This is a genomic window from Capnocytophaga sp. G2, from assembly GCF_035282625.1.
GTDB lineage: Bacteria > Bacteroidota > Bacteroidia > Flavobacteriales > Flavobacteriaceae > Capnocytophaga.
The window spans coordinates 1-101,886 of record NZ_JAYKBU010000010.1 but is presented as its reverse complement, the minus strand read 5'-3'; the positions used below and the strand labels follow the sequence as shown (position 1 = coordinate 101,886).

The following is a 101,886-nucleotide window of genomic DNA, read 5'->3' as shown; positions in this document are numbered from 1 at the left end:
CATCAACTTAAGCATAGAAATAGGAAATTATATAGTTCTAAAGAGAAAATAGCAGATAAAAGATCTATAGATGAACGTCCTGAGATAGTAAAGGAAAAAACAGAGTTTGGACATTGGGAAATAGATCTAATTGTGGGAGCTGGCAATAAGGGAGCTATATTGACTATGGTTGAAATATCAACTAAAATGTTGTTTATGAAGAAATTAGAAGATGGAAAGAAAGCAAAACCATTGGCTAATGAGCTTATAGATATGATGCTACCTTATAAGAACTGTGTTAAGACTATAACCTGTGATAATGGAACAGAGTTCTCTGATTTTAAGAGAGTTGAAAAGAAATTAGATTTACAATTTTTCTTTGCTCATCCTTATTGTTCTTGTGAGCGTGGACTTAGTGAGCATACCAATGGTCTTGTAAGGCAATATATACCTAAAGAAACTGATTTTAAAGATGTTACAGATCAAGATATAAAGACATATCAATATAAGATTAATGATAGACCAAGAAAAGTATTAAACTTTAAAAAACCTAAAGATTTATTCTACCAAAAAACAAGCTGAAAAATTTCACTTGGAGGTGGAATTGGCAACATCAGGAAACTCAAAATTAATCATTGATAATTCACATTTATTTTGTACCTTTGCACTCTACATTATAAGTAGGTCTTGTAGTTCAACGGATAGAATAGAAGTTTCCTAAACTTTAGATCCAAGTTCGATTCTTGGCAAGACCACTTTTAAAAAAACTATCTTGACTTAACCTCAAGATAGTTTTATTTTTTCTCTAAACCAATCTTACACAAAATAAAATTAATAGGTATTGCCAATAAAGTACCTATAGGAAGCGATAACAATGCTATAGAAAGAGCTGCACTAATATAAAAAGACGATATATATCTTTGTACAAAGTAAAATAGCTCCTGATAGGCATAGCAAATACCCCAAACGATAGGATAACGTATATGAACTACGGTAAGTTCCTCCTCTCCATAAAGAAAAAATCCTATAAAAAAGACGAACAATAACAACAATAGCACACTCATAAAGTAAAACAAAACAAAATCCTTTAGTAACTTACACTTCATTTGTCTTTTGTTTTTATAATCCTATCAAAAATAGTTCCAAAGATAAGGAAAAAGATAAAAAGTACTCCTAATAATAGAGGCTCTCCTATACTTATAGCTGTATTTCTATCCAATAGGGATATCACTCCTTTCTCAAACTGTTTTGCAACTACTTCTTCAAATCGCAGAAACACCATAGAGGAAAAGCTCAGTAATATAAACCACAAAGCAACCCTATATATTACTAAATACTTTTTATAATATCCTAAATAGCATACAGGTAAGAACAATACACTAAGCAGCATAACAACTGTGTTAGGGAATACTACCCATTTGTTAAAATAAAATAGATATATTCCCACTTGCGATAGTGAAATGGTTGCTAAAAGATATAAAATAGCACTAAACTTCCCGAAATGTATGTAGAGTAGGGACATAGTTTATTGTATATAATTTTTATCTAAATCTCTTTCCCTTTGGATAAAGAATTTCATATACAGTTCTTTAGCAGAAAGATTAGGGTACAGATAACGAATGAGTTTTTTGGTAAGTTTTCCTTTGCTCATTCCTGCAAAGATAAGTTCATCACCCTTATACATTGTTAGTTGCTTGGTCTCCGGTGAAAAATGTATAGTAAGCACTTCGTTTCCGTTTGCATAGAATAGGAAACTACTCACTACATCATTTAGCAAAGGATATTCTTCTTTATACCCTCTTTTATTTCTTAATATCCTTAGCAAACGGTTTCCCTCTGATAGTGGAAGGCGTTTTCTTCTCTCTGTGATATGCTCTTCTTCAGGGCTTCAGGCCACGAAGTCTCTCTCGTCCAGCCCGTACGATGTATGACTACAAGACTATCTATTTTACCCTGATAGAGCTTGCTAAAATCCATTGCTTTAGGATATTGCGCTAATGCGAGACAAGGGAGGAGGAATAAGAATTTGAAAATGGTTTTGTTAAAACTACAAGACATAGTTATTTTTATTTGATGATAGAGGTAATCCTTTTATTCCAACTATAAAGATAATTTTAAAAAGTTGTATTTTTTAGAGATATATTGTCAAATCTGCAATTGCCAAAATATGTGTCTTTTTCTAGACTATTACTTAGTCTTATACGAGAACTATTATACAGCGTTGTTATATTATGGTAAAATACATATAAGTTATAACTTTTTTCATCCATTAAAAAACTATTGTAAATAGGAGGTATAATAAAAGCCTTTATTATTTTATATCCCTGATTTCTTGCTTCATTCATTCTATGATTACCATCAATTACAATAGAGGTATTGATTGGTATAAAGTTTGAAACAATGATAGGTTCAAAATCATCTATAATCTTCCCCTTCAGATTATCTTTTTTGAATTTTTCAAGATTAGAAATATCTGAATATAAAGTAGAAATAGGTAGAGAATAATTTTTGACATCTTCTGATTTAATTATTTTATTAGCTTTATCAATTAAGTAATACAAATCAAAATTATCTTGTTCTATATTGGTTTTAACATTAAAGTGAAAACCTTGAGAACCTTTATTATAGTAGCTATATTGTGTTTTAAGAATTTTGTTATACTGACTTTCTAAGTCATCTTCTAATCCTGTAAAATTTGAGAAAAGTCCTCTTTCCCTAAAAGAATTAAAGTAAAATTCTTTTGTTTTTTCAATTTGAACTATCATAGCTAATTATTTTGTAGAAAATCATTAGTACTAATTACTGAAGCATAAAAATAACTCAAAGCTGAAAGAAAAGAATTCTGAACCTCACTTGCTACAGTCTTTTTATTGTTATAAGAAAGGTCTTTTGTAGCACAAGCATCTCCAATCACTTCTATTGTATACCCTAAATCTTTTGCAGCTCTCACAGTTGCATCTACACACATATGTGTCATCATTCCTGCTATGATTAGCTTATTTATCTTGTGTTCTTCAAGATAGGTGAGTAATTCAGTTTCTCGAAAACTATTAGGAAAATGCTTAATTATCACTTTCTCATCCTTTAGAGGAGCTACATTTTTATGTATTTCAGCTCCATTGGTATTAAGGATAAAAAAAGTAGCATCTTTTCTGGTAGATAAATGTTGAATATGTATGACTAAACTCTTATCTTTCCGAAATTTATCTAGTACTTTTTTAGCATTTAAACTCGCTTGTTCACTGCCTACAAGTTCATTTTTTCCTTTAGGAAAGTAATCATTCTGAATATCTATCAGTATTAAAGCTGTTTTTGTATTCTGTGCTTCTATTGACATACTTAAAAATGTTAAAACTGTTAATAAGAATAATCTCATAAGGTTTCTGTTACAAATATAAAATTAGAAAATCAACTTTGCTAAAGTTTTTAATTGTTTGTCGTGTTACGAACTTTGGCAAAGTGTATGATCTAATTGGCTGTCGAGTCTCTTAATTACTTACTCAAGTACATCTTCCTTCTTGTATAAATATCGTAGAAAGCATCGTCCTTGAGGCTATCTATAAAGAGAATACTCTCACCTGTGGATTTCATCTCTGGGCCGAGCTTCTTATCTACATTCGGGAATTTGTTGAACGAGAACACAGGTTGCTTGATAGCAAAGCCCTCCAAGTGTGGGTGAAAATGGAAGTCAGAGAGCTTCTTCTCTCCCAATATGATCTTAGTGGCATAATTCACATACGGTTCCTTGTAGGCCTTGGAGATAAACGGCACTGTACGCGAAGCACGTGGATTGGCCTCTATGATATACACTACATCATCTTTTACGGCAAACTGTACATTGATAAGCCCCACGGTGTTGAGTGCCAAGGCTATCTTCTGGGTGTGGTCTTTGATCTGTTGGATCACAAACTCACCCAAGTTGAACGGCGGTAAGGTCGCGTTACTATCACCTGAGTGGATACCACAAGGCTCTATATGCTCCATAATACCAATGATATACACATTTTCGCCATCACATATCGCATCGGCTTCGGCCTCTATGGCGCCGTCCAAATAGTGGTCAAGTAGGAGCTTGTTATTAGGTATCTTACGCAAAAGATCTACCACATGGGCTTCCAACTCTTCCTTGTTGATGACAATCTTCATACCCTGCCCGCCCAATACATAGGAAGGACGCACCAATAGCGGGAAGTCCAATTCGTCTGAGAGCTTCAGTGCCTCATCAGCCGTTTCAGCTACACCAAAGCGTGGGTAAGGAATGTTATTCTCTTTCAGTAAGGTAGAGAAACTTCCTCTGTCCTCTGCCAAATCCAAGGATTGGAAGCTGGTACCTATGATTTTGATACCATATTTGTCCAATTTCTCGGCCAACTTCAAGGCAGTTTGTCCGCCGAGCTGTACAATCACTCCTTCGGGCTTTTCGTGTTGGATAATATCGTAGATATACTCCCAGAATACAGGTTCAAAATAGAGCTTATCAGCCGTATCAAAGTCTGTAGATACCGTCTCTGGGTTACAGTTGATCATAATGGTCTCATAGCCACATTCTTCCGCAGCCAATACACCATGTACGCAGCAGTAGTCGAACTCAATCCCCTGACCTATACGGTTAGGTCCTGAACCGAGTACCACTACCTTCTTGCGGTCAGTAACCACACTATCGTTGGCTACATATTCCTTGCCATCGGCGGTACGGATAGGCGCTTCAAAGGTAGAATAATAGTAAGGAGTCTGCGCCTTGAACTCGGCAGCACAGGTATCAACCAATTTGAATACACGGCGAATATTCAATTCCTCACGCTTCTTATGTACCTCACTTTCCCAGCAACCAAGCATATAGGCGATTTGTCGGTCGGCAAAGCCTTTCTGCTTAGCTTCGAAAAGGAGCTGCTTAGGTAGTGTATCTATCTTATAGTTGGATATTTCTTTTTCAAGGGCACAGAGCTCCTCGTATTGTTTGAGGAACCACATGTCTATTTTGGTGATTTCATGGATACGGCTTAGCGGAATGCCCAGCTGTACCGCATCATAGAGTACAAATACCCGATCCCAACTGGGGTGAGTGAGTTTTTCAATGATTTGCTCGTAGTTCTTCTCTCCTTTACCATCGGCTCCCAAACCATTACGCTTGATTTCGAGCGATTGGGTAGCTTTCTGTAAAGCCTCTTGGAACGAACGACCAATACCCATGACCTCCCCTACCGACTTCATTTGTAGGCCAATAGTACGGTCAGAGCCTTCAAACTTATCAAAGTTCCAACGTGGTATCTTCACAATCACATAGTCCAAGGTAGGCTCAAAGAAAGCGGAAGTGGATTTGGTAATTTGGTTTTGCAATTCGTCCAAATGATAGCCAATAGCAAGCTTAGTGGCAATCTTAGCAATAGGATAACCTGTAGCTTTAGATGCCAAGGCGGACGAACGCGATACACGTGGATTGATTTCAATAGCGATAATATCCTCTTTTTCATCGGGAGACACGGCAAACTGTACGTTGCAACCGCCTGCAAAATCACCTATGCTGCGCATCATCTTGATAGCCATATCACGCATACGCTGGAAAGTGCGATCGGAAAGGGTCATCGCAGGAGCTACCGTAATAGAGTCGCCCGTATGGATACCCATCGGATCCATGTTTTCAATGGTACAGATAATAGCTACATTGTCATTCCTATCGCGCAAGAGTTCCAATTCGTATTCCTTCCAGCCCAAAAGTGCCTTATCAATAAGCACCTCGTGGATAGGAGAAGCCTCCAAACCGCGATTAAGGAGCATATCAAAGTCCTCTTTCTTATAGACGATAGAGGCACCCGTACCGCCCAAGGTAAAGGACGGACGTATTACGAGCGGAAAACCAAAGCGTTGGGCAATTTCTTTCCCTTTGAGGAAGGACATAGCCGTTTCCGAAGGCGCCATTGGGATTCCTATCTCGTCGAGTAACACGCGGAATTTCTCACGGTCTTCGGTGATTTGGATCGCATCAATATCCACCCCAATGATTTCCACTCCGAAGTCCTTCCAGATACCTTTTTCGTCTGCCTCTATACAGAGGTTAAGAGCAGTCTGTCCGCCCATAGTAGGCAGTACGGCATCTATTTCGGGGTGAGCCTTGAGGATTTCCACCAATGATTTAGTGGTAAGGGGTTTGAGATAGACCACATCCGCCATGGAAGGGTCGGTCATAATCGTAGCAGGGTTGGAGTTGATCAGTACGGTTTTGATACCGTCTTCGCGCAAGGAGCGCAACGATTGCGAGCCTGAGTAGTCGAACTCACAGGCTTGCCCGATGATAATAGGTCCTGACCCTATAAGCAGAACACAATGTAGGTCGTTTCTTTTTGGCATTTTGTTAGGTGCTTTTATTTCTTTAACAACTTATCCAGTAACTTTTCAAAGTCTCTTGTAGGGAAAAGTTCCTTTCCTTCAATAACTAATGATAAATCAAGTGATTTATTTTCTGATAGTAAAATAAGATTCTCCTCCGGAAATCCTGACGTTTGAGAAAAATAACTTCTATATTCCTCTAATGTTGTGTTATATTTCTTTCTATGCATTAAAGCTAAAGCAGGCAAGAATAAAAATATATCATCATTAGTAATGGCAAAAGTTTCAGAATATTTTGTTAGTTGCTGTTTGGATTTTCTAATCAGGGCATCGGGATCAAAAGATGAACCCTTTTCAAACCTTTCCTTATCTACCTTATAGCATTGCTCTGAAAAAAATGGTTGAATCCACCCTACTTTGGCTTTAACTTCAATAATAGCAATAGTTTTACCTTCCTTCTCAATTCTAAGATCAGGGGCTGTTTTACCTTGTTGCCTTCTAAGCAAGATCTTCCATTTTTTTCCTTTTAATTCTGAAAGATGATAAAAAATTCTTGCTATATAGGACTCTAATTCACTTGAAATATGAGCATAATAAGCTGTTTCAAAATAAGAGGACTTAAAACTCTGTCCTACCTTCGCAGAATCGTATAATTCATTAACAAATTTCAAAATATTCTCCGTAATAGAATCTCCCGCAACAAAATTATTAGCTATTCTTTTAGCCATTTCATCTATATTGTTATAATATAGTTTCTTATAACTAAGCATTTTCGCTATTGAATTAAAAAAATAGCTACATCTTCCAAAAGAAAGATATAGCTACTATACTAATAAAGAATATTGTTGCCCTGTGTATCCCTTTCGAGTACTGCATATCGGAAGTACAAGGGAGTGCTAACTGACTCATATTCTTAAAGATGTTCATTTAGATGTGTTAAAAAAGAGCGAAAAACGGGGTTCGAACCCGCGACCTCAACCTTGGGAAGGTTGCGCTCTACCAACTGAGCTATTTTCGCTTATTTTGCTTTGAGTAGGTTTGTAACTGTTTTGTTTCTCTATCTACGGTGCAAAGATACAATAAATTTTAATTCCTACAAATTTATATTCAAAAATAGTGTACATATTAATATCCTTTATTCTTTCTCCCTTTCTTTTCTTTTTGATAAAATCTATAACTAACTTTTAATCAGACTATTAGAATAATGTTTAGTTTTTCTTATATTGAAGTATCTCCAACAGATATTCTTGCAGGGTAAATATATAACTTTTTTAGGAGATATAATAACATGGGATTCTTATTCCACCTCTGACTCACTCCGTATACCTTTTTCATCTATTCGGCAACACCACTTTACATAGGGATAATATCCTGTCTCATTAGCAGTTACATAGCCACTGGCAACAAGGTCATCACGATTGCCCTCGTCGTCTCCATCATCCATATAGATATTTACTTTTAGCCCCTCATATAAAGTTATGAGCTCTCTGCAAACATTCTCTCGCTCGTCTTTTTGGGAAAACAGTACCAGATCATAATCCATCAACTCATTGAAATCTACCGAAAAGAGCAAATGAGAATTTGTCTTTTCCCACAAGTCCCTCACAAAGGTATAAGCTACTTCATTCTCAGGTTTTATCTGTTGGAGAGTAGTGGGCAGGTACCAGCCATGACCGCCTATTTTTAGGTTTTCATAGTAGGCAAGAGGCTTAACTCTACATCCATGGGTAAACCAACGCAAGGGGTGTTTCTCATAATCTCGTAACAAGCGAGGCGTATCCTCCACCGCTACCAAGGCTACTACTTGCGCTCCATAGCGTACCAGTATTAAGTCACCTGCAAGGAGTCTATCAAAGGTTTGCACGACCTTCTCCGAACAGCCTATATAGCCTGTAGCGATAATGCGACGAGTGTTCTCTGCTGTCCAAGCAGTAGCTCCTGTGGGGTGTAGTTGCATATGCCAGAAATTCATAAGATAGTTTTTGGGCAAAGTTATGTCTTTTTTACAAATTTACAATCCCCTTTTTGTCTTTATTTCCTATATCATATCACCATTACTAAGGTGCCAATGGCGATAAGGGTGATCCCTATTAATGATTTAAGCGTGAAGGCTTCGTGTAGGAAGCAAACAGCTAAGATAAACGTAAAAACGATACTGATTTTATCTACTGCCACTACTTTAGAAACGACTCCCATTTGCAAGGCTTTGTAATAGCACAACCACGAGAACCCTGTGGCAAGTCCTGAAAGGATTAGAAAAAGCCAACTCTTCTTGCTAATCTCTGCTAAGCCACTGCTCTGCTGAGTAATAAAAACCATTGCCCACGCTAAAGCGATTACCACTAAGGTTCTAATGGCAGTAGCGAGGTTGGAATTAACGCCCTCAATCCCTATTTTGGCAAGAATAGAAGTAAGAGCGGCAAATACAGCTGATAACAATGCGTAAACGAGCCACATAATGGAATGATTTGTCAATTAGTAAATGAGTTTGTCAAACAATCAAGGTAACACTTGTCTGATTATCTAATACAGAAAACAAGGCTTTGTACTGACACTGCACAGCTATTGCATTTTCTTTTGGGCAAAGCCCTATGAAATAACTATCGGCGTCTATGTCAATTTGATAAAGAGTAAATTCACTTCTTGATGCCAATAGCCGAAATACCTCAGTAGGAGGTGTGTTGTTGTCTATTTCTAAATCTATTGCTGTGCCTTTTAGTCGTTTGCTTAACAGATTGTAGTTATAGACCACATCTTCCGCAACATCTTTCCAGTCAATGACTTCTAAGTAATCTGCCGCTATCATTTCTGATAGGAAGGTATCGAACATCTCTTCTTCAATCAATACACTTTTACAGATTTTATTGGCTGTACGTGTAGGAATGGAGAGCAGGGAGGCTAATAATAACCATTCTTTATGGAATTGTTGGGATATGGGGATATTTTTAGGGACAATTTTTCCTTTGCCTTCTTGTTTTTTCAATAAGGTGATTATTAAATCCTTGTAAACAGAAAGGCGTTTTTCGAGGCGCTCAATAGTACGACTATCGGTTACAGGTTCATTCTTCCCTATATAATCATACCATTTGTGTCCTTTTTTGTCGGAGATATAATAGGCATATTGCACCCACTCACATTTGTCCTTGATACGACAAATGGCATAGAACACATTTTCTTGTAGGTCTTCGAATATAATACTTTGAGGAATAAGAATGTTGTGCCCTTGTATGGGATCACTATTCTGCTCCGTATGAATAAAGACAATCCCGAAGGGATCTTTTTTGCTAAATTTTTCACCTAATAAGTCGGCGTTATGGTCGTTTAGTTGGGCAAAGTGAGTCATTATGCTTTGGAAATCTTCCAAAAGATAGGGACTCCCTCCGATGCATTTCTCTTCGGCATAGCAACACGGACAGGAAAGAGGTTTCTTTTTGGGAGTAGTTAGCCCCAATATATGAGTTATTTTTTCTAAGAAATTTTTTAAAAACATAACTTATATAATGAGTTAATTTGCTAATTTCTATTCATAAACTCCGTAATCTCAGCAGCGGTTTTGTTGCGGGCTTCTTCGGTTGTAAAACTGTGATCTACTTCGGGCAAGAGTATGAGTTTGCTGTTCTTATACACTTGGTGGTAACGCTCGCCATAGGTATAAGGTACTACCACATCCCAAGTTCCGTGAATAATCAGTACAGACCCTTTGTATTGCTGTGCCGTTTCGTAAATAGGGAGCGTTTGTGCGGTTTTTACATAGTCGTGCCCCATACGCAAACCTCTGGGGAGGTCTATATACTCAGGGATATGATGCAGGTTGTAAGTAGCCCCTTGGGTAGTGCCACGTAGCGCATCGTCGCGCAATACCGCTGCAGGAGCACAGAGAGCAACACTCTTAATAGCTTTTTTGAGTTCTCCCGCTACCATTGAGGCTACCACCCCACCTTGCGAATGCCCTACTATACTGATGCCACTCACGTAGGGCAGTTTTTCAGCATAAGCAATCACTTTCTTAGCGTCTTCTATTTCGTTGAGCACCGTCATATCCTGAAAGCGACCTTCGCTTTTGCCACAGCCGTTGAAGTCAAAACGGATACTAGCGATACCTGCCTTTTGCAGTTGGTCGGCAATGGTGCGCAGTAGCGGACGGTCTTTATCGCCACCAAAGCCGTGACAGATAATTACCATACGCACCTTTTTGCCCTTCTCTATCTTAGGCGTTTGCAAGGTAGCGGCTAATTTGCCTTTAGCCCCTTCGAGGGTAAGGTCTTCTGTTTGTTGAGCTTTTGTTGTTTGCATCAGTGTTATAAGGATTAGTACTAAAGTGATAATGTTCTTTTTCATAAGTGTTTTTTAAGAAAAAATCTTATTATTAGCACATTTTTTAATCCTATAGATATTTCCCTGTGATACTGTTGGTGTTATTCTTTACGGCTTTAGGAGTGCCTTGTGCTACGATTCTTCCACCTGCAGCACCGCCACCGGGTCCCATATCAATAAGGTAATGAGCATTGCGAATTACGTCTAAATCGTGTTCAATAACTATCACGGTAGCTCCTAAGCTAAGGAGGCTCTGAAAAACACGGAGCAGCACGCGTACATCCTGCGGGTGTAGCCCTATGGTGGGTTCATCAAATACAAAAACGGTATCGCTCTGTCCTTTGCCCATTTCACTGGCTAACTTCAAACGTTGGGCTTCTCCGCCCGAAAGCCCAGGGGTATCTTCGCCAAGCGATAAATAGCCCAATCCTAACTGCTGTAGTACTTGTAGTTTTTGGTTTACTAACTTCAATTCGGTAGTTACCTCTATCACTTGGTCAATACTCATACTCATCAGTTGGGGCAGACTGTATTTTTCACCATTCTTGGCGGTGCGCAATACCTTATAGGCTTCTCTCTTATACCTACTCCCTTTACAATCGGGACACACGATATCAACATCGGGAAGGAACTGCACATCTAAGGATATTTGTCCCGTGCCATCGCAGGTAGAGCAACGCAAACTGCCTGTGTTGTAAGAAAAGTCGCCTGCTTTGTAGCCATACTGTTTGGCATCGGGGGTTCTAGCGTAAATCTTACGGAGTTCGTCGTGAATACCTGCATAAGTAGCTACCGTAGAGCGTACATTGATCCCTATAGGGGTGGCATCGATGAGCTTCACCTGACGAATGCCTTCTGCTTCTACCAATTTGATATGCTGAGGCAATTTCTTTCCGGCAGCCTTTGCCTCTAAAGCTGGGATTAAGCTCTCCAACACTAAGGTGGTTTTGCCCGAGCCTGAGACCCCTGTAACGACTGTAAGTCGCCCTTTGGGGATTTCGACTTCTAAAGGTCGTACGGTGTGTATGGCATCGGTAGAGAGGTGTATGTTTCCCATAGAAAAGAGTTCGCTCTCGGGGAGAGCTGCTGGCAGTCCGCTCTCTTGCGATAGGTAAGGCGCTATCACCGACTCCTTGTTTTGTGCTATTTCTTCTACCGTTCCTTGTGTGATGACCATTCCACCATTAGTCCCTGCGCCTTTGCCCATTTCTATAATCACATCGGCGTGGGTAAGCACTTGAGTATCGTGGTCTACTAATATAACTGAATTGCCATCGGCTACGAGGTCGTCCATTACTCCTGTTAAGCCTTTGAGGTTGTGAGGGTGCAGCCCGATAGAGGGTTCGTCCAACACATAGAGCACCCCTGTAGTGCGGTTACGTACGGCGCGAGCAAGCTGTACGCGCTGGCGTTCGCCGGTGGAAAGGGTAGCCGCGGCACGGTCTAACGAGAGGTAACCCAAGCCTAAGTCTATGAGGCGGCGGGCGGTGTCAGTAAAAGCTTCGCAGATGTTTTTAGCCATTGGGCGCATTGCTTCTTCTAACGACTCGGGAACACCTGCTACCCAGCCCATTAACTCATTGAGCGTCATAGCAGTAGCTTGGTCTAAGCTAATACCCCTAAGGCGTGGTGTGCGCGCAGCTTCGGAGAGCCTTGTGCCGTGGCAGTCGTGGCAAACGTCTTCCTTTAGAAACTTCTCGAGGCGCTTCATTCCGCTGTCGTCTTTTACTTTTCCCAAAGCGTTTTGTACGGTATACACTGCATTGTAGTAGGTAAAATCCAATTCGGCAGTTTGTTCTGTTTTGGGGTTTAAGTAGAGGATATGTTTCTTTTCGGCAGGCCCGTGATAAACGATTTCTTTTTCTTTGGGAGTCAAATCCTTAAAAGGCACATTGGTACGCACGCCCATTTCGCGACATACATCTTTCATCAGCGACCACATCAGAGTGCCCCATACCACTACCGCCCCTTCATCGATAGTGAGGTTTTCATTGGGGACTAACTTACTCTCGTCTACCGTCCTTACCGTTCCTGTTCCGCTACAAGTGGGGCAAGCTCCACGACTGTTGAAAGCCAAATCTTCAGCCCCAGGCCCATAAAAATGTTCGTGGCACTCGGGGCAGGTGATTTCTTGCATAGCAGCCACGGCAAAGGAGGGTCTTACATAATGCCCATTAGGGCAACGATGATTGGCGAGCCTAGAGAACATCAGACGTAGGCTGTTTAGCAGTTCGGTCATTGTGCCAAAAGTACTGCGGATACCGGGTATCGTAGGGCGTTGGTGTAGCGCTAAGGAAGCAGGGACATAGCGCACATCGTCTACATCTGCGCGTTCGGCTTGCGTCATTCGTCGCCTCGTGTAGGTGGAAAGAGATTCTAAATATCTTCGCGATCCTTCCCCATAGAGTACCCCTAAGGCAAGAGAAGATTTTCCAGAACCGGATACGCCTGCAATCCCTACAATCTTATTGAGGGGGATATCGACATCTATATTCTTCAGGTTATGTACTTTAGCCCCACGTACCTCAATATTTTCAGGGCGTTTGAGATTTTCTTTTTTCATAATTGTCATTGTTTTACTAATTTGTTTTTCTGTAAAGAAGCTACGAAATCATACGATTGTTTTACATAAGTCTTGATTTTATCATCAGGCATATCCTCATTGAAACGGATACCCACCCAATACTTTTTGCTTAGGTTAAAAGGATCTTCTACAGCCTGATAATCAGCTTTGAGTTGTTCTATCTCATCGGGGTTGCATTTGAGAGTACATTTGTCAAACTTATTGATATCAAAGAAGCAAAACATCTTTGTTCCTACATAGAAAACTAAGATTGAATTGGCATTTTTAAAGAAACCCGAAAAGGGCATTTTCTGATACGTATCAGGCAGAGATAGACAATAGTCTCTAAATTCTTCTACATTCATTGTTTGAGCTACACGGGCAGTTTAGGGTTTATAATTGATATTAGCTTGAGTTTGTTGTAGTCTTCGTGCAATGTGATATGTTTTGCCGTCTTTTACAAAATAAGCTCCTATTTGCTTAAAATTAAAAAGCACGTTGGCTTTAACACACTGCTCACGAATGGCTTTTACCCAATCGTAATGGCAAGGTCTTGCTTTATCGCCCGACTCGCCTCCTACACTTACCAATTCTATTTGTGTGTTGAGGTAAGGAGATAAATCTAAAGAGGTAAGCAAGGGTTCGCAGATGAGTGCTTTGTGCTTTATAGGTAATTGGTTGTAAATAGGTAATCGTTTATCGGCTTGTTTTTTGATTTTCTATCGTGCAGGCAATAGTAACATTCTCATAGCCCTCACCCCAGTCAGGAGGCAAACACTCTACAATACGCTCCACTCTCTTGGTTACCATATAGAAATGTAAATCGTTGCGTATTTTTATCATTTTCCAAGCCTCTTCTCGCCACTCATCTGCTTCTTTAATAAAGAAATCGGAAGTAAAACAAGTCCATACAAGGGTGTTAGCAGGTACTTTGTAGTCTCCTTTTCTGTTTTTTTGAGTCGGGAGCGTAAAACTTTGGGTTTTATGTACATTTTTACTATCTCTACCGTACCTTTCGTCTGCTCGATACATATAACAGTTGGCACAACCTTCACTTATTTTGAAACATCCGTACTAAAGGTTCCATAGTATTGCCACTATTTTATTCTTTATTATTCTAACACGGCAAAACTATTATCTTTTTGTTAGCCAACCATAAAATAATCGGGAAAGAAATGTCATTTTTCGGGACTCTTATTCATGGCTCTTTTTCCGATAAGCTAAAGGAGTTACTCCCTTTGCTTTATGAAAGGAACGCACAAAGTAAGTAGCAGTTTCGTATCCTAAACTTGTAGCAATTTCTTGTATGGAACGTGTAGTATAACGCAATTGTTTGCAAGCCTCTTGTATGCGTTGTGCTTGTAGGTATTCTTTGGTAGTTTTGCCCCATACTTGTTTCACTATTTTATTTAGGTAGTTGGAAGTGATGCAGAGAGCATTGGCATAGAACTCAGTATTGGTTTCTGTAATAAAGTTTTTTTCAGCCAACTCGGCGAAGTGTTGGGCATAACGATTTATAGGTTTCTCACTTACATTGTCTGAATGATTGGGTACTTGTACCTCAGCTCTGGAGAAAAGTATTAACGTTTCGTAAAGCATAGCGCGCAATATATGTTGGTCTTTAGGTTGAGTGTTGTTGATTTCATACTGCATTTGGCGATATAAGTTCAACAATCGGTTAAAAAGAGGTTCATCAAGCGAAAGAAAAGGAGAGAGGCGTTCTTTTGATAGGTATTTCAACTTATTTAAGAAGTTACTATCATTAAAAAAAGTAAGCAAGAACTCTTTTTCAAAGACAAGATTGAGTGCATTCATTGTCATATTTCCGTGAAAGTGCCATATCTCGCCAGGAGTTGAGCAAATAACAGTGCCACGTGTGGCTATACAGTTTTTACCATTTAGAGTGATTGCCTCATCACCGTCTATCACTAAGGTAAGACTGTAGAAAGTTTCGGTAAAGGTAGGAATTTTGCGTATTTCTTTCCACATAGTACTGTAATCAATAACATCTATGAGGAGTGCATCGCCGTACTTGTGCTTATAAAATTTATAGATAGGAATTTGTTTCATTTGATGTTTTTACAATGTTACTTGAAAAGTTCTAAAGCGATATGTGCACAAGCCTCGGCATCGGCTAAGGCGTGGTGATGTTGCTTTAAATCAAACCCAAAATAAGCGGATACAGTGTCTAACTTGTGATTCACAAGCTGAGGGAGGAGTTTACGCGCTTTTCGGCAGGTACAAAAGAAAGGATTAGTATGCTGTGGAAGCTTGTAATAAGCTAATACAGCCCGCAAACAGCCTTCATCAAACATACTATTGTGAGCTACAAGGGGTAAATCTTTTATTTTTGGCAATATTTCTGCCCATACTTCGGGGAAGAGCGGTGCTTTTTCGGTGTCGTACTGCGAAAGTCCGTGTACTTGGGTACAGAAAAGGGAATAATAGTTAGGAGCTGGTTTTATCAGTTGGTAATAAGTATCGACAATCTCGTTGTTTTCTACAAAAACGAGTCCGATACTGCATACGCTACTGCGGTATTGGTTGGCGGTTTCAAAGTCTAAGGCTGCGAAAGTGTTCATTTTATTCAGGTAACAAGTAAAGTCAGTGTTATATCGAACTCACGTTATTTAAGTTGTTTTTTCATCCATTGACTTACCTCGGTGGCGGGGATATCTTCTTGGTTAGAGAAAACGTGGTCGGCTTTTGGAGTGATTGTTAATTCGGCGTTTTTGTAGAAATACAAAAGATATTCACTATACGAGTAAGGTACGGCTCTATCACCTGTTCCGTGAATGATTTTTACATTTCCTTTGTAACGCTTAGCGGCTTCAAAAGGCTTTATGCGTTGCCCTGAAAGAATATAGTCCTTGCCTACGGTAATTTTGCCTGAGAAGAGGCTCACCTTATCGGGGACATTTAGGGGGTCGAAAGTAGTGCCAAAAAAAGACCCTTGTAACATATTATCGTGAATGATAACTGCTGGAGCTAGCATTGCCACTGCCTTGATTTTACTCTTACCGAGTTCTGAACTGAGCAATATTGAGATCAGCCCTCCTTGTGAATGGCCATAGATGCCTATTTTACTCACAAAAGGCAGTTGTTCAACATACTGAACAATACGGCGCGCATCTTCTAATTCGTTATCGAGGCTCATTTTCTCGAAGTCGCCATCGCTTTTCCCGTGTCCGTTGAAGTCGAAGCGCACAGAAGCAATGCCTTCTTTGGCAAGGGTTTCGGCTATAGTGATGTTTATTTTCTCGTTGATATTTCCAGTAAAACCGTGAAACATAATCACCACGGGGATTTTCTTTTGGTTAAAATTGTCGGGAGTAGTAAGCACCCCTCGGAGTTTGCCTACCGCACCTTGTATTTCTATGGGTTCAGTTTTGGCATTAGCCTAAAAAAACGTCGTTAAAAACAATAAAGTCAATACTTTTTCCATCTTATCTGATATTTAGTGTTTATTATTTTGTAGGGACTATATAGTTATCCATTTGAAATGACTCTGTGATAAATAATGAGAGTTCAACGTAAGTAATTATTTAAAAAAACAGCAAAGTATTTTAATCTTCCACAAAACCAGCGAGTTGGTGCTGCTGGGTAATGTGGAAGATAAATTTTCACGAAATTGACAATTTTACGTTTACTAATTTTGAAGACTACTTTTTCAATCGTTTGAAAACAAAGCGGGTGATAAAAAGCCCTGTAGAATCGTCTTTACCTGAATTACTTTCTACACCACTGGTAACAAAGGCGAGCTCCCATCCTTCTTCACTCATTGCATTGAGTTTGGAAGTGATAAGGGCATCGTTGGCAGCGATATTCTGAAAGCGAATCCCCCCGATGTTAAAGAAGTTCAGCAATTTGGTTTCGTCAAAACCTTTGACACGAATCTCATCACGGTCACTTTTGTTGCGTTCATCGCCGTCTTCGGAGCGGGTGGTGGTAAAATCTTTGTAATTGCGCTCATCGTTAGCTGAAATCAAGCGCGAACGCCCCATTCCAGAAGGTATAACCGATTCTACAGCGGTTACTACTTTAAATTCGTAGGTTTGTGCTGTAGCTACAAAGCCCACAAGGGCTAAACAGAATAAAAAAATCTTTTTCATTGGATTTGTATTTGATGATTTAGGGGCAAAGATACGAAAATAATTAGCAAATTAGTTAATGCGCACTACTACTTTGCCATAACCTGCACTACTTTCAACATATTGATGAGCAGCAACTATTTCTTCTAAGGCAAATACTTTCTCGGGAGCAACAGGTACATCGTGTTCGTCAATATAAGCAAATAATTGGGTAATCTTTTCGGCATTTACACTACCTGAATAGAAGGTGGTAAGATAGGCATTGTGCAGGAGGTCGCGAGTAGGGTCAAAGTCCTCTAAATACCACTTACCACCTAAAAGTCCTGTAGCACAGATGATGCCATATTCTTTTATATGGGCAAATGAATCCTTAATACTCGCAGGTCCCACCAACTCTAATATTTTATCAAAACACTCATCGGTAGCCAAAACGTTATCATTATCGGCGATAATAGCATCGTAACCCAACCCCAAGAGTACAACTGCTTTCTCAGTATTATTACCTCTGATAGAGCCTACTACCCTCAGCGTAGGGTATTGGGCTTTTACCAATCGCAAAAAGGCAATGCCTACCCCACTGGCAGCAGCACGCACCAGTACGGTATCGGTGGGTTTGATTTGTAGATTCTGCATAGAGCCAAAAGCAGTGTAGTAGGTTTCGGGTACCGCAGCAAGTTCCGCCCAACTCAGTGTAGTGGTTATGGGGTATACTTGTCCGTTGGGCAAAAGGGTATACTCGGCATAACTACCGTCAAAAGCTCTACCCATTTCACCCATTAGCGAAACAACAGTCTGCCCTTTTTGCAAAGTAGGACAGGTAGTAGCTTCCACTACCCCTACACACTCAATGCCTAAGATACGCGGAAAAATAACCGAAGGTGAGTGCCCTTGCCGCGTGAATATCTCCGAACGGTTGATGCCAAAGCCTTTTACTTTTACTAACGTCCACCCCTCTTTGAGTGCTGGGATAGGACGTTCTTCTATTTGTAACTGCTGGGCATCGCCCGCTTTGTAAATAACGATTGCTTTCATTTTTATAATTTGCTAATTCACTAATGCTCTTACGAACTCATTAGCAGGATTGCTTTTAATCATTTCGGGGGTGTCGTATTGTTGAATAATTCCCTTATCTAATACTAATACTTTGGTACCCAGTGTTAAGGCTTCGGCTATGTCGTGAGTAACAAATATGATAGTAGCCCCTGAGAGCTGATGCAGCACTTTGAGCTCTCGCTGTAGCTGCTGACGGGTAATGATGTCTAACGCCCCAAAAGGCTCGTCCATTAAGATGATTGAAGGGCTTGCCGCTAAGGCTCTTGCAATACCTCCCCGCTGCTGCTGTCCGCCCGAAAGCTGATGTGGGAATCGGTTGGCGAGTTCAGGGTCGAGGTTTACCTGTTGTAGTTTTTCGGTTACAATGTGTGTGATGTCGGTTTTAGAGTAGTTTTTCAGACGGAGTACATAAGCAATATTCTCAGCAACAGTGAGGTGCGGAAAGAGGATATTCCCTTGAATTACATAACCTATGTTGCGGCGTAAGGCAATGAGGTCTTCCTCCAAAATATTCTTGTCGTCAATGTATATTTCGCCCTTGTCGGGCAATACCAATCCGTTAATCATTTTTAGTACGGTGGTTTTGCCAGAGCCCGAAGTGCCTATGATGGTGAGGAAAGTGCCGCTTTCAATGGTGAGATTGAAGTCAGCAATAATTTCCTTACCATTATAATTTTTGTGTATATGAGAAAAAGTAATCATCGTTGTGGGTCTAAAAGTCCTTTTTGTAGCAGAAAGTTCTTAGCAACTTCTTCAGGTCGTTTTCTTTCAGTTTCTACTAAGAAGTTGAGGTGCGCCATCGTGGTATCGTCTATTAGCTGGTTCAGCTTTGCCAAAGTAGTGCGCAGGGTGGGGTGGGTGGTCAGTAGCTCGGTGCGTACCACTGTGCCTGCCTTGTAGGAGGGGTACATATTACGGTCGTCTTGCAGTACCACCACCTCACTGATAGAAAGTTGTCCGTCGGTAGTGAATACTACCATAGCATCAATCTTCTTATCGCGCATCGCTTGGTATTTCAGTCCGATGTCCATATCGAGTACTTTTCTAAAGTGCATCCCATATACCTCTTGTAGTGCTTTGTAACCGTCTTCTCGCTCAAAGAAGTCGTATTCAGCCCCAAAGATAAGTCGCTCGCTCACCTTAGCCAAGTCAGTAAAAGTTTTAAGCTGGTATTTTTGAGCCATTTCCTTGCTCACTGCCAAGCCGTAAGTATTGTTGAAGCCATATAGGTTAGCCCATTCCAATCCGTATTGCTTTTTATAGGCAGTTTCTAAGTCGGCAAACTTGTTCTCGTTGTAAGGGTCTTTGCGTTTGAGTACTGCTTCCCACGCGGTTCCGGTGTACTCGGGGTACATATCAAAGTCTCCGCGCAACATTGCTGGGTGAATGTTGGAGGTGCCACCCCCTACACCATTGGTCAGTCGCACCGAAAGCCCCGTGTCTTGTTCAATAAGCAAAGAAAGCATCTGCCCCAGCAAATAGCTCTCAGTCATCGGTTTGGTAGCGATATGTATATCCTTTGTTTTCTTAGGCGAAAGCACGAAGAAGAGAGTGATGAGCAGTGCCAACACTCCTATTCCTACCAGCTTTAGCGGATTGCGCTTATAGGCAACTTCACGGTGTAGCAATCGTTGCTCTACTTTTGACAAAAGAAAATCAAAACCTAAAGCTAAGAGCGCAATCAGCACACTACCTATGAGGGTCATCGCACTGTTATTGGTAGTGATACCTCTGTAGATAGCTACCCCCAAGCCTCCTGCACCTACAAACGAGGCAATCCCTGCCAGCGCAATAGTCATCGTTACCATATTGCGAATACCCGACATCAGTACAGGCAGGGCTAAAGGAAGTTTGATTTTCCAAAGCAGTTGCCTGCGGGTGCTACCCATTGCCTCTGCAGCTTCTACAATCAGCGGATTGATTTGGGTAATACCCGTATAAGTACTGCGGATAATAGGCAGTAAAGCATAGAGTATTAGAGCAATAAGAGCCGTGAGGTTCCCTACCCCCGTAATAGTGATAAAGAAACCCAATAAAGCGATAGAGGGGATAGTATAGAGCACATTCACAGCCCCCAAGAGCCAAACGGCATACTTGCGGTACTCGCTGATAAAGATTCCCAATAGCACCCCTATAAATGTTGCGATAACAATTGCCAAGAGCGAAATAAGCAAATGCTCAGCAGTCAGGTGCAGGAAGAACGGCGCTTCCTCACGAAGAAGAGAAATAAAATTCATATAATTAGCAAATGATGTTGCAAAGATACGAAAATAATTAGCCAATTAGCCAATTTGATAATTGACTCCTTCTTACTTAAAAAGTTTCAAAGTCTAAGGTTATGAAAGTATTCATTTGTTCAGGTAAAGGAAGATATAGCAGAGTTTTTACAAGTTAATTTTTAGAGGATTGCTTGATTTTATCGAGTTTTATCCCTAACCAAATGACGAATTACAAATTACGAATGACGAATGACGAACGACGAATGACGGATGATGAGTGCAAAAGTAGTGAATAATTTGCTAATTAGCAAATTTGCTCATCACCTCATACGACCTGCCAATAGGAATTTCTGTTTCACCTATATACACAAATTGGTGGGTGTAGGAAGTAATGTGTTGTATATTCACTACATAACTCTTATTGACACGTACAAATACCGACTCAGGGAGCTGGCTATGTATGTTTTTGAGATTAATCCACGTGATGTAGCGGTCGGTGAAGGTGTGGATAATCACGTAATCTTTCAATGCTTCTATATATAGGATATCGTTATGAGGAATGCGGTAATTGCGTCTATTGGCGCGGATACTGATGTATTGCGTATCGGTAGCTTCAAAGTCGGTTTTCTGTTGAGAGAGCAGTTGGTGATAACTTTCGGCCTTGGTAATGGCTTTTTTAAAGCGTTCGGAGGTAATGGGTTTTACTAAATAGTCGAGGGCATCTACTTCATAGCTTTCTAAGGCATATTGGCTGTAAGCGGTAGTAAAGATAACCAAAGTATGTTCAGGTAAGGTTTTGGCAAACTCTAAGCCGTTTACCCCAGGCATCTCTATATCCAAAAAGAGTAAGTGCACTTCGTTCTTTTTGAGAAAGTCGGCAATGCCTATAGTGTTTTTGAAAGTGCCCACTACATTCAAATGGCTGTATTGCCTTATGAGGCGCTCCATACCGATACGTGCCAAGGGTTCATCGTCTATTATCAAACAATTCATAGTTGTAGCGCTAAGGTTACTATATATTCTTTTGGTAGAGCTTCTTGCAACAGCTTAAAACGGTCGTCATAGAGCAGTTCTAACCGTCGGCGGAGGTTAGTTAATCCTATACCGCTGAATTTTTGTTGAGGATTAGGTTGCAAAGGTACGGAATTGTATACAGAAAAGTGTAACCATCCCTCTTTTTGTTCGCATTTCATATAGATATAAGTAGGAGCAAGGGTATCAATACTGTGTTTTACAGCGTTTTCGGTTAAGATAAGCAATATGTTAGGAGGCAGTTGTATGCCTTGTATATTCTTTTCGTTGTAGGTAATCTCATAAGTAAAATCATCACGGCGCATTGCTTCCAAAGAGAGAAAATCGGAGAGAAAACGCAATTCAGAAGAGAGAAAAACTCGTTCTTCGTGTGATTGGTAGAGCAAATGTCGCAAGAAATCGGATAATTTTGTGAGGGTGTACGAAGCTTTTTCGGGGTCGATATACAACAATGTGTTGATACTATTGAGCATATTGAACAAAAAGTGCGGTTGTATCTGGCTACGTAGGGCTTGTAGCTCACTTTTGGTAGCTTGTTGCTCTAATTCTTGCATCTTTTCGGTGTTTTTTATCCACAATTGGAATATTTTTATGAGTGTGGATAGCATTATAAAGGGTAACAGACTCAATAATGAAAAGATAAATAGGGTAGGGATAGGTAAAGCCATTGCCTTTTTAAGGTCTTCACTGATAACATACTCTCTCCATACTACTGTATTTAGGTAATAGGTAATCACTTGGCAAATAAGGAGAACCCCTACAAGGCTAAAGACATAGGTAACAAACTTTCCCCTAAATAAAAAACGCGGAATAAGCACATAGAGATTTAGATAGAAAGCCAGCGTGATAATCATACACCTTTCTATCCAGTCCAAGTGGTCTACAAAACCTTTGTACGCTCCCCATTCTTTAGTGGTTAGGAAAAACAATAGCAATGATACACAAGCAGTTATATGCCTATAGATGCGATATCTATCGGCAATAAGAAACTGCAAGAAGAGATTGTTTTTTAGAAATATATAGGGATTTTCGTCCATAGTTTCTATTTGGTAAAGTCTTACCTTTTTAGATTTTTAAAGCCTGTTATTAGTTTCCTCCGATTGTAATCCCCGCCGAAAGGTAAAAAGCAGGATTGAACTGACTGGAGCGAGGAGTGCCATCTTCATTTTTGGCTTCAGATTTGAACATTGCAGAGAGTTTACGCTCTTGGTATACACCCGAACGCAAAAAGTTAGCCCCTGCTATAATAGGAATACTTAAGTATTTACCTATCTTAAATTCAGGTTGCAAGCCTGTGATGATATTCTGTTGGGTGAAAGTTTCCTTTCGTCCGTTGCGTTTTAAGTAAGCGGCATAACCTCCCACATTAGCAACTAATTTCAGATTGAAGCGCTCGCTAAAGTTATACCCAAAAGCAATTTTTGCACCATCGATAGAAGCAGCTTCTATGGTGAATTTGTCGGCAAAACCGCCTTTGTATTTAACATAAAGGGCAGGGAATAGCATAGGGTAGCCAAAGGTGTTATTAAGGGCAGCACCTCCCCCTATTTCTAAGTTGGATTTCCAGTGCCATATAAACACTACAGCGCCATTGGCTACTACATTTTCACCTATATGAATAGACGAAAGACGATTTTCGGGGGTATAGCTTCCTGCACCGAGTGCCATAAGCATAGACCAACGTGTTTTTAAAGGGCGGAGATGAATAGCGCTCACGCCGAGGTTCATCACCTCTGAAAGTAGTTCTTTCCCGATAGGAAAGTTGTGGTTGTTCATCTTTACAAAAGTGCCGTTAAGCCCTACACCCCATACCGTAGGTCGCTGGTAAGGGTCGTCTTCCTCAGGGGTTTGCATAGAGAGGGGCACCAAAGCCCCCACAGAGTAAATCATAGCCGAACCATCGCCTATATTGCTGTCGCTTACTGCATCGTAGAACTCGGAATTGCTTATATACTCTGCTTTTACACTGATTTGCGCTGAAACACTTGCTACAAAGAGCAGAGCTATAAAAGTTATCGTCTCTTTCACTATAATAAAGATTTAAGTATTACAGTGGCAAAAGTACAGAAAAACGGATTGTTAGAAGAAAAAGAGTTGTTTTTCTATACCAAAAGCGGGAATTACTATACTAATAATACACTTTGTCAAAGCCTAAGGGCTTTGACAAAGTGTATGATTGTTGCCCTTGCCTATTATATCTCAAAAATTTTATCTAAAGCAAAGGTAAAAGTTCCTTTAGGGGAGTTGTATACAGTCGATAGCATTTTTTCGGCTAATATTTCGGTAGGCATAGGGCGGTAACGTTTGAAGAGTCCTATTTTGTTGAGGAGAACAATCATTTTGAGTCCAAATTGCTCACCTTTTCTATCTGACCCTTTGCGCACTAATACTGAGGGTTGGAAAATGAGCAAGCGTGAGAAACCAAGGGCTTTCACTGCATCCTCTAACTGTCCTTTCATACGGTTGTAGAACAGTTTAGATTGCGTTGTAGCCCCTGCAGCCGAGACGAGTACAAAAGTAGGTATCCCATTGGCTTTACACTGCTGGGCAAAGGCGTACTGATAGTCGTAATCCACGCGCCATTGAGCATCTTTGCTACCGGCAACGGCTAAGGTGGTGCCCAAACAAGAGAAAGCTACATCACCCTGAAGTAAGTCAGCCCACGCCTCGGGGGTATCGAAATTGACCACGTGAGCGTGTAGCTTGGGGTGGGAGAAGGCTAAAGGTTTGCGCACGAAGCAATGCACCTCGCTATAAGTGTCGTCGGTTAAAAGTTGTGTTACTAAATCTTTTCCAGTGGCGCCTGTAGCGCCGATAATGAGTGCTTTCATAATGACTAATATTCAATGATTAGATTAATTGGTAAGGGCACAAAGATACAAAAAATCGTGTATGGTGTTATTCTTTTATCATATAAAACTCGTAAAACCCGTCCCTTATCTTTAGCAGCTGATAGCGAAGATGTTTATTAGTATATACACTGATAGTGCCAAAAGACTCTATTGTTTCAGTGTCATTTGTATAATAGGTTGTAGGGGTTTTTGAAAGTTCTTTTTGATTTTTGATGTAAGAGGATTTTGTTTTAAATCTAAAAGTATAAGGGAGGGTATTTATATCAAAATACAAAATAGTTTCATATTCACCTCCTTTTCTTTTATAACTTTCTACATACAAAGGATTGATATATGTACGTTTAAGAGTTTCTTCTTTTTTAGAGAAGCGCTGTGAATTTCCATCAAAAATATTAGGAATGTCTTGTTGTATTTCTATTGTATCATTTTCTTGCATACGCTCCCCTAAGGAATTGTATTTCTCCATATAGTCAATAACAGATGGTTTGTCGTGGTCAATAGGTCTTGATTTATCATAGATAACTAGTTCGTTTTTGGGGTTGAGGTAGATACCTTCTACAAAGTGATGAAGATCTTCAGGAAGTCTCACAAGGTATTTTGTTCCTTCTGCATGCAATATTCTATAGTCTGATATGTAATGATAGTTTTTATAGACTTTAGGCACTGTTAACCCTTCATATACTTTAGAAAAAGTAACTCCCAAAATACCCATCATAAACCGGAAGAAAGCAATCGTACAGATGATAGCAAGGATACCTATTATTTTCTGATTATAAGCAAAAGAATAGAATATCCATACTCCTAATAGAAAGGGAATTGGGAAAAAAAGCATAGATATATCCCTATCATAACTGCTGGTAAATCTCCTAACAAGGAAGAGGTAAAGAGCAGCCAAGGCGATCCCTACTAGTAGAGAGAGAACAAAAAAGAGAAGAGCTTTTTTCATTTAAGAGTAAAAATTAATTTGCATTACAAATGTACATCTATTTTTTGGATTACACAAAAACTACTAAAAAATAATTAGACGAATATTAATAACCTTTCTTTGATATTTTCGAGGTCTCAGTATATATACTTGGAATAGCATAAACACCTTATTCTAACCCCTTAGAATTGAGGAATACATGAGACTGTAAGAAGGTTTTTAGAAGTAGATCCTCTTTTCAGACAGCTTTATTTTTTATTTCTTAATCATTGCTCATTTATCATTATTTCATTACTTTTGCCCTCTGATTGCCTAATTTACCTATGTCTAAGTTTATTCGTTTTATAAAGAATTGGACCCTCCCTCTCTCCATGGGGATAGGAGTGGTGGCATACTTAGTATTCTACTATGTGGAGGCTTTGGAAGGACTATCACAAAGGCTTGCTCCTGTGTTTGACAGTATATTGCCTCTGTTCATGTTCCTTATACTGTATGTTACCTTTTGCAAAGTAGATTTCAAGAAATTAGCCCCTGTACAATGGCACTTCTGGACAGCTGTTTTTCAGTTACTTTTTGTATCGGGTATTGTAGTGGCGATTCTTTTTTTACATATCATTGGAAAGGAACTGATCCTTTTAGAGAGCATACTTGCTTGTATTATAAGTCCATGTGCTGCTGCGGCAGCTGTAGTAACCCTCAAGCTCGGGGGTAATTTAGAACAGATGACCACTTATACCTTCCTTTCCAATCTCCTCTGTGCACTACTTATCCCCGTATGTTTCCCTCTGATAGAACCTGCTTCGCAAATGACCTTTTGGAGTGCCTTCTCAATCATAATGCAGAAGGTATGTTTAGTATTGGTGGTTCCTATGTTATTGGCACTCCTTACTAAGAGCCTCCCCCTACTCCATCGCTTCCACCAATGGCTCATACATATCCCTGACCTTTCCTTTTACCTCTGGGGATGCTCACTAATGATTGTTACTGGCACGACTCTCAAGAATATCTTCCATGCACAAACAAGTATATCTTTCCTATTATTCATCGCTTTCTCAGGATTAGTACTATGCCTTTTACAATATGCTGTAGGACGCTTAATAGGTCGTTTTTTTACTTCTTCTATTGAGGCAGGACAGGCTTTAGGACAGAAGAATACCGCCTTTGCTATCTGGATAGCCGCCACTTACTTACATCCGCTCTCCACTGTAGGACCTGGTTGTTACATCCTTTGGCAGAATATTATCAATTCCATAGAAATATGGAAAAGAGGAAAATACAAGGCTTAGTTTTTCATTATTTATCCATCACTTGCTGTAGTAGCTATACAAGAAATCACTTGAAAGTTAAAAACCTCCCTTTTCACACGATAGCTTTTTCCAGCTTGTAATTCCATAACATTGCTATTTTTAAAACACAAAGACACAACTAATTTGCAAATTAATTGTATCTTTGCACAATCATACTAAATCAAACCTATACAAATATGTAAACGACTTATTGGAAGATTAACAACTTTTTTATGAGAAGACTTACTTATTTAGTTTTACTGCTTATATGGATACCTATCTCAGCACAAGAAGAATCATGGGTGCGTAGTAGTAGCTTAGGATTTCGGGGAGGACTGAACTTTGCTAATTTATCCATTAGAGGGGATGGTGAATATAATCCCACCCAAAAACCCTATGCCGGATTAGTATATACCGATTATGTTTATAATTTTCTTGCCGCTAAGTTTGAGCTCACTTATTCAGGACAAGGAGGCAAATACGAATACTCTGAAAAAAATATTAACGCCGTCTATTCTATCCCTTACCTATCATTAGGCTATGTAATGAATTTTAACTTTCTCTCTGCAATGCGCTTGGACTGCGGGGGCTCTGTAGATTTTGTTCTAAGCAGAGATTCTCATATCCCTGAGCAACGAATGATAGACCTAACGGGCTTCATGGGGCTTGAACTGCGAATTACTGAGCAACTTTCCTTAGAAGGACGTATAAAAGGAGGTTTTTGGAGTGTTACTAAAGCAAATACCAACGAATATCCTTTCCGATATGACCCGAAAAATGTAGTGTATCAAATAGGGATCCTATATTACTTCAATCCTGATGTATGGAAAGATAAGAAGAAATGATAAGGAAAATACAACCTAATTAATGTTTTATCACAAAATCGCTATTTATCTCTGTTTAAGAAAGAAATAATACAACAATAGCCATGACTTATAACGAATTCCAACAACCTATCGGCGAGTCTCTTCCTGATTATAAGGAAGGACAATTCCCTAAAATACAACGCTTAGAGGGAAAATATTGCATATTGGAGCACCTCTCTGCTGAAAAACATCTCAGCGACCTATATTATTTTTATGGCAAACCATACGCTGAGCTTAAGGACTGGACATATCTGTCTTTCTCTCCTGTAGCCAATAAGGAAGAGTTATTAGCTTTACTTATGAAGCAAGAAGCCTCCACTGACCCTTATTATTTTGTTATTATAGACAAAAAAGAAGGAAAGGCTATTGGTACATTTGCCTTAATGCGGATTGACCCCAAAAACCGCGTAATAGAAGTAGGTACGGTTATTTTCTCTAAAGCACTCCAACGTACCCGAATGGCAACTGAAGCTCAATATTTATTGGCAAAGTATGTATTTGAAACCTTAAGATACCGCCGTTATGAATGGAAATGTGATGCACTGAATGCGCCCTCACGATATGCAGCACAACGGTTGGGATTTATCTATGAGGGTACCTTTCGGCAAGCAATTGTTTATAAAGGTCGCACGCGTGATACGGCATGGTTCTCTATGATAGATAAAGAATGGAAAGGCAATCGTCAAGCCTTTGAACAATGGTTATCAGAGGACAATTTTACTATAGATGGCTTTCAAAAGCATTCGTTAAGTGAACTTAAGAGAAATTTAAGTTGATTTGTAATTATTTTATACTTTCATACATTGAATTATTTAGCAATTATCAATGAAACTAAACTAATTAACAAATTAGTAAATTAAAAAAATGAGTAGTCTTTTTACAATTGGTATTTTCTTGAGTTTCTTCCTATCAACATTATTGTTTAGCAAGTCCCATAAAAGTCTATCCGACAATATACTAGGAGTATGGTTGGTATCTATTGGTATCTATTTATTAAACTACTATCTACACTATTTAGGGTATTGGGAACAATATCCTCATTTAGTAGGAGCTACACATCCTTTCCCCCTTTTGTTTGCACCTTTTGTATATCTCTATGTGGTTACTAACCTACGCCAACCGCAACGACTTTACTGGTGGGACAGCTTGCACTTTTTGCCTTTTATACTTACCTACATACTGATGTTTCCTTTCCTTTTTGGTTACTCCGCTACTGAGAAAACAATAATAGACCAAGCCGATTATCATAGCTCCTATCAATGGTTATTTACGCTTTCATTTATAGCTTTTGTAGTGGTGAGTGTGATCTATTCAGTATTGGCTTATCAGAAAATCAATCAATATGAACAGATGATAAGTCAGCAATTTGCCTATAACGAAGGTATCAGCCTACAGTGGCTACGGCTGTTGCTCCTTGGGTTTGGACTGATTTTCTCTGTGATGATAGTGGGATATATAGTGCAATTTCTGTTAGAAGTTACATTAGGAGTTAATATAGAACTTATTTTCTTAGGTCTCTTTGTCTTGCTTATAGGGTTTATTGGCTTCTGGGGCATACGGTATCAGGGAATTTTTAGTGTTGAAAAACAAAAGCTTTTTATAAAGAATTTAGCCTTACCCGACCAATCTGACAATTCAGACTATATTGAACCTTCTCCATTCCCCAAAACTCCTGAATACCACAAATCGGGATTGAAAGCGGAAGATGCAAGGAAACTACACCAACAGTTATTGGATTTAATGAAAAATAAAAAGCCTTATTTAGAGTCGAAGCTTTCTTTAGGACAATTGGCTGAAATGTTAGGTGTACCACCAAATCACCTTTCACAAATCATTAATCAGTACGAAGGAAAGAATTTTTATGACTTTGTGAACAGCTATCGTGTCGAAGAGTTTATCGCTTTGGCAAAGAAAGACATTGATAAGAATTTTAATCTTCTGGGGCTTGCCTATGAAGCGGGCTTTAACTCTAAATCATCTTTCAATCAAGTGTTTAAGAAAATTACGGGTAAAACACCGAGTGAATTTGTGAATTAGGCGCGAGAAGCATAGTTTAGCATGTCCAAACCTTCACGCTCATCCCTCTTTTCGCAACCTCAGACCCATCCACCCCGCACAATTCTTCCGACGAATAAAACCTCCCTAACCCCTTACTTCACTACCAATTAATCATTAATCACTAAACATTAACCATTAAAAAATGCGTCTATTCCCTCACGCTTGGGCGATGCCTCTTGTTTTCTGCTGTACTTTTGCACCAAATTTCAAAAGCAAACAGCATGAAAACTTTTTTGAACATTATCCTATTTTTATTAGTGCCTTTTATAGCTCATGGGCAGAATTTTACTCAAACTATCAAGGGAAAAGTTTTTGACCAAAGCACCCATGAACCTCTGTTGGGAGCTACTGTAATAGTGCAACATTCCGATCCCGTTATCGGCACTACTACCGATGAGGCGGGTAATTTTACACTCTCCAATCTTCCGTTAGGTAGGGTTGCACTACAAATTTCATATATAGGCTACGAAAGTCTTGTGATTCCCGAGGTGATGCTCACCTCAGCCAAGGAAGTAGTGCTCAATATCGCTCTCAAGGAAGCCATTACCGAAATGGAAGGAGTAGAAGTGGTAGCTGGCATCCATAAAGAGAAAGCACTTAACCCTATGGCTACTGTAAGTGCTCGTACTTTTTCAGTAGAGGAAACACAGCGCTATGCTGGCGGGCTTAGCGACCCTGCGCGTTTGGCTTCTGCCTTTGCAGGGGTCTCTACGGGTAACTTGCAGGACAACTCTATCGTCGTACGCGGGAATGCACCCCAAGGTGTGCAATGGCGATTGGAAGGAGTGGAAATCCCTTCACCTCAGCATTTTTCTGGGGGGAATGTCATCGGGGGCGGACTCATTACGCTTTTTAGCAATCAGGTAATTGGTAATTCCGATTTTCTTACAGGGGCTTTTCCTGCCGAGTATGGCAATGCGCTCGCAGCTGTTTTTGATGTGAAAATGCGCACTGGCAATACTTCCCGCTATGAACATACGGCACAAGTGGGCGTATTGGGGCTCGACTTTGCGTCCGAAGGTCCGCTTTCACGTGCCAAAGGTTCTTCTTATCTTTTCAACTATCGCTATTCTACTTTGGGATTACTGAACGATTTGAAAATCAATAAAACCAGTCAGCGTATCAAGTACCAAGATTTTTCCTTTAAATTGAATTTCCCTACCGAAAAAGCAGGTACATTCTCTCTTTGGGGTATCGGGGGGATTGACAACACTCATAAAGATGCTTTGAGCGCTCCAACCGACTGGAAAACTGATATCGACCGCGTGAATAACAATTGGGATACTTATGTGGGAACAGTAGGGTTGCGTCACCAAATCACCGCTGGCGAGCGCAGTTTTGTAGAATCACACCTCGCTTTTTCGGGTACTGACGACCGTATTAGCACCGATTACCTTTCCGATGATGCTTCCGTGTTCACCCCCGATAGCCGACTTAAAAAACAAAACGGCACACTCACTTTGGCAACCTCACTCACTCATAAACTCTCTTCTTTGGCTACTTTAAAAGTAGGGATTTCATCTAAACAACTTTTCTACAAATATAACCTCAGCGCTGCACAGGATTATATGCCTTCAACTTATGCGCGTATCGTCAATTCAGCAGGTAGTACTAACCTTACTGAGGGCTATGCCCAACTCAAATACCAGCTATCGCCTGCCCTTTTGGCTAACGTGGGATTGCGCACTAACTACTTTGGTTTGAGTAAAGAACTCTCTCTTGAAAGTAGGGCAGGATTGGTTTGGAAACTTTCCGATAAACACAGTTTGAGCTTTGGTTATGGCAAACACTCTCAAAGAGAAGATTTGAATGTGTATATGATAGAAGTAGGTGGTGTAGCTGTGAATAAGGATTTGAAACTTAGCGATGCACATCATTTTGTGTTAGGTTACGACTGGATGCTTACCGATAAATTGCGTTTCAAAGCCGAAGCCTATTATCAATATCTGTGGAATATCCCAGGGGAAGAGGGTACCAGCTACTCACTTATCAATTTGCGACGAGCCTTGTATCTCAACAAAGCACTCGTGAATAATACCAAAGGTCGCAATTATGGTATCGACCTTACTTTGGAGCGCTTTTTGGGTGATAATTATTATTACCTTATCACAGGTTCTATCTTCAAATCCGAATATAAAGCGGGGGATAATGTGTGGCGTAATACGCGCTATAACAAAGGTTTTGTACTGAATGCCCTCTTTGGCAAAGAGTTCTATTTCGCCAATAACCGCAAGGTGCTTGATGTGAATGTGCGTGTGAGTGTAACTGGAGGTGAGCGTTACAGTCCGATTTTGGAAAGCCAATCGTTAGCCCAAAAACGCGTAATATACGATGAAAGTCGGGCTTTTAGCGAGCAATTCCGCACCCTTACCTACGCCGACCTTACTGTGAATTACCGCATCAACCACCGCAAGAGCAGTAGCGTGTTCTCTTTCCAAATGAAGAATGTACTCGGTGCGCCTATCTATATCGACCATAATTACAATTACCAAACCGGTGCGATTGAGCTCAGCAAAGCTACTTTGGTGATTCCTAATATCAGTTATAAAATAGAATTCTAGTGCGAGCCGCACAGGCACTTTTCACTATTCATTATTCACTTTTTACTTATGAAAAAATATAATCACCCTATTTTGTTTTTTACCCTTTCCCTTGTGATTCCTTGGGTATTGTGGTTTGTGGTGGCTTATTGGAGCCACCAGCCAAAAGCACCTAATGCTTTTTGGACAGGCTTTTTTGAATTGGCAGGCTTGTTAGCGCCTATGGGTGTGGCTACCTACCTCTTTGCGCGCAATAAGGAGCTCTTATCCGACCTCAAAACGCGTTTTATAGGTAGAAATTTGCTCACCAACCGCTATTTTTGGATTACCCTCTTGTTTCCACCCCTTTCCATTGTCGTGGCACAGCTACTTTCGCTCGATTTAGGACATAGTCTTGACCAGTTTTACATTTCGGGAGAGCCTAGTTTCAGTTCAGCACCTTTCAATGCTTGGTTTGTGCTCTGTTTGGCGCCAGTGGTCGAAGAATTAGCTTGGCATACTTACGGCACTGATGCTTTGCGCAGTAGGTGGAGTTTGTTCACCTCATCGGTTATCTTTACTGTGTATTGGGGGTTATGGCATTTGCCTTTGTTCTTTGTAAAAGATTATTACCAGAGCAACATACAAGCGGAAGGGTGGATTTATACGGCTAACTTTTTTGTGAGTCTGTTTTCCTTTGTGTTTATCATCAACTGGTTGTATTACAAATCAGGGCGCAACGTGCTGGTAGCCATATTGTTTCATTTGGTAGCCAATGTTTCCAACGAAATCTTCGCCACCCACCTCGATAGCAAACTGATACAAACAGGCTTATTCGTCCTACTCGTGGGATATATATTAGTGAAAGAGAAAAAACTATTTTTCAGTGGAACCTAAGCCCCTAACACCTATCTCCTAATTTGGTTATTAGTAAATAAATACCTACTTTTGTGGAGTAAAAACACCTTTCAGTTATGCAAAAACAAAGAACAGGTATCATTCACTTTCTTACTAAAGAAGAAAGCGGACGGCAACACCCTCCTACGGGTGAAGTCTATTATGCCACCACTCATATTGCGCAACTGGATCAGCCCAATTGGAGTATCGTGATTATCTTTGACAAGCCAATAAAAGAGGATGAATACAGTGCTTTATGCCAAGTGAAATTCTTGTTTGACCACGCCCCTCACCCTATTTTGGACGAACTGAAAGAAATGGAGGTCTATGAAGGCGCTAAAATCGTAGGAAGAATTGTGTTTGAATAATGAAAATGCTATTAAACAAATTACCCTATTTACTGATACTATTTCGGTTTTTATTAGCCCCTACCATCTTGTGGGTGGCATATAAAGTAGAAGAACCTACAGCAAGACTATGGATAGTAGTCTTTATTGTATTAGGATTGTTATCGGATATTTTCGATGGGATTATTGCACGCTATATGGGAGTATGCACCGTGGCAATGCGGCGAATGGATAGTCAAACGGATTTGATATTTTGGCTGTGTGTGGGCGTGGTGTGTTATCATCTGAATCCTACCTTGATAGCTGCCTATCGGTATGAAATCATTGCCCTTTTTGTAATGGAAGGACTCTGCTATGGTGTGAGTTTTTGGCGGTTCGGCAAAGAAACTTGTACACACGCTTTTCTTTCCAAGCTGTGGGGTGTATGCTTATTAGTGGCTTTTATCTCGCTTATAGGCTTTGGTTATGGAGGTTTCTCTTTGCTCTTGGCAATCTATTGGGGGCTTTTCTCACAATTAGATGTCATTCTTATCATTTTGTTACTCCCTAAATGGCAGAACGATATCCCCAGTGCTTATCACGCTTACCTACTGAGAAAAGGAAAACAAATAAAGAAACACAAACTATTCAATTAAATAATTAATAATATGAATTATCTGAGGAGATTAAAACAGAGTGGGGAATTTGAGTACTCTCTGGGTGCTAATGCGGATGAAATTAAGCATATAGAAGATGAATTAGGCATATTACTCCCTGAAGTATATGTAGATTTTCTATCGGAATGTGGGTCGTGTAATTATGGAGATGTTTACATCAATGGTATTTACAAAGAAGAGGGTAGCATATCCTATCCCGTTGTAACACTGACCAAGCAACTAAGGGAGGATTTGCATCTCTCGGAGGATTTCATTGTACTACACTACGAAGTAGATGAGTTTCTAACGCTATATAAAGTATCTAATAGAGTTCGCCTAAAAGATGCTAAAGTTTTTGGAGCAGAGGTTTGCTGTAATGATAAGGGCATCTTTGAAATATATAAACCAACCCCTATGTTTGATTCTTTTGATGCATATTTTGAAGATTTTTTAGCTTTAGGGGAAGAAGAAGAGTAAACAAATGAAAACAGAAAAAATATTATTAGCCGGAGCGACCGGTTATTTAGGTCAGTTTATATTAACTGAACTCTTAAAAAAAGAATATCCTACCTGCATTGTAGTGCGCAATAAGTCAAAAATAGCGCTCGCCTTACTTACCTACCCACTATTAGAAGTAGTCGAGGCTGAGGTAACAAAACCCAATACTTTACTCGGTGTGTGCAAGGGTGTTACCCAAGTGATTTCCGCTGTCGGAATTACTCGGCAGAAAGACAAACTCACCTACGAGCAAGTAGATTATGCAGCTAACAAAAACTTACTTGATGAAGCACTGCGCTCAGGGGTACGTAAGTTCATATATATTTCCGTATTAAACGGCGAAGCTCTGCGACATATCGCCATTGGGGCTGCCAAAGAACGTTTTGTAGAGGCTCTTAAAACCAGTGGGATGGACTACTGTATTGTGCGACCCTCGGCTTTCTATAGCGATATAGCCACCTTTTTCAAGATGGCAAAAGAGGACAAAATACGTCTGTTTAGCAAAGGACAATACGCCATGAATCCTATTCACGGTGAGGATTTAGCCCAGGTGTGTGTAGCGCAATTAGAGAGCTCCGAAAAGGAAGTGAATGTAGGAGGGGCTGAGGTGTTCACCCAGTATGAAATCGCTGCTTTGGCTTTCGAGGTGTTGCACAAGCCTGTGAAGATCGGTTTTTTGCCTGATTGGGTACGGAAGGCCGTTTTGAAAATAGGCAAATACCTCTTGCCTAAAAGTGCTTACGGCACTATAGAATTCGTTTTCACCGTAATGGCAATGGATTCGGTAGCGCCAATGAAAGTAGGAAAACATAGGCTGAAGGCATTTTTTGAGGAACTAAACCAAAAATAATACTTCCTTAGGGAAAACATCAGCCTCTCCCAAAGTACATCTATATACCCTAAGAAAAATGAGAAGAAAAGTCTTTCCTAATGGAAAGACTTAAAATTTTCCTCTATTTTGGCCACAATTCTCTTAGCAAGTCGGAGGGCTTCGGTACCTTGTAGAAGCGTTACAATAGGAGTGGTATCATTCTCAATAGCATCGGCGAAGGTTTCTAATTCGTTAAGGATTGCATTGGAAGGGAGTACCTCTGGATATTCAAAGTATATCTGCTTACGTTCCCCTTCAGCATTCTGGAGAACTATATCATATTCATTAGGTTCCTTAGGAGCATCCTTCATGCGCACTACTTCCACTTTTCTCTCCAAGAAATCCACTGAGATATAAGCATCCTTCTGAAAGAAACGGCTCTTACGCATGTTCTTCATGGAGATACGACTTGCCGTAAGGTTTGCCACGCATCCGTTCTCAAACTCAATACGAGCATTGGTAATATCGGGGGACTTACTAATGACCGCCACTCCACTGGCTTCTATGTGTTTTACAGGGGATTGTACTACACTCAGGAGCACATCTATATCATGAATCATCAAGTCAAGTACTACGGAGACATCTGTTCCTCTTGGATTGAACTCAGCCAACCGATGTGCCTCAATGAACATAGGGTTTTCAATAGAATGTTTAGCAGAAAGAAAGGCAGGGTTAAAACGTTCTACATGTCCTACCTGTCCTTTAAGATGCTTTTTCTCTAATAGGTGAAAAATTTTCTCTGCTTCTTCTACGGTACTGGTAATTGGCTTTTCAATAAAAAGATGTCTGTTCGCCTCAATAGCCTTCATAGCACACTCATAATGAGAGAGTGTAGGAGTTACAATATCCACTACTTCCACTGCCTGAATGAGTTGGTCTATATTATCATAATAGGTATAGCCAAACTCCTCTACTACTTTTTGGGCTTGTTCTCTGTCTGGGTCATAAAAGCCCATGAGTTCATATCTTTGAGATTGACTAAGGAGTTTCAAATGAATTTTTCCTAAATGTCCAGCTCCTAGAACTCCTATTTTTAGTTTACTTTTCATCTTAATTCATAATTATTTTTTAGTAATTTCCATTTTCTCAGCGAAATATTCACAGAAATCACGCATAGTGTCGGTCATTTTTTGGTCTTGTGTCGCTTTATAGAAAGTATCTGCCATAGTTTGAAATGTTTGGTAAAAGAAAACCTTCATTTCATCCAGGGGCATATCCTTTGTCCACAGATCTATTCGGAGGGCTTCTTTGGTTTTATGATCCCATACTGCTAGAAACATAGCTTTTGCTTCTTGGCGGGAGATCCCTCCATCAGGAGCATCCCAAAGGATCCGTTCAGGGACACGGTTTTCATCCAGTTCTACTTTCAAATTTATTTCAGAAGTATGATTCATTTTCTATTTTTTAGGTTTATAATTTGCCTTTTTAAAGAGTTCCTCCGTAGAAATTAATCCTAATTTTTGGAGAGCCTCAGGATGTTTTTCCATATATTGTTTCACAATAGAAAGCCCTATGAATCGTCCTACACCTCCAGGGGATTGGTTGTCCAATTCTAAATAAAATTTGGAGAAAGGAGCTATATCGATAAATCTGCTAAGTATCTTTCTATCGGTACTATATAGGAGTTGATTTTCTATAAAATACCGCCATATTTGAGCCTCATTCTCCTGTGCCCATTGGTATTTTTCCTGAGTATATTTTAATATATCTTTCTCTTGCATAGAAGGTAAGAAACGTTGTGCTAAGTAAAGTATTTTTCCTTCATATACCATAGCATCCAAGAAAGTAGCATTCCGCTCAGGAGGAATGATTGCTCGAGCAAAAGCTAAAGCCACATCCACGGGGAGATACTTTTTATCCATTTCCTGTGCTATATATCCATCAATATCCACATAAAAGGGATGTTTCGCTCCTAAATAATTGTCCAGACCTATGACCAGTAAACTGTCTGCATATATCACTCGAGAAGAATAATCCACATCAGAGGTTACGGTAACTACCTTAACAGATTTAAAATGAGGAAAGTAATACTTGATATGCTGGTAAATACGCTTAATTTCTTTCTTCTCTTGAGAGAAATCTCCGAAAGTTCTCTCTGTTTCCGAGAAGAGCACCCTTTGTAAAGAATCTGCCTGTTTCTCAAGCCATTCTTCATCTGTAGTATTTTCAGGAAAAAAAAGAGGATATTTAGCCTTTATTTGAACGAATTCTTTAGCAGGGGTATGAAAAAAAATAGAATCAATTCGTAATACCTTCACTTCCATAGGAATTTGAGCTATCTTCCTTTCAGTACGGTTACATCCTAATAGGATAAGACTTAGTGTTATAAATAAAAAATAGAAATATTTCATCTTCTAAAAATTCAGTGGCAAAAATAATAATTTTTATCGGAAAAATCACTAATTTTGTTGCTAATTTGTAAAAACAATGATGAAAGCTACTTATCAAAAATATACCCTACAGTTCAAGCGACCTGCGGGTACCTCGCGTGGGGTACTAACCGAGAAACCTACTTGGCTGCTGACCATAGAACATAACGGACGTCATGGTATAGGCGAATGTAGTCCGCTGCCAGGTCTAAGTATAGACAACCTGTCCGATTACCAACACAGCAAACTTCTATGGACTTGTAATCATATTTCCTTAGGCAAAGATGTCCTTTGGGAACAACTCAAGAGCTACCCCTCTATCCAGTTTGGAGTGGAGCAGGCTTTCCGTTCGCTAGAAGCCCAAGAGGAAGGAGTACTTTTTCCCTCAGCCTTCACAGAGGGGAAGGAGGCGATCCCCATCAATGGACTCATATGGATGGGTGATAAGAATTTCATGCAGCAACAAATACGAGAAAAACTCTCTCAAGGCTTCCGCTGTATCAAGATGAAGATTGGGGCTATAGATTTTGAGACAGAATATGACCTCCTTAAAGGCATTCGTCAGGAATACACACCTTCTGACATAGAACTTCGGGTAGATGCTAATGGTGCCTTCTCGCCCCTCGATGCCTTGGAAAAACTCAAACGGCTTTCTGACCTACAGCTCCACTCCATAGAACAACCTATTCGGGCAGGACAGTATGAGGCGATGGCTCACCTTTGTGAAACCTCTCCCCTACCCATTGCCTTGGATGAGGAACTCATAGGTATTGTTTGCCCTTATCGGAAAGAAGAGATGCTTCAATGGATAAAACCTGCCTATATTATCCTAAAGCCTTCACTCATAGGCGGATACAAAGGTAGTGAAGAATGGATTTCTCTTGCAGAAAAAGAAAACATAGATTGGTGGGTTACCTCAGCCCTTGAGGGAAACGTAGGGCTTTCTGCTATTGCTCAATGGACTTTCACCCTAAAGACTAATATTCCACAAGGTTTGGGCACAGGAAGTCTCTATACCAACAATTTTCCAAGTTCTCTGAAAGTAGAAAAAGGAAAACTCTGGTACAAGCCTACATCCTCCTTATCCTGAATATGTATGTACACTCATCTGTGCTGTAGGTAGGTAGTTCACACCAAACCAACATATTAGCAGAAGAAGAAAAGCAACTCCTACAATTACAAAGCTCTGAAAAGGTTTCTTTTCTTTGTGATTGTACTTATGATGAAGATACACTAAATAGCCAAGCCATGTGATAAAAGCCCATGTTTCCTTAGGATCCCACGTCCAATAGTGCCCCCAAGCCTCCTTAGCCCATAATGCTCCAAAGAGCAAGCCAAAGGTGAGAAATACGTAGCCGACCTTAATGAGCTGGTCGGTTATTAAGAATACTGAATGTACCTCTCGTCCTTTTCTATAGCGATAGATGCCGTAGAAAGCGGTGAGTGAAGCCATACCCAGCATCGCATAAGCAAAGATATATACGATAACATGTGGGATAAACCATACACTCTGCAAGGCAGGCATCAGGGCTTTGTTCATCGTGTCGGGGTGAGTGAAGGTAAGCATTACGAACACAATCCCCATTACAGCCGAGTAACTAAGCATCCACTTTTGGCGATAGAGCAAGTAGATAGCATAGCCTATAAGCCCCATAAAGAAGGCATACCAAATACGTGTTTCAGCAAGGGTACGTAAGGGTGGACGCTCTAAGCTTTGCCAAAGAGCCACAATAAAAACCCCTACCCCTAAGGTAGCCACCAAATGACCGATAACCCCTATCTTTCTGAAGGCTCTGTTTTTGCTATAAATAAGCACCCCTCCTAATAGCCACAAGGCTACTGATAAATAGGTTACTATATCAAAATAAGACCACATTATTAATGATTAATTTTTAATGATTTGTCATTATGAATAGATTAAGAACTCTAATCCTTTTACTTTTTACTTTTTATTTTTTACCTCAAAGAGCATTGCTACACCTCCTGCAATAAGTAGGAAAATACCAACATAAACTAAGGGTAGCCAAGGGTCAGAGATAAGCTCTACGACACTGAGCTCTGACCAACGTCCCATGCGTTCATCATAACTGACCTGGTATATGCGCCATCTATCTACTTTGATAGGATGATTTACCTCTATTTTCTCTTCCAGGATCTCATTTTTCCCTTTTTGGTACACCAATATTTTTGATTGAAATTTGCGAGCCTCAGGGGGTGCCATCACTAAGGTATGTTCTTTGTCCAAATCAATAGCACGCGGTGAAAATTGGAAATTCCCTGCTGATATCCAATCGGTTTTCTTCTGATGAGTACGAAGGTCTTCTACAGTTACTTTAGCTGCATTAGTCGCTCCCCACATCGTATGATTCACATAAGTGCTATCGGTATTTGGAATTGCCTTTTCAAGATATTGGTGTAGGGTAATCCTCCAGTGAAGTAATGTGGTACTCTCCTCGTCTTTCTCAAGCATAAAACCCTGTGGTTTTTCCTTAGGTAAAGCTGAACCTGTGGAATCTATCACGAAGAGTTTATTAGGGTAAATATCTATACTGAACTCCTTGAGTTCTAAAGCAAGAGGGAGTTGTACTATTTGGTTATCCTCCGTAAAGGCACGCCATTCGGGCTTATCCTTGTATAAGTTCATCTTGAGACGTACAATATCACCTTGTCCCAATATACCTGCGAACATCGTAAGCCATAAGCCAAAATGATTGAGGAGGAAAGGGATATTCTTTCGTTGGTATACCATCGATCGCTTAAGGATAGAGAACCAAAGATTCATCAGTGCCAATAGGAAGATGATGCCAAAGTACCACGTTTTGGTAAGATCCTCTAAGCCCAATTTGCCCACGAAGCTATGAGCCACTTCTTGAGGATTTACATTGATACTTCCTAACCCGATAGTGAGCGTCCCAAGGGTTACGACTGTAACAATAGCAAAAGGTGCTGAAGAGAAGCGTACAATAAAATTTGTTTTCCTACAGATAAAATATACAGCCGTAGTGAGTACCACAAAGGCAAAGCCCTCTATCACATTGTAAGGAAAGCTAAACCAGCTTTTGCTAATACTCCCTAAGGTGAGTTGTAGTACCAACCCTATCATAAGGGATACACATGCTACGAGAACAGCGAAAGGATATTGCTTCATTTGTTAGTGAAAAGAAAGCCCCAAAACCTCCTAAGAGGAACAATCTGCAAAAGAGATTATAAATTAAGGGGTCATTATGAAAATAAATATTATTAATGAGAAACTTTGCCAAAGTTTGAGACTTTGGCAAAGTTTGTATTTATTGCCTATATGGGCAAATTGCCTCTTGCTATATAGACAATTTTTTGTTTTATGGGCAAATTACCTCTTGCTATATAGACAATTTTTGTTTTATGGGCAAATTACCTTTTGTTATATAGGCAAATTTTGTTTTATGGGCGAATTGCCATTCGCCCCTACATTGTCATTTGTAATTCATCATTACTTTTGAGTTACTAAACGACCTTCTTTTTTGGCTTCTTCTATCCATTTAGGGACGATTGTCTCCAAGAAGCGTTTCTTAGCAGCTTTTTCTTTTTCCATATCCAAACCTATTTCTTTTTGAGCTTTGGCTTTAGTGCTGATATCAGGCATTACGAAAGCTGCTTTAATATTCAGTTTGTTAGTGAGGTTATCCATATCAGTTTCGGCTTGCATAGCAAAAGTCATACCGTCACTAAGTACACGCATAGCTTCTACTGGAGCATGGAAAGCAGCACCATGGGAAGCGGTGATATAGTCCCAACGCCATTGAGATTTGCGTAACAAAGCCAAAATAGGTTTCATTTGTTCTTCAGTAGCACCATTATCCCATAAGAATTTGGCTTTAAAGTGATCCTTAGCCAATTGCTTTTCTAAACGGTTGCGCAAAGAGAATACAGCATTTTGACGGTCTTCAACATTTTTAACCAATTCTTTTTCACTTTGACGGTGGCAAGTTTGGCAACTTGCTGTTACGTTACGTAAGGGACTGCTAATTTGGCGATCAGAGAATTTCACAGCGCCATCGGTTTTGTAAGGCATGTGACAGTCAGCACAGGATACACCACGTTGTGCGTGGATACCAAATTGTGAAATTTCAAAGTCAGGGTGTTGTGCCTTGATAATAGGAGTACGGCTTATTTTGTGGACATAATCTGTCCAACCGGATTCATCATAATATTTCTCCATATCCTCCACTGCTTTTCCCTCATCCCAAGGGAAGGTAAGATATTTTTTATCTCCTTTGAAATAATACTCTACGTGGCACTGAGCACATACAAGTGAACGCATTTCTTGGTGAGTAGCCTTATTAATATCGCGACCTTGGCGAGCAAAAGCCTCAACAAGAGCAGGCTGAGAAATAGCAAGACTCATTGTTTTGGTATTGTGACAAGTAGCACAACCAATAGGGTTTACGATCTCACTACCCCACTTGTCCCAAGGAGCACTATAATAAGCTTCCAATCCTACTTTCTTCATTAGGCGAGGTACATCAGGGCTTTTACAAGTCCAGCAAGTACCTGGCTGGGGAGAATGTGTAGAATCGGTAGGGGCACCCGTACGGAGGATTTTGGTAACATCCTCAATGGCATGCATGTGTCCGCGCGGAGCATTGTATTCCTTAGAGAATGCATAACCTGCCCAAAGTATGACCATTTCAGGACGTTGCTCAAGCATATCGTCATCTTGACTGCTCATATACTTAGAGCGGAAAGTGGTATCGGCAGTAGCTGCCCAAGAGTCATACTCGCGAGGATAGAACGGTGCATACAATTCATTACGACACTCTTGATCGGCAAGATTATTGCCTTCCTTAGCAATTATTTCAGCTTCCGTTGATCTGTTCATTATTGAACTTGCTAGTAGTCCTAATAAGAAGGTAACTATTGCCAATATACCTGCAATTAACCAATGTTTCTTTTTCATTATCATATAAATTATAATTTCATTTTTAGTGTTACTTTTTACTTTTAGTGGCTATTTCTTGTAGCCAATCGGGGATATTAGCGCCCATGTCATCAATAATAGGTACAGGAGCGTCAGGAGTAGCATTAAGTCCACGTACACGGCTGTGCGGCACCTCACGATGGCATTCCCAGCACAATTTACCATTATTGGCATGTGCCATAGGGGCAGTTACCTTACCCGCTTGTACTTCACTGACTAAAGTACTGTGGCAACGGATACAGTTCTCTTGTACTACCTTTTGTCCTGGAGCATGCATTTTTATTACTTGGGGTTCCATTCGAAAAGTAAACATGGTCGCATGGCGAAGCCCATCATTCGCTTTGAAATAGTACTTGCGAAACACATTATCATGAGGTACATGACAATCGTTACACACGGTATTACGTCCGTGTGAGGAATGAGACCATGTAGCATACTCAGGTTTCATAATATGGCAGTTTACGCACGCCTTAGGATCGTCGGACAGGTAGGAATGAGCCTTAGAGATATAAAATACATACCCACTAAGTCCTATCAGTATTCCTACTAACGCAGGAATAAGGAACCTAAAAAAGCGATTCTTATTAACTGGAGTTTCTTTATCGGATACTGTCATATATAATATAGTTAAACTTTTTAATACATCTGCGTTGCAAAATTAAAAAAAATTTTTTAATTTTGCAACGCAAGAACATCATTTACAGTATTTTATTTTCATTCTAAATAAAAATACTATATTAATTTCAAAAATTATAAATATGACATATTATGAAAGTTAATTTTTTATCTATCACAACATTGGGCATTGGTTTTATTCTGTGTCCCAATCTAGTGAAAGCACAGGAAGAGATTTCTACCACAGAAGGTTTGGATACAGAGCCACAAAATGCTTTCACTCTTTCCGCTCAATTACGCCCGCGTCTTGAGTATCGCAATGGTGCCTATCGCCCTTTACAAGAGGGAGAAGCCCCTGCTATTCTCACTAATAACCGATTGCGACTGAACTTTGACTACAAGCACAGTGATCGTTTGCATCTATACGTTTCTCTGCAGAACGTAAACGTTTGGGGACAAGCCCCTCAAATACAAGCGGTGGATAGAACAGGAGGCATGTCGGTCTTTGAAGCGTATGCGGCTTTCCCACTTGCCAATACACTCAATGCTAAGATTGGTAGGCAGGTAATCGCCTTAGATGATGATCGTATTTTCGGGTCACTTGATTGGCACCCTGCCGGTCGTAGTCATGATGCTGTGAATCTCAACTGGATGCCTTCTGAACAATGGACTCTTCGCAGTTTCTTTGCTTACAACCAGTCGGGCAATGCGACAGCATTACTGAACGTAAATACTCCCAGTGGGCAACACTTTACCCCAGGGGCTGGACAAGATTACCAACACTTAGAAGCCCTCCATGCCCATTACAGTATTAGTGAAGCACAACAGTTATCATTCTTGTTTGCTAATTTAGGATATCGTACAGATAACAGTGCCGACCAAAATATGCAAACCTTTGGAGCATATTATACTGGCAAAAGCAACCCGTTAAGCTATAGTGCTTCCGCCTATATGCAAACAGGTAAAAATGCTAGTGGTGCTAAAAAGAGTGCTTTCTTACTCGCTGCAAATGTAGGTTATAGGTTTACCCCTTCCTTTGGACTCACTGCTGGAGTAGATTATCTCAGTGGAAATGCTTCTGATGATACCTCCGGCAAGGATAAAGCCTTCAATCCTTTCAGTGGTACTAACCACAAGTTCTATGGCTTTATGGACTATTATTATGTAGGATTCACCTCTAATATAGGCTTACTTAATCCTTATCTTACTGCCAATGTACGCACTGGAGAAAAGAGTAACCTCAGTGCTACCTATCACTTTTTTGCGCCCGCTGCTAAGTTTAAAACTGATAAGAAACACAATAGTCTCGGCAGTGAAATAGACCTTGTATACAACCTAAAACTACAATCCTTCATTGGATTGCAAGTAGGGTACTCTACTTACTTTGCTAATGATGGAGCGAAAGCACTCAAAAATACTCCCAACGCTCGCAGCTACCAAGATTGGTTCTGGTGTAGCCTCAACATCAATCCAGAAATATTTTCAGCAAAATTTTAAGGAATTCCTAAGAGGAGAGGCTTTCTGAAAAGGATAGCCTCCCCTTTTTCTTTATTTAGTACCTCAAGATCACTTCTTATTATCCAATAGAACTTCTGACTTCTCCAAAGACAGCCCCATTATTCCTTAAAAAACTTCTTCTTTTATAGCATAATTCTCATAAAAAAATCGGATATTTGCACCAAAATACAAAAGAATGGAACAGGTTTATATCTTTACCCTTTTTGCACTTTTTGTTTTAGCCACTTTTGACCTTACTGTAGGGGTGAGCAATGATGCGGTGAACTTTCTTAATTCCGCAGTGAGTTCACGTGCCGCCAAACTTCGCACTATTATGATAGTGGCAAGTATAGGGGTTGGAATAGGAGCTATCTTCTCCAATGGAATGATGGAAATCGCCAAGAAAGGTATCTTTAATCCGGAGATGTTCTATTTTGAAGAACTGATGGTTATCTTTGCCTCCGTCATGTTAGCAGATATTGTTCTGTTGGACTTCTTTAATAATATAGGCTTACCCACTTCCACAACTATCTCTATTGTTTTTGAACTTTTAGGAGCTTCTGTAGGGGTTGCTTTTGTCAAGGAATTAAAGGTCAATGATAGGATTATCCATGTAATAGATGCTGTAACGGATTATATCAATACAGGCAAGGTAGGGCAGGTAATTTCAGCCATCTTCATGTCGGTATTCATTGCTTTTGTAGTAGGTTCCTTTATACAATTTATCACACGACTTATCTTTACCTTTAATTTTGAGAGGAGGATGCGCTACTTTAGTGGTATTGTAGGAGGAATTTCCCTTACTGCCTTAAGTTACTTTCTAATCATCAAAGGATTAGGAGGACTTTCTTTTATTCATAAGGAGCAATTAGAATGGGTAGAGACCCACACCTCTCTTCTCCTGGGGTGCTTTTTTATTTTCTTTGCTTTCTTAGGGCAGATACTCTATTGGTGTAAGGTAAGCATCTGGAAGGTAATTATTCTTTCAGGAACTTTTGCTCTAGCTATGGCTTTTGCAGGGAATGACTTAGTTAACTTCATTGGAGTCCCTGTCGCTGCTTGGGATTCCTTTCAACTATGGGAGGCTGCAGGAACCCCCAACCATTCCTTAACGATGGAAGCTTTACGAGAGAATGCACAGACTCCTCAGATATTCTTACTGCTGGCTGGTCTGTTAATGATTCTTACCTTATGGTTCTCTAAGAAAACTTTGCATGTCATGCAAACCGAGATGAAACTCTCTCAGCAAAGTACTGGGAAAGAAAGATTTGAAGCTACAGGGCTCTCTCGTGGCATTGTCCGTTTCAGTGTATGGATTACCTCTGTGTTGGAGGAATTTATTCCCAAGAAAATATTAGAACGTATAAATAGTCGTTTTGAGAAACCCTTAGAAAGAGAAGATTCTTCATACGACAAGCCTGCTTATGATGTCATTCGTGCAGCAACCAATTTGGTAGTCTCCAGTAGCCTTATTGCTGTAGGCACTTCCTTCAAACTTCCCCTTTCCACTACCTATGTTACCTTCATGGTAGCTATGGGTACTTCACTTGCTGATAGGGCTTGGGGGAGAGAATCTGCTGTATTTCGCGTAGCAGGTGTGTTCAATGTTATTGGAGGGTGGTTTATTACCGCTGGCGCTGCCTTTGTTATGGGGCTTATTATCGCTGCTATTCTCTTCTATGGGGAAATTTATGCCCTAATTACCATGATATTCCTTGTAGGTTATCTGGTCGTTAGAAATGCTATTGCTTATCGGAAAAGACAAAGAAAAGAGAAAGAGGCTCAGAAGAAACGTTTTAATAAAGAAGACCTTATTACCATCAGTGGGATTATGAAAATTAGCTCCCAGAATATTGCAGGAGCCGTACAAACCATTGATGAACTCTACAATGAAGTGATAGATAACTTAGCGGTAGAGAATCATAAGGGATTAAAAGCTTGTAAGAAGAAAGCCAAAGCTCTCTCCTCCGATATAGAAGATCTGAAAAGTGATATTTATTACTTTATCCGCTCCATTGATGATAGTTCTGTAACTTCCAGTAAGTTCTATATTCTAATCTTGGACTACCTCCATAGTATGTCCAACTCTATCAGCTTTATTGCGGACACTAGCTATACTCATGTGGATAACAATCACAAAAAGCTAAAATACAATCACATACGTAACCTGAAGACCATCTCTGAGAAAATGCACCGCCAATTCCAGAAGATATTAGAAATCCTTAATATCTCCATGTATTCCAATTCTACAACACAGCTTATCAAGGATGTAAATGCTATTAAGGATGAGATTTCTGAGCTGATAGAGAAACAGATTCGCGACATTCGTACCACTGAGTCCAGCCCCAAGAATACTAAACTTTATTTCAGTTTGTTATTGGAAACACGGGTATTGATTCGTTCTATCATTAACCTAATGACACTGTTTAAGAACTTCAAAGACCAATACAAGGAGATTTAGAATAATAACCAATGATTATAATAGAAAAGTGCTTACAGCCCAAAACTGTAAGCACTTTTTAATGGTAATAGGTTAACGCTTATCATAAGCGTTAATCATTGAATCATATTAAAATCCTAATTCTTTTTTCACATCATTGAACAGGTCTTTACCTTCAGCTACAATCACTCCTGCTCCTGTAGCGGAGTCCAATACATACTGATAACCCTGTGCCTTAGCTACCTTCTGTACAGCCTTTTTAGCTTTTTCCATAATAGGTTCTATTAAGGTTTGGCTCTTTTTTTGGTATTCTTCAGCAGCGGTTTGTTGTGCTTGACGGATATTATTTTGCATAGTCTCCAAGGCTCTTTGTTCCTTTTCAAGTTCTGCTTGTTTTTCTTTAAGTTGAGCTTCAGTAAGAGCATTTACCTTACGTTGGAATTCTTCTACTTTCTTTTGATATTCTTTTACAGAAGCTTGGATATCATTGGTATAGGATTGTTCCAATTTTTGTAACTGCGCTTGAGCAGCCTTCATTTCAGGCATTTCTTTAAGGAGCTTTTGAGAATCAATATGAGCTATTTTGACTTGTGCCATAGCGATAGTTGTTCCTCCAAGGATAAATGCAGCTGTAATTACCCAATTTCTAATTTTTTTTATCATTTTTCTATGTGTTAAATTATTTATTATTATTTGTTTGTTGCTTTTGTTGTTGTGCTTTTTCTGCTTTTTTCTTTTCTATTGCTTGAGCACGTTCTTGTTCTCTTTTTTGTTTTTCTTCTAATTGTTTTTGCTTGATACGTTCTCTTTCTTTCTGTCGCTTATCAAGGCTTTCTTTATATTTTTTCTCACGTTCTTCTACTTTACGCTGTCTTTCATCTTTGTACTCAAAGTTAAGGTTTTCCTTAAGCAAAGTACTTATTTCTTTATTCCTGTCCTCTGCATTATCTTTTCTCTTGAGCAATCGCAGAACTATCTTGGTAATATCATTTTTCTCATCTGCATAGATAGAGGCTGCATCGTCTGAGGTAAAAATATAATCATATTTTCTTGTTTTTCCTATCTGTTGTGCTATATTGAACACTTGGTCTTGGATAGGCTGGATGAGCTTCCAACGTTGTGTGATATAATCCCCTGTTTCGGCTCCAAATCGTTTTTGCTTATAATCATCCAAGTTCTGTTGTAATACTTGAATTTCTTCCTCTCTATCTTTGACCATCTCAGAGGTAAGGAGGGGCTTTTCAGCTTCAAGCTTTTCCTCACGGCTTTTTATATCGGCTTGCTTCTGTTCAATATCTTTCTCCCACTGAGCCACCTTTTGGCTAAGTTGTTCACTGGCTACCTTATATTCGTCCATGTTATTAAGGATATAATTCATATCCACATAAGCTATCCGTGTTGCTTTCTGTGCAAACAGTGGAAAGCTTAAGCACAACAAAAATAATGAAAAAGAAAATCTTTTTTTCATGGCACTTTAAAGACTATAAAATATCGTGCCAAAATTAAGCATTTTTTTTTGAATAACTCTGTTTTAAGAATTATTTATGCTTACTATAATGTTTTTTTAAAATCTTTATTAGCTTCTCACTCTTCTCTCAAGGACATTCCCAAGAGATATCTTCTACAGGAGAGGTCATTTCAGGACGGTATTCATAATGCCACCATTCTGAGAAAATAGACTTAAAATTGTACTTATTCATTACCTCCTTAAGTAGTTTACGATTCTCTAAGACCTCCTTAGGCAACTTAGTATAGCTATGGTGTGCTTTTTCTCCAAAGAAGTCAAAAGGTGTCCCCATATTGAGTTCTTTTCCTGTTTTAAGTTCTACTAAAGTAATATCCACAGCAGCTCCCCGATTATGCTTAGAGCCCTTAGCTGGATTGGCCACATAATGGGTGCCTGGTAGGATTTTCCACATCTTCTTTTGGATAGAAAGAGGGCGATAACAATCAAATATCTTAATTGCATACCCTCTTCTTATGAAATCCTTCTGTGCCTCCAATAGTGCTTTAGCAGTAGCTTTCCTAAGATAACATTTAGGGCAATCATACACCTTTTGTTTGAGAAAATTGTCAGTGGTGGCATACTTCATATCCAATACAAAATCCGAAGAAAGCTGTTCTATATTCACAAACTTGGTATGAATATCCTTAACAGATTTCACTCTTGGAAGGCTATCCTTAGGAAAAGTATGAGCTCCTATATGGATATTCCCCATCATAAGAAAGGTTATAAGGATACACACTCCCCTACTATACATCAGATAATTAATATTCATAAAAATAGTTTAATTAGGCATCCTTAGCCATCTGAGAAGTTCTTTGTAAGAAGGTTTCTTTCCATAGGAAAGGATTCCTATGCGATAGATTCTGGCTGCCACCCATAGGGCAAGGAAGAAGAAACCGTATAATAGTACTAAGGAAAGTATAATCTCTCCCCATGATACCCCGAAGGGGATACGCATGAGCATTACCACTGAAGAGGTCAGTGGTATATGAGAGAATATGACAGAAACGCTTCCATGAGGGTCTTCTATTACTGTAAAGAAGCCAATATAAATGGCTAATATCAAAGGGAAAAGTACCGGAAGAAGGAATTGTTGTGTATCTGTTTCACTATCCACAGCAGCTCCTATAGTAGCATAAAAGGAACTGTATATCAAATACCCTCCAATAAAGTATAAGAAGAAACAAATAGATAGTTTTACCAAAGGCAAAAGGCTTAGTTCCTTGAGTAAATCTGCTATTATATGAGGATTGGAAGTAGCCCCAGCAGTTCCTTGTAGAGAGGGTAATAGTGACAAAAGCAATATTCCCAAGAGGAGCCAGATAAGAAATTGAGTAATCCCCACCAAAGAGGTCCCTATTATCTTTCCTAAAAGCAAGGTATGGGGTCTTACAGAAGAGACTATCACTTCAACAATGCGATTTACCTTTTCCTCTATGACACTGCGCATAATCATATTTCCATAAACAATGATAAACATCATTAGCAAATAACCCGCTGTTCCTCCAAAAATAAGCCGAAGCCAACTTGCCATCTGAGAACTCCTATCTCCCGAATAATTTAGTAAAGTAATGGAAACATTCTCTTTAGCATTGGCTATCTGTGAAGGATTGATATTCTCCTGCTGTAGATTATGAAGGAAAAGACCTTGCTCTATAATTTGTTGTAATTTTTCTATAAAGGAAGGGCTTGGAGACTCTTCACTGAAGAACTGAAAATGGTTTGCTCTCTTATCTATATACAGGAATCCATATACTTGTTTCTCTTCGGATACTTTTTTGAGCTGTTCCAAACGACCCTCGGTAGTGTAAGTATAAGTGATTCCCTTCTCTTGAGCAAAAACTTGCTCAAAGTAACCACTCTCATCCAAAATATCAACATGATGTTGGGTTGCATTGTTCAACTGAGTAAGGTAAGCAATTAATAAGGACAAAGCAATCACTGCTAATGGACTTAAGAGTGTCATCAGTAAGAAAGATTTATTGCGTACCTTAGTGAGGTATTCACGGAAAATAATAAGGCGTAACTGTTTCATAACTTGTGCAAAGTTACAATTTTATCGGCAATTATCCAAAGGGTTTTTCACAAATAATAACTATTCTTTCCGCTTCTGAGGTTGTGGTGAAGAACAGATAAAGATTTCCACCTTCCTTGATATGGAATTGCTTACGAATCTGCTCAACAGAGAGAGGAAAGTTTCGTATAGTAATATTTGCCTGAGAGATTGCACTTTGCCTTACCATTGTTTTGGAAAAAGGTATTTTCTCTTTTATCCTAAAAATACGTCCTTGAAAATCAGGCAGATAATTTTCTCCTATAAGTAAATGAGAATCAGGCGCTACCTTCATAAGCCCATACTCTTGAGCAAGTAAATCAGTAGCTCCTCCCTTGAGAATAGAAGCATTGGGCTCATACAAATATTTTCCTTCTGTCCCATAAAATCCCACCACTGCTTTTTGTTTTTGTGACAGATAAAAAGAGAATATATCTGAACGATAAGCACACATATTAACCATTCTAACAAGTGTATTGGTTCTTTCCTTCTTTAATAAGAACAAAAGTTCTTTAACCTCATTTTCTACAGCTACGATGTGTACTTGAGCGGTTTGTGGAAGTTGAATAAGTGCCTGAGTGATATCCAGCATAGGAGAGGTTTTTATCAAGAGGGTATCGGTATATTGCCAAAGAAAATCCAAAGTATCAGGGACATTGGGTAAACAATCCTCTAAGAGGAAAATTCGCCTCTTCTGGTTATCTCGCCTTGAAGGATCTAAATAAATCACATCAAAGAAAAATCCCTTATCATAAAGATACTTATATGAGTCCTCACTTACACAGTGAATCTTGGCTTGTAATAGCTTGAAATTATGCTGCACAATTTCAGAGAGTTCCTTCTGAAGTTCGCAATGCGTAACACTTTTGCATCGCTGAGAGAAGAAATAATCATCCACCCCGAAGCCTCCTGTGGCATCAAGCAAATTTCCACTAACCAAAGAGGCTTTATAACAAGCTGTAGCTTCAGAAGAGGCTTGCTCCAAGGATAGCTTAGCCGGATAATAAATCCCCTCTGTAGCATACCAGAGAGGAAGTTTCGTTCTACTTCTTGCTTTTCCCTCAATCTGGGTGGCTAATTCTGCAGAGGTAATCCCCTCAAAAGGAGATTTTTTCAGAATGAGATTTGGAATATTAACTTTCAGATTCCTCTGTATAAAAGCCTGTACATCAGAATCTAATATTCTGTAGTTCAGCATTTTATATTTTAGAAGTAAGCATTTGAACAAATTTATTATTAGGAAAAACTGCCTTAAGAATGACCTTGAGTACAGTATAAGCAGGAATTGCCACAACCATCCCTACAATCCCGAAAAGAGTTCCACTAATTAAGGTAATCAAAAATATCTCCAAAGGATTGGATTTTACTGAATTAGAAAAAATGATTGGCTGACTGAACACATTATCAATTAGTTGAGTAATAAGAAATCCTATAAGCACATAGATAGTTTTAGGGAGTATTACACTTTGTACATCCGCATCCATAAAATTAGAAATAGTAAGTACAGAGATTACCACAGCCCCTATGATAGGTCCCAGATAGGGAATTAGGTTCAGCAGTGCACACAAGAAAGCTATAATCACAGCATCCCCTACCCCAAAGATAAGCAGCACAATGGTTAAAAGTACAAAGATAACGGTTAGTTGCAAAAATAATCCTACAAAATAACGAGAAAGTAAGTTCTTAATCTCCTCCAGTGTTTTCTTAATCTTAGGCAATCGCTTAGGATCTGCCAAACTTAAAAAGGAGTTACTAATAGCCGTTCCATCCTTCATAAAGAAAAAAGCAATGAAGAAGACCGAAAAGAGTCCCATGCCTAAGTTACTGATAATCTCAATAAAACCATTAACCACTGAGGAGACATCCTGCATATTAAGCAATTCGGGGATATTCGTTATATTGGATTCCAATTTCGTAAATCCTAAAGAAAGAAGAATATTATCCAAAAAGAGAAGAATATTATCATTCAACGCCTGGAAATCAATAGAAGCCAAATTCTTCCCTTGCGTAATTAACATAGGAATAAATAAACTCATAAGTCCTATAAAAAAACACATAATAAGCCCTATAGAGGTAATGGTTGCCCAAGTGTTCTTAAACTTTAATTTTTTCTTTAGGAATTGTATTATGGGACGTCCTATTAAGGCAAGCACAGAAGCCAATATAACATAGATAATTACATTCTGTAGCTTGTAAATTCCCAAGCATAGGAGGAATACTCCTACAATCATTCCTACGGCTTTAAGGATTCCCTGAGCAATTATATTTGCATTCATATTTTTCATATTTTCATTCAATAGTTGCTAAAATCATTCTATCATGATTTGATAAATCTTTTTGTAATACTACTTTTCTAAATCCTTTCCTATTAAGCATTTGTATCATTTCTTTTGCTAAGTATTGATTCATTTCAAAAAATAACTTTCCTTGCTTGGACAAATGTTGATGGGCTAATTCTGCTATCTTTTCATAGAAAAGCAAAGGATTATCATCAGGGACAAATAGTGCCAGATGAGGTTCATGTTCCAAAACATTAAGCGCTATTTCTCTTTTTTCTGAATTCCTTACATAAGGAGGATTGGAAACAATAATATCAAAAATCCGTCCTAAGTGTGTTACCTTTAGAATATCTTCCTGTAAGAAGTGAACAGAAACCTTATTCTCTTTAGCATTCCTTTGAGCTACTTCAAGAGCTTTTTCACTTATGTCCAAAGCAAAAACTGTAGCCTCAGGCAAGTATTTTTTTAGGGCAATTGCTATAACTCCACTACCGGTACCTATATCAAGAATTTGTAAGGGGGTATTCTTAGGGGTTTCCCGCAATATCCATTCCACTAATTCCTCAGTTTCTTGTCTGGGAATCAACACATTATCATTAACAAAGAAAGACATTCCATAGAAGTAAGTTCTATGAAAAATATACTGTATAGGGATATTTTTCTTAAGCTCACTCAGCGCTTTTGCTACCTTATTTATCTGTTCTATAGAGAGTTCTCTTTCTCTATAGAGAAAATAATCTGCTTTATTGATTGCCAAACACTCTTCAATAGTAATGAAAAATAGACTATTTCTCTCTGTTACATCATACTGGATAAGTTCCTGAAGGAATTGATTTTTAAGTGTTGTGAGTATCATTGCTTATTCTTTGCCTTATTTCCAAAGATTCCCTGTATCAGTTGCTTAAAGGTTTCAAAATCCACCTTATAAGTAAGTCCTACCCCTTGAGAGTAATCTATTTTATCAATAAGGTATTGTTGTAATTCATTCTCACGGTTGAATATCTTAGCACTAAGCCTACCGTCCTTAGTTAGAAGGAATTGGACTTCAAAATCTCCTGCTACAGCCGTTTGAGTAACTCCTCCTATAGGAATTCCTAACTTTCCATTAAAGAATATCCGATCCGTCACTTGAGTAGAGACGGTAATTCCTAATCGGTCAGAGCTATTGTAAGTTCTTTCAGGGGTTACCGTACCACTCTCATAGCTTACCCCTAAGTTAAGCTTATCATCATCACTCGATAGCAATTGATTAAAAATACCTGCTGCAGTCTCCAGCATATTGTAAGATAACAGTTTTTCCCCTGCAGTAGCATCACTCATAAAGTTCCCTTGTGCCAAGAGAGAGAAAGCTTGTAGCTGTTTCTTATCAGAATCCTCCAGTCGATAATTCAGTTCAGAGACCAGGCTCGGACTACTATCAGGGAAAGTAATATCAAAAACCGTTTGAGGGTGTGACAAATCTCCTTGTAAGTTTATCACCACTTGAGTTTGTATCTTCCTATTGTATTGATTGGAATCCAAGAGAACAGAGGGATTTACATAAAGAGTATAGGCGGCTTTTAGGTTTTGTAAGGTTGCCCCCATGGGGTCTCCATTCCATGAGATAGAACCATTAGGGAGTACCTTAAATTTCTTATCAATCAAGCCTTCATACTTAAAGTTATACTCTCCTGTAGTTGTGATAAAGTCCCCCCACATATTGAACTTACCATTGGTATTTATTTCTAAAAGAACTGTTCCCGCACCACGCCCTATAAGGCTTGAATTATTCTTTGGGTCTACGATGATTTCAATTTCTGCTGAAGGAAGAACATCCAAATCAAAATTCATTTCAAGCCCTTGATAGGTTTTTGAAAGGGTTTGTTGGTTATTCGCTTTTTCCTTAGAGGTAAATGTAATAAAAGAATCATCTCCGACCGTTTGAGTATCACTTAAAGGAATTTTAAATTTAGTTCCCTCTCCTGTTACTGCCTTCACCCCTATGGTAAGGTCATTAACATTTCCTGTTATGCTTGCTTTACCAATGATAAACCCAGTTCCATAGAAGAGTTCATTATCCTTAGCCTGAGTATTGAGCACTAAGAAACGCTTATTCTTAGTATCAAAATGGAGGTCTAAGAACCAATCACTAAAGTTGCGATGATAAATCTTTCCAGTAAGGAGCGCTTGCGTTCTATATACCTTATCTGTAAGTATTATATCACTGAATATTAAATTATTATCTTGCAATACTATTTGAGCATTAGGAGAGAGGTCAAGATCAATATTCAGATAAGGGACACCCATTCCTGTATTATCAAGGGAAAGTGTTCCTTCCACTTTTGGCATGGAGACTTGTCCTGTTATCTGTGCCTTTCCTGAGATATTTCCCCTAAGATTAGAAAGAATATCTTTGGCAAGTGGAGCAAAAGGTTTTAAGTTCAGCTTATCAATTTGTGAAGTAAGATTAAGATACGTACCTCCATTCTTTATCGAGATATCTCCCCAAGTATGAAATCCTTCTCCTAAGCCATTGACAAATTCTAAGTTGGTATTGAAGGACGACAAGTCCTCATTTCCTTCAATCATAGCCTGCAGGTCTCCTAAATCATACTTATTTAACATGAATCCCTTTATAATCAGGTCAGAGGTAGGATAATATTTATTCTTCTGCTGAATGAGTGACAGATGTCCGCTTAGGATACCATCTAAGTCCAATCCCTCCAGTTCAGGAGTTATCTTATTTATATCTACTTTGTCAAAAATCAGATGAAGATCCTTATAATCCTTCTTTACAATTCTCCCATTAAGGACAATGGATTCATCTTTATGATGCAAATTAAAATTCTGGATCTGAATGGAGTCCAATCTTCTATCCAAAATGAGTTTATTCTCCTTAGTATTATCCATAAGCCATTCATTTCCCTTGAAATAAATGGTGGACTGCTTAAGTCCTATAACGGATTCTCGTTTTTCATTAATGGTATGATAGAACTTAAGGGTATAATCATCCTGAGAGTTCTTCCCGCCCTTGAATTCTGTCTGAAAGAATAATGTATCCGTAGTAGAGGTATTGAGCATATTGAATTTCTCCACCTTATAGTAAGGATTTCCAATACTAGATATCTGCAAGAGAGATCTATACAAGGGGTTTTTCTTATCATATTCAAAATTAATCCCCTTGAGAGAATAGTTAGATATATTGATATAAGGAGAACGAAAGTTTATCTTAAAATCATTATCATCCCCCACTAATTTACCGCGAATAAAAGTATTCGGTGCTAAAGAAAGTTCTGGGAGGAAGATTTCTATAATCTTATTATATATCTTAAAATCAAAGGTAAGATATTGTCCTTTCATTACCTTGAAAGGTTTATAATTATCAAAACCATAAGCCAATGTATTGATTAATATATGCCCTACTTGAGAGAACTTAAATTCTCCTTGTATTTTTCCTGAGATAATATCGGGTGATTCCAAAGTAATTGTGCGAAGGCTTGTAGTATCTTTCTGAATCTCAATGGAGAAATCAGCAAAATCATATATTTGTGAGTTTTTCTGATAGGAAGCATTCTTAAGGACTACCTTTCCAACCATGTTATCCAGCGTATTTCCTGTAATATCCAGATCTATATTTCCTTTTACCTTAGCAATAGAATCCTTCTTAATAAAGCCTAACGCCTTCAAGTCTGCATGTTTCATTTCTCCAGAGAGCACGTAATTCGCCTTTTCTGAGGAAGTAATATCAGCCATTCCCTTAAAGTCCATCTTAAGATTATCATCTCCTATGGAAGCTGTTGCTTTGATTCTTTTACGGAAATACTCTGCATCTAACTTTATATTTTTATAAAGATAGTTATCATAAAGCACTGAATGAACAGTAGCTTGAAGAGATAGTTTTTCCAAACTTTTAGCACTCAGTCCCTTACCTACAAATTGGATAGCTGCAGAGAGTTTTCCCATTTGAGAGATTTTTAGTAAGTTTCCTAATTGTAATTGGTATGTCTCCAGAGTTCCTTTATAATTAGTCCTTTGAGGGTGTGCTATATCAAAGAAAGAACCACTTATAATAAAATCCCCTTTTTGGGTAAATATATCGGCATCCACAAGGAGATCTTTGGTTGTATAGGTGAACTCAGCCTCTCCTTCAAAGAAACCGAAATCTCGTAGCTCCTCTGGAAGGTTCTTTCCTAAGAGGTTCGGCATAAGTCCTACTAAGTCCGAATATACGGAAGCAAAATGAGGAAAATCTCCCCAGAACACAAAATCTTTCTCCTTATTGAAGGCATTCTTTATAAGGATATTCTCTCCCTCAATAGCCGTATTTTCATGATACAAATGTACATTCTTTACTGACAAATTATTAAGCGACCCACTAAGCTCTCCTTCTACCTCAAGTGTCCGCTCCATGGCGAATCCATCATAAAAACCATTGATGTCATTCGTACTGATATAAGAAGTTCTCATAGAGGCTTGTATACCTACCTTATCAAGGAAGTTAGAGAAACTACCTTGATTTGCTATAAAACTAATATCGGCGTCTACCTGAGAGAAAGGCGTTTTAAGAAGCAGTTTATCTAAAGAAATAAGTGAATCCGAATACTGGAAAGAGGTTGAGAGGTCATCCACCTTCAGATGGTTATCAAAGAGAAATATTCCGTTCTTAAGTTGCAGCTTTATATCGGAATCCAAAATATCAAAGTCATGGATCGTTGCCGTCAGTCCATCTATCTCGGTGAGTACAACATTAGTATTCTCAGTATTGTAATCACTTACCCGAAAACGCCCATTCTTAATTTTTATTGTATTGGCTCTCATGATGAAAGGTTCCTTACTTGGTGGAGTATCACTATCAAAACGAGAAACAAATATATCTAAATTAGAAAGAGTATCCCCTTTATAGGTTTTCATATCAAGGAAAAGCCTATCGGTTTCAAGAGTGGAAAAATACAAGTTTCCCTTCATCAGTTGCCTTAGGTTCAGTATGGGAGTACGAATCTCCTGTGCAGAGATAAGTGTATCTTTTTGATAGTCACGGATAAGTACTTGCTCAAGATTCACCATTCCCGTAAGGCTTACTGAGAGTTTTTCTATATGTATATCCACATTATAGTCCGTATTGATGCGATTCATAACCACCGATGCCAACTTTGTCTGTACGGAGGGGATCATCAGTAGTAAGAATACAAAAATCAGAATATAACAGATAATTTTTACGATATTTTTAAATATACGAAAAATTTTTTGAGTCACCTTCGTTTTGTCTATTTTTTTAGTACTTTTGCCTTGCTTTTACCAAGACAATTTTTGGGGCAAAAGTACAATAAATTTCTCTTCTCTCACCGAATAACCTCAAGAATTTTATCTAAAGAGAAGAATTTATCTTTTATTTGCGAAAAAAGCACTATTTTTCTTAATTTTATTAAAATGACACCTAAAAAACCTTATATATTAGCCATAGAATCCTCCTGTGATGATACCTCTGCTGCTGTACTTTGTGGAGAAAAAGTCCTTTCCAATATAATTGCCAGTCAGAAGATTCATCAGGAATATGGGGGAGTGGTGCCAGAGCTTGCCTCCCGTGCTCATCAACAGAATATTATCCCTGTAGTACATCAGGCTTTAGCACGAGCCCATGTAGCTAAAGAACAACTTTCAGCCATTGGCTTTACACGAGGACCTGGTTTGCAAGGCTCTCTCCTTGTGGGAGTTTCCTTTGCTAAATCCTTAGCTCTTTCTTTAGACATCCCCTTGGTAGAGGTCAATCATCTGCAAGGACATATTCTATCTCATTTTATTGATAAAGAAGGAAATAAGAAACCTTCTTTTCCTTTCCTTGCCATGACCATCAGCGGAGGGCACACCCAGATACTCAAAGTTAACGACTATTTTTCCATGGAGATTCTCGGAGAAACTCAAGATGATGCCACAGGAGAAGCTTTTGATAAAACTGCCAAGATATTGGGACTTCCCTATCCTGGGGGTCCCTTGATAGATAAATATGCCAAAGAAGGAAATCCTCATGCTTTTTCCTTCCCTTTTCCTAAGGTAGAAGGACTAAATTTTAGTTTTTCAGGACTGAAAACCTCCGTCCTATATTTTATACAGAAAAATGTAAAGGAAAATCCTAATTTTATTCAAGAGAATCTTTCTGATATCTGTGCTTCTGTACAATATACAATAATTGAAATTCTTATGCGCAAGCTCAAGAAGGCTGTTTCCCAGACAGGGATTCAGCAGATAGCTATAGGAGGAGGTGTTTCTGCTAATTCTGCCCTGAGAGCTACCCTACAGCACTATGCAAAGAAAGACCTTTGGGAAGTATTCATCCCTGAATTCCAATACTGTACCGATAATGCTGCCATGATAGGCATTGCTGTTTATTATAAATATTTGCGAAAGGACTTTGCTGATATGCATGTTACAGCACAAGCTAGATACAACTTTTAAGGTAACAGGTAATAGATTCCCTCTATTCCTCGCCTCATGCGACCTTTCAGGCTGTAGGCACTCGCTGACTATACTTTTTGTTTTTCACTTTCCTGCTCACTCATGCGACTTTACTTTTTACCTAAATAGATTATGAATATTGCTATTGTTTGTTACCCTACTTTTGGAGGAAGTGGTGTGGTTGCCACTGAATTAGGAGTTGCCCTCGCACAAAAGGGCTATCAGATACATTTTATTACTTATGGACAGCCTGTGCGGCTATCTTCTTTCCATAAGAATATTCATCTTCATCAAGTGTACATGGAGGAATATCCGCTATTCCGTTACCAGCCTTATGAACTAGCCCTTTCCAGTAAAATGGTTGAGGTGGTGCGTGAATATAATATTGATATCATACATGCCCATTATGCTATTCCTCATGCCTACACAGCCTATATGGCAAAACAAATACTACACAAAGAAGGACTTAAAGTAGCTATTATCACCACCTTACATGGTACAGATATCACCTTGGTAGGAAATCACCCTTATTACAAGACAGCTGTTACCTTCAGTATCAACGCCTCCGATGCAGTAACTTCTGTCTCAGAGAGCTTACGCAAGAATACCTATGAACTATTTGATATCCAAAAGGATATTTCCGTTATTCCTAATTTCATTGACATAGAAAAAAGGAAAAAACAACCTAAAACCTGCCATCGTGCCATGCTTGCCAATCCCGATGAACTAATTATCACTCACGTAAGTAACTTTAGAAAAGTCAAAAGAGCTTGTGATGTAGTACGTATCTTTCACAGAATTCTTCCTTACAAGAAAGCAAGACTCATCATGGTAGGCGATGGTCCTGATCGAGAGAATGCCCAGGCTTTAGCACATCAGTTAGAGATCCAGAATTATGTTACTTTTCTTGGTAATTATCTGGAAGTAAATGACATTCTCTGTTCTTCTGATTTATTTATACTTCCTTCTGAAACAGAAAGTTTCGGGCTCGCTGCCTTAGAGGCTATGGCAGAGGGAGTCCCTGTAATCTCAAGTAATGCAGGAGGTATCCCTGAAGTGAATAAGCAAGGCATATCAGGCTTCCTTAGCGATGTGGGAGACATACCGTCCATGGTGGATAATGCTCTTATTATCCTAAAAGACAGAAAAACACTTGCTCGGTTCAAAAAACAAGCCTTCGAGGAGGCTTCTCGCTTTGACGAAAGGAAAATTATACCCATGTATGAGAATGTATACCAAAAAGTTATGAAGGAAAAGAAGCTCTTTTAAAAAAGAGTTTCAGAAATTTTTCCTTATCTGAAAAATAAAAAGACTTTTTCCTACTTTTTTTGAGAATAATTTCCTTTTTGAACCGGTTAATTTCATAAATAAATATTAAAATACAACCGTTTTGTTAAATATAAAGTTATTATCTTTTATTTTTCTATCATTATAATTTATTTATTTTGTGTAATATATCTATTATATTTCACTTATTTTGACTTTTTAGAAAAAAAATACATATATGTAATTTTCTTTTCAAAAAAAGATGTATCTTTGTGGCATAAAAATACTAAATTAAATTTTAATGAAACTTTTAAAACTAACTTTTGCAGCTTTAATTGCCTTAAGTATTGCAAGCTGTAATGGAGGGTCAGGCTCTGGACAAGGGACTACAACCTCTGAAGGAAGTAACCAAAGCACAACAACTGCTACCCCAGAGAATACAACAACTCCTGCCGAGACCCCTGCCCCTGCAGGAGGAGGAGTGGATCTGAATAACAAAGGAATAGGTCCTGTAAAGAGTGTAAACCCTCCTTTGGGAGCTAGTGTAGACAAAGCTCTTGCTCAAAAGGGAGAGGAACTCTATAAGCTCAACTGTACTGCTTGCCATAAACCTACTAAGAAATTCATAGGTCCTGCTCCTAAAGGAATTCTCGAGAGACGTTCTCCTGAGTGGGTAATGAACATGATCCTTAATCCAGAGGAAATGGTTGCTAAAGACCCCATTGCTAAGCAACTCTTAGTGGAAGCCAATGGAGCTCCTATGGCTAATCAGCACCTTAGTGAGGAACAAGCTAGAGCCATCTTGGAATATTTCCGTACTATTGAATAATACATTTAGGTTTAAAGTCTGTCTTAGTTCTTATAAAACTAAATAGGCTTTACCTAATCAAACTTTAAGGATATAATATTTAATAAAAATTGTTTTATGAAGACAAGCAAATTGTTATCTTTGGCAGTTGCTGGAGCGCTTGTTGCCAGTTGTGGAAATGGCAATAATAGCAATAGTAATAAGTCAGGAGCTATGGGTGCTTCGGACGCTGCCTCTCGGGTATATGTAGCCCCAGGACAATATGACGAGTACTATGCGTTCCTCTCCGGAGGATTCAGTGGACAGCTTGCCACTTACGGACTTCCTTCCGGACGTCTACTCAAAGTAACTCCTGTGTTCTCACAAGACCCTGAAAAGGCGTATGGTTACAATGAAGAAACCAAACCCCTTTTGGAAACTAGCCATGGGTTTATTCCTTGGGATGACTCTCACCACCCTGACCTTTCTCAAACTAATGGAGAAGTGGACGGACGTTGGATCTTCATCAATGCTAATAACACTCCTCGTGTAGCTCGCATTAGCCTTAAGACTTTTGAAACAGAAGAAATCTTGGAACTTCCTAATGCAGCAGGTAACCACTCTTCTACTTTCGTTACAGAAAACACTGAGTATATTGTAGGAGGAACTCGTTTCTCTGTGCCTATTCCTCAGGAGGACGTAGCTATTAAGGATTACAAAGGTAAATTCAAAGGGGTTATCTCTTTCGTTAAAGTAAATCCTGAAACAGGGAAAATGAATGTTGAGTTTCAAGTACTCATGCCTGGTTTCAACTATGACTTAGCACACTCTGGTAAGGGAAAATCTCACGGTTGGGTATTCTTCACTACTTATAACACTGAAGAAGCAAATACCCTCCTTGAAGTAGAAGCCTCCCAAAACGACTATGACTATGTAGCTGCTATCAACTGGAAAGTGGCAGAGGATTATATCAAACAAGGTAAATTTACCGAAATGAAAGCTCCTCACTACCACAATACATACAGTGATGATACGCACACAGGTAAGAGTGAAGTAATAGAAACTGTAAAAATTCTTGATGCTTCTCAGCTCCCAGGATTGGTATACCTTCTTCCTACACCAAAATCTCCTCACGGAGTGGATGTTGACCCAACAGGGGAATATATTGTAGGTAATGGTAAATTGGCTTCTGAACTTACTGTACACTCTTTCTCTAAGATGCTCAAAGCTATTGAAGACAAAGCTTTTGATGGAGAAAAATACGGTATTCCTACTATCAAAATGGATGCAGTAGTAGCAGGTGTTGTTAAGAGTTCTGGACTTGGTCCTTTGCATACTGAGTTCGATGACAAAGGCAATGCTTATACTACTTTCTTTATCTCCTCTGAAGTGGTAAAATGGAAAGTGGGAACTTGGGAAGTATTAGACAGACATGCTACTTACTACTCTCCTGGACACCTTATGATTCCTGGTGGAGACTCTCGCAAGCCTTACGGTAAATACTTAGTAGCTATGAACAAGATTACCAAAGATCGTTACCTTCCTACAGGACCTGAACTTTGCCAATCTGCTCAATTGTTTGATATCTCTGGTGACAAAATGGAACTTCTTTTGGACTTCCCAACCATCGGAGAACCTCACTATGCACAAGGTATTGCTGCATCAAAAATCAAAGATCAACAGCTCAAAATCTATTCACTTAAGGACAATCATCATCCTTATGTAACTCGTTCCGATGCGGATGCTAAAGTGGTAAGAGAAGGCAACACCGTGCATGTATATATGACTTGTGTACGTAGCCACTTCTCTCCTGATAACATTGAAGGTATTAAAGTGGGAGATACTGTATATTTCCACGTAACTAACGTAGAACAGGACTGGGATATTCCTCATGGATTCGCTGTATTGGGAGCTCAAAATTCAGAACTTCTTATCATGCCCGGACAAACAGAAACTCTCGTATGGAAACCTACCAAAGTAGGGGTATGGCCTTTCTACTGTACAGACTTCTGTTCTGCCCTTCACCAAGAAATGCAAGGATACCTTCGTGTATCTGCTGCTAATGCCAATACTCCTCTTAAATGGAGTTTGGGTGGTGATTAATAACACTTAACTTAAATAACCAAAAAGGCTGGTATTCTTTTATCAGCCTTTTCTACAAAATTAAAAAATACAATGAAAGCACGAATATTAATGGTGGTAGCCTCTCTTTTGCTACTATTTCTTTTTCTTTTCCCCATTTGGAAAATTAAGTTAGATGCCCCTCAATATCCAGAAGGGATAAAGATGTATATCTGGATTAGTGATATTAATGGAAAAAGTAGTTTTTCCGCCCAAGAGACTGATCTTTCTATACATACTATTGATAATATCAATATTCTTAATCACTATATAGGAATGAAGCATATCCATGCAGAGGATTTTTGGGAATTCAAGTACTTCCCTTGGATTATTGGTGGTATGCTCGTATTGGGATTAATTATCGCCTTTGCTGGTAAGAGAATCCTTTACCTTGCATGGGCTGCCTTAATGGGTGTATTGGGAGTATTAGGTATGTATGATTTCTACCAATGGGAGTATGACTATGGTCATAACTTGAGTGAAACCGCTCAAATTAAAATCCCTGGTATGGCTTACCAACCTCCTTTCTTTGGAGGCAAAGAGCTCTTGAATTTCTATGCAGAATCATACCCCAGCTATGGTACATACGCTATGGTATTGGCTGCCATACTTGCCTTAGTAGCTTTCTGTGTAGCTAAAAAATGCAATAAGTGTAAAGTAGCATAATCTTTTTAAAGAAAATCATCTTGGCTTCAAGAGGAATTCCTTCAAGGCTAAGATGATTTTTTATTTATCTTAGAATACAAAACTAACCACCTTATCTACAATACATTAACTAATCTACTAAAAAAAATGAAAAAAGTATTTTTATTCTTAAGTTCTGCTTTTCTCATGGTTGCTTGTTCTCCAAAAGCAGAACCTATTGACTATGGTAAGGAAGAATGTGCTTTCTGTAAAATGACCATTGTAAGTCCACAATTTGCCTCCGAAGTAGTTACCCAGAAATCCAAAGCCTTTAAGTATGATGCTATAGAATGTATGCTTCAAGCTCCTCAAGAGGACAAAGTAGCCTTATACTTGGTATGTGACTATCTTCACGAAGGCAATCTTATTGATGCAACTAAGGCTACTTACCTTATCTCTAAAGAGATAGAAAGCCCAATGGGAGCACACTTAGCTGCTTTTTCTTCCCGTGAAGAAGCCCAAAAAATTCAAGAAGAAAAAGGAGGTGATTTATATGATTGGCAAGGCATTAAAGCCAAATTCCAATCTCACCAACACACTGAAGGACATCATAATATGCATGAGCACTAATATATTGACCCTCACTTAAAACTATGCTAAAAAAAATACTATTCCCTTTTCTTATTTGCTTTTCTCCTTTTTTGAAGGCACAAACCATACGAGTATGTCCTGAATGCTCTTTCCATAGTATTGCCAAGGCTATTGCTTCTGCTAAGGAGAATGATACTATCCTTGTAGAGAAAGGTACCTACAATGAAAATGACGTTCTTATAGATAAGCCTCTTACACTTCTTGGTAAGGACAGACCCTTTATCAATGGTCAATTCAAAGGAAATATTTTAAAAGTACATGCCGATAAGGTAACTATTAAAGGCTTTCGCATAGCTAACGTACCCTTCAGAGCTACCGATGAACAAGCCGCTATTCGCATAGATAAAAGTAAGAATTTTCTAATAGAAGATAACATATTAGAACATGTTTGCTTTGGAATCATGCTTCTCAAAGGAAAAGATGGTACTATAAAGAATAATAAGGTTTCTTCCAACGCTAAAGAACAATATAACTCAGGTAATGCTATTCATCTTTGGAGTTGTAATAATATTAACATCCTTGGAAACGAGGCTGCTAATTGCCGTGATGGCATTTATATTGAATTCTCCTCCAAGTCCTATATTGAAGGGAATTACTGCCATGGTAACCTTCGTTATGGGCTGCATTTTATGTTCTCCAATGATAACGAATATCATAAAAATAAGTTTGCCAGAAATGGAGCTGGCGCAGCCGTAATGTTCTCCAAACGAGTAAAGATGACCGAGAATATTTTCAAAGATAATTGGGGAGCTTCTTCCTATGGCATACTCCTAAAAGAACTCTATGATTCCGAACTTATAGGGAATACCTTCTATCGTAATACTATTGGTATTAATGGAGAGAACTGTACCCGTATGAAATATAGTGAGAATACCTTTACCAGAAATGGGTGGGGTATTCGCATCCTTGGTGGCTGTTACCAGAACGATTTCTGGGATAATAACTTCTTGAACAATACCTTTGACGTAGCTTATGATAACAATGTGAATGACAACAAGTTTCGCAACAACTATTGGAGCGATTATACAGGTTATGATCTAAACAAAGATGGCGTAGGCGATGTTCCTTATCGCCCTGTGAAACTCTTTTCCTATATCAGTAACCGAACTCCTGAGAGCATCGTGTTATTACGTAGTTTGTTCATTGATATTATGAATTTCTCTGAGAAAGTAGCCCCTGCATTTACTCCTGAAAACCTTATAGATGAATCTCCTCGTATGCAACCTTTTGTTAGAGGAAAAAAATAATATTTATTCCACTCATTCCCTACACCTACAGATATGATCGAATTTAAAGATGTACATAAGAAATATGGTAAATTAGAAGTGCTCAAAGGCGTAAGCTTCACTATTAAAGATGGGGGTATTATTGCTATCCTGGGGCCTAACGGATCTGGGAAAACAACCCTAATGAAGAGCTTTTTAGGCATGGTAGTCCCCACAAAAGGAGATATTCTCTTTAATGGTAAGTCCATTAAGGGACAATGGACTTACAGAGAACAAATCTCCTACTTGCCTCAGATTGCTAACTTCCCTAATAACCTTAAGGTAAAAGAGCTTATCACCATGATTAAAAATATCAAGAAGCTCCCTTGTAATGACCAAGAACTCATAGAACTTTTTGGCTTACAAAAGCACCTTAATAAGCCTCTGGGGAACCTCTCTGGAGGGACTAAGCAAAAGGTAAACCTTATCCTCACCTTTATGGTAGATGTACCTTACTTAGTATTAGATGAACCCACCTCTGGGCTTGACCCTATTGCTATTTTGGCTTTGAAGAGACTCATTTTAAAAGAGAAAGAAAAAGGAAAAACCATCCTTATTACCTCTCATATTCTAAGCTTTATAGAGGAACTTTCCAATGAGATTCTATTTATCTTGGAAGGAAATATCTATTTCAGAGGTACTCCTCAAGAACTCCTTACCACAACAGGCAAAGCAAACTTTCAAGAAGCTATTGCTGAACTTTTAAAAAACGAAAAATATGATTAAAATTATCCGATATACTTTCTTTGACCTTATCCGTAGCAGCTGGACCTATTTTTACTTTGGGTTCTACCTTCTCCTTAGTAGTATACTGCTCTTCCTCAACAATGATCTTTCCAAATCAATTATTACATTAATGAATGTGATTATCATTCTTATTCCGTTAATTTCTACTGTATTTGGAATTATGTACTATTATAATGCTCGAGAATTCATAGAGCTTCTATTGGCGCAGCCTATTCCAAGAAAGCATATTTTTTTAGGACAATATTTAGGAATTTCCTTATCTCTTTCCCTAAGCCTTATCATAGGACTGGGAATTCCTTTCTTACTCTATGGATTATTTCTTTCCTCAGAAATATTTAACTTTATTATGCTCATTATCACAGGAGTATTCTTAAGTTTTATTTTTGTAGGTTTTTCCTATCTTATCGGACTTTATCATGAAAATAAGATTAAAGGCTTCAGTTTAGCTATCTTCACATGGTTATTTATGGCTGTGATATTTGATGGTATATTCCTTATCTGTTTCATGGTATTTCGCCAATATCCTTTGGATACTTTCTCCTTAGTAATGATTCTGGCAAACCCTATAGATCTTTCTCGTATTCTCATTCTTCTGAAATTGGATATCTCTGCTCTTATGGGGTATACTAGTGCTTTTTTCAAGTCTTTTTTTGGTTCTACAACAGGGATTATGACTTCCTTAGGTTCTCTTTGCCTCTGGGTTACGGGTATCATCTGTATGATATTAAGAAAAATAAAAAAGAAAGATTTTTAAGGAATCCCATATTTTTTTTGTAACTTTGTCTTTTTAAACCAATATTTATAAAATAACTTATTAATTCCATATAATATGTATAAAGTAGTACTTTTGCGCCATGGACAAAGTGAGTGGAATAAGCTTAACCTATTCACAGGATGGCAAGATGTAGACCTCACCGAGCAAGGAGTTCAAGAGGCACGTGAGGCAGGACGTATTCTTAAAGAAGAAGGATTCCTTTTTGATATAGCTTATACTTCTGTGCTTAAAAGGGCTATCAAGACCCTTAACAATGCTTTAGAGGTAATGGGTGAACTTTGGATACCTACCTATAAGAGTTGGCGACTCAATGAAAAGAGTTATGGTGCCTTACAAGGGCTTAACAAGGCAGAAACTGCTGCTAAATATGGAGAAGATCAGGTACTCCTATGGAGGCGCTCCTATGATGTACAACCTCCCTTACTTGAAGAAAGTGATAAGCGACACCCCTCACATGACCGCCGTTATAATGGCTTAACAAAAGAGGAAAAAACAGCAGGAGAAAGCCTGAAGGATTGCTATAATCGTATGCTTCCCCTTTGGTTTAGTGATATTGCCCCTGCCATTAAAGAAGGGAAAAGTGTGATTATTGCTGCTCATGGAAATAGCTTACGTTCCTTAGTACAGTATTTGGACAGTCTCTCAGAGGCAGAAATCCTGAAACTCAACATCCCCACAGGGGTACCTTTGGTATATGAACTTAATACTGACCTTAAGCCCATCAAGCATTATTACTTAGGTGATCAAGATGCTATTGCTGCTGCTATTAACAGTGTAGCCAATCAAGGAAAATCAAAATAATTGCCATAACTCATTAAATACCAACAAAACAGGTGTATTTCCATCCCTGTTCTATAGAAACAAAAAGAGGTGAAATTCGTAAGTTTCACCTCTTTTTTATAAAACTATGCAAAATGAAGCTAATCAATAATCTCAAACCCTGTATACTTACGTAATACCTCTGGAATAACAATTCCTTCGAGGGTTTGATAATTTTCCAAAATACCTGCCAATACACGTGGTAAGGCAAGTGAACTACCATTAAGTGTATGTACTAACTGCGGTTTTCCTTCACCATTACGAAAACGGAGCTTAAGTCGGTTCGCTTGAAAGGTCTCAAAGTTAGATACAGAACTAATTTCCAGCCATTTTTCTTGTGCAGTGGAATATACCTCAAAATCATAGGTAATAGCAGAGGTAAAGCCCAAATCTCCTCCACAGAGTCGTAAGATACGATAGGGGAGTTTTAGTTCGTTTAAGATTCCCTTAACATGCTCTATCATTTGGTCAAGAGCTTGATAGGAACGGTCTGGATGTTCTATACGAACAATCTCCACCTTATCAAACTGATGCAAGCGATTGAGACCTCTTACATGTGCCCCATAACTACCTGCTTCTCTACGAAAACAAGGAGTATAAGCCGTACAACATATAGGTAAGTCATTCTCTGAAAGAAGTGTATCACGGAAAATATTGGTTACAGGCACTTCTGCTGTAGGAATAAGGTAAAGGTTATCAAGCTGTACGTGATACATCTGTCCTTCCTTATCAGGAAGCTGTCCTGTACCATAACCTGATGCTTCGTTAACCATGTGAGGTACTTGATACTCCTGATATCCTGCAGAAGTATTCTTATCCAGAAAATAAGAAATAAGTGCTCTTTGTAATTTGGCTCCTTTTCCCTTATACACAGGGAATCCTGCCCCTGTGAGTTTTACTCCCAACTCAAAATCAATAATATTATATTTTTTTGCTAATTCCCAGTGAGGGAGCGCTCCTTCAAACAAATGAGGAATTTCTCCAGATCGGAATACCGTAAGGTTATCCTCTGCTGATTTTCCTTGAGGGACTATCTCATTAGGCACATTAGGAATACGATAAAGGATTTGAGTAAGTTGCTCAGTTACCTCATCAAGTGTTGTACTAAGATTCTTTGTCAGCTCCTTATACTGAACTGTCTTTTCTTTAGCCTTCTGAGCTTCTTCCTTTTTCCCTTCCTTCATCAGAACTCCTATTTCCTTAGATAGCTTATTGCTTTGGGCGAGTACTTGGTCAAGTTCCGCCTGAGTAGCACGACGTTTTTCATCTAAGTCAAGAGATTTTTCAATAAGTTCTATTTCAGAGAAATGACGCTTTTTGAGTCCATTAATTACTTTATCTTTATTATCACGTATATAGCTGATTTGTAACATTTTGTTAGTTTTAAGTTGTAATTTTTATAGAAAGAATTATTTAAGTACTCTACTGGCTTTGGTATAAGCACGTTGCCAATAAGGTTCAGAAAGGCTTGAGACCATAACTCCTTGTGAAGTAGAGGCATGTATGAATTTGATATCATCTCCTGCCTCCACAATAATCCCTACATGACTTATACGATTGCGCTTACGGGTAGTCTTGAAAAAAAGTAAATCTCCCACAGTGGCTTGATTCAGTGGAATATCCTTACCTTGCGTAGCCATTTCCGTAGAGGAGCGACTTAAGTTTATATCTATGGCGCCAAATGCTGTACTGACAAATCCCGAACAATCCATACCACTACGCGTAGCCCCTGCTGCCTTATAAGGGGTTCCTATATAAGAGTATGCTGAGTCAATAAGTGTTACAATACGTTCTTCTCCTGAAAAAGCATCCATATTAGGCTTAGCGTATCCAGAACTTCTAAATCCCTTTTGCTCACCTACTTCATCTATCACTCTTTTTTCATATCTGGAGATATTCCCAAAATCAGTTGCTGCAATAAGCACTTCATCCTTACCTCCTTCCATATAAGAAGGATTATCCACAAGGGGACGATCTGGACGGTTCTGTGACTTCACCTCTGCTTGCCGCCCTATTCCAGCAGCAAAGAAGAAAATTGATATAAGAAGGAATATTTTTTTCATAGATTTACTTTTTAAAGTGCAAAGTTACGGAATTAATTGATTATTTGTATATTTTTTTAAATGTTGTTGATAAATAATATTTTTTCAACCTTTAAACTGTTAAATAAGCATGAACTCTTCCGTACAATTCATAAATATTTATTATTTTTGCCCTCAAAAACTATATGGTTCATTTGCTCTCTACCAAACAATTATCCCCTTACCAGATACAGCTTTTTTCTCAAGCAGGATTCTCAGTGGAGGCAATGAGTTTCATAGAAATAATCCCTCAGAGGGATATTCCTCCTTTTCAGCCCTCTGATTTCTACCTTTTCACTAGCCAAAATGCTTTTCTCTCCTTAATAGAAAATCCTATTTATAAGATTATTTCCTCAAAAAAAGCCTTCTGTGTAGGAGAAAAAACAAAGAAACTCTTAAAGAATAATCATTGGAATGTTATCGCTTCTTTTGAATATGCTCATGAATTAGGTTCTTATTTAATAGATCAATACCAAGAAGCCTCCTTTACTCTCTTCTGTGGAGACAGGCGCCTGGATACGCTTCCTAATATAATGAAAAAGAATAAGATAAAGTTTCAAGAGATCCTTACTTACCGTACCCTACTCACTCCCATAAAAGTAGAAAAACTTTTTGATGGCATTCTCTTTTTCAGTCCCTCAGCAGTGGAGAGTTTCTTGCAAGTAAATCACTTTAGGGATGAGCACATTTTCTGTATAGGGAGCACTACACAAAAAGCACTCCCAAAGGAGATAAATAGTTATCTTGCTAAGACTCCTACCATTGAGAGTGTTCAGGAATGTTGTATTAATATATTTAAAAAAACTAAGAATGATAAAAAATGACCTTTTTTTAAGAGCCTTAAAAGGCGAAATTACTGAGCGACCTCCTGTATGGATGATGCGTCAGGCGGGGCGTTATTTACCCCAATTTAGGGCTTTGCGTGATAAGTATGACTTTTTCACCCGATGCCGTACTCCCGAATTGGTAGCTGAGATTACCACCCAACCTGTGGAAATCGTAGGGGTAGATGCCGCTATACTTTTCAGTGATATTCTAGTAGTCCCTCAAGCAATGGGCATAGAAATAGAAATGAAAGAACAGGTAGGTCCCTTTCTCCCCTCTCCTATTCGCTCGGCTAAGGATATAGAGAAGGTACAAATCCCTGACATTTCTCATTCATTAGGATATGTTCTGCAAGGCATTCACCTTACCAAAGAACGACTCATGGATGAGGTTCCCTTAATAGGTTTTGCAGGAGCTCCTTGGACTATATTCTGCTATATTGTAGAGGGAAAAGGGTCTAAAACTTTTGACATAGCCAAATCCTTTTGCTTTTCTAATCCTAAGTTGGCACATTCTTTATTACAGAAGATTACAAATACTACTATTCTCTATCTCAAAGAAAAAGTAAAAGCCGGTGCCGATGCTTTACAACTTTTTGATAGTTGGGGAGGAGTACTTTCCCCTGAGGATTATCAGGATTTTTCCTGGCAATATACTCTACAGATTTTAGAGGCACTCTCCCCTACTCCCACCATTATTTTTGCTAAAGGTTGTTGGTTTGCTCTTGAGCAGATGAGCAAGAGCTGTGCTTCCGCTCTTGGCGTGGATTGGACTTGTAATCCACAGATAGCCCGCAGGCTCACCGGTGGCAAAAAGGTACTCCAAGGGAATCTTGACCCTGCATGGCTCTTGGCTTCCCCTGAACAAATACGTCAAAAAACGCACCGGATGATACAAGCCTTTGGTAAGGATCACTATATAGCCAATCTTGGACATGGTATTCTCCCTAATGTCCCCGTTGAAAATGCCCGTGCTTTTGTAGAAGCTGTAAAATGCTTTAAGGAGTCCTAATTAGTTCAATTGCCTTTGCTACCCCTGTGGAGGCTTTTTGGGCTATTACAGTAAGATCTCCCTTACTATGGAGGGAAGGATGTGGGTCTATATAGAAAATAGGAGTTCCTTCCTTAACATAATCCATAAGACCTGCTGCAGGATATACCTGTAGGGATGTACCTATAATCATTAGTATATCTGCTGTATATACCTCAGCAATAGCCTTTTCCAACATGGGGACTTCTTCGCCAAACCATACTATATGAGGGCGAAGTTGTGCTCCTGAGGGGCTTTTATCTCCCAGATGAATATCTCCTGGGCAAGGGAAAGTGGTGTTAGGGTCATCCACTCCCCGACTTTTAAGTAGTTCTCCATGTAGGTGAATAATGTTATGACTTCCTGCACGCTCGTGCAAGTCATCCACATTTTGTGTAATAATCACTACATGATATCGTTTTTCTAATTGCGCCAATAGGCGATGAGCCTCATTAGGAACCGCCTGCCTGAGCTGGCGGCGAAGCCCATTGTAAAAATCCAACACTAAGGTAGGATTCGCAGCGAAGCCTTCAGGAGTAGCCACCTCATTAACATCATAACCTTCCCAAAGTCCTCCTGAATCACGGAAAGTACTAATACCACTCTCGGCACTAATTCCCGCACCCGTAAGTACAACTACTTTTTGCATTTATTTTATTTAATAGTTTTTCTAGAATATCACCCTCTGTAGTTATCTTCTTATAATATTAGGGTTATTTATACTATATTGTAATACCTAATCTATTGAAGAAATAAAACTCTTTTGTTCACTGCAAAGGTAGTGTAAAAAATGAAATTAATCCCTATTACAAAGAAATTATATTCATATCATTCAATAATCTAGCTGAATATTCAGGTATATTTTTAGTTTTTATCTTTTCTATTCTATTTTCTGCTATCATAAAATATTCGGGGTTCAACTCAAAGCCTATAAAATTACGATTAAGGCGTTTAGCAACGACTCCTGTAGTTCCACTACCTAAAAAAGGATCAAGAACAGTATCACCTTCCTTGCTTCCTAATAAGATAATGCGTTCTAAAAGTATTTCAGGCTTTTCTGTAGGATGAGCTGTAAGGTGACGTTGCGCATTTATTTCCCACATATTACGCATTTGTTTTCCTCCATTCATCTTCTTAGCTATCTCGTAATCAAAATAATATTTTTTAGTTTTACTTGCCAACCAGATCAATTCAGTTGAAGGAGCTAAGCGATTTTTTGAAAGCAGTGGAGCTGCATTACGTTTGAACCATACAATATCATTGATAATCCACAATCCTAACTTCTTAAGAAGCACTCCTATAGAGGGATGGTTATGCAGAGTTCCTGATATCCAAATAGTCCCATTATCAGCAAGTACTCGTACACATTCTTTCAGCCACATTTCATTAAAGATATCAATATTGTCAATCACATCCCATTCACCTTTATCACAAGTAGCATACTTTCCACTTTTCACAGTTTGAAAATTAGTACCTGAAAGGTTATATGGAGGGTCAGCAAAAATCTGTTGTACACTACCTGAAGGCAATGTTTTTAATAAGGTCATGCAATCACCTTGCTGTATATTAATTTGAATCATAAAGACAATTCTTCATTTAAGGATTGAATACGTTTGTTTGCTATTTTTAAATATTCAGTATTTTGTTCTATTCCTATCCAATTTCTATTTAGTTTTTGGGCTACATAGCCTGTAGTTCCTGTACCAAAGAAGGGATCGAGTACTACATCTCCTTCGTTAGAAGAAGCCTTAACGATAAGTTCCAACAGTTTTTCAGGTTTTTGAGTAGGATGTAGAGCACGTCCATCTTCTCGACGTAATCGTTCTTTTCCTTGTACTATGGGCAGTTCAATAAAGTCTAAAAAATCACGCATTTGTTTATGTTCTCCATTCTTTGTTTTATTAGGGTTCAAGCGTTTTACTTCCTCATAATTAAAGACCCATTTTTTACCTTTCACAAACCAACAAACAAATTCTACTGAATGAGTATAAGTTCGTTTAGTAATATTAGGCATAGCGTTAGTTTTATACCAAGTAAGTATGTTATTGAGTTTAAAGCCCAACTGTTTCCCAATGGTAAGTATTTCGCCTATATTGTGCTGAGTACACGAAATGTATAAGCTACCATTTTCTTTTAGCACCTCGTGACAAGCCTTTAACCATTGTTCTGTAAATCTCACATAATCATCATAAGTAAAAGTATCCCACACTTCATTGACTTTATAGAAAGCACCTCCTGTTTGGTTATTCTCAAGTTTTAGAGTATTCCCAGAAAGATTATAAGGTGGGTCAGCAAAAATAAGTGAAATTGAATTTTTCTCAATCTGTTCTTTCATTATTTGCACACAATCACCGTGATATATATCATTAATTATCATATTCAAATGTAGGATTTACTTCGTTTACAAACCATTTATAACCATCATTAGTGGGAGAGTTTAACAAACTCACAAATTGTTTATCTAAGGTTTCAAAAGGCATATTTTCTTTTAGTAAAAATATTATATTAGCAATGGTAAGGGGCAAGATATGCATTTGATCTACACTTCTACTACCGTCATACCAAGTTGAGAATTTATAATTGCGTAATACCACTAAATTATTAGGATCTAACTGTCCTGCTATGAATAGCGCCATACTATTAACATTCACTTCTAAAATATGTTTGGCTAAATGTCGTGGTACTGGTTCGGCTTCCATTTTACGCTGGTTATCATTATCACTTAGGGTAGCTTCAATTAAGTAGTCTTTATTTTTATAACTAAGTATTATATCTGCTTGTCCTCCAGATGCATGTGTTTTAGGCAACAAATTTGCATCTAAGTTAGGGGTAAGCAAATAAGAAAGAGGAATTTGCTCTTGAGTAAGCCAATAGAATGAGATTGCTAATAGATACTCAAAAAGTGCAGGCATAGTAGCCTCATACTCTTGGTATTTCTCTTTTATAAATTGGCGTACCTCTTCATCCTTTCTTGGATAAAGATTGGTAAATATCCAAATAATATGTTCTTTGGTAAACACTGTATTTATAAGTTGTAACAAACGTTCTTCTCTTTTCTTATTTGTAAAACTTTTCAAGCCTATTTTTTGTATTTCAGGGTAGTCTGAACTGATAGACTGAATAACATTGGCTACTTTTACATCTAAAAAATGATAAATTTCTCCCAAAGTAGCTTGATCTTTCTCTAAAAAACTCTTATATTTAGTTTCATCAGTTATTGCTACTTCTTTCAGCAAGTGTTGTTTTATATTTTTAAATAAATACCAAAAAACTATATCTAACTGAATAGTATCATTTCCAAAAACAAATATATCAAGTAATTTTAAGTGTCGTATATTTAAATCACGATATTCTTCACATACTGACAATTTCTTGATATACATATACAATACGTGGTATGCTACTATAAAATTAGCTTCTGTTTCAGCAGCTATCAAAGGAGTATGTTCAAAGAAATGAATAATAGCCTTCCAATCTGATTTTTTAGTAAGATTGCCGGTATTAAATAAAGCATCTAAGTAATAAGCTGGCTTCTTGCTTGATACATCTTTATATCTTCCCTTCAACACCTCATTTATATAAGCTTCTTTCTGCTGCGTACTCCAATTATATTTATTTTCCCAATATTTATGTAAATCGTAAAACAAACTTATTGCTTTTTCTTTAAAACTATCTCCTTTACCGTGGGGGAGTATAGTGTAAAGCATTTCTTTCAGGGCTTTTTGGTTAGAAAAATTATATTTAGCAAAAAAGTCAGCTACATTTTGAGTAGCAATAATAGTGTTTTGAGATTGTTGCACCGAGCTAAATACTGTATCTTTATAGTTGTTGTATTTTTTATAGTTCTTAATATTAGAGAGTAATTCTTTAGCAGTTCGGGAACCCGACCATACATACGTTACAAAGTCAATAGGGAGATTATTATCAAAAACTATACAGCTATACAAGAGTGATAATAGAGGTTTAAGTTGAAAACCTTCTTGTTGATATTTTAAAAATTGTTTCAAGTATAAAAAGCTATCAGTAGCTATCTCAAACTCATTGATTGATATTTGTTCACTATTTTTAATAAGCATTTTCCCTACTTCTGTGATATTTCTATCAGCATTAGTAAAGCCTATTTGTGCTAAAAAGCTCGTTTTGAGACGTACATCCTTATCGGCACTTACAGTATTATCTTTCTTTATTTCAAAAATACCTTTTTCATTGAGTAAATCAGCAAACTGTAACTGACTATCAACAGTCCATTCGTTATGTGTTACTTTAAAGTCTTGTAAGGCTTCTAAAACTTTGTAATAGCGTGAGCGAGGATCACTAAATCGTGCTCCTGTATTTCCTAACGAAATAATATAGCTATTAGCTGTAATTTTACTATAAATGCTCATAAAGAATTTTCTACTTAGTATTTTGCAAAGGTAGTGCTATTTTTCCAAACCTACCTAAAATATTTATAATAAAAATAGCCCTTCTCAACGAAGGGCAATTCTTACGTATTTTACTAATAAAGAACTATTTTTTCAGTAGATCTCTGATTTCTGTCAAAAGCTCCTCTTGAGTAGGTCCTGCTGGAGCCTCTGGGGCTGATTCTTCTTTCTTCTTGAACCTATTAATTCCTTTGACCAACATAAACAATACGAAAGCTACACACAAGAAATTAATCACGGCGGCTAAGAATTTTCCATACGCTACTCCTTTCCAAACAAGTCCTTGCAAGTTTTCAGCACCTGTAGCCTTGAAAGCTGGAGTAAGTAGCAGTGGTGTAATCACATCGGCAACTAAAGAAGAAACAATGGCTCCGAAAGCACCCCCAATGATCACCCCTATTGCCAAATCAATCACATTGCCTTTTACAGCAAATTCTTTGAATTCTTTTAAAAATCCCATAATCAAATTTATTAAATTTATGGCGCAAAAGTAAATGTTTTATTTGGAATAACAAAGAAAAATCACAAAATATAAAAAATAAGTCCAATATTTAGCACACTACTTTGTATATTCTGTCCATTTTGAGTTTTCTCTCCCTTAAATAGAGGACGAAGTGCATACTGAATATATACATTCCATGTATTATGCCCTACTGCTATATATAATTTCCAGTCCATATATCCCTTGAGGTTAGGGTCAGAAAAACTATAAGAATCTGTATCACTTTTTAGCTTATAGCGTGAAGCAAATACATACGAAGGCTTGATTCCTGTATATACCCTCCAGAACTTATGAGAATAAGGAGTAGAAGTACGCCAACGGAATTCTATGGGGAACCCTACTGAATGTTGTTCATAGTAACAATCATCTACTCCCTTATCTTTGATAGATATAATATCATACACTACTTGTTCTCCTATACGTTGTGCTTGCAAATTAATATAAGAAAGACTATAAGTATAGTCTATCCCTGCCGCCAATCCTATGTTCCGAGCCTTATTCAAGGGAATATCTCGCTGATATCCTCCAAAGAGTCCCCGAGAGAAGCTATGTTGTTTCATATCCGAAGGTTTGGAAACAAGCCAATTATAGGTAATCCCCATATTGAACTGATCTTCTAAATATTTTGTATCTACCTCCAAAGAATCCTTTTGTGCATAAGCTATCATATTCAAAAGAAATCCTATACAGAGCATATAAAATCGCATAAACTATTTTTTAAGGGCAAAAGTACAAAATCCAGTAAATATAATTTCATTTTTAACAAAAAAAACGTACCTTTGCACAAGAAAAAAAGAACTGTAAAAACACCATAGTTATTCACTTTTAATTAATAATTAAAGAAGATGAATATATTAAGAAGAAACCGCAGACTCCGTGTTAATGAAACGATTCGCTCCCTTGTAAGGGAAACTACTGTAACCCCTAATGATTTTATCGTTCCCCTCTTTATCGTAGAAGGAAAGGATGTGAAGGAAGAGATTCCCTCCATGCCAGACTATTACCGATATAGTTTGGATATCCTATCCAAAGAAGTAAAAGAACTCTGGAGCTTAGGGATCAAGTCTGTATTACTTTTTGTAAAAGTTCCCGATAACCTTAAGGACAATCAAGGTACTGAAGCTCTGAATCCGGATGGGCTCATGCAACGAGCCATCAAAACCGTTAAGGAAGCTACTCCTGATATGTTGGTAATGACCGATGTAGCCCTTGACCCCTATTCTCAGTATGGGCATGATGGAATCATCAAGAATGGGATTGTAGAGAATGATAGTACAGTAGCTGTACTTGCTCAGATGAGTCTTTCTCATATAAGAGCCGGGGCGGACTGGGTAGCTCCCAGTGATATGATGGATGGGCGCATAGAACAAATTCGCCTCTTCCTTGACAAATATAACTATCAAAATGCAGGAATTATGGCTTATTCTGCTAAATATGCCTCTGCTCTCTATGGTCCCTTCCGTGATGCTTTGGATAGTGCTCCTGTGGATTTGAAAGAGATTCCTAAGGACAAGAAAACATATCAAATGGATTTTGCCAATCGCTTGGAAGCTCTCAAAGAAGTAGCCATGGATGTGGAAGAAGGGGCAGATATGGTCATGGTAAAACCGGGCATTGTATATCTGGATGTAGTGCGTGAGGTAAAGAATGCAGTGAATATCCCTGTAGCCGTATATCAGGTATCTGGAGAATATGCAATGATAAAAGCCGCTGCTCAAAAAGGATGGTTAGACCACGATGCCATCATGCTTGAGCAAATCTACGCTATTAAGCGCGCAGGAGCCGATCTTATTGCCTCCTATTTTGCTAAGGACGTTGTCAAATTGTTATAAATTTCTTTTTCATTCTACTTAATTTTTTCAAAATCCTTCTGTAATTCTACAGGAGGATTTTATTTTTGTTTTTTTAAGTTAATTATTGTAGCTTTGCAGCATAATAGAACGTCATGAATATACGAAAATTTGCAGGTATTGACATTGGTTCCAATGGGGTACGCTTACTTATCGCTAACGTTTTAGAAGAAGAAGGGAAGGTACCTCTCTTCTCCAAGGGGAGCCTTGTGAGGGTGCCTATTCGCTTGGGTGCGGATGTATTTGAACAAGGTAAAATAAGCTCAGAGAATGCTGCCCGCCTAAGTGATACAATAGAAGCCTATCGCCTACTAATGAGGGTACAAGGAGTAGAAAAATACCGTGCTTGTGCCACCTCTGCTATGAGGGAAGCAACCAACGGAAAGGAAATTACTCAGCAAATCGCCCTGAGAACTGGTATCCCTATTGAGATTATTGATGGTGCTGAGGAAGCCGCTATCATTGCTAATACTGACTTACACACCCTTATAGAAGGAGACAAGAATTACTTATATATAGATGTGGGAGGAGGAAGTACGGAATTCACTGTATATACTCAAGGAACTATACGCGCTGCCAAGTCCTTCCCTATTGGAGGAGTACGCTTGCTCAAAGGAAAAGCAGATGATAAGCTATGGGATAAAGTAAAAGAATGGATCCAGACCTATACTAAAGGACTTAAGGAAATAGAGGCTATAGGTTCAGGTGGAAATATTAATAAAATATTTAAAACTTCAGGAAAGAAGAAAGATAGCCCTCTCACCTTACATTTCTTAGAGGAATTTCTCACTCAAGTAAGTTCACTCTCTTATGAGGAACGTATCCGAGACCTGGAAATGAATCCTGACCGTGCCGATGTTATTCCTCTTGCTCTACAAATATATATCAAAGCTATGAAATGGGCAAAGATACATCATATCCTTGTCCCTAAAGTAGGACTCGCTGATGGAATTGTAAGACAACTCTATTTAGTGAATAGTGAACAGTGAATAGTGAAAAATAAACAGTGAGTAATAAGTAATGAGGGATTTTTACTTTGTCCTAAAGGCAGTGCAAAGGTACAACTTTTTTGTAGCTATGTCAAGAAAAAAAGGATTGAGAAGTGTCCACCCCAGAATAAGTGAAAAACGAAAAATGAATAGTGAAAAATATAGCCAAGCGAATGCTTGGAACTTGAAAAGTCGCGTGAGCGAGTATGTGAATGAGTAAAGTCGCGTGAGCGAATCTATAAAGTGAAAAACGAAAAATGAATAATAAGAAATGGTCTCATTTGCCTTTTACTTTTTACCTTTTCTTTTAAGTATTGGGTCAATGATATTGAGGTTTTCAAAGGTAATGGCACCCCTTATCACGCCTGCAATCACATTATAAAGAGCATCTATAATATTTATTTTCAACTCATTCCTATGATAAAGGAGGCTTATTTCTCGGGCTGGGGAAGGTTCTTTGAAGTAATGTAAGTTTTTCTTTTCTCCCTCATTAAGGTCTAAAGTATGCAGATAGGGAAGTAAGGTCATTCCCATTCCTTCATTGGCTAACCTTATAAGCGTCTCAAAACTACCACTTTTTATCTCAATCATATTATTCCTAAACCTATTCAAAGAGCCGTTCTCCTGACAAATATTTAAAACACTTTCCCTAAAACAGTGTCCATCCTGAAGCATAAGCATTTCTTTTATATTAAGGTCAGAAACTTCAATTTTCTGATTTTCCTGTAAATGATACTTTTCATTAGGGATATAGGCTACAAAAGGTTCATCATACAGGAAGCGTTCTATAAGGTTCTTCTCTCCTAAAGGAGTCGCTACAATAGCCACGTCCAAACTTCCTTCATTAAGTTCACGGATACACTCTCGCGTGGTCATTTCCTCCACCTTGAGTTCCACCTTGGGATATTTTTTAATAAAGTTATTAAGAAACATAGGTAGCAGGGTTGGTGCTATTGTAGGGATAATCCCCAAGTGGAATTTTCCTCCGATAAATCCCTTATGCTGAGCGATAATGCTCTTAATTCGTTCGGATTCATTCACAATACTCTCGGCTTGTCTTAGTATCTTCTCTCCTACTTCGGTTATTCGGATAGGCTTTTTGGCACGATCAAAGATAAGTACATCTAATTCTTCCTCTAAGCGTTGCACCTGCATACTCAGCGTAGGCTGAGTTACAAAACATTTCTCGGCTGCTATACTAAAATTTTTATATTGAGCTACCGCCAAAATATATTGAAATTGTATGATTGTCATAAGACAAGTAATTTGGGATTCTGGGCAAAAGTAGTAAAAAAAGAGGAAAGATAAAAGAAAAAGGTAAAAAGTTTTGCAGAAATACCTTCTATTTTTCTATCCTTACTCCTTCCATACTTTTTCTCTTTCAGTAGGGTTATAGCCCCAAGGAGAGGAGGTATTTTCCATCTGGGTCATCATCTTATTGAGGGAGGCAGGAGCAGCCGATTGTTCCATGACTATATATCGGCGCAAATCCACAAGGATAGAAAGGGGGCTTATCTCCATAGGGCAAGCCTCCACACAAGCGGCACAGGTAGTACATGCCCAGAGTTCCTCTGGAGTAATATAATCTCCTAAGAGTTGCTTTCCGTCAGGGACAAAGGTACCCTTATTAGTTTCTATATTCTCACCCACCTGTTGCACTCTACGCCGAGTATCCATAACAATTTTTCGGGGAGAGAGAAGCTTGCCTGTTTGGTTAGCAGGGCATTCATCCGTACAACGTCCGCATTCGGTACAGGCATACGCACTAAGAAGCTGCACACGACTTAGGTGGAAAACATCCGAAGCGCCAAAAGTAGGTGTAGCTTCCTCCTCCTGTGAGGTCTCTTCTATAGTACCCAGCATCAGCTGGACTTCCTTAGTTACGGTAGAAAGGTTATCCAAAGCCCCTTTAGGCTTTATAGGGGCATAGTAAGTATAAGGGAATGCTAAAAGAATATGCAAGTGCTTGGAATAGTAAAGGTAGTTAAGAAAGGCAAATACCCCTATAATATGTAACCACCATGCACTACGCTCCATAACTATAAGCGTGGGAGTGGAAAGGGAGGAAAAAAGCATCGCTACCCACTGACTTACAGGAAAAGCGCCTGCCTTAACATAAGGAGTTATCCCTCTGAGTTGCAAAAGTGAATCACAAGCATTCATCCCCAAAAAGAGGAGCATCATTACCATTTCGGCACAGAGGATTCTATTAGCATCTCGGCGAGGTGCTCCTAAAAGTTCCCGCTTATGAAAACGAGAAATAGAAAGGAGATTCCTTCGGATATAGAATACGGTAACCCCTATAATGACCCATAAGGCTAAGATTTCAAAAGTGGCAATTAGTATATTATAGAAGGCACCCAAAAAGCTAAATATACGATGCGTGGAAAAAATACCATCTATTACAATCTCCAACATCTCCAGATTAATTACCACAAAACCTATATATACAAAGAGATGAAGTACTCCCGCTATTGGGCGTGCCCCCATTTTTCCTTGTCCTAAAGCTAAGCGAAGCATACGCATAAGCCGCTCACGCTTATGGTCAGTAGTATCTGTTACTGTTCCTAAGCGAATATTACGGCGAAGCCTACGCATGTTTCTTACAAAGAAACTGATACTTGCCGAAGCTAATAGGATAAATACTATAGAAGCTATCAATGGTTAATAATTATGCCAATTGTGATTCATGGCTCATTTTGAATTTCTCACTTTTGATTCTTCTCAGCACGTTCAGAGATAGAAGGTTCCACTGTTTGAGGGGTTTCATAGGCTTGATTCTTCTTTCCAAAGACAGAAATATGCACATAGCGCTTAGGATTTAGACGAATATCCTCCATAAGCAACCCTAATTCAGAAGTAGCCGTTTGCAAGTTATTATACAATTTAGGGTCATTCAGGAGCTTGCTAATTGTACCATTGCCCTTTTCTATTTGTTGTAACAGACCATTAACCTCAGAGAGTGTTCCTTCCAGATGAGCCACCAGCTTTCCTACCTGTATTTTAGAGAGAGAGTCACTCAGATGGACAAAATTCTCCGAGATGGTATGCACATTGGTTAGTGATTTTTGTAAAGGCACCCCAGAGGAAGCTAGTATATTATTAAGACTTACTGAAGCCTTATTCATATTCTGCAGAGTAACATTCAGGTTAGCAAGGCTTTCCTTAATATCTTTTTGTGCTTTAGCATCCAGAGTATGAGAGAAGGTAATCATGAGAGAATCCACAGAATTAAGCACCTTATTAAGGTTTTTCGCTGTAGGTTCCAGGTTAGCCCCTATAGCATCCATAAGGCTTGCTTGTATACTGGAGGGTATGGTATCTCCAGGCTGAGCTGGGGTTGCACCATCAAGGGCAGGGAGAATTTGTAGTCCTGTATTTCCGAGCAAACTGCTATATATTTCAGCTTTGCTATTTTTGGAGAAAGTAAAATCCTTCTTGCAGGAAAAACTAACAACAATCTTAGCGGTTCGTGGATCTATCTTAATATCCTTAACAGCACCTACTGAGACTCCATTTACCGTTACATTAGTGCCTGTTTGTAAGCCTCCTGAGTGGGTAAATACAGCATGATAATTCCTATCCGTACTAAATAGAGGGGTGGATTTAAGAAAGTTATATCCAAAAATAAAACTCGCCACACCTAAAAGGATGATAATGGCTGTTTTAGCTTCTTTTGATAATTTCACTGTTATATTTATAAATAATTCGGGGGCAAATGTACAAAATAAAATGAAAAGTGAAAAATGAAAAGTGAAAAATGAAAAGTATAGCCAGCGAGTGCCCACAGTTTGGAGAGTCTCATAAGTGAATAGTGAAAAATGAAAAGTGAAAAATGAAAAGTGAAAAATGAATAGTATAGCCAGCGAGTGCACACAGTTTGGAGAGTCTCATAAGTGAAAAGTGAAAAATGAATTTTTTCACCCATCAATCTTCATTTTATACGTTAAAACGGAAGTGCATGATATCACCGTCCTTAACTATATATTCCTTACCTTCTACACGCATTTTTCCGGCTTCCTTAACTTTGCTCTCACTTCCATAAGTAATAAAGTCCTGATAGGCAATTACCTCTGCGCGAATAAAGCCTCTTTCAAAATCAGTATGAATGACCCCAGCCGCCTCGGGTGCAGTAGCTCCTATAGGGATTGTCCAGGCACGTACCTCTTTAACGCCCGCAGTAAAGTAAGTCTGCAGATTTAGGAGCTTATATGCAGCACGGATAAGCACAGAGGCTCCTGGTTCTGAGAGTCCCATATCCTGTAGAAACATTTGACGTTCTTCATAAGTTTCAAGCTCTGCTATATCGGCTTCAGTGGCTACAGCAAGGACAATGACCTCCGCATTTTCTCCTTTAACAACTTGCCTGACCTGTTCTACATATTGATTTCCTTTCACTGCAGAAGCCTCCTCTACATTGCAAACATATAGGACAGGCTTAGCTGTAAGCAACTGGTAACTTCGGCTTAGCTCGGCCTCTTCTTCTGTAAGAGGAAGCGTGCGTACGGAAATACCTTGCAAAAGAGCTTCTCTATAACGAGTAAGTAGGTTAAGTTCCTTCTGAGCCAACTTATCTCCTGCCTTAGCCGCGCGAGTGACTTTTTCCAGACGCTTCTCTACTGTTTCCAAATCCTTGAGTTGGAGTTCCATATCAATGGTTTCCTTATCACGGATAGGATTGACACTCCCCTCCACATGGACAATATTATCATTATCAAAACAACGTAGTACATGAATAATAGCATGACACTCACGGATATTTCCAAGAAATTGATTCCCAAGTCCCTCTCCCTCGCTTGCTCCTTTAACTAAGCCCGCTATATCCACAATCTCCACCGTAGCGGGCTGTACCCGTTCAGGAGAAACTAATTCTTCAAGCTTTTCAAGTCGTGCATCTGGCACATTTACCACCCCTAAGTTAGGTTCTATAGTACAAAAAGGGAAATTAGCACTCTGTGCTTTAGCATTTGATAGACAATTAAATAAGGTTGATTTTCCCACATTGGGAAGCCCTACAATACCTGCTTTCATTCTTTGAAATTTTAAGGAGCAAAGATACAAAATTAATGATTAATGGTTAGGGATTAATGATTAATTATTTGTCAATAAGGCAATTTATAATGATTAATGATTAGTATAGCCTCCTGTAGAGATACAATTTGTTATGTTTTAGAAAGTTAATAAAAAAGAGGGTATAAAAATAAAAAGTAAAAAAAATTAAGTAAAATTATTTGATTTTTTCTTTATAAAAATCGTATCTTTGTAGGGTTATTAATAATTTGTCGTTTCCCAAGCCATTATCCTTGTATAGCACTCCTTGCTGCCGTGCCTTAGTGGCGGACTGCTTCAAAATGGATATACTAAGCACTAAAGGTTGGCAGGTGAAATCATTAATATTATATTTTTTTAGGGTTAAAAATTTTTCTGTTTAGAAAAAAAGTATTACTTTTGCACCCGAAAATAAATGGTGGTTTTAGCTCAGCTGGTTAGAGCGTCGGATTGTGGTTCCGAAGGTCATGGGTTCGAACCCCATATGCCACCCTTACACTCCTAATAAGTTGCCCCTTATTAGGAGTTCTCTTTATCTCCTATTTTTACCTTAGTACCTTCAGAGAATAATCCCTAAGAGCAGTAACCTCCAGTACTACCAATGTAGTGGTAGTTCCCTTTCAAGGGACTCAGTCGTCCTGGATGTCGGCATCTATGATTCTCAAAGATACTGCAACTTTACAAAAAACACTCCTAAATTCTTCTATAAAAAGGGACGTATTTTATTTGGTCTTTTCAAAAAGAATCACTACCTTTGTAGCTTAATGAGTGCTTACTAACTATCCGTAACTTAGCTAGGCTCTCTTACTTACTGTAGAACAAATATTTTAAAATTACAATAATGAAGAATTACGATGTGATTGTTATAGGAGCAGGTCCTGGCGGTTATGTAGCAGCTATCCGCTGTGCACAACTTGGGAAGAAAACAGCCATTGTGGAGAAGTATAATACTCTGGGAGGTACTTGCCTCAATGTAGGGTGCATCCCCTCCAAAGCCTTATTGGACTCCACTCATTTGCTTGAAGATGCCCATAAGCATGCTTCCTCTCATGGTATAGAAATTAATGGAAACATCATGGTGGATTTTGCCAAAATGGTAGAACGGAAGCAAGCCGTAGTGGATCAGAATACTCAAGGGATTAACTTTCTCATGAAGAAAAACAATATAGAGGTATTCCACGGAAAAGCTTCCTTTACCTCTCCTTGTGAGATTCAGGTACAAGCAGCAGAGAATGAAACACTTTCAGCTACTCACTTTATCATTGCCACTGGTTCCAAGCCCTCTACCTTACCCTTTATTACCCTTGACAAAAAGCGAATTATCACCTCCACAGAAGCCTTAAGCCTTCATGAGGTGCCTAAACATCTGATAGTTATTGGAGGGGGAGTCATTGGACTGGAACTTGGACAAGTATACTTACGCTTAGGAGCTCAGGTTTCTGTAGTGGAATATGCTCCCAGCATCCTTCCTACTATGGATATCTCTATAGGAAAAGAATTAAGTAAAGTACTTAAAAAACAAGGTTTTGAATTCTATACAGATAGTAAAGTAAAAGAGGTAAGCCGAAAGGGAGATACAGTCATGGTGAAAGCCGACAGTCCTAAAGGGGAGATTGTCCTTGAAGGGGACTACTGCTTAGTGGCTACCGGTCGCCGTCCTTATACAGAAGGTTTGGGCTTGGAGAAGGCTGGAGTACAACTTAATGAGCGTGGACAAATAGCCGTTAATGAACATCTGCAAACGAATGTCTCTCACATCTATGCCATAGGAGATGTCGTACGTGGGGCTATGCTTGCCCACAAAGCAGAAGAAGAGGGGGTATATGTAGCTGAGCTCTTGGCAGGAGAGAAGCCTCATATAGACTATAACCTTATTCCTGGAGCTGTTTATACGACTCCTGAAGTGGCTGCTGTAGGAAAAACAGAACAACAGCTACAAGCGGAAGGGCGCCCTTATAAAGTAGGTCAGTTTCCTATGCGCGCTTTGGGTCGTGCCCGTGCCAGTCAAGAGACGGATGGCTTTGTAAAAGTATTAGCCGACGCTACTACGGATGAAATCCTTGGGGTACACATTCTTGGAGCACGAGCTTCCGACCTTATTGCACAATCGGTAGTGGCAATGGAATACCGTGCGAGTGCTGAGGATATTGCCCGTATCTGCCACGCACACCCCACTTATAGTGAAGCGGTGAAAGAGGCTTGCTTGGACGCTACTGCAAAAAGAGCCATACACATGTAAGTAAATCTTAAAAAGAGGCTACCCTTTTCGGTCAGCCTCTTTTTATTTCTAAAGGGTCTTAAGGGTATGTTTTTTTACCCATCCGGTACGTCCATCGGCAATCTTAAGTTTGTACCAATCCCCTACTTCATCCAATATTTCTACCTTTGCTCCTTCATGAAGCAGAAAAGCCTCCTTGCTATAGGTATTAGGTTCTTCAAAGAAACGCACTTCTTTATCAAAAAGGACTCCATAGAGGTTCCTATGCACATAGCGATTGACCGTATTTCCCAGAAAATAACTTCCTACAGAAAGGAATAGGAAGCCCAGCATTAGGGTAAAGAAGATACGCTTAAGCAATACTTTTTGAGAGAAGTAATACCAAAGGAAAAAAATCACAAATAAGCACATACTCACCACTGCCCACACGCCCCATCCATTAGGGGAATTCCATTGGCTTAGGGTCTCCACAAGGCGCTGTGACCACATTTTAGGTAAGGGCGCTATTTTGTCCAAAGCCATTTGCTGTGCATACTTTAGGTTAGCTTGTACTTGTGGGTTATCAGGGGCTAACTGCAAAGCCTTCTCATAATAGTAGATACTAGGGGCTATATCTCCCTTTTTGTAATGTGCATTAGCCAGATTATAATACAATGCCTCAGAAGCTTGTCCTTGGGAGAGTATTTTTTGATAATTATCTATTGCTGTTTGCCAATCTTCCCTATTATAAGCACTTCCTGCTTGTGCAAAAAGCTCTTCCAATGTTTGAGCCTTTAAGGAGAAAAAGGTAAAAAGTAAAAGGCAAATGAGACCATTTTTCATTTTTCGTTCTATAAAGAGATTATTCCTTCTATCTTTCCTGCTTCCTTATAATAATGGATTACCTGGTCGGGACTCTCCACCATAAGACGTATAGAATAACTGATATACTTACCATTTGAAGAGGGTTTTTCCTCAGTAATGGCTGCTGTATTCTTGAATACGGCTTGTATTTGTTCCCGTTTGTCTTGGGTGGCAGGGAGGATAAACTTATATAAGTATTCACTTGGGAATACGGTAGTTTGTTCCAATTCTGACTTTAGCTTTGCATAGAAGGCATCCACCTCTTGAATATTTCTTTCTTCCATATTATTTTATTTCATTTTTTTACAAAGTTACTTAGAGTTTTGCTTCTCTCCTATTATCTTGCAAAGATACAACATAAAAAATAAAAAATAAGCAAGAAAATGTGAAATAAGAATATTTAACTCTTCCAAAGTTGTATTCAAAAGAAAAGCCCTCCCTTTAGGGGAGAGCCTTTCAGAAATATGTAATGTCAAAAACCTAATTACAAGCCGTTGTTTGTACTTTACTTTGATGATGAGGATGCCTTGCAAGACTTGTTTTTACAGCAGCCTCTTGGGAAGGCGGTACCGCTATACACTCTATAGGAAGTTTATCATTACTATCCTCTGTAATCAATATTTGCTCTATATAAGGGAAGCCAAGTAAGTTCAGCTTTCTTACATTATGGTTGTTAGGGAGTTCAATTTTCTTAAGGTTAACTGCGTTTCCTGAAACAGTAGCTAAGGAGCCTCCAAGATTGATTTCCTCCAAATGTAACATCCCTGTTATATTAATATCTGTAACTCCAGTTGGATTAAGAATTAACTTTTTCAATTGGGTAAACCGTTGTAATCCTGCAAGGTTTGTTACCAAATTATCTACCGTTAATAAGTCCACTATTTTATCTACATCTGTTTGATATAACTTGCTCGCTGGAGTATAGCTGAAATATGTTCCTCTATCTATTCTCTTGAGTTTTTCTATTACAATACTCTTGAGTCTTTGGTCAGGGATGACTACTTCCGAGTTATTTCCTCCTCCGCCTCCTGCTTCATAAACCCCTGTACCTTCAGCAGCATTTAAAGCATTTGCTTCCGCAGCAGATTTTACTCTAATAGAAGTTATATTATTCTGTTGTGCACAAGCGGGACAGTTTCTTACAATTTGGAATCGCCCGGCGATTTCTGAACGAGAGAGGTCAGCGACTAAGGAGGTAAGGTCTAAATTTCCTGTAAGGCGGTTCCCCATAAGATTTACACTGGTAAGCTTTGTCATTTGGGTAAAGAGTGTACCTACCTCAGAGAGGTTATTCCTGTCCAAAGCGAGTTCGGTTACCTTAGGTGTTCCTACCACAGAGATACTCCTGAGGTTGTTATTGATAATGCTCAATTTTTCCAATTGGGGAAGGTCTTTAAGTTCTATTTCCTTCAAGGTTGCATTGGCAATTACCAAATTCTTAAGTCCACTGAGTCCTCTTAGGGAAAGTTTTTCATTCCCTGTGCTAAGGGTATTTTGTCCAGAAGAAGGTTCTATCTGTACCGTGGTTACTTTTTCAAAATATTCCAAACCTTTGAAGGATTGTATCCCTGATTCTTCCGCTTTGATAACTCCTTGATACATTTTTGCTTCAAGGACAGAGATTTCCCCATCTCCATTAAGGTCAATAGAACCATTGGCACTACGCAAGATAGCGGCTTTTAGGATAGGATCAAGGTCAAGATTTCTATCTGTCTCATTGGTAGCACTATACTTTTGGGTATGTTCAGCTAAGTTAAGGCTTACTGCCTTTGCAGGCGTAGAGACACGAATCAGTTTTATATTAGGATTATTCCCATCACGTACTATCTGCACTTCTGTCCCTGCTTTAAGAGCGGAAAGAGCGGAGAGATTCAAGGTATCCCTCAGTTGGTTTCCTATAAGGACAATATTGGTAAGGGAAGTAAGGCTATTGAGACTCACATGGGTAAGGTTATTGTTACTTGCTTCCAATACTTTAAGGTTGGTAAAGTTCTCAATCCCATCTAGTGAGCTAATATTCTTCCCTGGTACCCGGATTACCTCTACGGATTGGGCTTCTACACGGCTAATTTTTCCATTGCCATTGGTATCTGCCTTAGGCATACCACTCGTTCCGTTAAGCAGTGCATTTTTGAAGTTTTGGTCAGGGATGTATATTTCATCTCCTTCATCCTCCACCCATGCTCCATTTTTCTTTTTATAAACAATGTTTTTGGTGAGGGATAACCTACGAACGAAATAGTCTCCGTCCTTACCGGTAGCGTTATTCGCCATTTTATTATCTGTGTATACTTTTGCTCCTTCCTTATAGTTAGGTAAGGAAGCCAAAGGTGCCCACTGATTTCCCGATACTCGTCTGTAGAGTGTACGAGAGATTTTGTTAAAATAATAATTTCCTGCATTGGGTCCTGGTGCCTCAGTTCCTTCCGATACGGTGGAGAGCTGTTGAGGATCTCTTCTCTCAGGGTCTTTATTGTCCTTATTACAGCTAATGGCGACAAAGACAAATGAGAGGCAGAACATGGTTACAAAAGTGTGTAAAAATCGTCTCATAATTTGCTTAGTTTTGGTTTAACATTACAATATTCATTTTTTAGTTTTAATTAGGTTTTAACTGAGCACAAAGGTAATGAATTCTGTATGAATAGCAAACTTTTTTATATTCTTACCCTTAAAAAAGCAATTATGAACTGACTTATCAACAACGGAGAAAATAGAAATTAATATTTAATTAACATAAGTAATTTATTATGTATTACATAACAAGCTTTTTATTAACAAAAAAGGGGAGATTTTCCCTTCCAAAAATAATTATACACATTTCGTGATTCTTTGTTAATAAGCTAAAATTTTTGCCATTTTTCTATCCATTGTGCAATTACATGTACCCAATCTTGGCGGTCATTTAGGCAAGGAATGTAGTTATAAGTATTTCCACCATGAGAGAGGAATTGTTCTTTGCCTTCGATGGCGATTTCTTCCAAGGTCTCCAGACAGTCCGCTACGAAGGCAGGGGTAACGATCGCCAGGTGCTTGATTCCTTGTTCTGCCAATTTCCCTAAGGTAGCATCGGTATAGGGAGTAAGCCAAGGGTCTCGTCCCAAGCGCGATTGGAAAGAGGTGCTATAGTGATCGGAGGTAAGGTTCAGTTCTTGGGCAACCGCTTTGGAAAGGGCATGACATTGGTGGCGGTAACAGTACTGATGGGCAGGAGAAAGGGTATTACAGCAAATGTCATTCAACTGACAATGTTCCTTAGTTACATCGGACTTATAGATATGCCTCTGAGGTACTCCATGATAAGAGAAAAGCAAGTATTCTCCTTCCTTATAGTACTCCTTGATGGAGGTCGCCAATACCTTAACATATTCAGGACGGTGATAAAAAGCAGGTACTTCCGTGAGGGAAATATGCGGGTATTTCCTACGCAAAATCCTATGAACCAGTACCGAAATAGTCTCAATGGTGGACATGGCATACTGCGGGTATAGGGGAATCAGCAATAATTCTGTTACTCCTTGCCTATCAAGGGCTTCTATGGCTGAGGCAATGGAAGGCTTTCCATAACGCATCGCCATAAGCACGGGAATATCCACCTGTGCCTGTACCTTATCGGTAAGGTTACGGGTGTGAACAATCAAGGGAGAACCCTCCTTCGTCCATATTTTCCGATAAGCCTGTGCAGAACGCTTGGGACGGGTACGCAAAATAATTCCTTTGACCAGAAACGCACGGCTCAGGTAAGGCAAATCAATCACACGTGGATCCATAAGAAACTCCCCCAAATACTTCCGCACATCACCTTCTGAAGTAGAATCAGGAGAACCCAGATTGACGAGTAAAACACCCTTTGACATTTTAAAAAATTTTGCTACAAAAGTACGTACTTTTTTGTAGATATCCATAAACTATTATTGTTTTTTTCTATAGTTTAATTATTTGTCCTTGATTTTTTATTAATTAGAAAGATTATAAATTATTTATTTAAGATATATTTTCAGTTAAAAAACAAGTATTTCAAAAAAAGATTGTATCTTTGCCACAGCAAAAGATAATAACATGCAAGTAGATTTTTCATTTCAAGAATATTTAGGATTTTTAGCCTTCTTAGGGATTGCCACTATGGGTTTTTGGCTTATGATATTCTTACTTACTTACGTAGTTCCATACTGGGTATTTGGGGCTGCTATAGAGCGCTTTAAGGAAAGGCGAGCTGCCAGAAAGCTACGCAAACAAGAGCAAGCAGGTTAAATATGCATAAAGACATAGAAGAGAAGGAGGTAGATAAACTCCCTATTGTGAACAAGTTGGTTTATTTTCTTAAGCGAGTTCCTCTGGGGAAGGGGCGGGCATTTTCTCTTTATGATCTTCTACAGCTCTACACCATTGGGATTATTCGTGGCGCCCTCACCTATCGTGCCAGTGCTATTTCCTATAGCTTTTTTGTGGCTATTTTCCCTTTTCTGCTGGTGGTACTGAACCTTATTCCTTATATTCCCATTGCGGATTTCCAAGATGATTTTTGGGTTTTTATAGATAACCTACTTCCTCCAGGGACGCATGACTTCTTCAAAGATATTTTCTTAGATATTGCTAGTAAGAAGCGAGCAGGGCTTCTCTCCACTGTATTTGTCCTTTCCATATTCCTTACGACCAATGGGATTAATGCTGTATTTGGAGGTTTTGACACCTCGTATCATGTACATAATACGCGAGGAGTGGTCAAGCAGTATTTCATTTCCATGGGGGTGGCGATGCTGCTGGTTTTTTTGATTCTCTTCTCGGTCATTCTATGGCTATCCTTTGAGTACATCAGCCGCATGGGGTTCTTTGAGACTTTAGAAGCCAACAGATATCTCTTCCTTTTGGCGAAGAAGATTTTCTTTATTTTCGTTACTTATCTTTCTATCTCCATTCTGTTCCATTTTGGTTCTGCTGAGAGAGGTATTCGTTTCTTCTCGGCAGGTTCCCTTCTTACCTTAGTGCTCTTTATTCTGACCACTTATGGTTTTGGTATTTATATAGAAAATTTTGCTCAATATAACCAGCTTTATGGTTCTATTGGGGCATTACTCATCTTCTTACTATACATTTGGCTAAACTCCACCATTCTGCTTTTAGGCTTTGAGCTGAATGCCTCCTTGCTAAAGCTCAAGAAGGCAGATTAGCGGATACTTTTCTCCTTTGCTTCTAGGCATAAAAAAACAAATTCCAAACTGAAGTGTCTGGAATTTGCTATTTATAACTATCTACTTATTTCTATTCCTCAAGGCGAATATCCAATCCGAGTCCTTTGAGTTCGTGCATGAGTACATTAAAGGACTCAGGTAATCCTGGTTCAGGCATGGTATCCCCATGTACGATTGCCTCATAAGTACGAGCTCTTCCGATGACATCGTCGGACTTCACAGTTAAGATTTCACGCAAGGTACTGGATGCTCCATAAGCTTCCAATGCCCATACCTCCATTTCACCGAAACGTTGTCCTCCGAACTGAGCCTTACCTCCGAGAGGTTGTTGGGTAATAAGAGAGTAAGGACCGATGGAACGTGCATGCATTTTATCATCAATCATGTGACCGAGCTTAATCATATAAATGACTCCAACAGTTGCCTTTTGGTCAAAACGTTCTCCGGTACCTCCATCATAGAGGTAGGTATGTCCGAAAGCAGGTACCCCAGCCTTTTCTGTATATTCGGTGATTTGCTCCAGGGAAGCCCCATCGAAGATAGGGGTAGCGAACTTTAAGCCAAGCTTTTGTCCTGCCCATCCAAGTACTGTTTCATATATCTGACCGATATTCATACGCGAAGGCACCCCAAGAGGGTTAAGTACTATATCCACGGGGGTACCATCGGCAAGGAAAGGCATATCCTCATCACGGACAATCCGTGCTACAATCCCTTTGTTTCCGTGGCGACCTGCCATTTTATCCCCCACCTTAAGCTTACGCTTCTTGGCGATATATATCTTAGCCAATTTCATGATTCCTGCAGGGAGCTCATCCCCTACAGAAAGGGTAAACTTATCACGGCGGAGCATTCCTTGTAGGTCATTGAGCTTAATCTTATAATTGTGGATAAGGTCATTGATGAGTTGGTTTGTATGGTCATCGGTTGTCCATCCACCAGAGAGGAGATGGGTATAATCCTCAATTTCGCGCAATCCTTTTTGTGTATGTTTTCTTCCTTTAGGGATAATTTCTTCTCCTAGGTCATTGAAGACTCCTTGGGAGGTTTTTCCATTCACTAAGGAGAATAGTTTTTCTAAGAGTCGGTCTCTGAGCTCTCCTGCTTTGGCATTGAAGGCAGCATCCAAGGCAGCGATTTCATCTTTTTCTTTGCTGCGTTTTTGTTTTGTTTTCACTGCACGGGAGAAGAGTTTTTTACCGATAACGACTCCTTCCAAAGAAGGGGAAGCCTTCAAGGAGGCATCCTTAACATCCCCTGCTTTGTCCCCAAAGATAGCCCGAAGGAGTTTTTCCTCTGGAGTAGGATCACTTTCTCCCTTAGGGGTTACCTTTCCTATTAAGATATCGCCGGGCTTGATATTGGCACCGATACGTACAATACCGTTTTCGTCCAAGTCCTTAGTAGCGTCCTCAGAGACGTTAGGGATATCATTGGTAAGTTCCTCCACACCGAGCTTGGTATCGCGAACATCCAAAGTATATTCATCAATATGAATAGAGGTAAAGATATCCTCACGGATTACGCGTTCGGAAATCACAATTGCATCCTCAAAGTTATATCCTTTCCAAGGCATAAAAGCCACTTTCATGTTGCGTCCTAAGGCTAATTCACCGTTTTGGGTAGCATATCCTTCGCAGAGTACTTGACCTTTTTTCACTCTATCGCCCTTGCGAACAATAGGTTTTAAGTTAATACAAGTACCTTGGTTGGTACGGCGGAATTTGATAAGGTCATAAGTGGTTAGTTCACTATCAAAGGAGACTAAGATTTCGTCCTCTGTTCTGTCGTACTTGATAACAATCTTTTTAGCATCCACATATTCGACAGTTCCTTCTCTTTCGGCATTCATCAGTACACGGGAGTCTGTAGCTACTCGTTGTTCGAGTCCTGTTCCCACGATAGGTGCTTCGGGGCGCAAAAGGGGCACCGCTTGTCGCATCATGTTGGATCCCATCAGTGCACGGTTTGCATCATCATGTTCCAAGAAAGGGATTAGAGAAGCTGAGATAGAGGCGATTTGGTTAGGCGCCACATCTATATAATTCACTTCCTCGCGAGGGACTATAGGGAAGTCCCCGTCTTCCTTCACTACGAGTCGTTCTTCTAAGATATTTCCCTGGTCATCCACCTGAATATTCGCTTGCGGAATCTTAAGACCTTCTTCTTCCTCAGCACTCATGTAGACGAGTTCATCGAGTTTTATTTTTCCATTTTCCACTTTACGATAAGGAGTTTCAATGAATCCCATAGAATTCACCTTAGCATATACCGCCAAAGAGGAAATCAGCCCGATATTAGGACCTTCAGGGGTTTCAATAGGGCAAAGGCGTCCGTAATGTGTATAGTGTACGTCACGCACTTCAAATCCTGCTCGTTCACGAGAGAGCCCACCAGGACCTAGGGCTGAAAGACGTCGCTTGTGTGTGATTTCCGCCAAGGGATTAGTTTGGTCCATGAACTGAGAGAGCTGGCTGGTACCAAAGAAGGAATTAATTACTGAAGAAAGTGTTTTGGCATTAATCAAATCCAAAGGGGTAAATACTTCATTATCACGTACATTCATACGTTCGCGTATGGTGCGTGCCATACGAGAGAGCCCTACTCCGAACTGGGCGGCTAACTGTTCCCCTACGGTACGTACACGTCGGTTAGAAAGGTGGTCAATATCATCCACCTCTGCTTTGGAGTTAATAAGCTCAATCAAGTATTTTACAATAGTAATAATATCTTCCTTGGTAAGGACTTGTTTTTCCATAGGGATATCCAAGCCTAACTTTTTATTCATACGATAGCGCCCTACATCCCCCAAGTTATAACGTTGGTCGGAGAAGAAGAGCTTATCAATGATGTCACGTGCAGTTTCCTCATCGGGTGGTTCAGCATTACGCAACTGGCGATAAATGTGTTCTACCGCTTCTTTTTCGGAGTTGGTAGGATCCTTTTGGAGGGTATTATGAATGATGTTATAATCTATTGCTCGTTCATCTTCCTTATGCAGGAGAATTGTTTTTACATTGGCATTGATAATCTCATCAATATGTTCTTTTTCCAGTACAGTATCACGGTCAAGGATAATCTCATTACGCTCAATAGAGACTACCTCACCGGTATCCTCATCTACGAAATCCTCATGCCAAGTGTTAAGCACTCGGGCAGCCAAACGGCGTCCTAAGTATTTCTTAAGTCCTGTTTTGGAGACTTTCACTTCTTCAGCAAGGTCAAAGATTTCCAGAATATCCTTATCTCGTTCAAAGCCAATGGCGCGGAAGAGGGTTGTTACAGGGAGTTTTTTCTTACGGTCAATGTAGGCGTACATGACGTTATTGATGTCCGTAGTGAACTCAATCCAAGATCCCTTAAAGGGGATAATACGTGCTGAATAGAGCTTCGTTCCATTGGCATGATAGGACTGTCCGAAGAACACTCCAGGAGAGCGGTGGAGCTGAGAGACAATCACTCGTTCTGCTCCATTGATAATAAAGGTACCGCTACCGGTCATATAAGGGATCGTTCCCAAGTACACATCCTGTACAATAGTTTCAAAATCCTCATGCTCTGGATCCGTACAGAATAGCTTCAACCTTGCTTTCAAAGGCACACTATAGGTAAGTCCTCGCTCAATACACTCTTCTACGGAATAACGAGGAGGATCCACAAAATAGTCAAGGAACTCAAGTACGAACTGGTTTCTTGTATCGGTAATTGGGAAATTTTCCTTAAAGGTGCTGTAAAGACCTTCATTACGTCGTTCATCGGACTTGGTTTCCATCTGGAAGAAATCCTGAAACGATTTCACTTGAATATCCAAGAAGTCCGGATAATCAGGCACATGCTTTGTTGAAGCAAAATTGATTCTGGCAGGTTGGTTCGTAAGCATCTATATTTATTAATAAATGGTTAAAGGTAATGACTTATGCTCTAATGACTAAAGCATTTATGACATTACTATAGATTGTTAAGTATGGTGCACAACAAGACCCAGTTTCTACAAAAATCATTTTAGAAACTGGTTATCAAAGGGTTATTTTGTTATGGACAATACACTTCTTTCAAGGGGGCAAATTTACAAAATTTAATTATTATTTGTCAATTATTATTTGTTAATTATTAACCAATAATTGTTAATTACATTTTATTCCCTATCTTATTTAGAAAGCTGGTAGAAGAGCGACTTGTTTTGTCCTGTTTTAAAGGGAGTGTTCGCTATAGGAGAGCTATTCTCGCACATTTTCCTTTAACTATACAGGCGATTATTGTTGTAGATTATCTTTTATTCTTGTTCTTGGGAGAGTTCTTCTTGAGAGGGTTCTCCATCGGGCGATGAATCTTCAATAGTTTGTGCTTGTTCTTTCATTTTTAATTTTTCACTATTTTTATCCTGCTTAGCACTGACCGATAGAATAATGCCTAAGGCAAGGCAAGTCATCCAGATGGAAGTTCCTCCACTGGTGAAGAAAGGGAGGTTTTGTCCTGTTACAGGGAGTAAGCCTACGGAAACCCCCATATTGACAAATCCTTGGAAGACAATAGGGATTCCCACCCCTAAGACTAAGAGCTTTCCAAAGATAGTGGTAGCCTTCAGGGAGATCACCACAAATCTCACTAACATAATGATAAATAGGAATATAAGTCCTGCTCCGCCCCAGAGTCCATATTCCTCCACAACAATGGCAAAAATAAAATCGGAAGAGCCTTGTGGGAGTAAGTTTTTCATTACACTTTTACCTGCCCCTTGTCCCCAGAATCCACCAGAGACAATAGCCATTTTAGCGCGTTGGGACTGATAATTTTCTTCTTTGTCCTTATCCAAGAAAGTTTCTATACGGCTTTTCCAAGTATCGGCACGGTGAGAGAAAGCGTCCGGATACGCCCGTATGAAGAGGAGGAAAACTCCAAAGAGCAGTATACTCATCACCAAGATAGAGAAGATATACTTTAGTGGATATCTGCCAATATAAAGGAGTAAAAGCACCATGAAGAACATAATGGCTCCTGTGGAGAAGTTTGGAACGGTTACCATGGCTACGGTAATCCCTACGGGAATCCATAGGGCGAAAAGGCTTTCGTTAAAGTTAATCTTTTCCCCATAAATATCTGCCAGATAAGAAGCCACGTACATAAGTAAGATAATCATGGCAAGGGCAGAGGGTTGGAAGGAGACTCCAAAGATATATATCCATCGGTTCGCATTGGCACCCTCAATAGTATTGCCCTTAAGCAGTACGAAGAAGAGCAGAATCCAAGAGACCAAGAGTCCCAGCCGCGAGAGCGGGCGAAAGAAGCGATATGGGAAGCGATGTACCAAGAAAATGATAAGGAGTCCTACGGAAATCAGCATAGCATGCCTTGCGAAATATCCATAAGTAGTAATTCCCGTTTTCTCCAGATACACTAAGTTACTGCTGGCACTATAGACAGGGAGAAAAGAGAGTGCGGCAAAGAAGAGCACCACCCCCCAGAGGGCGAGGTCTCCTTTGAGATATCGCGTAAGACGTTCCATAAAGGGTGCTATTAGAGCATATTCACATAATGCTTAAACTGATTGCCACGGTCCTCATAGCTTTGGAAAAGGTCAAAGCTGGCACAAGCCGGAGAAAGTAATACGGTATCTCCTTCTTCAGAGAGTCCACGACTTACCTGCACGGCATCCTCCATAGAGTGTGTTTCAATAATGGTGGGAACAATACTTTGAAAGGTTTGAATAATCTTTTGGTTATCCAATCCTAAGCACACAATTGCCTTCACCTTTTGGCTCACGTAAGGAATTAAAGGGTTATAATCATTTCCCTTATCTTGCCCACCTACAATCCAAATGAGACCGTCAGGCATAGAGTCCAAAGCATAGTACACAGAATTTACATTGGTAGCCTTAGAATCATTGATATAACGTACTTCGCCTACTTCCTTAACAAATTCCAAACGATGTGGTACTCCTTGGAAAGTCATTAGGCTCTTACGGATGTTCTCGTTGCGAATATTCAATAATTTAGCAGCTACAGAAGCACCCATCACATTTTTGAGATTGTGCTTTCCTTTAATTGTCAATTCTCTTATAGACATTTCAAATTTATTTTGGTTAATAGTTATGTGAAACAATTTATCATCCAAGCAATAAGCCCCTTGTTCATTGCTTTTTTCTAAAGAGAAAGGAATACATTGCGCTTTAATATCCTTTCTTTTAGCTAATTCCTCTTGAAGGACAGGATCATCTGCATCATAGATAAGGAAATCCGCCTGTGACTGGAATTCAGTGATGCGGAACTTGGCATCTATATAGTTCTGAAACTGATAGTTATACCTATCTAAGTGATCAGGCGTGATATTGAGCAACAAAGCAATATGCGGGTGGAAAGAGGAGATGTCATCCAACTGGAAGCTACTAATTTCCAACACATAATATTCCTTAGGTTCCTGAGCCACCATACGGGCGAAGCTATTACCTATATTTCCTCCTACCCCTATGGAGAGACCTGCCTGCTCAAGCAAATGATAGAGTAAGCTGGTGGTCGTAGTTTTGCCATTGCTTCCGGTTACAGCGATAATTTTCGCTTGGGTATACCGAGAGGCAAATTCTATTTCCGAGATAATTTCAATTCCTTTTTTTCGTGCTTTTTCAATGATAGGCGCCTTTTGAGGAATTCCTGGACTCTTAATAATGCAATCCGCTGAAAGGATTTCCTGTTCAGAATGTTGTCCTTCCTCCCAGCAAATAGGCAGGGAGGCAAGTTCCTGTTTGTATTTTTCCTTTAAGGGAGCCCTATCCGATAGGAATACTTCCCAACCTTGCTTGAGACCGAGGATAGCAGCTCCTATCCCACTTTCGCCTCCTCCAAGAATAACTAACTTCATAATCTAAGTAAAAAGTAAAATCGCAATAGCGAATATATAACCGAAAATAAAAGGCAAAGATAACAAATATTCTTCACAGCATCCTGCTTTCTTGTCCATTATTTTTATTATCGTATTTTTAAGGTAATGAATGAAATCAAAGCTAAAATGATTCCTACAATAAGGAATCGCATGACTATCTTACTCTCATGGTAGCCCTTCTTTTGATAATGGTGATGCACAGGCGCCATAAGGAAAATCCTATGTCCTTCGCCGTGCTTCTTTTTGGTATATTTGAAATAAGCCACCTGCAAAATTACCGAGAGGTTCTCTATAAGGAAGATCCCACAGAGTACTGGTATGAGCAATTCCTTACGCACCATAATAGCAATCACAGCAATAATTCCTCCTATAGTAAGGCTTCCTGTATCCCCCATGAACACCTGAGCGGGGAAGGTATTATACCACAAAAAACCAATAAGCGCCCCTGTGAAAGCAGCAATGAAAATGGTGGTTTCCCCTATATGAGGGATATACATAATGTTAAGATATTCAGAGAAGATGATATTCCCTGAAATCCAAGTGAATATTCCTAAAGTAAAGACAATAATTGCTGAGGTGCCTGCTGCTAAACCATCAATTCCATCAGTAAGGTTAGCTCCATTGGAGACCGCAGTAATGATAAAGATCACAATAGGAATAAAGATCACCCATACCCATTTCTTATAGTTCTTACCTGTCCACTTAATCAGAGAGGCATAGTCAAATTCATTATTTTTCATAAAAGGGATGGTTGTTTTGGTGGATTTGACCTCCTCCATCTCCTTAATAGAATGGTTGATCTGTGTCATTCGAGAGGCTTGTGCATTCTCATTCTTGACGGTAACACTGGGATGAAAATACAGGGTAGCCCCCACGATGATTCCTAAGGAAATTTGTCCTAATACTTTAAAGCGTCCCTTAAGTCCTTCTTTGTTTTTCCTAAATACTTTAATATAATCATCAATAAAGCCTATAGTACCCATCCACAACGTAGTGACAATGAGCAATATTACATATACATTATCCAATTTCGCCAGGAGCAACGTAGGAATTAGCAAGGAGATGATAATGATAATCCCTCCCATGGTAGGGGTTCCTGTTTTTTCCTTCTGTCCTTCAAGCCCTAAGTCACGTACCGTTTCGCCCACTTGTAAGTTATACAATCGGTTAATGATACGCTTACCGGTGATGGTAGCAATCAGTAAAGAAAGAATGGCTGCCAGCCCAGCCCTGAAAGAGATGTACTGGAACATTCCTGCTCCCGGTAGGTTATAGACCTTATGTAAATAATCAAATAAATAATAAAGCATAATCCAAGTGAAAAATGAAAAGTGAAAAGTTCCTCACACATTCGCTTATGAGGCTTTACCTTTTACTTTGGTTTTACTTGTTTTTATACCAGTAGGTTAGACCTTATGTAAATAATCAAATAAATAATAAAGCATAATCCAAGTGAAAAATGAAAAGTGAAAAGTTCCTCACAC

Annotated in this window: 94 protein-coding genes and 3 tRNA genes; 33 read left to right on the top strand and 64 right to left on the bottom strand. The window is 39.0% G+C overall.

Annotation, left to right across the window (positions count from 1 at the left end):
* Nucleotides 1–561: IS30 family transposase (locus VJJ03_RS07330; protein ID WP_323974717.1), on the top strand; the 561-nt coding region annotated here is incomplete at its 5' end.
* A gap of 101 nt (nucleotides 562–662) precedes the next feature.
* Nucleotides 663–734, top strand: a tRNA-Arg gene (locus VJJ03_RS07325).
* 39 nt (nucleotides 735–773) lie between these two features.
* Here VJJ03_RS07325 and VJJ03_RS07320 read toward each other — a convergent pair.
* The 29 genes from VJJ03_RS07320 to VJJ03_RS07180 form a co-directional block, all read right to left on the bottom strand.
* The gene (locus VJJ03_RS07320) at nucleotides 774–1,085 is read right to left on the bottom strand and encodes a hypothetical protein (RefSeq protein WP_009745204.1); all 312 of its coding nucleotides are present in this window, start codon (nucleotides 1,083–1,085) and stop codon (nucleotides 774–776) included.
* Nucleotides 1,082–1,501, bottom strand: a complete 420-nt coding sequence (locus VJJ03_RS07315) for a hypothetical protein (protein ID WP_323974713.1) — start codon at nucleotides 1,499–1,501, stop codon at nucleotides 1,082–1,084. The genes VJJ03_RS07320 and VJJ03_RS07315 overlap by 4 nt, the downstream gene beginning before the upstream one ends.
* A gap of 3 nt (nucleotides 1,502–1,504) precedes the next feature.
* The gene (locus VJJ03_RS07310) at nucleotides 1,505–1,804 is read right to left on the bottom strand and encodes a hypothetical protein (RefSeq protein ID WP_323974711.1); all 300 of its coding nucleotides are present in this window, start codon (nucleotides 1,802–1,804) and stop codon (nucleotides 1,505–1,507) included.
* Nucleotides 1,798–2,037 carry a hypothetical protein gene (locus VJJ03_RS07305; protein WP_323974709.1) on the bottom strand — a complete coding sequence of 80 codons (240 nt, stop codon included), beginning with the start codon at nucleotides 2,035–2,037 and terminating at the stop codon, nucleotides 1,798–1,800. Before VJJ03_RS07305 ends, VJJ03_RS07310 begins: the two co-directional genes overlap by 7 nt.
* Nucleotides 2,038–2,093: 56 nt before the next feature.
* Nucleotides 2,094–2,744: a hypothetical protein gene (locus tag VJJ03_RS07300; RefSeq protein ID WP_323974707.1), complete on the bottom strand. Its 651-nt coding sequence runs from the start codon at nucleotides 2,742–2,744 to the stop codon at nucleotides 2,094–2,096.
* A 2-nt stretch (nucleotides 2,745–2,746) separates the two neighbouring features.
* Nucleotides 2,747–3,316: a cysteine hydrolase family protein gene (locus VJJ03_RS07295; RefSeq protein WP_323974705.1), complete on the bottom strand. Its 570-nt coding sequence runs from the start codon at nucleotides 3,314–3,316 to the stop codon at nucleotides 2,747–2,749.
* A 155-nt stretch (nucleotides 3,317–3,471) separates the two neighbouring features.
* Nucleotides 3,472–6,324, bottom strand: a complete 2,853-nt coding sequence (gene carB, locus VJJ03_RS07290) for a carbamoyl-phosphate synthase large subunit (RefSeq protein ID WP_323974703.1) — start codon at nucleotides 6,322–6,324, stop codon at nucleotides 3,472–3,474.
* 14 nt (nucleotides 6,325–6,338) lie between these two features.
* On the bottom strand, nucleotides 6,339–7,031 hold the full coding sequence (locus VJJ03_RS07285; protein WP_323974701.1) for a hypothetical protein: 693 nt from the start codon (nucleotides 7,029–7,031) through the stop codon (nucleotides 6,339–6,341).
* Nucleotides 7,032–7,248: 217 nt separating this feature from the next.
* Nucleotides 7,249–7,321, bottom strand: a tRNA-Gly gene (locus tag VJJ03_RS07280).
* 279 nt (nucleotides 7,322–7,600) lie between these two features.
* Nucleotides 7,601–8,275 (bottom strand): hypothetical protein, encoded by a 675-nt coding sequence (locus VJJ03_RS07275; RefSeq protein ID WP_323974699.1) that lies wholly within the window; start codon nucleotides 8,273–8,275, stop codon nucleotides 7,601–7,603.
* A 71-nt stretch (nucleotides 8,276–8,346) separates the two neighbouring features.
* Nucleotides 8,347–8,760, bottom strand: coding sequence for an EamA family transporter (locus tag VJJ03_RS07270; RefSeq protein ID WP_009745192.1), 414 nt, complete (start codon nucleotides 8,758–8,760; stop codon nucleotides 8,347–8,349).
* A gap of 34 nt (nucleotides 8,761–8,794) precedes the next feature.
* Nucleotides 8,795–9,793: a DUF6630 family protein gene (locus tag VJJ03_RS07265; RefSeq protein WP_323974697.1), complete on the bottom strand. Its 999-nt coding sequence runs from the start codon at nucleotides 9,791–9,793 to the stop codon at nucleotides 8,795–8,797.
* 23 nt (nucleotides 9,794–9,816) lie between these two features.
* Nucleotides 9,817–10,641, bottom strand: a complete 825-nt coding sequence (locus VJJ03_RS07260) for an alpha/beta hydrolase (protein WP_323974696.1) — start codon at nucleotides 10,639–10,641, stop codon at nucleotides 9,817–9,819.
* Nucleotides 10,642–10,687: 46 nt separating this feature from the next.
* Entirely contained in the window at nucleotides 10,688–13,180 is a 2,493-nt protein-coding gene (locus VJJ03_RS07255) for an excinuclease ABC subunit UvrA (protein ID WP_323974694.1), read from the bottom strand.
* A 5-nt stretch (nucleotides 13,181–13,185) separates the two neighbouring features.
* A complete protein-coding gene (locus VJJ03_RS07250; protein WP_323974692.1) occupies nucleotides 13,186–13,545 on the bottom strand; it encodes an MmcQ/YjbR family DNA-binding protein in 360 nt (119 codons plus the stop codon).
* 21 nt (nucleotides 13,546–13,566) lie between these two features.
* Nucleotides 13,567–13,848 carry a DUF5131 family protein gene (locus VJJ03_RS07245; RefSeq protein WP_323974725.1) on the bottom strand — a complete coding sequence of 94 codons (282 nt, stop codon included), beginning with the start codon at nucleotides 13,846–13,848 and terminating at the stop codon, nucleotides 13,567–13,569.
* Between the two features lie 28 nt (nucleotides 13,849–13,876).
* Nucleotides 13,877–14,212, bottom strand: a complete 336-nt coding sequence (locus tag VJJ03_RS07240) for a DUF5131 family protein (protein ID WP_416377848.1) — start codon at nucleotides 14,210–14,212, stop codon at nucleotides 13,877–13,879.
* A gap of 162 nt (nucleotides 14,213–14,374) precedes the next feature.
* Nucleotides 14,375–15,250: a helix-turn-helix transcriptional regulator gene (locus VJJ03_RS07235; protein WP_323974690.1), complete on the bottom strand. Its 876-nt coding sequence runs from the start codon at nucleotides 15,248–15,250 to the stop codon at nucleotides 14,375–14,377.
* Nucleotides 15,251–15,267: 17 nt separating this feature from the next.
* Complete coding sequence (locus VJJ03_RS07230; RefSeq protein ID WP_323974689.1) at nucleotides 15,268–15,762, bottom strand: 3'-5' exonuclease; 495 nt, start codon at nucleotides 15,760–15,762, stop codon at nucleotides 15,268–15,270.
* A gap of 44 nt (nucleotides 15,763–15,806) precedes the next feature.
* Nucleotides 15,807–16,559, bottom strand: a complete 753-nt coding sequence (locus tag VJJ03_RS07225) for an alpha/beta hydrolase (protein ID WP_323974722.1) — start codon at nucleotides 16,557–16,559, stop codon at nucleotides 15,807–15,809.
* Nucleotides 16,560–16,842: 283 nt separating this feature from the next.
* On the bottom strand, nucleotides 16,843–17,292 hold the full coding sequence (locus VJJ03_RS07220) for a hypothetical protein (RefSeq protein WP_053580421.1): 450 nt from the start codon (nucleotides 17,290–17,292) through the stop codon (nucleotides 16,843–16,845).
* Nucleotides 17,293–17,343: 51 nt separating this feature from the next.
* Entirely contained in the window at nucleotides 17,344–18,303 is a 960-nt protein-coding gene (locus tag VJJ03_RS07215; protein WP_323974686.1) for a zinc-binding dehydrogenase, read from the bottom strand.
* A 12-nt stretch (nucleotides 18,304–18,315) separates the two neighbouring features.
* Complete coding sequence (locus VJJ03_RS07210; protein WP_323974684.1) at nucleotides 18,316–19,026, bottom strand: ABC transporter ATP-binding protein; 711 nt, start codon at nucleotides 19,024–19,026, stop codon at nucleotides 18,316–18,318.
* Complete coding sequence (locus tag VJJ03_RS07205) at nucleotides 19,023–20,561, bottom strand: glycine betaine ABC transporter substrate-binding protein (protein ID WP_323974683.1); 1,539 nt, start codon at nucleotides 20,559–20,561, stop codon at nucleotides 19,023–19,025. The genes VJJ03_RS07210 and VJJ03_RS07205 overlap by 4 nt, the downstream gene beginning before the upstream one ends.
* Nucleotides 20,562–20,843: 282 nt before the next feature.
* Nucleotides 20,844–21,536 (bottom strand): LytTR family DNA-binding domain-containing protein, encoded by a 693-nt coding sequence (locus VJJ03_RS07200; RefSeq protein WP_323974681.1) that lies wholly within the window; start codon nucleotides 21,534–21,536, stop codon nucleotides 20,844–20,846.
* Nucleotides 21,533–22,612 (bottom strand): sensor histidine kinase, encoded by a 1,080-nt coding sequence (locus VJJ03_RS07195; protein WP_323974679.1) that lies wholly within the window; start codon nucleotides 22,610–22,612, stop codon nucleotides 21,533–21,535. The genes VJJ03_RS07200 and VJJ03_RS07195 overlap by 4 nt, the downstream gene beginning before the upstream one ends.
* Nucleotides 22,613–22,661: 49 nt before the next feature.
* Entirely contained in the window at nucleotides 22,662–23,603 is a 942-nt protein-coding gene (locus VJJ03_RS07190; protein ID WP_323974677.1) for a DUF6268 family outer membrane beta-barrel protein, read from the bottom strand.
* A gap of 164 nt (nucleotides 23,604–23,767) precedes the next feature.
* Nucleotides 23,768–24,406, bottom strand: a complete 639-nt coding sequence (locus VJJ03_RS07185) for an NAD(P)H-binding protein (RefSeq protein ID WP_323974675.1) — start codon at nucleotides 24,404–24,406, stop codon at nucleotides 23,768–23,770.
* A gap of 67 nt (nucleotides 24,407–24,473) precedes the next feature.
* Nucleotides 24,474–25,373, bottom strand: a complete 900-nt coding sequence (locus tag VJJ03_RS07180) for a hypothetical protein (protein ID WP_323974673.1) — start codon at nucleotides 25,371–25,373, stop codon at nucleotides 24,474–24,476.
* 302 nt (nucleotides 25,374–25,675) lie between these two features.
* Between VJJ03_RS07180 and VJJ03_RS07175 the strand changes: the two genes are divergently transcribed.
* From VJJ03_RS07175 to VJJ03_RS07130, 10 genes are all read left to right on the top strand, one after another.
* Nucleotides 25,676–26,638 carry a transporter gene (locus VJJ03_RS07175; RefSeq protein ID WP_323974671.1) on the top strand — a complete coding sequence of 321 codons (963 nt, stop codon included), beginning with the start codon at nucleotides 25,676–25,678 and terminating at the stop codon, nucleotides 26,636–26,638.
* A 233-nt stretch (nucleotides 26,639–26,871) separates the two neighbouring features.
* Nucleotides 26,872–27,483 (top strand): hypothetical protein, encoded by a 612-nt coding sequence (locus tag VJJ03_RS07170; protein WP_323974669.1) that lies wholly within the window; start codon nucleotides 26,872–26,874, stop codon nucleotides 27,481–27,483.
* Nucleotides 27,484–27,566: 83 nt separating this feature from the next.
* Nucleotides 27,567–28,280: a GNAT family protein gene (locus tag VJJ03_RS07165; RefSeq protein WP_323974667.1), complete on the top strand. Its 714-nt coding sequence runs from the start codon at nucleotides 27,567–27,569 to the stop codon at nucleotides 28,278–28,280.
* Nucleotides 28,281–28,368: 88 nt separating this feature from the next.
* Nucleotides 28,369–29,541 (top strand): helix-turn-helix domain-containing protein, encoded by a 1,173-nt coding sequence (locus VJJ03_RS07160; protein WP_323974665.1) that lies wholly within the window; start codon nucleotides 28,369–28,371, stop codon nucleotides 29,539–29,541.
* Nucleotides 29,542–29,783: 242 nt separating this feature from the next.
* On the top strand, nucleotides 29,784–32,123 hold the full coding sequence (locus VJJ03_RS07155; protein ID WP_323974663.1) for a TonB-dependent receptor: 2,340 nt from the start codon (nucleotides 29,784–29,786) through the stop codon (nucleotides 32,121–32,123).
* Between the two features lie 48 nt (nucleotides 32,124–32,171).
* The gene (locus VJJ03_RS07150; protein WP_323974661.1) at nucleotides 32,172–32,978 is read left to right on the top strand and encodes a type II CAAX prenyl endopeptidase Rce1 family protein; all 807 of its coding nucleotides are present in this window, start codon (nucleotides 32,172–32,174) and stop codon (nucleotides 32,976–32,978) included.
* A gap of 77 nt (nucleotides 32,979–33,055) precedes the next feature.
* Nucleotides 33,056–33,346, top strand: a complete 291-nt coding sequence (locus tag VJJ03_RS07145) for a hypothetical protein (RefSeq protein WP_323974659.1) — start codon at nucleotides 33,056–33,058, stop codon at nucleotides 33,344–33,346.
* Nucleotides 33,346–33,960 (top strand): CDP-alcohol phosphatidyltransferase family protein, encoded by a 615-nt coding sequence (locus VJJ03_RS07140; protein WP_009745171.1) that lies wholly within the window; start codon nucleotides 33,346–33,348, stop codon nucleotides 33,958–33,960. Before VJJ03_RS07145 ends, VJJ03_RS07140 begins: the two co-directional genes overlap by 1 nt.
* Nucleotides 33,961–33,972: 12 nt before the next feature.
* Complete coding sequence (locus tag VJJ03_RS07135; RefSeq protein ID WP_323974656.1) at nucleotides 33,973–34,437, top strand: SMI1/KNR4 family protein; 465 nt, start codon at nucleotides 33,973–33,975, stop codon at nucleotides 34,435–34,437.
* Between the two features lie 4 nt (nucleotides 34,438–34,441).
* Complete coding sequence (locus VJJ03_RS07130; RefSeq protein WP_323974654.1) at nucleotides 34,442–35,308, top strand: SDR family oxidoreductase; 867 nt, start codon at nucleotides 34,442–34,444, stop codon at nucleotides 35,306–35,308.
* A gap of 77 nt (nucleotides 35,309–35,385) precedes the next feature.
* Here the strand turns inward: VJJ03_RS07130 and VJJ03_RS07125 are convergent, their stop codons facing one another.
* The 3 genes from VJJ03_RS07125 to gldB are packed head-to-tail and all read right to left on the bottom strand — an operon-like array spanning nucleotide 35,386 to nucleotide 37,680.
* A complete protein-coding gene (locus VJJ03_RS07125; protein WP_323974652.1) occupies nucleotides 35,386–36,378 on the bottom strand; it encodes a Gfo/Idh/MocA family oxidoreductase in 993 nt (330 codons plus the stop codon).
* 12 nt (nucleotides 36,379–36,390) lie between these two features.
* Nucleotides 36,391–36,723: a gliding motility protein GldC gene (gene gldC / locus VJJ03_RS07120; protein ID WP_009745166.1), complete on the bottom strand. Its 333-nt coding sequence runs from the start codon at nucleotides 36,721–36,723 to the stop codon at nucleotides 36,391–36,393.
* 3 nt (nucleotides 36,724–36,726) lie between these two features.
* Complete coding sequence (gldB, locus tag VJJ03_RS07115) at nucleotides 36,727–37,680, bottom strand: gliding motility lipoprotein GldB (RefSeq protein WP_323974650.1); 954 nt, start codon at nucleotides 37,678–37,680, stop codon at nucleotides 36,727–36,729.
* 79 nt (nucleotides 37,681–37,759) lie between these two features.
* On the opposite strand from gldB, the gene VJJ03_RS07110 reads away from it, so the two are divergent.
* Nucleotides 37,760–38,788, top strand: a complete 1,029-nt coding sequence (locus VJJ03_RS07110) for an o-succinylbenzoate synthase (protein WP_323974720.1) — start codon at nucleotides 37,760–37,762, stop codon at nucleotides 38,786–38,788.
* On the opposite strand, the gene ccsA is transcribed toward VJJ03_RS07110, so the two are convergent.
* From ccsA to nrfH, 4 genes are all read right to left on the bottom strand, one after another.
* On the bottom strand, nucleotides 38,780–39,574 hold the full coding sequence (gene ccsA / locus VJJ03_RS07105) for a cytochrome c biogenesis protein CcsA (protein ID WP_009745163.1): 795 nt from the start codon (nucleotides 39,572–39,574) through the stop codon (nucleotides 38,780–38,782). The genes VJJ03_RS07110 and ccsA overlap by 9 nt on opposite strands.
* A gap of 66 nt (nucleotides 39,575–39,640) precedes the next feature.
* Nucleotides 39,641–40,846 (bottom strand): cytochrome c biogenesis protein ResB, encoded by a 1,206-nt coding sequence (locus tag VJJ03_RS07100; RefSeq protein WP_323974648.1) that lies wholly within the window; start codon nucleotides 40,844–40,846, stop codon nucleotides 39,641–39,643.
* A 321-nt stretch (nucleotides 40,847–41,167) separates the two neighbouring features.
* Entirely contained in the window at nucleotides 41,168–42,634 is a 1,467-nt protein-coding gene (gene nrfA / locus VJJ03_RS07095) for an ammonia-forming cytochrome c nitrite reductase (protein ID WP_323974646.1), read from the bottom strand.
* Between the two features lie 31 nt (nucleotides 42,635–42,665).
* Nucleotides 42,666–43,271: a cytochrome c nitrite reductase small subunit gene (gene nrfH, locus VJJ03_RS07090; RefSeq protein ID WP_323974644.1), complete on the bottom strand. Its 606-nt coding sequence runs from the start codon at nucleotides 43,269–43,271 to the stop codon at nucleotides 42,666–42,668.
* A 152-nt stretch (nucleotides 43,272–43,423) separates the two neighbouring features.
* Here nrfH and VJJ03_RS07085 point away from each other — a divergent pair, with 152 nt between their 5' ends.
* The gene (locus VJJ03_RS07085) at nucleotides 43,424–44,767 is read left to right on the top strand and encodes an alginate export family protein (protein WP_323974642.1); all 1,344 of its coding nucleotides are present in this window, start codon (nucleotides 43,424–43,426) and stop codon (nucleotides 44,765–44,767) included.
* Nucleotides 44,768–44,963: 196 nt separating this feature from the next.
* A complete protein-coding gene (locus tag VJJ03_RS07080) occupies nucleotides 44,964–47,228 on the top strand; it encodes an inorganic phosphate transporter (protein ID WP_323974640.1) in 2,265 nt (754 codons plus the stop codon).
* A 108-nt stretch (nucleotides 47,229–47,336) separates the two neighbouring features.
* Here VJJ03_RS07080 and VJJ03_RS07075 read toward each other — a convergent pair whose 3' ends face one another.
* The 8 genes from VJJ03_RS07075 to VJJ03_RS07040 all read right to left on the bottom strand — a co-directional run bounded on the left by VJJ03_RS07075 (nucleotide 47,337) and on the right by VJJ03_RS07040 (nucleotide 58,278).
* The gene (locus VJJ03_RS07075; protein ID WP_009745155.1) at nucleotides 47,337–47,870 is read right to left on the bottom strand and encodes an OmpH family outer membrane protein; all 534 of its coding nucleotides are present in this window, start codon (nucleotides 47,868–47,870) and stop codon (nucleotides 47,337–47,339) included.
* A 16-nt stretch (nucleotides 47,871–47,886) separates the two neighbouring features.
* Entirely contained in the window at nucleotides 47,887–48,675 is a 789-nt protein-coding gene (locus VJJ03_RS07070) for an OmpH family outer membrane protein (RefSeq protein WP_009745154.1), read from the bottom strand.
* A 127-nt stretch (nucleotides 48,676–48,802) separates the two neighbouring features.
* Nucleotides 48,803–49,486 carry a M15 family metallopeptidase gene (locus VJJ03_RS07065; protein WP_009745153.1) on the bottom strand — a complete coding sequence of 228 codons (684 nt, stop codon included), beginning with the start codon at nucleotides 49,484–49,486 and terminating at the stop codon, nucleotides 48,803–48,805.
* 9 nt (nucleotides 49,487–49,495) lie between these two features.
* Entirely contained in the window at nucleotides 49,496–50,749 is a 1,254-nt protein-coding gene (locus tag VJJ03_RS07060; RefSeq protein WP_009745152.1) for an ABC transporter permease, read from the bottom strand.
* Nucleotides 50,750–50,780: 31 nt separating this feature from the next.
* Nucleotides 50,781–51,965 (bottom strand): THUMP-like domain-containing protein, encoded by a 1,185-nt coding sequence (locus tag VJJ03_RS07055; RefSeq protein ID WP_323974637.1) that lies wholly within the window; start codon nucleotides 51,963–51,965, stop codon nucleotides 50,781–50,783.
* 1 nt (nucleotide 51,966) lies between these two features.
* Nucleotides 51,967–53,043: an AI-2E family transporter gene (locus tag VJJ03_RS07050; RefSeq protein WP_040358238.1), complete on the bottom strand. Its 1,077-nt coding sequence runs from the start codon at nucleotides 53,041–53,043 to the stop codon at nucleotides 51,967–51,969.
* A gap of 13 nt (nucleotides 53,044–53,056) precedes the next feature.
* Nucleotides 53,057–53,902 (bottom strand): peptide chain release factor N(5)-glutamine methyltransferase, encoded by an 846-nt coding sequence (gene prmC, locus VJJ03_RS07045; RefSeq protein WP_323974635.1) that lies wholly within the window; start codon nucleotides 53,900–53,902, stop codon nucleotides 53,057–53,059.
* Nucleotides 53,899–58,278 (bottom strand): translocation/assembly module TamB domain-containing protein, encoded by a 4,380-nt coding sequence (locus VJJ03_RS07040; RefSeq protein WP_323974633.1) that lies wholly within the window; start codon nucleotides 58,276–58,278, stop codon nucleotides 53,899–53,901. The genes prmC and VJJ03_RS07040 overlap by 4 nt, the downstream gene beginning before the upstream one ends.
* 174 nt (nucleotides 58,279–58,452) lie before the next feature.
* Here VJJ03_RS07040 and tsaD point away from each other — a divergent pair, with 174 nt between their 5' ends.
* The 10 genes from tsaD to gpmA all read left to right on the top strand — a co-directional run bounded on the left by tsaD (nucleotide 58,453) and on the right by gpmA (nucleotide 68,512).
* On the top strand, nucleotides 58,453–59,475 hold the full coding sequence (gene tsaD, locus VJJ03_RS07035) for a tRNA (adenosine(37)-N6)-threonylcarbamoyltransferase complex transferase subunit TsaD (protein ID WP_323974632.1): 1,023 nt from the start codon (nucleotides 58,453–58,455) through the stop codon (nucleotides 59,473–59,475).
* Nucleotides 59,476–59,607: 132 nt separating this feature from the next.
* Nucleotides 59,608–60,744, top strand: coding sequence for an N-acetyl-alpha-D-glucosaminyl L-malate synthase BshA (gene bshA / locus VJJ03_RS07030; RefSeq protein ID WP_009745146.1), 1,137 nt, complete (start codon nucleotides 59,608–59,610; stop codon nucleotides 60,742–60,744).
* A 298-nt stretch (nucleotides 60,745–61,042) separates the two neighbouring features.
* On the top strand, nucleotides 61,043–61,570 hold the full coding sequence (locus VJJ03_RS07025; RefSeq protein ID WP_323974630.1) for a cytochrome c: 528 nt from the start codon (nucleotides 61,043–61,045) through the stop codon (nucleotides 61,568–61,570).
* Nucleotides 61,571–61,666: 96 nt separating this feature from the next.
* Nucleotides 61,667–63,631, top strand: coding sequence for a Sec-dependent nitrous-oxide reductase (gene nosZ / locus VJJ03_RS07020; protein ID WP_009745144.1), 1,965 nt, complete (start codon nucleotides 61,667–61,669; stop codon nucleotides 63,629–63,631).
* Nucleotides 63,632–63,703: 72 nt separating this feature from the next.
* Nucleotides 63,704–64,315: a hypothetical protein gene (locus tag VJJ03_RS07015; RefSeq protein WP_009745143.1), complete on the top strand. Its 612-nt coding sequence runs from the start codon at nucleotides 63,704–63,706 to the stop codon at nucleotides 64,313–64,315.
* A gap of 126 nt (nucleotides 64,316–64,441) precedes the next feature.
* Entirely contained in the window at nucleotides 64,442–64,903 is a 462-nt protein-coding gene (locus VJJ03_RS07010; protein ID WP_323974627.1) for a nitrous oxide reductase accessory protein NosL, read from the top strand.
* A gap of 23 nt (nucleotides 64,904–64,926) precedes the next feature.
* Nucleotides 64,927–66,171 carry a nitrous oxide reductase family maturation protein NosD gene (locus tag VJJ03_RS07005; protein ID WP_009745141.1) on the top strand — a complete coding sequence of 415 codons (1,245 nt, stop codon included), beginning with the start codon at nucleotides 64,927–64,929 and terminating at the stop codon, nucleotides 66,169–66,171.
* A 33-nt stretch (nucleotides 66,172–66,204) separates the two neighbouring features.
* On the top strand, nucleotides 66,205–66,915 hold the full coding sequence (locus VJJ03_RS07000) for an ABC transporter ATP-binding protein (protein WP_009745140.1): 711 nt from the start codon (nucleotides 66,205–66,207) through the stop codon (nucleotides 66,913–66,915).
* On the top strand, nucleotides 66,908–67,690 hold the full coding sequence (locus VJJ03_RS06995; RefSeq protein ID WP_009745139.1) for a hypothetical protein: 783 nt from the start codon (nucleotides 66,908–66,910) through the stop codon (nucleotides 67,688–67,690). The genes VJJ03_RS07000 and VJJ03_RS06995 overlap by 8 nt, the downstream gene beginning before the upstream one ends.
* A 75-nt stretch (nucleotides 67,691–67,765) precedes the next feature.
* Nucleotides 67,766–68,512, top strand: a complete 747-nt coding sequence (gpmA, locus tag VJJ03_RS06990; protein WP_009745138.1) for a 2,3-diphosphoglycerate-dependent phosphoglycerate mutase — start codon at nucleotides 67,766–67,768, stop codon at nucleotides 68,510–68,512.
* A gap of 119 nt (nucleotides 68,513–68,631) precedes the next feature.
* Here the strand turns inward: gpmA and serS are convergent, their stop codons facing one another.
* Both serS and VJJ03_RS06980 read right to left on the bottom strand, forming a co-directional pair.
* Entirely contained in the window at nucleotides 68,632–69,903 is a 1,272-nt protein-coding gene (gene serS / locus VJJ03_RS06985; RefSeq protein ID WP_009745137.1) for a serine--tRNA ligase, read from the bottom strand.
* Between the two features lie 36 nt (nucleotides 69,904–69,939).
* A complete protein-coding gene (locus tag VJJ03_RS06980; RefSeq protein ID WP_009745136.1) occupies nucleotides 69,940–70,593 on the bottom strand; it encodes a C40 family peptidase in 654 nt (217 codons plus the stop codon).
* Between the two features lie 164 nt (nucleotides 70,594–70,757).
* Between VJJ03_RS06980 and VJJ03_RS06975 the strand changes: the two genes are divergently transcribed.
* Both VJJ03_RS06975 and hemE read left to right on the top strand, forming a co-directional pair.
* Nucleotides 70,758–71,435 carry a uroporphyrinogen-III synthase gene (locus VJJ03_RS06975; RefSeq protein WP_009745135.1) on the top strand — a complete coding sequence of 226 codons (678 nt, stop codon included), beginning with the start codon at nucleotides 70,758–70,760 and terminating at the stop codon, nucleotides 71,433–71,435.
* Nucleotides 71,422–72,447 carry a uroporphyrinogen decarboxylase gene (hemE, locus tag VJJ03_RS06970; RefSeq protein ID WP_009745134.1) on the top strand — a complete coding sequence of 342 codons (1,026 nt, stop codon included), beginning with the start codon at nucleotides 71,422–71,424 and terminating at the stop codon, nucleotides 72,445–72,447. Before VJJ03_RS06975 ends, hemE begins: the two co-directional genes overlap by 14 nt.
* Here the strand turns inward: hemE and VJJ03_RS06965 are convergent.
* The 6 genes from VJJ03_RS06965 to VJJ03_RS06940 all read right to left on the bottom strand — a co-directional run bounded on the left by VJJ03_RS06965 (nucleotide 72,434) and on the right by VJJ03_RS06940 (nucleotide 78,098).
* A complete protein-coding gene (locus VJJ03_RS06965) occupies nucleotides 72,434–73,114 on the bottom strand; it encodes an SIR2 family NAD-dependent protein deacylase (protein WP_009745133.1) in 681 nt (226 codons plus the stop codon). The two genes, hemE and VJJ03_RS06965, sit on opposite strands and share 14 nt — an antisense overlap.
* A gap of 157 nt (nucleotides 73,115–73,271) precedes the next feature.
* Nucleotides 73,272–74,045 (bottom strand): site-specific DNA-methyltransferase, encoded by a 774-nt coding sequence (locus VJJ03_RS06960; protein WP_323974623.1) that lies wholly within the window; start codon nucleotides 74,043–74,045, stop codon nucleotides 73,272–73,274.
* Nucleotides 74,042–74,800, bottom strand: a complete 759-nt coding sequence (locus tag VJJ03_RS06955; protein WP_323974621.1) for a site-specific DNA-methyltransferase — start codon at nucleotides 74,798–74,800, stop codon at nucleotides 74,042–74,044. Before VJJ03_RS06955 ends, VJJ03_RS06960 begins: the two co-directional genes overlap by 4 nt.
* A gap of 31 nt (nucleotides 74,801–74,831) precedes the next feature.
* Nucleotides 74,832–76,850 carry an AlwI family type II restriction endonuclease gene (locus VJJ03_RS06950; RefSeq protein WP_323974620.1) on the bottom strand — a complete coding sequence of 673 codons (2,019 nt, stop codon included), beginning with the start codon at nucleotides 76,848–76,850 and terminating at the stop codon, nucleotides 74,832–74,834.
* Nucleotides 76,851–76,974: 124 nt separating this feature from the next.
* A complete protein-coding gene (mscL, locus tag VJJ03_RS06945) occupies nucleotides 76,975–77,349 on the bottom strand; it encodes a large conductance mechanosensitive channel protein MscL (protein ID WP_009745132.1) in 375 nt (124 codons plus the stop codon).
* A 62-nt stretch (nucleotides 77,350–77,411) separates the two neighbouring features.
* Nucleotides 77,412–78,098, bottom strand: coding sequence for an outer membrane beta-barrel protein (locus tag VJJ03_RS06940; protein WP_009745131.1), 687 nt, complete (start codon nucleotides 78,096–78,098; stop codon nucleotides 77,412–77,414).
* Nucleotides 78,099–78,236: 138 nt separating this feature from the next.
* Here VJJ03_RS06940 and hemB point away from each other — a divergent pair, with 138 nt between their 5' ends.
* Together hemB and VJJ03_RS06930 are read left to right on the top strand one after the other, a co-directional pair.
* A complete protein-coding gene (gene hemB, locus VJJ03_RS06935; protein WP_323974618.1) occupies nucleotides 78,237–79,223 on the top strand; it encodes a porphobilinogen synthase in 987 nt (328 codons plus the stop codon).
* Between the two features lie 113 nt (nucleotides 79,224–79,336).
* The gene (locus VJJ03_RS06930; RefSeq protein WP_323974616.1) at nucleotides 79,337–80,230 is read left to right on the top strand and encodes an exopolyphosphatase; all 894 of its coding nucleotides are present in this window, start codon (nucleotides 79,337–79,339) and stop codon (nucleotides 80,228–80,230) included.
* 288 nt (nucleotides 80,231–80,518) lie between these two features.
* Here the strand turns inward: VJJ03_RS06930 and VJJ03_RS06925 are convergent, their stop codons facing one another.
* The 4 genes from VJJ03_RS06925 to ychF all read right to left on the bottom strand — a co-directional run bounded on the left by VJJ03_RS06925 (nucleotide 80,519) and on the right by ychF (nucleotide 85,261).
* Nucleotides 80,519–81,484: a hydrogen peroxide-inducible genes activator gene (locus tag VJJ03_RS06925; protein WP_009745127.1), complete on the bottom strand. Its 966-nt coding sequence runs from the start codon at nucleotides 81,482–81,484 to the stop codon at nucleotides 80,519–80,521.
* Nucleotides 81,485–81,586: 102 nt separating this feature from the next.
* Nucleotides 81,587–82,828 (bottom strand): (Fe-S)-binding protein, encoded by a 1,242-nt coding sequence (locus tag VJJ03_RS06920; RefSeq protein ID WP_323974719.1) that lies wholly within the window; start codon nucleotides 82,826–82,828, stop codon nucleotides 81,587–81,589.
* 110 nt (nucleotides 82,829–82,938) lie between these two features.
* Nucleotides 82,939–83,919 (bottom strand): MlaD family protein, encoded by a 981-nt coding sequence (locus VJJ03_RS06915; RefSeq protein WP_009745125.1) that lies wholly within the window; start codon nucleotides 83,917–83,919, stop codon nucleotides 82,939–82,941.
* A 250-nt stretch (nucleotides 83,920–84,169) separates the two neighbouring features.
* The gene (gene ychF, locus VJJ03_RS06910) at nucleotides 84,170–85,261 is read right to left on the bottom strand and encodes a redox-regulated ATPase YchF (protein WP_009745123.1); all 1,092 of its coding nucleotides are present in this window, start codon (nucleotides 85,259–85,261) and stop codon (nucleotides 84,170–84,172) included.
* Between the two features lie 435 nt (nucleotides 85,262–85,696).
* Here ychF and VJJ03_RS06905 point away from each other — a divergent pair.
* Nucleotides 85,697–85,772: transfer RNA gene (locus VJJ03_RS06905), tRNA-His, on the top strand.
* Between the two features lie 348 nt (nucleotides 85,773–86,120).
* On the top strand, nucleotides 86,121–87,518 hold the full coding sequence (gene lpdA / locus VJJ03_RS06900; protein WP_323974614.1) for a dihydrolipoyl dehydrogenase: 1,398 nt from the start codon (nucleotides 86,121–86,123) through the stop codon (nucleotides 87,516–87,518).
* A gap of 48 nt (nucleotides 87,519–87,566) precedes the next feature.
* Here the strand turns inward: lpdA and VJJ03_RS06895 are convergent, their stop codons facing one another.
* The 4 genes from VJJ03_RS06895 to hemH all read right to left on the bottom strand — a co-directional run bounded on the left by VJJ03_RS06895 (nucleotide 87,567) and on the right by hemH (nucleotide 92,245).
* Complete coding sequence (locus VJJ03_RS06895) at nucleotides 87,567–88,319, bottom strand: SH3 domain-containing protein (protein ID WP_323974612.1); 753 nt, start codon at nucleotides 88,317–88,319, stop codon at nucleotides 87,567–87,569.
* A gap of 8 nt (nucleotides 88,320–88,327) precedes the next feature.
* Complete coding sequence (locus tag VJJ03_RS06890) at nucleotides 88,328–88,624, bottom strand: DUF493 domain-containing protein (protein WP_323974610.1); 297 nt, start codon at nucleotides 88,622–88,624, stop codon at nucleotides 88,328–88,330.
* Between the two features lie 196 nt (nucleotides 88,625–88,820).
* Entirely contained in the window at nucleotides 88,821–90,893 is a 2,073-nt protein-coding gene (locus tag VJJ03_RS06885) for a hypothetical protein (RefSeq protein WP_323974608.1), read from the bottom strand.
* 290 nt (nucleotides 90,894–91,183) lie between these two features.
* Nucleotides 91,184–92,245, bottom strand: coding sequence for a ferrochelatase (hemH, locus tag VJJ03_RS06880; RefSeq protein ID WP_323974606.1), 1,062 nt, complete (start codon nucleotides 92,243–92,245; stop codon nucleotides 91,184–91,186).
* Between the two features lie 154 nt (nucleotides 92,246–92,399).
* On the opposite strand from hemH, the gene VJJ03_RS06875 reads away from it, so the two are divergent.
* Nucleotides 92,400–92,591 (top strand): hypothetical protein, encoded by a 192-nt coding sequence (locus tag VJJ03_RS06875; protein ID WP_323974605.1) that lies wholly within the window; start codon nucleotides 92,400–92,402, stop codon nucleotides 92,589–92,591.
* 2 nt (nucleotides 92,592–92,593) lie between these two features.
* Nucleotides 92,594–93,508 (top strand): YihY/virulence factor BrkB family protein, encoded by a 915-nt coding sequence (locus VJJ03_RS06870; protein WP_009745111.1) that lies wholly within the window; start codon nucleotides 92,594–92,596, stop codon nucleotides 93,506–93,508.
* A 91-nt stretch (nucleotides 93,509–93,599) separates the two neighbouring features.
* Here VJJ03_RS06870 and rpoB read toward each other — a convergent pair whose 3' ends face one another.
* From rpoB to mraY, 4 genes are all read right to left on the bottom strand, one after another.
* Nucleotides 93,600–97,409, bottom strand: a complete 3,810-nt coding sequence (rpoB, locus tag VJJ03_RS06865) for a DNA-directed RNA polymerase subunit beta (protein WP_009745110.1) — start codon at nucleotides 97,407–97,409, stop codon at nucleotides 93,600–93,602.
* A gap of 393 nt (nucleotides 97,410–97,802) precedes the next feature.
* Nucleotides 97,803–99,032, bottom strand: coding sequence for an FtsW/RodA/SpoVE family cell cycle protein (locus VJJ03_RS06860; RefSeq protein WP_323974603.1), 1,230 nt, complete (start codon nucleotides 99,030–99,032; stop codon nucleotides 97,803–97,805).
* An 11-nt stretch (nucleotides 99,033–99,043) separates the two neighbouring features.
* Entirely contained in the window at nucleotides 99,044–100,381 is a 1,338-nt protein-coding gene (gene murD / locus VJJ03_RS06855; RefSeq protein ID WP_323974601.1) for a UDP-N-acetylmuramoyl-L-alanine--D-glutamate ligase, read from the bottom strand.
* A 107-nt stretch (nucleotides 100,382–100,488) separates the two neighbouring features.
* A complete protein-coding gene (gene mraY, locus VJJ03_RS06850; protein ID WP_040357964.1) occupies nucleotides 100,489–101,712 on the bottom strand; it encodes a phospho-N-acetylmuramoyl-pentapeptide-transferase in 1,224 nt (407 codons plus the stop codon).
* Between the last annotated feature and the right edge of the window lie 174 nt (nucleotides 101,713–101,886).

What these genes read in the sequence shown, in the direction of transcription:
- VJJ03_RS07320 (WP_009745204.1), bottom strand. Translation starts at nt 1,085, where the DNA reads ATGAAGTGTAAGTTACTAAAGGATTTTGTTTTGTTTTACTTTATGAGT.
- VJJ03_RS07205 (WP_323974683.1), bottom strand. Translation starts at nt 20,561, where the DNA reads ATGAATTTTATTTCTCTTCTTCGTGAGGAAGCGCCGTTCTTCCTGCAC.
- VJJ03_RS07005 (WP_009745141.1), top strand. Translation starts at nt 64,927, where the DNA reads ATGCTAAAAAAAATACTATTCCCTTTTCTTATTTGCTTTTCTCCTTTT.
- VJJ03_RS07080 (WP_323974640.1), top strand. Translation starts at nt 44,964, where the DNA reads ATGGAACAGGTTTATATCTTTACCCTTTTTGCACTTTTTGTTTTAGCC.
- prmC (WP_323974635.1), bottom strand. Translation starts at nt 53,902, where the DNA reads ATGATACTCACAACACTTAAAAATCAATTCCTTCAGGAACTTATCCAG.
- VJJ03_RS07315 (WP_323974713.1), bottom strand. Translation starts at nt 1,501, where the DNA reads ATGTCCCTACTCTACATACATTTCGGGAAGTTTAGTGCTATTTTATAT.
- VJJ03_RS07240 (WP_416377848.1), bottom strand. Translation starts at nt 14,212, where the DNA reads ATGTATCGAGCAGACGAAAGGTACGGTAGAGATAGTAAAAATGTACAT.
- VJJ03_RS07160 (WP_323974665.1), top strand. Translation starts at nt 28,369, where the DNA reads ATGAGTAGTCTTTTTACAATTGGTATTTTCTTGAGTTTCTTCCTATCA.
- nosZ (WP_009745144.1), top strand. Translation starts at nt 61,667, where the DNA reads ATGAAGACAAGCAAATTGTTATCTTTGGCAGTTGCTGGAGCGCTTGTT.
- VJJ03_RS07150 (WP_323974661.1), top strand. Translation starts at nt 32,172, where the DNA reads ATGAAAAAATATAATCACCCTATTTTGTTTTTTACCCTTTCCCTTGTG.
- VJJ03_RS07065 (WP_009745153.1), bottom strand. Translation starts at nt 49,486, where the DNA reads ATGAATATTAATTATCTGATGTATAGTAGGGGAGTGTGTATCCTTATA.
- VJJ03_RS06895 (WP_323974612.1), bottom strand. Translation starts at nt 88,319, where the DNA reads ATGAAAAATGGTCTCATTTGCCTTTTACTTTTTACCTTTTTCTCCTTA.
- VJJ03_RS06870 (WP_009745111.1), top strand. Translation starts at nt 92,594, where the DNA reads ATGCATAAAGACATAGAAGAGAAGGAGGTAGATAAACTCCCTATTGTG.
- hemB (WP_323974618.1), top strand. Translation starts at nt 78,237, where the DNA reads ATGAATATATTAAGAAGAAACCGCAGACTCCGTGTTAATGAAACGATT.
- VJJ03_RS07155 (WP_323974663.1), top strand. Translation starts at nt 29,784, where the DNA reads ATGAAAACTTTTTTGAACATTATCCTATTTTTATTAGTGCCTTTTATA.
- VJJ03_RS07050 (WP_040358238.1), bottom strand. Translation starts at nt 53,043, where the DNA reads ATGAATGCAAATATAATTGCTCAGGGAATCCTTAAAGCCGTAGGAATG.
- nrfA (WP_323974646.1), bottom strand. Translation starts at nt 42,634, where the DNA reads ATGAAAAAGAAACATTGGTTAATTGCAGGTATATTGGCAATAGTTACC.
- mraY (WP_040357964.1), bottom strand. Translation starts at nt 101,712, where the DNA reads ATGCTTTATTATTTATTTGATTATTTACATAAGGTCTATAACCTACCG.
- gldB (WP_323974650.1), bottom strand. Translation starts at nt 37,680, where the DNA reads ATGAAATATTTCTATTTTTTATTTATAACACTAAGTCTTATCCTATTA.
- gldC (WP_009745166.1), bottom strand. Translation starts at nt 36,723, where the DNA reads ATGAATCATACTTCTGAAATAAATTTGAAAGTAGAACTGGATGAAAAC.
- VJJ03_RS07140 (WP_009745171.1), top strand. Translation starts at nt 33,346, where the DNA reads ATGAAAATGCTATTAAACAAATTACCCTATTTACTGATACTATTTCGG.
- tsaD (WP_323974632.1), top strand. Translation starts at nt 58,453, where the DNA reads ATGACACCTAAAAAACCTTATATATTAGCCATAGAATCCTCCTGTGAT.
- VJJ03_RS06860 (WP_323974603.1), bottom strand. Translation starts at nt 99,032, where the DNA reads ATGGAACGTCTTACGCGATATCTCAAAGGAGACCTCGCCCTCTGGGGG.
- ccsA (WP_009745163.1), bottom strand. Translation starts at nt 39,574, where the DNA reads ATGTGGTCTTATTTTGATATAGTAACCTATTTATCAGTAGCCTTGTGG.
- VJJ03_RS07085 (WP_323974642.1), top strand. Translation starts at nt 43,424, where the DNA reads ATGAAAGTTAATTTTTTATCTATCACAACATTGGGCATTGGTTTTATT.
- VJJ03_RS06885 (WP_323974608.1), bottom strand. Translation starts at nt 90,893, where the DNA reads ATGAGACGATTTTTACACACTTTTGTAACCATGTTCTGCCTCTCATTT.
- VJJ03_RS06925 (WP_009745127.1), bottom strand. Translation starts at nt 81,484, where the DNA reads ATGACAATCATACAATTTCAATATATTTTGGCGGTAGCTCAATATAAA.
- VJJ03_RS07200 (WP_323974681.1), bottom strand. Translation starts at nt 21,536, where the DNA reads ATGAATTGTTTGATAATAGACGATGAACCCTTGGCACGTATCGGTATG.
- rpoB (WP_009745110.1), bottom strand. Translation starts at nt 97,409, where the DNA reads ATGCTTACGAACCAACCTGCCAGAATCAATTTTGCTTCAACAAAGCAT.
- VJJ03_RS07185 (WP_323974675.1), bottom strand. Translation starts at nt 24,406, where the DNA reads ATGAAAGCACTCATTATCGGCGCTACAGGCGCCACTGGAAAAGATTTA.
- VJJ03_RS07305 (WP_323974709.1), bottom strand. Translation starts at nt 2,037, where the DNA reads ATGTCTTGTAGTTTTAACAAAACCATTTTCAAATTCTTATTCCTCCTC.
- VJJ03_RS07055 (WP_323974637.1), bottom strand. Translation starts at nt 51,965, where the DNA reads ATGCTGAACTACAGAATATTAGATTCTGATGTACAGGCTTTTATACAG.
- VJJ03_RS07215 (WP_323974686.1), bottom strand. Translation starts at nt 18,303, where the DNA reads ATGAAAGCAATCGTTATTTACAAAGCGGGCGATGCCCAGCAGTTACAA.
- VJJ03_RS06980 (WP_009745136.1), bottom strand. Translation starts at nt 70,593, where the DNA reads ATGAAAAAAATATTCCTTCTTATATCAATTTTCTTCTTTGCTGCTGGA.
- murD (WP_323974601.1), bottom strand. Translation starts at nt 100,381, where the DNA reads ATGAAGTTAGTTATTCTTGGAGGAGGCGAAAGTGGGATAGGAGCTGCT.
- bshA (WP_009745146.1), top strand. Translation starts at nt 59,608, where the DNA reads ATGAATATTGCTATTGTTTGTTACCCTACTTTTGGAGGAAGTGGTGTG.
- VJJ03_RS07270 (WP_009745192.1), bottom strand. Translation starts at nt 8,760, where the DNA reads ATGTGGCTCGTTTACGCATTGTTATCAGCTGTATTTGCCGCTCTTACT.
- gpmA (WP_009745138.1), top strand. Translation starts at nt 67,766, where the DNA reads ATGTATAAAGTAGTACTTTTGCGCCATGGACAAAGTGAGTGGAATAAG.
- VJJ03_RS07060 (WP_009745152.1), bottom strand. Translation starts at nt 50,749, where the DNA reads ATGAAACAGTTACGCCTTATTATTTTCCGTGAATACCTCACTAAGGTA.
- VJJ03_RS07285 (WP_323974701.1), bottom strand. Translation starts at nt 7,031, where the DNA reads ATGGCTAAAAGAATAGCTAATAATTTTGTTGCGGGAGATTCTATTACG.
- VJJ03_RS07070 (WP_009745154.1), bottom strand. Translation starts at nt 48,675, where the DNA reads ATGAAAAAAAGATTTTCTTTTTCATTATTTTTGTTGTGCTTAAGCTTT.
- VJJ03_RS07230 (WP_323974689.1), bottom strand. Translation starts at nt 15,762, where the DNA reads ATGAACACTTTCGCAGCCTTAGACTTTGAAACCGCCAACCAATACCGC.
- VJJ03_RS07175 (WP_323974671.1), top strand. Translation starts at nt 25,676, where the DNA reads ATGTCTAAGTTTATTCGTTTTATAAAGAATTGGACCCTCCCTCTCTCC.
- VJJ03_RS07255 (WP_323974694.1), bottom strand. Translation starts at nt 13,180, where the DNA reads ATGAAAAAAGAAAATCTCAAACGCCCTGAAAATATTGAGGTACGTGGG.
- VJJ03_RS07250 (WP_323974692.1), bottom strand. Translation starts at nt 13,545, where the DNA reads ATGAATGTAGAAGAATTTAGAGACTATTGTCTATCTCTGCCTGATACG.
- VJJ03_RS07265 (WP_323974697.1), bottom strand. Translation starts at nt 9,793, where the DNA reads ATGTTTTTAAAAAATTTCTTAGAAAAAATAACTCATATATTGGGGCTA.
- VJJ03_RS07295 (WP_323974705.1), bottom strand. Translation starts at nt 3,316, where the DNA reads ATGTCAATAGAAGCACAGAATACAAAAACAGCTTTAATACTGATAGAT.
- VJJ03_RS07170 (WP_323974669.1), top strand. Translation starts at nt 26,872, where the DNA reads ATGAGAAGACTTACTTATTTAGTTTTACTGCTTATATGGATACCTATC.
- VJJ03_RS07135 (WP_323974656.1), top strand. Translation starts at nt 33,973, where the DNA reads ATGAATTATCTGAGGAGATTAAAACAGAGTGGGGAATTTGAGTACTCT.
- VJJ03_RS06890 (WP_323974610.1), bottom strand. Translation starts at nt 88,624, where the DNA reads ATGGAAGAAAGAAATATTCAAGAGGTGGATGCCTTCTATGCAAAGCTA.
- VJJ03_RS06875 (WP_323974605.1), top strand. Translation starts at nt 92,400, where the DNA reads ATGCAAGTAGATTTTTCATTTCAAGAATATTTAGGATTTTTAGCCTTC.
- VJJ03_RS07110 (WP_323974720.1), top strand. Translation starts at nt 37,760, where the DNA reads ATGAAAGCTACTTATCAAAAATATACCCTACAGTTCAAGCGACCTGCG.
- VJJ03_RS07235 (WP_323974690.1), bottom strand. Translation starts at nt 15,250, where the DNA reads ATGAAACAAATTCCTATCTATAAATTTTATAAGCACAAGTACGGCGAT.
- VJJ03_RS07195 (WP_323974679.1), bottom strand. Translation starts at nt 22,612, where the DNA reads ATGGACGAAAATCCCTATATATTTCTAAAAAACAATCTCTTCTTGCAG.
- VJJ03_RS07125 (WP_323974652.1), bottom strand. Translation starts at nt 36,378, where the DNA reads ATGAAAAGTAAACTAAAAATAGGAGTTCTAGGAGCTGGACATTTAGGA.
- VJJ03_RS07075 (WP_009745155.1), bottom strand. Translation starts at nt 47,870, where the DNA reads ATGATAAAAAAAATTAGAAATTGGGTAATTACAGCTGCATTTATCCTT.
- VJJ03_RS06975 (WP_009745135.1), top strand. Translation starts at nt 70,758, where the DNA reads ATGGTTCATTTGCTCTCTACCAAACAATTATCCCCTTACCAGATACAG.
- VJJ03_RS07210 (WP_323974684.1), bottom strand. Translation starts at nt 19,026, where the DNA reads ATGATTACTTTTTCTCATATACACAAAAATTATAATGGTAAGGAAATT.
- VJJ03_RS07015 (WP_009745143.1), top strand. Translation starts at nt 63,704, where the DNA reads ATGAAAGCACGAATATTAATGGTGGTAGCCTCTCTTTTGCTACTATTT.
- VJJ03_RS07180 (WP_323974673.1), bottom strand. Translation starts at nt 25,373, where the DNA reads ATGAAAAAAGCTCTTCTCTTTTTTGTTCTCTCTCTACTAGTAGGGATC.
- VJJ03_RS07300 (WP_323974707.1), bottom strand. Translation starts at nt 2,744, where the DNA reads ATGATAGTTCAAATTGAAAAAACAAAAGAATTTTACTTTAATTCTTTT.
- hemH (WP_323974606.1), bottom strand. Translation starts at nt 92,245, where the DNA reads ATGGATATCTACAAAAAAGTACGTACTTTTGTAGCAAAATTTTTTAAA.
- ychF (WP_009745123.1), bottom strand. Translation starts at nt 85,261, where the DNA reads ATGAAAGCAGGTATTGTAGGGCTTCCCAATGTGGGAAAATCAACCTTA.
- lpdA (WP_323974614.1), top strand. Translation starts at nt 86,121, where the DNA reads ATGAAGAATTACGATGTGATTGTTATAGGAGCAGGTCCTGGCGGTTAT.
- hemE (WP_009745134.1), top strand. Translation starts at nt 71,422, where the DNA reads ATGATAAAAAATGACCTTTTTTTAAGAGCCTTAAAAGGCGAAATTACT.
- VJJ03_RS06920 (WP_323974719.1), bottom strand. Translation starts at nt 82,828, where the DNA reads ATGCGTAGGCTTCGCCGTAATATTCGCTTAGGAACAGTAACAGATACT.
- VJJ03_RS06965 (WP_009745133.1), bottom strand. Translation starts at nt 73,114, where the DNA reads ATGCAAAAAGTAGTTGTACTTACGGGTGCGGGAATTAGTGCCGAGAGT.
- VJJ03_RS07220 (WP_053580421.1), bottom strand. Translation starts at nt 17,292, where the DNA reads ATGAAAAAGATTTTTTTATTCTGTTTAGCCCTTGTGGGCTTTGTAGCT.
- VJJ03_RS07145 (WP_323974659.1), top strand. Translation starts at nt 33,056, where the DNA reads ATGCAAAAACAAAGAACAGGTATCATTCACTTTCTTACTAAAGAAGAA.
- VJJ03_RS07025 (WP_323974630.1), top strand. Translation starts at nt 61,043, where the DNA reads ATGAAACTTTTAAAACTAACTTTTGCAGCTTTAATTGCCTTAAGTATT.
- VJJ03_RS07275 (WP_323974699.1), bottom strand. Translation starts at nt 8,275, where the DNA reads ATGAATTTCTGGCATATGCAACTACACCCCACAGGAGCTACTGCTTGG.
- VJJ03_RS07010 (WP_323974627.1), top strand. Translation starts at nt 64,442, where the DNA reads ATGAAAAAAGTATTTTTATTCTTAAGTTCTGCTTTTCTCATGGTTGCT.
- VJJ03_RS06950 (WP_323974620.1), bottom strand. Translation starts at nt 76,850, where the DNA reads ATGAGCATTTATAGTAAAATTACAGCTAATAGCTATATTATTTCGTTA.
- VJJ03_RS06955 (WP_323974621.1), bottom strand. Translation starts at nt 74,800, where the DNA reads ATGAAAGAACAGATTGAGAAAAATTCAATTTCACTTATTTTTGCTGAC.
- serS (WP_009745137.1), bottom strand. Translation starts at nt 69,903, where the DNA reads ATGTTACAAATCAGCTATATACGTGATAATAAAGATAAAGTAATTAAT.
- VJJ03_RS07165 (WP_323974667.1), top strand. Translation starts at nt 27,567, where the DNA reads ATGACTTATAACGAATTCCAACAACCTATCGGCGAGTCTCTTCCTGAT.
- VJJ03_RS06940 (WP_009745131.1), bottom strand. Translation starts at nt 78,098, where the DNA reads ATGCGATTTTATATGCTCTGTATAGGATTTCTTTTGAATATGATAGCT.
- VJJ03_RS07130 (WP_323974654.1), top strand. Translation starts at nt 34,442, where the DNA reads ATGAAAACAGAAAAAATATTATTAGCCGGAGCGACCGGTTATTTAGGT.
- VJJ03_RS06960 (WP_323974623.1), bottom strand. Translation starts at nt 74,045, where the DNA reads ATGATTCAAATTAATATACAGCAAGGTGATTGCATGACCTTATTAAAA.
- VJJ03_RS06930 (WP_323974616.1), top strand. Translation starts at nt 79,337, where the DNA reads ATGAATATACGAAAATTTGCAGGTATTGACATTGGTTCCAATGGGGTA.
- VJJ03_RS06995 (WP_009745139.1), top strand. Translation starts at nt 66,908, where the DNA reads ATGATTAAAATTATCCGATATACTTTCTTTGACCTTATCCGTAGCAGC.
- VJJ03_RS07260 (WP_323974696.1), bottom strand. Translation starts at nt 10,641, where the DNA reads ATGAAAAAGAACATTATCACTTTAGTACTAATCCTTATAACACTGATG.
- carB (WP_323974703.1), bottom strand. Translation starts at nt 6,324, where the DNA reads ATGCCAAAAAGAAACGACCTACATTGTGTTCTGCTTATAGGGTCAGGA.
- mscL (WP_009745132.1), bottom strand. Translation starts at nt 77,349, where the DNA reads ATGGGATTTTTAAAAGAATTCAAAGAATTTGCTGTAAAAGGCAATGTG.
- VJJ03_RS07000 (WP_009745140.1), top strand. Translation starts at nt 66,205, where the DNA reads ATGATCGAATTTAAAGATGTACATAAGAAATATGGTAAATTAGAAGTG.
- nrfH (WP_323974644.1), bottom strand. Translation starts at nt 43,271, where the DNA reads ATGACAGTATCCGATAAAGAAACTCCAGTTAATAAGAATCGCTTTTTT.
- VJJ03_RS07100 (WP_323974648.1), bottom strand. Translation starts at nt 40,846, where the DNA reads ATGAAGCAATATCCTTTCGCTGTTCTCGTAGCATGTGTATCCCTTATG.